General features: G+C 60.7%; 100 protein-coding genes, 7 pseudogenes and 1 other annotated feature. Of the genes and pseudogenes, 55 read left to right on the top strand and 52 right to left on the bottom strand.

Annotation, left to right across the window (positions count from 1 at the left end):
• Positions 1-392: 392 nt before the first annotated feature.
• The 3 genes from E5S69_RS08370 (at position 393) to E5S69_RS08360 (ending at position 1,288) form a co-directional block, all read left to right on the top strand.
• Positions 393-623 (top strand): XRE family transcriptional regulator, encoded by a 231-nt coding sequence (locus tag E5S69_RS08370; RefSeq protein WP_233528059.1) that lies wholly within the window; start codon positions 393-395, stop codon positions 621-623.
• A 23-nt stretch (positions 624-646) separates the two neighbouring features.
• A complete protein-coding gene (locus E5S69_RS32595; RefSeq protein ID WP_327077464.1) occupies positions 647-1,000 on the top strand; it encodes a DUF2188 domain-containing protein in 354 nt (117 codons plus the stop codon).
• A gap of 66 nt (positions 1,001-1,066) precedes the next feature.
• Positions 1,067-1,288, top strand: a complete 222-nt coding sequence (locus E5S69_RS08360; RefSeq protein WP_081050298.1) for a DUF2188 domain-containing protein — start codon at positions 1,067-1,069, stop codon at positions 1,286-1,288.
• Positions 1,289-1,372: 84 nt separating this feature from the next.
• On the opposite strand, the gene E5S69_RS08355 is transcribed toward E5S69_RS08360, so the two are convergent.
• Positions 1,373-1,705: a hypothetical protein gene (locus E5S69_RS08355; RefSeq protein WP_233528058.1), complete on the bottom strand. Its 333-nt coding sequence runs from the start codon at positions 1,703-1,705 to the stop codon at positions 1,373-1,375.
• Positions 1,702-2,469 (bottom strand): DUF6884 domain-containing protein, encoded by a 768-nt coding sequence (locus E5S69_RS08350; protein WP_233528057.1) that lies wholly within the window; start codon positions 2,467-2,469, stop codon positions 1,702-1,704. The genes E5S69_RS08355 and E5S69_RS08350 overlap by 4 nt, the downstream gene beginning before the upstream one ends.
• Positions 2,470-2,819: 350 nt before the next feature.
• On the opposite strand from E5S69_RS08350, the gene E5S69_RS08345 reads away from it, so the two are divergent.
• The 3 genes from E5S69_RS08345 to E5S69_RS08335 all read left to right on the top strand — a co-directional run bounded on the left by E5S69_RS08345 (position 2,820) and on the right by E5S69_RS08335 (position 4,541).
• Entirely contained in the window at positions 2,820-3,743 is a 924-nt protein-coding gene (locus E5S69_RS08345; RefSeq protein ID WP_058698125.1) for a DNA-binding protein, read from the top strand.
• A gap of 305 nt (positions 3,744-4,048) precedes the next feature.
• Entirely contained in the window at positions 4,049-4,222 is a 174-nt protein-coding gene (locus tag E5S69_RS08340) for a toxin HicA (RefSeq protein WP_233528055.1), read from the top strand.
• A complete protein-coding gene (locus E5S69_RS08335) occupies positions 4,212-4,541 on the top strand; it encodes a type II toxin-antitoxin system HicB family antitoxin (protein WP_058698124.1) in 330 nt (109 codons plus the stop codon). The genes E5S69_RS08340 and E5S69_RS08335 overlap by 11 nt, the downstream gene beginning before the upstream one ends.
• Positions 4,542-5,034: 493 nt before the next feature.
• Here the strand turns inward: E5S69_RS08335 and E5S69_RS08330 are convergent, their stop codons facing one another.
• A complete protein-coding gene (locus E5S69_RS08330) occupies positions 5,035-6,435 on the bottom strand; it encodes an ISNCY family transposase (protein ID WP_058698950.1) in 1,401 nt (466 codons plus the stop codon).
• Positions 6,436-7,205: 770 nt separating this feature from the next.
• Here E5S69_RS08330 and E5S69_RS08325 point away from each other — a divergent pair.
• The 5 genes from E5S69_RS08325 to E5S69_RS08305 all read left to right on the top strand — a co-directional run bounded on the left by E5S69_RS08325 (position 7,206) and on the right by E5S69_RS08305 (position 13,730).
• On the top strand, positions 7,206-7,355 hold the full coding sequence (locus tag E5S69_RS08325) for a hypothetical protein (protein ID WP_158577658.1): 150 nt from the start codon (positions 7,206-7,208) through the stop codon (positions 7,353-7,355).
• Between the two features lie 103 nt (positions 7,356-7,458).
• Positions 7,459-8,238, top strand: coding sequence for a DUF3800 domain-containing protein (locus E5S69_RS08320; protein ID WP_058697666.1), 780 nt, complete (start codon positions 7,459-7,461; stop codon positions 8,236-8,238).
• 242 nt (positions 8,239-8,480) lie between these two features.
• The gene (imuA, locus tag E5S69_RS08315) at positions 8,481-9,185 is read left to right on the top strand and encodes a translesion DNA synthesis-associated protein ImuA (RefSeq protein ID WP_058697665.1); all 705 of its coding nucleotides are present in this window, start codon (positions 8,481-8,483) and stop codon (positions 9,183-9,185) included.
• Entirely contained in the window at positions 9,112-10,575 is a 1,464-nt protein-coding gene (locus tag E5S69_RS08310) for a Y-family DNA polymerase (RefSeq protein ID WP_058697664.1), read from the top strand. The genes imuA and E5S69_RS08310 overlap by 74 nt, the downstream gene beginning before the upstream one ends.
• Before the next feature lie 5 nt (positions 10,576-10,580).
• The gene (locus E5S69_RS08305; RefSeq protein WP_058697663.1) at positions 10,581-13,730 is read left to right on the top strand and encodes an error-prone DNA polymerase; all 3,150 of its coding nucleotides are present in this window, start codon (positions 10,581-10,583) and stop codon (positions 13,728-13,730) included.
• Positions 13,731-13,750: 20 nt separating this feature from the next.
• On the opposite strand, the gene E5S69_RS08300 is transcribed toward E5S69_RS08305, so the two are convergent.
• Entirely contained in the window at positions 13,751-14,203 is a 453-nt protein-coding gene (locus E5S69_RS08300) for a zinc-finger-containing protein (protein ID WP_058697662.1), read from the bottom strand.
• A gap of 63 nt (positions 14,204-14,266) precedes the next feature.
• Positions 14,267-14,698: pseudogene (locus tag E5S69_RS08295) on the bottom strand (SOS response-associated peptidase family protein); the annotation flags it as partial.
• 385 nt (positions 14,699-15,083) lie between these two features.
• Between E5S69_RS08295 and E5S69_RS08290 the strand changes: the two are divergent.
• From E5S69_RS08290 to E5S69_RS08275, 4 genes are read left to right on the top strand one after another with little or no spacing between them, the layout of a single operon-like run.
• Positions 15,084-16,247 (top strand): tyrosine-type recombinase/integrase, encoded by a 1,164-nt coding sequence (locus E5S69_RS08290; protein ID WP_058697660.1) that lies wholly within the window; start codon positions 15,084-15,086, stop codon positions 16,245-16,247.
• On the top strand, positions 16,234-17,910 hold the full coding sequence (locus E5S69_RS08285) for a hypothetical protein (protein ID WP_058697659.1): 1,677 nt from the start codon (positions 16,234-16,236) through the stop codon (positions 17,908-17,910). The genes E5S69_RS08290 and E5S69_RS08285 overlap by 14 nt, the downstream gene beginning before the upstream one ends.
• Positions 17,907-19,784: an integrase gene (locus tag E5S69_RS08280; RefSeq protein ID WP_143010704.1), complete on the top strand. Its 1,878-nt coding sequence runs from the start codon at positions 17,907-17,909 to the stop codon at positions 19,782-19,784. Before E5S69_RS08285 ends, E5S69_RS08280 begins: the two co-directional genes overlap by 4 nt.
• Positions 19,781-20,194, top strand: coding sequence for a hypothetical protein (locus E5S69_RS08275; RefSeq protein ID WP_058697657.1), 414 nt, complete (start codon positions 19,781-19,783; stop codon positions 20,192-20,194). The genes E5S69_RS08280 and E5S69_RS08275 overlap by 4 nt, the downstream gene beginning before the upstream one ends.
• A 302-nt stretch (positions 20,195-20,496) precedes the next feature.
• Here E5S69_RS08275 and panP read toward each other — a convergent pair whose 3' ends face one another.
• Positions 20,497-22,146, bottom strand: coding sequence for a pyridoxal-dependent aspartate 1-decarboxylase PanP (gene panP / locus E5S69_RS08270; RefSeq protein ID WP_058697656.1), 1,650 nt, complete (start codon positions 22,144-22,146; stop codon positions 20,497-20,499).
• Between the two features lie 50 nt (positions 22,147-22,196).
• Positions 22,197-23,126, bottom strand: coding sequence for a LysR family transcriptional regulator (locus tag E5S69_RS08265; RefSeq protein WP_058697655.1), 930 nt, complete (start codon positions 23,124-23,126; stop codon positions 22,197-22,199).
• A gap of 190 nt (positions 23,127-23,316) precedes the next feature.
• Here E5S69_RS08265 and E5S69_RS08260 point away from each other — a divergent pair, with 190 nt between their 5' ends.
• The 7 genes from E5S69_RS08260 to E5S69_RS08235 all read left to right on the top strand — a co-directional run bounded on the left by E5S69_RS08260 (position 23,317) and on the right by E5S69_RS08235 (position 30,338).
• Entirely contained in the window at positions 23,317-24,240 is a 924-nt protein-coding gene (locus E5S69_RS08260; RefSeq protein ID WP_058697654.1) for a dihydrodipicolinate synthase family protein, read from the top strand.
• Positions 24,241-24,519: 279 nt separating this feature from the next.
• Entirely contained in the window at positions 24,520-25,938 is a 1,419-nt protein-coding gene (locus E5S69_RS08255; protein WP_233528069.1) for an MFS transporter, read from the top strand.
• A 180-nt stretch (positions 25,939-26,118) separates the two neighbouring features.
• Positions 26,119-27,219 (top strand): porin, encoded by a 1,101-nt coding sequence (locus E5S69_RS08250; RefSeq protein ID WP_058697652.1) that lies wholly within the window; start codon positions 26,119-26,121, stop codon positions 27,217-27,219.
• A 130-nt stretch (positions 27,220-27,349) separates the two neighbouring features.
• A complete protein-coding gene (locus tag E5S69_RS08245; RefSeq protein WP_058697651.1) occupies positions 27,350-28,315 on the top strand; it encodes a Bug family tripartite tricarboxylate transporter substrate binding protein in 966 nt (321 codons plus the stop codon).
• A gap of 20 nt (positions 28,316-28,335) precedes the next feature.
• On the top strand, positions 28,336-28,485 hold the full coding sequence (locus E5S69_RS32780) for a hypothetical protein (protein ID WP_327077297.1): 150 nt from the start codon (positions 28,336-28,338) through the stop codon (positions 28,483-28,485).
• A gap of 24 nt (positions 28,486-28,509) precedes the next feature.
• Positions 28,510-28,707 carry a hypothetical protein gene (locus tag E5S69_RS32775; RefSeq protein WP_327077295.1) on the top strand — a complete coding sequence of 66 codons (198 nt, stop codon included), beginning with the start codon at positions 28,510-28,512 and terminating at the stop codon, positions 28,705-28,707.
• A 185-nt stretch (positions 28,708-28,892) separates the two neighbouring features.
• Positions 28,893-30,338 (top strand): IS1182 family transposase, encoded by a 1,446-nt coding sequence (locus E5S69_RS08235; RefSeq protein WP_058697650.1) that lies wholly within the window; start codon positions 28,893-28,895, stop codon positions 30,336-30,338.
• A 335-nt stretch (positions 30,339-30,673) separates the two neighbouring features.
• On the opposite strand, the gene E5S69_RS08230 is transcribed toward E5S69_RS08235, so the two are convergent.
• On the bottom strand, positions 30,674-31,141 hold the full coding sequence (locus tag E5S69_RS08230) for a hypothetical protein (protein WP_234788184.1): 468 nt from the start codon (positions 31,139-31,141) through the stop codon (positions 30,674-30,676).
• Positions 31,142-31,648: 507 nt separating this feature from the next.
• Here E5S69_RS08230 and ligD point away from each other — a divergent pair.
• The 3 genes from ligD to E5S69_RS08215 are packed head-to-tail and all read left to right on the top strand — an operon-like array spanning position 31,649 to position 35,905.
• Entirely contained in the window at positions 31,649-34,171 is a 2,523-nt protein-coding gene (ligD, locus tag E5S69_RS08225) for a DNA ligase D (protein WP_058697649.1), read from the top strand.
• 31 nt (positions 34,172-34,202) lie between these two features.
• Positions 34,203-35,093, top strand: a complete 891-nt coding sequence (locus E5S69_RS08220) for a Ku protein (RefSeq protein ID WP_058697648.1) — start codon at positions 34,203-34,205, stop codon at positions 35,091-35,093.
• Positions 35,090-35,905 carry a tetratricopeptide repeat protein gene (locus E5S69_RS08215; protein WP_058697647.1) on the top strand — a complete coding sequence of 272 codons (816 nt, stop codon included), beginning with the start codon at positions 35,090-35,092 and terminating at the stop codon, positions 35,903-35,905. Before E5S69_RS08220 ends, E5S69_RS08215 begins: the two co-directional genes overlap by 4 nt.
• A 526-nt stretch (positions 35,906-36,431) precedes the next feature.
• Here the strand turns inward: E5S69_RS08215 and E5S69_RS08210 are convergent.
• From E5S69_RS08210 to E5S69_RS08200, 3 genes are all read right to left on the bottom strand, one after another.
• The gene (locus E5S69_RS08210; protein ID WP_058697646.1) at positions 36,432-36,746 is read right to left on the bottom strand and encodes an H-NS family nucleoid-associated regulatory protein; all 315 of its coding nucleotides are present in this window, start codon (positions 36,744-36,746) and stop codon (positions 36,432-36,434) included.
• Positions 36,747-37,275: 529 nt separating this feature from the next.
• On the bottom strand, positions 37,276-37,746 hold the full coding sequence (locus tag E5S69_RS08205; protein ID WP_058697645.1) for a hypothetical protein: 471 nt from the start codon (positions 37,744-37,746) through the stop codon (positions 37,276-37,278).
• A 299-nt stretch (positions 37,747-38,045) separates the two neighbouring features.
• Positions 38,046-38,216, bottom strand: coding sequence for a hypothetical protein (locus tag E5S69_RS08200; RefSeq protein ID WP_158577657.1), 171 nt, complete (start codon positions 38,214-38,216; stop codon positions 38,046-38,048).
• A gap of 201 nt (positions 38,217-38,417) precedes the next feature.
• Here E5S69_RS08200 and E5S69_RS08195 point away from each other — a divergent pair, with 201 nt between their 5' ends.
• The 3 genes from E5S69_RS08195 to rpoD all read left to right on the top strand — a co-directional run bounded on the left by E5S69_RS08195 (position 38,418) and on the right by rpoD (position 42,030).
• A complete protein-coding gene (locus E5S69_RS08195) occupies positions 38,418-38,618 on the top strand; it encodes a hypothetical protein (RefSeq protein ID WP_081050240.1) in 201 nt (66 codons plus the stop codon).
• A gap of 364 nt (positions 38,619-38,982) precedes the next feature.
• Positions 38,983-39,357, top strand: coding sequence for a hypothetical protein (locus tag E5S69_RS08190; protein WP_058697644.1), 375 nt, complete (start codon positions 38,983-38,985; stop codon positions 39,355-39,357).
• A gap of 642 nt (positions 39,358-39,999) precedes the next feature.
• On the top strand, positions 40,000-42,030 hold the full coding sequence (gene rpoD / locus E5S69_RS08185; protein WP_171514463.1) for an RNA polymerase sigma factor RpoD: 2,031 nt from the start codon (positions 40,000-40,002) through the stop codon (positions 42,028-42,030).
• A gap of 109 nt (positions 42,031-42,139) precedes the next feature.
• On the opposite strand, the gene E5S69_RS08180 is transcribed toward rpoD, so the two are convergent.
• Both E5S69_RS08180 and E5S69_RS08175 read right to left on the bottom strand, forming a co-directional pair.
• Complete coding sequence (locus E5S69_RS08180; RefSeq protein ID WP_013954359.1) at positions 42,140-42,343, bottom strand: cold-shock protein; 204 nt, start codon at positions 42,341-42,343, stop codon at positions 42,140-42,142.
• Positions 42,344-42,416: 73 nt separating this feature from the next.
• Positions 42,417-42,701 (bottom strand): hypothetical protein, encoded by a 285-nt coding sequence (locus E5S69_RS08175; protein ID WP_143010703.1) that lies wholly within the window; start codon positions 42,699-42,701, stop codon positions 42,417-42,419.
• A gap of 715 nt (positions 42,702-43,416) precedes the next feature.
• Here E5S69_RS08175 and yfcF (E5S69_RS08170) point away from each other — a divergent pair.
• Positions 43,417-44,049, top strand: a complete 633-nt coding sequence (gene yfcF, locus E5S69_RS08170; protein ID WP_081050239.1) for a glutathione transferase — start codon at positions 43,417-43,419, stop codon at positions 44,047-44,049.
• Between the two features lie 233 nt (positions 44,050-44,282).
• Here yfcF (E5S69_RS08170) and E5S69_RS08165 read toward each other — a convergent pair whose 3' ends face one another.
• The 3 genes from E5S69_RS08165 to E5S69_RS08155 form a co-directional block, all read right to left on the bottom strand.
• A complete protein-coding gene (locus E5S69_RS08165) occupies positions 44,283-45,311 on the bottom strand; it encodes a ComEC/Rec2 family competence protein (protein WP_058697642.1) in 1,029 nt (342 codons plus the stop codon).
• A 17-nt stretch (positions 45,312-45,328) separates the two neighbouring features.
• Positions 45,329-47,914 (bottom strand): hypothetical protein, encoded by a 2,586-nt coding sequence (locus E5S69_RS08160; protein WP_058697641.1) that lies wholly within the window; start codon positions 47,912-47,914, stop codon positions 45,329-45,331.
• 248 nt (positions 47,915-48,162) lie between these two features.
• Entirely contained in the window at positions 48,163-48,528 is a 366-nt protein-coding gene (locus E5S69_RS08155; protein WP_058697640.1) for a hypothetical protein, read from the bottom strand.
• A 392-nt stretch (positions 48,529-48,920) separates the two neighbouring features.
• Here E5S69_RS08155 and E5S69_RS08150 point away from each other — a divergent pair, with 392 nt between their 5' ends.
• On the top strand, positions 48,921-49,070 hold the full coding sequence (locus E5S69_RS08150) for a hypothetical protein (RefSeq protein WP_158577656.1): 150 nt from the start codon (positions 48,921-48,923) through the stop codon (positions 49,068-49,070).
• Between the two features lie 253 nt (positions 49,071-49,323).
• A protein-coding gene (locus E5S69_RS08145; protein WP_412459403.1) for an IS3 family transposase occupies positions 49,324-50,507 on the top strand; the annotation gives its coding sequence in 2 pieces (ribosomal slippage) (positions 49,324-49,564 and positions 49,564-50,507; 1,185 coding nt in all).
• Positions 49,551-49,667: a sequence feature (AL1L pseudoknot), on the top strand. It overlaps the preceding gene by 117 nt.
• Positions 50,508-50,826: 319 nt before the next feature.
• Here E5S69_RS08145 and E5S69_RS08140 read toward each other — a convergent pair.
• On the bottom strand, positions 50,827-50,967 hold the full coding sequence (locus tag E5S69_RS08140; RefSeq protein ID WP_158577655.1) for a hypothetical protein: 141 nt from the start codon (positions 50,965-50,967) through the stop codon (positions 50,827-50,829).
• 142 nt (positions 50,968-51,109) lie between these two features.
• Between E5S69_RS08140 and E5S69_RS08135 the strand changes: the two genes are divergently transcribed.
• Together E5S69_RS08135 and E5S69_RS08130 are read left to right on the top strand one after the other, a co-directional pair.
• Entirely contained in the window at positions 51,110-52,261 is a 1,152-nt protein-coding gene (locus E5S69_RS08135) for a PIN domain-containing protein (RefSeq protein WP_058697637.1), read from the top strand.
• A 558-nt stretch (positions 52,262-52,819) separates the two neighbouring features.
• Positions 52,820-53,260 carry a pyrophosphatase gene (locus E5S69_RS08130; RefSeq protein ID WP_233528052.1) on the top strand — a complete coding sequence of 147 codons (441 nt, stop codon included), beginning with the start codon at positions 52,820-52,822 and terminating at the stop codon, positions 53,258-53,260.
• A 4-nt stretch (positions 53,261-53,264) separates the two neighbouring features.
• On the opposite strand, the gene E5S69_RS08125 is transcribed toward E5S69_RS08130, so the two are convergent.
• The 9 genes from E5S69_RS08125 to E5S69_RS32890 all read right to left on the bottom strand — a co-directional run bounded on the left by E5S69_RS08125 (position 53,265) and on the right by E5S69_RS32890 (position 63,701).
• On the bottom strand, positions 53,265-54,188 hold the full coding sequence (locus E5S69_RS08125) for a hypothetical protein (protein ID WP_058697636.1): 924 nt from the start codon (positions 54,186-54,188) through the stop codon (positions 53,265-53,267).
• The gene (locus E5S69_RS08120) at positions 54,185-56,140 is read right to left on the bottom strand and encodes a hypothetical protein (protein WP_070940829.1); all 1,956 of its coding nucleotides are present in this window, start codon (positions 56,138-56,140) and stop codon (positions 54,185-54,187) included. The genes E5S69_RS08125 and E5S69_RS08120 overlap by 4 nt, the downstream gene beginning before the upstream one ends.
• A gap of 8 nt (positions 56,141-56,148) precedes the next feature.
• A complete protein-coding gene (locus E5S69_RS08115; RefSeq protein WP_058697634.1) occupies positions 56,149-57,042 on the bottom strand; it encodes a phosphoribosyltransferase-like protein in 894 nt (297 codons plus the stop codon).
• Between the two features lie 11 nt (positions 57,043-57,053).
• Positions 57,054-58,313, bottom strand: a complete 1,260-nt coding sequence (locus E5S69_RS08110) for an HsdM family class I SAM-dependent methyltransferase (protein WP_158577654.1) — start codon at positions 58,311-58,313, stop codon at positions 57,054-57,056.
• A 339-nt stretch (positions 58,314-58,652) separates the two neighbouring features.
• Entirely contained in the window at positions 58,653-58,850 is a 198-nt protein-coding gene (locus E5S69_RS08105; RefSeq protein WP_233528051.1) for an H-NS family nucleoid-associated regulatory protein, read from the bottom strand.
• Between the two features lie 231 nt (positions 58,851-59,081).
• Positions 59,082-61,556 (bottom strand): DEAD/DEAH box helicase, encoded by a 2,475-nt coding sequence (locus E5S69_RS08100; RefSeq protein ID WP_058697632.1) that lies wholly within the window; start codon positions 61,554-61,556, stop codon positions 59,082-59,084.
• A gap of 155 nt (positions 61,557-61,711) precedes the next feature.
• On the bottom strand, positions 61,712-62,425 hold the full coding sequence (locus E5S69_RS08095) for an RES domain-containing protein (protein ID WP_116318646.1): 714 nt from the start codon (positions 62,423-62,425) through the stop codon (positions 61,712-61,714).
• Positions 62,425-63,045, bottom strand: a complete 621-nt coding sequence (locus tag E5S69_RS08090; RefSeq protein WP_058697631.1) for a hypothetical protein — start codon at positions 63,043-63,045, stop codon at positions 62,425-62,427. Before E5S69_RS08090 ends, E5S69_RS08095 begins: the two co-directional genes overlap by 1 nt.
• 11 nt (positions 63,046-63,056) lie before the next feature.
• The gene (locus tag E5S69_RS32890) at positions 63,057-63,701 is read right to left on the bottom strand and encodes a single-stranded DNA-binding protein (protein ID WP_081050237.1); all 645 of its coding nucleotides are present in this window, start codon (positions 63,699-63,701) and stop codon (positions 63,057-63,059) included.
• 656 nt (positions 63,702-64,357) lie between these two features.
• Between E5S69_RS32890 and E5S69_RS08080 the strand changes: the two genes are divergently transcribed.
• On the top strand, positions 64,358-64,549 hold the full coding sequence (locus E5S69_RS08080) for a hypothetical protein (RefSeq protein WP_081050236.1): 192 nt from the start codon (positions 64,358-64,360) through the stop codon (positions 64,547-64,549).
• Positions 64,550-64,868: 319 nt separating this feature from the next.
• Here the strand turns inward: E5S69_RS08080 and E5S69_RS08075 are convergent, their stop codons facing one another.
• The 6 genes from E5S69_RS08075 to E5S69_RS08050 form a co-directional block, all read right to left on the bottom strand.
• Positions 64,869-65,861: a hypothetical protein gene (locus E5S69_RS08075; protein WP_150984231.1), complete on the bottom strand. Its 993-nt coding sequence runs from the start codon at positions 65,859-65,861 to the stop codon at positions 64,869-64,871.
• Between the two features lie 410 nt (positions 65,862-66,271).
• Positions 66,272-66,526 carry an H-NS histone family protein gene (locus E5S69_RS08070; RefSeq protein WP_058697629.1) on the bottom strand — a complete coding sequence of 85 codons (255 nt, stop codon included), beginning with the start codon at positions 66,524-66,526 and terminating at the stop codon, positions 66,272-66,274.
• Positions 66,510-67,688: a DNA-binding protein gene (locus E5S69_RS08065; protein WP_058697628.1), complete on the bottom strand. Its 1,179-nt coding sequence runs from the start codon at positions 67,686-67,688 to the stop codon at positions 66,510-66,512. The genes E5S69_RS08070 and E5S69_RS08065 overlap by 17 nt, the downstream gene beginning before the upstream one ends.
• A 258-nt stretch (positions 67,689-67,946) precedes the next feature.
• On the bottom strand, positions 67,947-69,389 hold the full coding sequence (locus E5S69_RS08060) for a hypothetical protein (protein ID WP_058697627.1): 1,443 nt from the start codon (positions 69,387-69,389) through the stop codon (positions 67,947-67,949).
• A gap of 1 nt (position 69,390) precedes the next feature.
• Positions 69,391-70,371, bottom strand: coding sequence for an ATP-binding protein (locus E5S69_RS08055; protein WP_058697626.1), 981 nt, complete (start codon positions 70,369-70,371; stop codon positions 69,391-69,393).
• 3 nt (positions 70,372-70,374) lie between these two features.
• Positions 70,375-72,420, bottom strand: coding sequence for a hypothetical protein (locus E5S69_RS08050; RefSeq protein WP_058697625.1), 2,046 nt, complete (start codon positions 72,418-72,420; stop codon positions 70,375-70,377).
• A gap of 240 nt (positions 72,421-72,660) precedes the next feature.
• Here E5S69_RS08050 and E5S69_RS08045 point away from each other — a divergent pair, with 240 nt between their 5' ends.
• Positions 72,661-73,896, top strand: a complete 1,236-nt coding sequence (locus E5S69_RS08045; protein WP_058697624.1) for a tyrosine-type recombinase/integrase — start codon at positions 72,661-72,663, stop codon at positions 73,894-73,896.
• 791 nt (positions 73,897-74,687) lie between these two features.
• Positions 74,688-74,948, top strand: coding sequence for a hypothetical protein (locus tag E5S69_RS08040; RefSeq protein WP_058697623.1), 261 nt, complete (start codon positions 74,688-74,690; stop codon positions 74,946-74,948).
• A gap of 225 nt (positions 74,949-75,173) precedes the next feature.
• On the opposite strand, the gene tnpC is transcribed toward E5S69_RS08040, so the two are convergent.
• The 3 genes from tnpC to tnpA are packed head-to-tail and all read right to left on the bottom strand — an operon-like array spanning position 75,174 to position 77,668.
• The gene (gene tnpC / locus E5S69_RS08035; protein WP_058697683.1) at positions 75,174-76,781 is read right to left on the bottom strand and encodes an IS66 family transposase; all 1,608 of its coding nucleotides are present in this window, start codon (positions 76,779-76,781) and stop codon (positions 75,174-75,176) included.
• Positions 76,782-76,838: 57 nt separating this feature from the next.
• Positions 76,839-77,192, bottom strand: a complete 354-nt coding sequence (tnpB, locus tag E5S69_RS08030; protein WP_058697622.1) for an IS66 family insertion sequence element accessory protein TnpB — start codon at positions 77,190-77,192, stop codon at positions 76,839-76,841.
• Positions 77,192-77,668 (bottom strand): IS66-like element accessory protein TnpA, encoded by a 477-nt coding sequence (gene tnpA, locus E5S69_RS08025; protein WP_058697621.1) that lies wholly within the window; start codon positions 77,666-77,668, stop codon positions 77,192-77,194. Before tnpA ends, tnpB begins: the two co-directional genes overlap by 1 nt.
• Before the next feature lie 102 nt (positions 77,669-77,770).
• Between tnpA and E5S69_RS08020 the strand changes: the two are divergent.
• A pseudogene (locus tag E5S69_RS08020) lies at positions 77,771-78,010 on the top strand (DUF3307 domain-containing protein); the annotation flags it as partial.
• Positions 78,011-78,398: 388 nt separating this feature from the next.
• Here E5S69_RS08020 and E5S69_RS32295 read toward each other — a convergent pair.
• Positions 78,399-78,651 (bottom strand): annotated as a pseudogene (locus tag E5S69_RS32295) (aminotransferase class V-fold PLP-dependent enzyme); the annotation flags it as partial.
• Positions 78,652-78,780: 129 nt separating this feature from the next.
• A complete protein-coding gene (locus tag E5S69_RS08015) occupies positions 78,781-79,647 on the bottom strand; it encodes an alpha/beta fold hydrolase (RefSeq protein ID WP_058697620.1) in 867 nt (288 codons plus the stop codon).
• A 105-nt stretch (positions 79,648-79,752) separates the two neighbouring features.
• On the opposite strand from E5S69_RS08015, the gene E5S69_RS08010 reads away from it, so the two are divergent.
• The 4 genes and pseudogenes from E5S69_RS08010 (at position 79,753) to E5S69_RS08000 (ending at position 82,154) form a co-directional block, all read left to right on the top strand.
• Positions 79,753-80,616, top strand: a complete 864-nt coding sequence (locus E5S69_RS08010) for a LysR substrate-binding domain-containing protein (protein WP_058697619.1) — start codon at positions 79,753-79,755, stop codon at positions 80,614-80,616.
• 72 nt (positions 80,617-80,688) lie between these two features.
• A pseudogene (locus E5S69_RS32290) lies at positions 80,689-80,863 on the top strand (tyrosine-type recombinase/integrase); the annotation flags it as partial.
• A 314-nt stretch (positions 80,864-81,177) separates the two neighbouring features.
• Positions 81,178-81,529, top strand: a pseudogene (locus E5S69_RS32885) (transposase); the annotation flags it as partial.
• Positions 81,530-81,845: 316 nt separating this feature from the next.
• Complete coding sequence (locus E5S69_RS08000) at positions 81,846-82,154, top strand: EthD family reductase (protein WP_058697618.1); 309 nt, start codon at positions 81,846-81,848, stop codon at positions 82,152-82,154.
• Between the two features lie 402 nt (positions 82,155-82,556).
• Here the strand turns inward: E5S69_RS08000 and E5S69_RS07995 are convergent, their stop codons facing one another.
• The 3 genes from E5S69_RS07995 to E5S69_RS07985 all read right to left on the bottom strand — a co-directional run bounded on the left by E5S69_RS07995 (position 82,557) and on the right by E5S69_RS07985 (position 85,015).
• Entirely contained in the window at positions 82,557-83,213 is a 657-nt protein-coding gene (locus tag E5S69_RS07995) for a 3-oxoacid CoA-transferase subunit B (protein WP_058697617.1), read from the bottom strand.
• Complete coding sequence (locus E5S69_RS07990; protein ID WP_058697682.1) at positions 83,197-83,928, bottom strand: CoA transferase subunit A; 732 nt, start codon at positions 83,926-83,928, stop codon at positions 83,197-83,199. The genes E5S69_RS07995 and E5S69_RS07990 overlap by 17 nt, the downstream gene beginning before the upstream one ends.
• A gap of 187 nt (positions 83,929-84,115) precedes the next feature.
• On the bottom strand, positions 84,116-85,015 hold the full coding sequence (locus tag E5S69_RS07985; RefSeq protein WP_058697616.1) for a LysR family transcriptional regulator: 900 nt from the start codon (positions 85,013-85,015) through the stop codon (positions 84,116-84,118).
• A gap of 182 nt (positions 85,016-85,197) precedes the next feature.
• Here E5S69_RS07985 and E5S69_RS07980 point away from each other — a divergent pair, with 182 nt between their 5' ends.
• The 3 genes from E5S69_RS07980 to E5S69_RS07970 are packed head-to-tail and all read left to right on the top strand — an operon-like array spanning position 85,198 to position 88,354.
• Complete coding sequence (locus tag E5S69_RS07980; protein WP_058697615.1) at positions 85,198-86,589, top strand: GntP family permease; 1,392 nt, start codon at positions 85,198-85,200, stop codon at positions 86,587-86,589.
• A 54-nt stretch (positions 86,590-86,643) separates the two neighbouring features.
• Positions 86,644-87,459 (top strand): enoyl-CoA hydratase/isomerase family protein, encoded by an 816-nt coding sequence (locus tag E5S69_RS07975; RefSeq protein WP_058697614.1) that lies wholly within the window; start codon positions 86,644-86,646, stop codon positions 87,457-87,459.
• A gap of 10 nt (positions 87,460-87,469) precedes the next feature.
• Positions 87,470-88,354, top strand: coding sequence for an NAD(P)-dependent oxidoreductase (locus E5S69_RS07970; RefSeq protein ID WP_058697613.1), 885 nt, complete (start codon positions 87,470-87,472; stop codon positions 88,352-88,354).
• 328 nt (positions 88,355-88,682) lie between these two features.
• Here the strand turns inward: E5S69_RS07970 and E5S69_RS07965 are convergent, their stop codons facing one another.
• Positions 88,683-89,177, bottom strand: a complete 495-nt coding sequence (locus tag E5S69_RS07965; RefSeq protein WP_233528047.1) for a LysR substrate-binding domain-containing protein — start codon at positions 89,175-89,177, stop codon at positions 88,683-88,685.
• 214 nt (positions 89,178-89,391) lie between these two features.
• Here E5S69_RS07965 and E5S69_RS07960 point away from each other — a divergent pair, with 214 nt between their 5' ends.
• The 4 genes from E5S69_RS07960 (at position 89,392) to E5S69_RS07945 (ending at position 92,909) form a co-directional block, all read left to right on the top strand.
• A complete protein-coding gene (locus tag E5S69_RS07960; protein ID WP_058697681.1) occupies positions 89,392-90,591 on the top strand; it encodes an MFS transporter in 1,200 nt (399 codons plus the stop codon).
• A 27-nt stretch (positions 90,592-90,618) separates the two neighbouring features.
• Positions 90,619-90,762 carry a hypothetical protein gene (locus tag E5S69_RS32770; RefSeq protein WP_176844242.1) on the top strand — a complete coding sequence of 48 codons (144 nt, stop codon included), beginning with the start codon at positions 90,619-90,621 and terminating at the stop codon, positions 90,760-90,762.
• A gap of 493 nt (positions 90,763-91,255) precedes the next feature.
• Complete coding sequence (locus E5S69_RS07950) at positions 91,256-91,387, top strand: Lrp/AsnC ligand binding domain-containing protein (RefSeq protein WP_327077274.1); 132 nt, start codon at positions 91,256-91,258, stop codon at positions 91,385-91,387.
• Positions 91,388-91,757: 370 nt separating this feature from the next.
• Positions 91,758-92,909, top strand: coding sequence for an NADH:flavin oxidoreductase/NADH oxidase (locus tag E5S69_RS07945; RefSeq protein ID WP_058697611.1), 1,152 nt, complete (start codon positions 91,758-91,760; stop codon positions 92,907-92,909).
• 149 nt (positions 92,910-93,058) lie between these two features.
• On the opposite strand, the gene yghU is transcribed toward E5S69_RS07945, so the two are convergent.
• The 6 genes and pseudogenes from yghU to E5S69_RS07920 form a co-directional block, all read right to left on the bottom strand.
• Positions 93,059-93,922: a glutathione-dependent disulfide-bond oxidoreductase gene (yghU, locus tag E5S69_RS07940; protein ID WP_058697610.1), complete on the bottom strand. Its 864-nt coding sequence runs from the start codon at positions 93,920-93,922 to the stop codon at positions 93,059-93,061.
• A 48-nt stretch (positions 93,923-93,970) separates the two neighbouring features.
• Positions 93,971-94,627: a glutathione transferase gene (yfcF, locus tag E5S69_RS07935; RefSeq protein WP_058697609.1), complete on the bottom strand. Its 657-nt coding sequence runs from the start codon at positions 94,625-94,627 to the stop codon at positions 93,971-93,973.
• Positions 94,628-94,667: 40 nt separating this feature from the next.
• Positions 94,668-95,768, bottom strand: coding sequence for a Gfo/Idh/MocA family protein (locus E5S69_RS07930; RefSeq protein ID WP_058697608.1), 1,101 nt, complete (start codon positions 95,766-95,768; stop codon positions 94,668-94,670).
• A 239-nt stretch (positions 95,769-96,007) separates the two neighbouring features.
• Positions 96,008-97,228, bottom strand: a complete 1,221-nt coding sequence (locus E5S69_RS07925) for an MFS transporter (protein ID WP_058697607.1) — start codon at positions 97,226-97,228, stop codon at positions 96,008-96,010.
• Between the two features lie 164 nt (positions 97,229-97,392).
• Positions 97,393-97,581: pseudogene (locus E5S69_RS32880) on the bottom strand (PLP-dependent aminotransferase family protein); the annotation flags it as partial.
• Positions 97,566-98,579, bottom strand: coding sequence for a transcriptional regulator GcvA (locus E5S69_RS07920; protein ID WP_233528046.1), 1,014 nt, complete (start codon positions 98,577-98,579; stop codon positions 97,566-97,568). The gene E5S69_RS07920 and the pseudogene E5S69_RS32880, both read right to left, overlap by 16 nt.
• A gap of 290 nt (positions 98,580-98,869) precedes the next feature.
• On the opposite strand from E5S69_RS07920, the gene E5S69_RS07915 reads away from it, so the two are divergent.
• A complete protein-coding gene (locus E5S69_RS07915; protein WP_058697606.1) occupies positions 98,870-100,549 on the top strand; it encodes a sigma-54 interaction domain-containing protein in 1,680 nt (559 codons plus the stop codon).
• 195 nt (positions 100,550-100,744) lie between these two features.
• Here E5S69_RS07915 and E5S69_RS07910 read toward each other — a convergent pair whose 3' ends face one another.
• Both E5S69_RS07910 and E5S69_RS07905 read right to left on the bottom strand, forming a co-directional pair.
• Positions 100,745-101,398 carry a DsbA family protein gene (locus E5S69_RS07910; protein ID WP_058697605.1) on the bottom strand — a complete coding sequence of 218 codons (654 nt, stop codon included), beginning with the start codon at positions 101,396-101,398 and terminating at the stop codon, positions 100,745-100,747.
• 15 nt (positions 101,399-101,413) lie between these two features.
• Complete coding sequence (locus tag E5S69_RS07905) at positions 101,414-102,082, bottom strand: DsbA family oxidoreductase (protein ID WP_058697604.1); 669 nt, start codon at positions 102,080-102,082, stop codon at positions 101,414-101,416.
• Positions 102,083-102,322: 240 nt separating this feature from the next.
• Here E5S69_RS07905 and E5S69_RS07900 point away from each other — a divergent pair, with 240 nt between their 5' ends.
• The 6 genes and pseudogenes from E5S69_RS07900 (at position 102,323) to lpdA (ending at position 108,288) form a co-directional block, all read left to right on the top strand.
• A complete protein-coding gene (locus E5S69_RS07900) occupies positions 102,323-103,525 on the top strand; it encodes an FAD binding domain-containing protein (protein ID WP_081050232.1) in 1,203 nt (400 codons plus the stop codon).
• 240 nt (positions 103,526-103,765) lie between these two features.
• Positions 103,766-104,878: an alkene reductase gene (locus E5S69_RS07895; RefSeq protein WP_058697603.1), complete on the top strand. Its 1,113-nt coding sequence runs from the start codon at positions 103,766-103,768 to the stop codon at positions 104,876-104,878.
• Positions 104,879-105,182: 304 nt separating this feature from the next.
• Positions 105,183-105,551, top strand: coding sequence for a DUF2917 domain-containing protein (locus tag E5S69_RS07890; protein WP_058697602.1), 369 nt, complete (start codon positions 105,183-105,185; stop codon positions 105,549-105,551).
• 162 nt (positions 105,552-105,713) lie between these two features.
• Positions 105,714-106,382, top strand: a complete 669-nt coding sequence (locus E5S69_RS07885) for a gamma-glutamylcyclotransferase (RefSeq protein WP_058697679.1) — start codon at positions 105,714-105,716, stop codon at positions 106,380-106,382.
• A gap of 109 nt (positions 106,383-106,491) precedes the next feature.
• Positions 106,492-106,704, top strand: a pseudogene (locus tag E5S69_RS32270) (biotin/lipoyl-containing protein); the annotation flags it as partial.
• Positions 106,705-106,872: 168 nt separating this feature from the next.
• Complete coding sequence (gene lpdA, locus E5S69_RS07880) at positions 106,873-108,288, top strand: dihydrolipoyl dehydrogenase (RefSeq protein ID WP_058697678.1); 1,416 nt, start codon at positions 106,873-106,875, stop codon at positions 108,286-108,288.
• Positions 108,289-108,358: 70 nt separating this feature from the next.
• Here lpdA and E5S69_RS07875 read toward each other — a convergent pair whose 3' ends face one another.
• From E5S69_RS07875 to E5S69_RS07865, 3 genes are all read right to left on the bottom strand, one after another.
• A complete protein-coding gene (locus tag E5S69_RS07875) occupies positions 108,359-110,104 on the bottom strand; it encodes a glutamine--tRNA ligase/YqeY domain fusion protein (RefSeq protein WP_058697601.1) in 1,746 nt (581 codons plus the stop codon).
• Positions 110,105-110,278: 174 nt separating this feature from the next.
• Positions 110,279-111,469: an FAD binding domain-containing protein gene (locus tag E5S69_RS07870; protein WP_058697677.1), complete on the bottom strand. Its 1,191-nt coding sequence runs from the start codon at positions 111,467-111,469 to the stop codon at positions 110,279-110,281.
• Positions 111,470-111,666: 197 nt separating this feature from the next.
• Positions 111,667-115,086 carry an adenylate/guanylate cyclase domain-containing protein gene (locus E5S69_RS07865; protein WP_081050230.1) on the bottom strand — a complete coding sequence of 1,140 codons (3,420 nt, stop codon included), beginning with the start codon at positions 115,084-115,086 and terminating at the stop codon, positions 111,667-111,669.
• Positions 115,087-115,343 lie beyond the last annotated feature (257 nt).

Here is a 115,343-nt window from a genome sequence, read left to right as displayed (position 1 = left end):
AGCGGAGCTCCTGCGTGAAGCAGCACGCGAGCAGGCATTCCCAGGCGCAGTAGCGCATGATTTCCTGTAACAGCGCATACCGCTATTCGGGCGGAAACTGGAGATTGCCGACCTTCGCCCACACCTTCAGACCTGCATGGGCTAACGCCACGAGTTTGTCGGGCGGGGCTGGCCAGTTTCCTTCGGCATAGAGGGCCGCCACAGCGTTGTGGAGTATAATTTCACGTTCATGAAACAATCGTGACGAGCAGCTTCCACGCTGACCTCTCTTCTTCACGGGACGGGCCTCCATGCCGCGACCACTACCTGATCCGACGCCGCCTTCGCGCGCGACAATTCGCGCCATTCACCAACTGGGCGAGCGCATTCGAGCCACGCGGGCAGGGGAGGGGATGCCGATTGACCAGGCGGCAAGGCATTGCGCTGTCTCGATCGGCATGCTGTCCAAGCTGGAGAACGGCAAGGGCGTCAATCTCGAGCACGCCCTGCGTGTGCTGGACGGCCTGGGTTTGACGATGCTGGTCGTACCCAAGGCGCATGCGCCTTGGCTCGAACAGGCAGCGGCTCATGCGGCCAAGATCGGCGATGCGGCCAGGGATCAGCATGCCTGGCTGGAAGGCTAGAGACGCCGATCAGGACGGGCGTCATGCCCGGGTGCGGTCTTCGACCGGTACGGAAATGCCATTCGCTTGGCATGCTGACGCGCCTTATGCCTTGCTGGGCCATCCGATTCAGTGCCGATCCTGTGGGCGGCTTTTCCCCGGCTGCGGCGTGGGCGGCCGCCCATGCGTGCGGGGAAAATCGGCGAAGAAGCGCTCGTTGGGGCGGTCGCATTCGAGGGCACGGACGGCGGTCACACTTCCCTAGCGAGGAAGAGGCCATTGCCGCCGGGACAGAAAAGGCCAACCAAGACAAGGTCGAACTGCTGATCCATGGTCGGGACGGTCAGCTCCGCGAGCGCAACTCTTTCGGCAACGATCCACGCTCGATCAAGGGGTGATACGCTTCCCCCACGGGGTGGCATCTGGCGTCGCGGCATGGCCTGCGGCGATCTTTGGAGCTTCTGATGCCTGCAAACAGTATTAGCGTCGTGCCGGCCGAACATCAGTGGGCGCTACAAATAGACGGCACACCGGAGCCGCGTCAGTTGTTCCCCACGCTAGAAGCCGCGATTTGTGCCGGCTGGGCCAGAGCTCGTCGAGAGAATATCGAGCTTCACATCCAGCCGCTAGCTGGCAGCGTACGACTGCGCGCGGAGAGCGTCAATCCGGCGGACGTGGTTGGATAGGGCAGTCCGACATGGCGGCTATCGCCCGCCTCGGACGAGGCGGATATCGCTGGCAGCTGTGGCAGGGCACGCACCGTTGGCACGTTAGACGCACGGTCTGCCATAGCGGTTGCGGCGCGCACGCAGACGCGCTCGCGTGCACGCATAACGTGGGTACCGCCCATCCAGCATCTCGGCAATCTCCCGCAGGCTATCCCATTGCGTCGGATTGCACTCGAGCAAACTCCCGTAGGCGCAGTAGCGCAGGATCTCGTGGAGCAGGGCGTAGCGCTTTGGCTCCGGGAAATGCAGATTGCCTTCCTTGGCCCACGCCTTGTAGCCGGCGTGCGTGAGGGCCAATAGCTGGCCAGCTGTGCCATCGAGATTCTCGCTGAGCGCCTTCGCCTCCTGGTGCAGCGCTTTTTCGAATTCGCTCACGCGGCCTCCTGCAGCGGGTGAAGATCCGCCACGCCGACCCAGCGAGGGCCAATGCTGGTGCGACCGCGGATGATTTCCTCGACCTCCGCGTCGGCGGTCGGTCCGGATGGGCCTTGGAACAAGGCAAGCACACGGGCCTTGACGGCGGGCAGGTAAGGGGCCGCCCGGTAGATCAGGCCAGTCACGGCACCGGCTTCGATCCAGCCGTAGCGCCGGTAGAGCGGCGTGCCATTGGGGTGATGGCCCATCGGCTCGTTGAACCTCGGCGCAAGACCGTCGAGAAACGCGCCGAGTTGTGAGCGTTGCATGCCGATGCCGCCGGTCGTTTCCTGAAAGGCCGGCAGCGTGGTGTTGTATTGGCGAGCGAGCGCGGCGCGCATGACACGGCGGTACTCCTTGCCGCCGGCCAGCAACACCTTGCCGACCTGGGCTGGCCAGTTCGCCGATCCCGCGAATGCCGGCAGATCGGCCAACATCGCGTCGGCACGCTGCGCGGTCATGCGCTGGTCGTAGGGATCGATCACCGCGTGCGGATCCAGGAAGCCGTGACGTGCGGAGAGGATCAGGACATTCGGTCTAGCCTCCCGTCGCAGGTGCGCCCGATAGGAGTCGTACATCACGCCTTGGTAGAGGTCAATGGCACGCGCCTGCCGGTCGAGCTTCGTGCCGGAACAGGCAAGTAGCAGTAGCGCCGACGCGCTGGCGGGATGGACGCGGCCCGACGAGGTCGGGAACAGGGGGAGCTGCGTTTGGTGGGAGAGCATTGGCATCGTTGTCGAAGGGATGCTTTCACTCTATCGGCACCAACGCGAAGTCAAGGAGCGACGCCCGAACGGTTGGCGCTAGATTTCGCGCTTTCGATTCCGCATCCATTCCGCCGGAAATCGAGTACCTCGGGTCGTTGCGGCCCCTTGCGACGGGGCGCCTACCAGTCTCGAGGTAGACCCTTGGCCGCTCGCGGCCTTTCCACCCAGCCTGTTCGGCGGCCGAGCGGCTCGGCGGCGTCTGCCGGGGCCATGCACCCGTTTCCCCCTTCACCGTCGTTTCGTACTTGTTTTTCGTATCGTATCGTATTATTTTCAATACGATATCAACGGAGCACGAGCAATACGAAATGGCACGTCCGGGCATCACCTACGAGCAAGTGGCCGCGGTTGCCGAGGCGCTGGTCGCCCAACAGCTAAAGCCAACGCTGACCGCGGTGCGCGAGCGGTTGGGCAGCGGCAGCATGAACACGATTCATCGGTACTGGTCGACCTGGCAGGAACAGCAGCAGAAGCGGCCACCACGCAAGCTCAGCGAACCGAATTCACGCCTCCTTGCCGCGCTGGGCGCCGAGTTGTCCAAAGTCGCCGAGGAAGCGGCCGCCGAAGCGGAGGCCGCCCTGGCGCAGGCGATGAATGAGCTCGCCGCGATGGCAGCGAACGGCGAAGCGCTTGAAAAGGAGCGAGACGACCTGGCGCAGCAGCTCTTGGAAGTGACGACCGATCGCGATACCGTCGCGGGCAGGGCGAACGAGCAGGCCGACGAAATTGAGCGTCTGCAGCAAGGGGCGGCACGCCAACAGGAGGAGTTGGCACGCGTACGGCGCGCGCTGGCACAAGCGGAACTGCGCCTGGAAGCAGTGTCTCGCCTGGAGGACGAAGTGGTCGCGGTACGGGGTCAATGGGGGAGCGAGCAGGCTTTGCGCGCCGCGGCCGAGAAGGCCGCGGCCGTTGCCGAAGCCCAGCGCGCGGCAGAAGAGGCGGCTCGCCAACGCGCTGAAGCGCGCTTGAGTAGCGCCGAGACGCGGGAAGGGCAAGCACGCCAGGAACTGACAGAGGTGCACGCCGCGCATCAGTCCACGCGGGACAAGCTAATCGAAGCGGTCAGCCTGGCCGCTGAGGCACAGGCCGAGCTGAGAGCGTTGCGTGCTCACTTGGAGGCCAAGGGCGCGGAGACGTCCGCCGTTGGGAGTCAGCAACCGGACGAAGCGAGCGCGAACGCAACGGGGGCCGACGAAAGCAAACCGCCGGCGCGACCCCGTCGGCGGCGCTAACGGCGATCGGCATCTCCAGCTCGGGTCCTTGGGTGGTCGTATAGCAGAGCCGGGCGCTGCGTGAGCCTCTGCACTTGAGGCAAGCGGTTCTCGCTTCGGTGTTAAACACCCGCCTTTCAACCGCCCCGCGCGGCCGGCGCGCACGGCTCGACTGGGTTTTGCCGGGTAAGGCGTTCTGAGCCGTTCGCGCACTTTGATTTTCAAATGGTTGCACTATTGATACCACGCTGTCATGACAGACACCCGTAAGATCTTGGCGCAGATGCGCCAGGAGCCTGCCAGCCAATGTGCGGTTTTCGAACCTCATGAAGGTGTGCGAAGAATATTTCGGTACCGCCAGGCAATCGGGCACTAGCCATGCAGTGTTTAAAACACCTTGGCCGGGCGACCCACGTGTGAACATTCAGAATGACAAGGGGAAAGCCAACCAAGTGCTGAAGGCGATTGAGAAGCTGCACGAGGGAAAAAATGCCAACTGACCACTATACGTACCGAGTAACCTGGTCGACCGAGGACCAGGAGCACGTCGGGCTATGCGCAGAGTTCCCGTCATTGTCTTGGCTCGCCTCCACGCCTGAAGACGCCTTGGCCGGTATCCGGCAGGTCGTGGCGGAAGCCGTTGCCGACATGAAGTCCGGCGGCGAAGAAGTCCCCGTTCCGCTGGCGGACAAGCAATATAGCGGCGTCCTATCGCTTCGCATCCCGCCGGAGTTGCATCGTTCCTTGGCGACGCAGGCGGCGGAGCAAGGCGTCAGCCTTAACCGGCTCGTCAGCGCTCGCCTGGCTGTTCTGGCATAGGTAATGCCAGTCAAATTATCCCGGCGAAAGCGGCCTGGGCGCCATGCTACATCCTGCCATAAGTGATTTATACGGCATATGACGCATTCTTGGTGGGTCGGGATGGTGTTGCGTGACCCTTGGCAAGAGCCGATGCAGCGGTTTTCAAGGTCAAAAGACGGCTTGCAGAGGAAAAAGCCAATGGCCCGCTGTTGCGCGATGGTAGTCGCCGCATCTGTTGCGCAGAATCGCCTGGAAAGCCTTGAACTACTGTGGCCGACCGCCGCCACAGCGCAACACTTCAAAACATACCAGTTGTCAAAGCTAAGTTGAAATGTCCGGGTCCCGGCAAAGTTAAAATGTCCGGTTGTCCGGTGTCTGTCCAGCTTGTTTGTTCTGTCTTTTTTGGGGTTCCCGTAGGGCGGTGGTGCTGGCCTGAAGCGGCAGAGTTGTGATCAGGGTGAGGCCGTCATGCCAGCAGGGCGGATTTGAATTTCCAGGTGTCAAGCTGAAATCAATTCTCCGTTCCGTTCAGCGGCCACGGCTGCTGCTGCAACCGTTGCAGCGCTTCCAACATATCGTTCTGGCCCAGCGAGCGCTGCGACTTCTTGCCGGGCGGTCGTCCACGCTTGCGGGGAGCCCCCTCCGTGCCAGGCACAGAGAGTGACCGCGTGTTGTCGCGCTTCTCCTGAACGTATTGCGCTAATTGCAATACGTGCCCCAGGCGCTTGTTATCAACGATCGCGCCTTGATCCACTTCCGAGAGCCGATCGTAAATCGTGTAGGGCAGGGCGGCGCCATTTGCGCGTGGCTCGATTCTGCCGTCCGGATAGTGATAGACATCGATATAGCGACCGGCCAGTTTCCGATGCTCTGGCGTATCCGCCAGCAGGTAGAGCATCTTGTCGTACTGAATCGTCAGGCTCTTGGACACACAGCGCGGCTCGCGCCACGCGAAGATGAGATCCAGGTTCTCGTCGGGTCGCAGCGGCCGATGGGCGTTGTGGTCATTGCGCGGCGCCTTGGCAAAGCGCGCGTTATAGTCGGCGATGAATTCCGCCATGAAGGCATTGGCTGCCTCCATCGTGTTGATCCCACGCAGGCGCAACTCCTTGACCAACCGGTCCTGCAAGGTCAGGTGAGTCCGCTCGACACGGCCTTTTGCCTGGCTGCTGTTGGCGCAGATACCTTCGATGTTCAGCTCGAACAAGGCCCGCGCAAACTGGGTGTGGCCGTCGCCACTGGTTGCCCCTTTCTTGTTGACCCGAAAAACGCTGGCCTTGTCGCTGTAGAACGCCACCGGCTTGCCGTGGCGCTCCAGATAGGCCCGCGTCGCCGCAAAGTATGTGAACGTGGATTCCGAATGAGTAAAGCGTAGTTCCATGATCTGGCTGGTGGCGTCGTCGACGTAAACCAGCAGGGTGCAGGCTGGGGCGCGCTCCTCAAACCAGCGGTGATCGCTGCCGTCGATCTGGATCAGTTCGCCATAGCAGGCGCGCCGGTTACGAGGCTGGTAGACCTTCGGCGGCCGCTGTTTGCGCGGCACCCACAGGCCGGCCACCGTCATCAGTCGGCGGATCGTTTCTTTGGACAACGTTAGCCCATGACGCTCTCGCAGCTTCTCGGCCGCCAGGGTCGGGCCGAAGTCGGCGTAGTGTTCCCGAATCAGGCCGAGGGCCACGGATTCGCGGTCCGCTGGCATGCGATTGTTGCTGGGTCGACCGCGCCGGCGAGAAACCAGCCCGGATGCGCCTTCTTGCCTATAGCGCTCCAGCAGCCGCCGGAATTGCCGGTCCGTGATCTCCAACCGTTCGGCAGCCACCCCGGGCCGCAACTGACCATCCACGACCGCCTGGACGATCTTGAGCCTGTCTAACTCACGCATGCTTACTGTAATGACCTCGGTTCCCGCCATCCCCGGACATCCTCCATTGCATTCAACCGGGCAGGCTGAATACCATGGACAGGCGCCTCAGGCGGACATTTCAACTTTGCTAGAACCGGACATTACAACTTTGCCGCTACACCAGTAGTTCGCATAAAAAGATTTATGTTAAATCATTCAGTGCGACCGGGCACAGCACGCACATAACAGCGCAGCGTGGACCTCTTCCTGGCTTCTTTCCATAAATGGAGGCCTGCGGTACGCGCTATCAAATGACCAGCAAATAGAAGCGCTTCTTCTAACTTACTGAAATTATTAGCATTTATATCAGAGAGAGGCTCGTAGCTTCGAGGTCGTGAAGTAAGCTATCAAATTAGTTAGCGATTGTGACAGCGCCGGCCGCAAGTTCATCGTGAGGCCGCGACAAAAGGCCTCTAGCCGCTGGCTGTCACTCTAAACGCACGAGCCTGGCGCGCCGACTTCGACGCCGGTCGCCGCGACCTCCGACCAGGCACTCGCCTGGAGGAGTGGCTGCATCGAGGGCAAGGCCGTGCGAGGTTGTGCCATGAGCTGCTGCAGCGAAGACCATACCACCGTGGTGGAAGGGCTGCGGCTGGAGGAACTGCTCAATCGTTCAACTACCGTTGCAAAGACTTTCTGGTCCGAAGGGGAACGTTTCTGCCATAAGAAGTGGCAGCCCAGGAACAGAAGATTGGTCGCCCCTCGAGAAGTCCCAGAAGGGCAAGCCAGTAAAACTCCTGCCACGCATTCTTCCAGATTTATGAGCCCACACAAGGCCGATGGCCGACCCCTTGTTCAGCGTGGACACCAAGGACTTCGACATCGACAAGTGTCGGTTCGCCCTGATCGCCAGCAGCGCGTTGCAGATCGTGATCGGCGTGACGGGGCGCCCACTACAGACGCCTGCCGCCATTTCCGACAACGGATAGGGCACGTCCGTCCGGCCAAGTAGCGTCCATAGCGAGATCATTTTGAAGCCCGGCCCTTTGGTGTGCCTCATAATGGCACCCTCATATAACCAACGCATCACGCATGACCTCCAGCTTTCGCGTCTATATCGACGAGTCGGGCGACGAAGGATTTGTGTTCCTTCCCAACGAGCAAGGTAGTTCGAGGTGGTTCGTCCAGTCCGCCACGGTAGTTCGCACTGTGAACGACCTAGCAATGGTGCAACTCGTCAAGAACGCTAGGGAGCTACTGAGGAAGCCTGCTAAATCGCCCCTGCATTTTCGCAACCTGCGGCATGAGCACCGGGTGCCTCTGGCGCGCATGATTGGGGAGGCGCCACTGCGGCACGTGCATGTGCTGGTCCACAAGCCCTCAATCGCCGACCCGGAGGTTTTTCAGCAGGAGGCGTTTTCCTTATACCGCTACACGATCCGCCTTTTGCTGGAACGCGTGAGCTGGCTGTGCAGGGATACCGCGCGCCCTGGTGAGGGTGATGGTAAGGCCGAACTGATTTTCTCGAACCGATCGGCGATGTCCTATGCCGACCTCCATCATTACCTTGTGCGACTGCAGGGCCGGGAAGACTGCCGCATCCATTGGGACAGCCTCGACCTTGATGGCGTGCGCGCAGTGAATCACGACCAGTTGGCAGGCCTGCAGGTCGCCGACGCCGTGGCGACGAGCGCGTTCTACGCAGTCCACAGAAATCAGTATGGGGAGACGGAAGACCGATACCTGCGCATGCTCGCACGCAACCTGTATCGGCGCAATGGACAGGTGGACGGCTACGGCTTGAAGTTTTGGTGCGGCGACGCAGAAGATGGGGAGCGTCGGCGTGTGATCGCCGCGGTGCGCGACGACTGAGAAAAGACGGTTGCAGGCCCCGGATTCGAGGATCCCACCCAAAACGGGCTGCCGTCTTTCGACGACCTCTACAAGCTCCGCGCTTGCCTGCAACACCCAAATTATACGAGCCCTGATGCGATTTTCGCAACAGGGCTGGTTGGCCGCTGGTGGCAGCGATCGCGCGATGGAACCGCTCATGTGACGGATAATGCAGGTGAATACTGTATAAATATACAGTACACTGGGGGCAGGAGCTCGCCATGCTAACCGTCGCCCCAGAATCCATTCATCCGTCACTTTGGCTTGCCTCGCAGCTTGCTCGGGGCAACGCACGCACCGTTCCAACCGGGTATCCGTCGCTCGACAAGGAGCTTCCGGGCGGCGGCTGGCCGATCGGTTGCCTGACGGAGTTGCTGCAGCGCCAGCCGGGTATCGGCGAGTTGCGCTTGCTACGCCCTGCTCTCGTCGCGCGCTCGAACCGCCCTGTCGCGCTTCTGGCACCGCCGCACGCGCCTCAAGCGTTGGCGCTCGCCAACTGGGGCGTCCCGTCCGCGCAGACTCTCTGGATCGAAACCCGGCACACCGCTGACGCCCTGTGGGCCGCGGAGCAGATCTTGCGCGCCGGGACCTGCGGAGCGCTCGTCTTTTGGCAGTCGCACCTGCGTAACGATGCGCTTCGGCGTCTGCATCTTGCCGCCCAAGCCTCCGATGTCCTTTTCTTCGTGGTTCGTCCGACGGCCTGTGCACGCGATGCCTCGCCGGCGCCGCTGCGCCTGACATTGGAGCCCGCATCGGACGGAATTCGTGTGCAGTTCGTTAAGCGTCGAGGCCCGCAGCAGGAATCGCCGCTCCACATAGCGCTGCAGCCCTCCCCCATTCTGTTGTATCGCCATGCTGCGCCTGTGGATCTGCCTGCGCCTGTCGTCCCTGCCCCTCGAAGTATTCCGACCGAACTGGTCCACTGAGCTAGCGGTTGCTGTCCTGGACAGGGAGCGCGTGCATATGGCGTCGCCGCTGGCCATTGCGGCCGGCGTGAAGCCGGCAATGCGCCGCGGTGGCGTACAGACGATCGCACCGCAGACCATTCTCTTTGACCGCGATGGTTGCGCAGAACTGGCGGCGCTCGAGCGTGTCATGATGGCGATGCTGCAGTTCTCGCCCAATGTCGCTGCGTCCGAGGAGGCGGCGGTGCTTGTCGACATCAGCACCACGCTGCGACTATTCGGCGGCGTCCGCAAGCTGCGGCAACGGATGCTGGCGGCCGTCAGGGCAATGGGGTTCAGTCCTGTCGCGGGATGCGCACCAACCGCCGAAGGCGCTTGGCTACTTGCGCGCTCTGGTGGCGGAACGGCATTAAGTATGCCCACATTGGTGCGAGCGCTGGTCGGCATCCCCGTTGCGATCCTGCCGGCGGCGCGGCCGTTTGATGAGTGGCTGGACGGACTCGGCTGTCGGACGCTAGGAGACCTGCGCCGGCTGCCGCGCGCAGGCCTGCAGCGCCGATGCGGCGCCGCCATCCTTGAGGCGTTGGATCGCGCCCATGGGGAAGCACCTGAAGTCTTCGAATGGGTCGAAGCTCCCCCATCGTTTGACGCCGCGGTGGATCTTCCGGATAGGATGGACAACGCTGAGTCCGCCCTTGCCTACACTCGCGGCTTGCTGGTACAGATGGTCGGCTGGCTAACCGCCCGGCACCTGGCCATCAAGCGGTTTGCGGTCGAACTGCGCCACGAGCGCGGCCCCGCTGCCATCGCACCAACGAAGATTGAGATTGCGCTGGCCGAGCCCAACTGGCATGAAGAGCATTTGGTTCGCCTGCTCAAAGAGCGTCTGACGCGGCTGACTGTCGAGGCGCCGATGATTGCCGTCGCGGTGTCTGCCATCGAGACCGAGCCGGTGGCACCCCCCAGCGATTCATTGTTTCCAGAACCGGGCGGCACGCCGGCGGACCATGCACGCCTGCTTGAGTTGCTGGTGGCACGCCTCGGCGCTGACAATGTCCGCCAACCGTGCTTGCGTGCAGACTACCGCCCGGAAGTCGCCAACAGCTGGCAGTCTGCCACTGACAAGCCGCCCAGCGCAACGTTGCCCGCAGGCCTGCCACGTCCTGTTTGGCTGCTCGGCAAGCCGGTGCCGCTGATTGAACGCGACCACCGTCCCTTCTACGGATCGCCACTGCGTATCGTCTCACCGCCTGAGCGCATCGAGTCGGGCTGGTGGGGCGGCCAGCTGGTGACACGCGACTATTTCGTTGCGGAGGCGAAGGACCACACCTGCTACTGGATCTTTCAGGAACGCATGGGCAGCCGAGAAGGCGATGAGGCTCGGTGGTATCTGCATGGCCTCTTCGGCTGAAAACCATGGACATCAACGCCAAGGCAGGTCTGCCCGCCTACGCGGAACTGCACTGCCGCTCCAACTTCTCCTTCCTCGCCGGCGCCTCACGGCCGGAAGAGCTCGCTGAGCGCGCCGCTCAGTTGGGCTACCACGCGCTCGCCATCACGGACGAGTGCTCGCTAGCGGGCATCGTTCGTGCCCACACAGAGGCCAGGAATGCCGGCCTTCGCCTTGTAATTGGCGCCTGGTTCCGGCTGCAGAACGCCGACGGCTCTCCCGCGCTCTCATTCCTTGCGCTTGCCCGTAACCGCGAAGGTTATGGCAACTTGTGCGAACTGATCACGCTCGCGCGCATGCGCGCCGCCAAGGGTTCCTATGTGCTGACCCCACGCGACTTGGCCGCGCCCGAAGCGCCGTCCGAGCATCTGAAGGGGCTGCCAGATTGCTTGATCGTGTTCACGCCGGACTATGGCGTGGCGGCCGAGAAGCTGGAGGCGCAATCGGCATGGGTGAGCGCGACTTTTGCTGGCAGGGCGTGGATGGGATTGAGCCTGCTCTACAAGCCGATGGACGATATCCACCGCGGCACGGTCGAAGCGGCCGCGGCGCGACATCACCTGCGCATCGTCGCCACTGGCAACGTCACCATGCACGTACGCTCGCGCAAGCCGATGCATGACGTGCTGACTGCCATCCGTGTGCATCGCCCGGTTCCCGAATGTGGGTATGACCTCCTGCCTAACGCCGAGCAGCACCTGCGCTCCCGCTTGCGACTCGCCAACATTTACCCGCACCGCTACCTGACGGAGTCGGTCCACATTGCAAACCTGTGTCAATTTTCGCTGGACGAGCTCCGTTACGAGTATCCCGAAGAAGTGGTGCCGGATGGCGTCACGCCGTCCGACTATCTGCGGGGCGAAGCCTATGTCGGCGCGCACCGTCGCTATCCGGACGGCATCCCCCTTGCCGTCCAGCAGCAACTCGAACATGAATTCGCACTGATCCGCGACATGTCGTATGAACCCTATTTCCTGACGGTCTACGACATCGTGCGGTTCGCCCGCTCCAACGGCATTCTCTGCCAGGGTCGCGGGTCCGCAGCCAATTCCGCCGTCTGCTACTGTCTCGGCATTACCGAAGTTGACCCGGCACGCGGCAACCTGCTGTTCGAGCGGTTCATTTCAAAAGAGCGCGCCGAGCCGCCCGATATCGACGTCGACTTCGAGCATCAGCGCCGCGAGGAGGTGATCCAGTACCTGTATCGCAAGTACGGGAGGGACCGCGCGGCACTGGCTGCCGCGGTGACCACCTACCGGCCTCGCAGCGCGCTGCGCGACACAGGCAAGGCATTAGGTGTGGATCCCGCGATCGTCGACCTGGTCGCGAAATCTCACCATTGGTTCGACAGCAAAGCGGATCTCCTTAAGCGTTTTGGCGAAAGCGGCGTGGATACGGAAGCGGCATTGTCCCAACGCTGGGCACACATGGCCGTGTCGCTGCTTGGCTTCCCGCGGCATCTCTCCCAGCACACAGGAGGTTTTGTGCTCGCGCGTGGCAAGCTTTCCAGGCTGGTGCCAATCGAGAACGCGGCCATGGCCGATCGCAGCGTGATCCAGTGGGACAAGGACGACCTTGACGCCTTGGGGTTGCTCAAGGTTGATGTCCTCGCGCTCGGCATGCTGTCTGCGATCCGGCGAGCCCTGGATCTGGTGACGCAACAACGCGGAGAAGCCTTTGAGCTGCAGGACATTCCAGCGGAAGATCCGAAGACCTACGAGATGATTTCGCGGGCGGATACGGTGGGCGTGTTCCAGATTGAGTCGCGCGCCCAGATGTCGATGCTGCCCCGCTTGAAGCCGCGCACCTTCTATGACCTCGTCATCGAAGTGGCGATCGTTCGGCCGGGCCCGGTTCAGGGTGGCATGGTGCATCCCTACCTGCGTCGCCGGCAGGGCTTGGAGCCGGTCAGCTATCCGAGCCCGGAGATGGAGCAAGCCCTGTCCCGCACGCTGGGTGTACCGATCTTTCAGGAACAGGTGATGCAGGTAGCCATGCTGGCGGCAGGCTTCTCAGCTGGGGAAGCGGATCAACTGCGTCGCGCCATGGCCGCCTGGAAGCGAAAAGGTGGGTTGGAGCGATACCACGAACGCATCGTGACGGGCATGCTCGAGCGCGGCTACGATCTGGAGTTCGCGGAGAGCATCTTCCGGCAGATCCAGGGCTTCGGCGAGTACGGCTTTCCGGAAAGCCATGCAGCAAGCTTCGCACTTCTCGTCTACGCGAGTGCGTGGCTCAAGTGCCACGAGCCTGACGCCTTCCTCTGCGCCATGCTGAATAGCCAGCCGATGGGCTTCTACACGCCATCCCAGCTGGTGCAGGACGCCAAGCGCCATGGCGTCACGGTTCTTCCTGTTGATGTGACAGTGAGTGGCTGGGACGCCAGCCTGGAAAGTCATGAAGGCTCGGTGCTGGCTGTACGCCTGGGCCTCTCGCAGCTGAGGGGCATGCGCCGCGAAGCGGCCGAACGCATCGAAACGGCACGCGCACTCCGGCCCTTCGCCTCCGTCAAGGTTCTTGCTCGCAGAGCGTCGCTAGACCGGCACGATGTCAATGTACTGGCCGCTGGCAATGCGTTGATTGGCCTTACGGGTAGTCGACGCCAGGCGATGTGGCAGGCGGCTGCAGCGGTACCTGACAAGGATCTGCTGCGGCCCGCGGATCTGGACGAGCCAATGCCCGAACTCTCACAGCCAACGGAAGGCGAGGAGATCGTCAGCGACTATCGCTCGCTCGGCCTCACGCTGAACCGCCACCCGCTTGCCCTGCTCCGCCACAAGCTTGCTGCATTGCGCTTTGTGCCCGCCGACGTGCTTGCCACCTACGCGACGCGGCAGATTGCCCGTGGCTGCGGAATCGTGACCGTACGGCAGCGGCCGAGCACGGCGAATGGCGTGGTCTTCTTGTCATTGGAGGACGAGACCGGTACCGTCAGCGTCATCGTCTGGCCGTCCGTGATGGAGAAGTACCGACGCGAGGTATTGACGGCCTCCCTACTCGGTGTCTATGGCCAGTGGCAATGCGAAGGCGAGGTGCGGCACCTGATCGCGCAACGCTTTGTCGACTTGTCGCCCATGCTTGGATCCCTGGACACCGCGAGCAGGAATTTCTGCTAACAGTATCCTCGTTGCCCTCATCAGGAACCCGAAGGCTCTCGCCCACGTGAGGCCTGGAACTCGGCGATGCATTGGATGGCCTGTTCGCACTGCTCAAGCGAAAGGGCATGGATGCTGGGACTGTCGACTGGAATGCGGAGCGATGCAATCAGCCACTTCATTGCCTTGCCCCTCGCCTCAAAGGCATTGACACCGTCGCGCCGCATCTTCGCAGTGACCAACGGATCGAGGGCATCGTGCAGTCGGCTCTTCTTTTCGCGCAATGCCGCGTCGGCCAATCTTCCAAGCGGGGTGTGTTGCTTGCTTCGCGCACGCACGCCGATCCACGCCTGGCACGGGGAGCAGATCCACACAGGCCCGTGGTCCTCCAAATACGGGTATGCCTCTTCTCCCACGCGGGCAAGAACCGCCTTCCCGCCGCAGTAATCGCAGAGGGGCTGAGGAGGAGCAGGTATCGGTCGGCCAACACGCATCAATGACCCTGAGTTGCCAGGAGGTGAGCGATTCTACGACATGGAATCGGGATTCTTCGTTCCCTACGCTGCCAACCGGTGCTCGTAGTAGGGCTGGTTCCGGTCGTCCAGGATTGCATCGAGCGCGGCCAAGTTCTTCGCGTCGGGATTCAACCAGGCTTCCACATGCTCGGGCTTGACTGGCACGATACAACGATCATGCCCTGCGGCCGACACCTCAGCGGGCGGCTCGTCGGTAATGGCAGCGAAGGAATAGAGATCGGCCTCGCCCTCTCCTCCTTTGCTGATCGACCATAGACACGCCACCAACATGTCCTGCTGCGGCTCGGGCCTGAACTCCAAAACCACGCTCTCTTGCTGCTCGCCAGGTGCCAGCTCTCGCTGCTCCATCCGATGCCGTGCGACATTTTCGTAGAAAGCATTGACGATCATGATGCCGTGTCGATAGCCGTATAGCTGTCGCCATGCCTTCTTCAAATTGTCGCGTCTGGCGTTGTTCTGGAACCTTGTATCTGTTAGGAATTTTACTAGTCTTTCCAAGACGAGTAGCCGGTGGGGGCGCGGGGGAGGGAAAAATGGGTCGGAGGGTTGTGGATAACTTCACTCTCGCGCGCTGGCGAAGACTGGAGGCGGTCGTGGTCCTTCGTGCAGTTGCTGAATACGCCAAGCAGGATGGGCAATTTAGACCACGGCAGAGCCATGGCACAACTCGCTGGCACGCGAACGTGGACGGCGTGGACTACGAAATCCTGTGCACGGGACCCCGGTTCCTAGATACACGTGCGAACCGAGGCGGTGGAGGTGCGGTCGATCTGGTAATGCACCTGATGCGGCTCGACTTCAAGCGCGCCGTAGCAGTGTTGAAGGCCAAGCAGCTCTGATGCGTCTTGTCGCATCGACTGAGGATCTTGTTATGGGCGGGCGGCCCTACCCCGGCTTCCCAATCCTCCTATGGGACAGCATGGAGAGCTGCGCGGAAGCCAACGAATTCCTGCGCCACTACCTGCTCCGCGGTGCTATCGGCTCGCGTAATTCTTGGGAACCGACAGGGCGTTCTCTTTACGACTACTTCAGCTTCCTTCAGGCGCACGACCTGCGTTGGGACGACGTAGATCGCGGAGAGAAAAAAACGCTGCTCGCCGCCTATCGAGACTACTGCTTCAAAACTGCGGGTCTCCAACGCAATACTGTACGGAACCGTCTCTTATACGTGTGCGAGTTCTATTCCTTCGCACAGCAGAGGGGCTGGATCAAGCAGCTTCCTTTTGGCTATGAGACGCGACGAACGATGCGTACGGGGGGCTTTCTCGCGCATGCCGATGGAAGTGGCGGAACGAAAGCCGTGCGCGATGTGATGCCGAGGGCTCGCAAGGACCTGCCTCAATATCTCACCCTCACACAAGTCCATGCCCTATTGACTGCAGCCGCTAACCCTCATCATCGCATGATTATTAGGCTTGCCGTGGGCTCTGGCCTGCGCCGGGAGGAACTGGCCTCCTTCCCGCGCGCCTATGTCTTCGATCCAGACCTTGCCGGACGGCCAGAGCGCAACATCCGTGTCCACCTTGATCCTGAGGATGGCCAAGGGATGCAGACCAAAGGCAACAAGCCGCGCTCAATCTACATCGGCCGGCGGCTGATGAAGGACCTGAACCACTACGCAATCCATGAGCGCGGCCTGCGCTCCTCGCTAAGCGGGGCGCCGCAAAAGGCGCTGTTCCTCAATCAGTTCGGCGAGCGGTTTACGGACGATGGAAAAAGTCTGAATCGTATTATCAAGGAGATCGGCAGGAAGGCCGGCGTTCGCGTGTGGGCTCACCTTCTGCGCCATACGTACGCGACTCACACCCTCGTCTCGCTCCAGCGGGTCCGCGACCGAAGCCGAATCGAACCCCTGGTGTTTCTGAAGCAGCAGTTGGGCCACGCCTCAGTGCAGACCACGATGGTGTACCTGCATCTGGTCAATGAATTGGCTGACGAGGCTGTGCTGGCGTACGACGACGAACTCAATGACCTGGCGGATGCGCTGAATGGGCAAGCGTAAGACCTTCTTCAAGACGGATCTGACAATTCCTCAGATAGAGCATGAGCGCGATGCTGAGGGGAGGATCGTCATCACCGCGGCAGCAATGCCTCCGAGCTGCACTGAAGTGAGATTCGGACGGAACACCACCAGGCTCCGGACATTCGAGTTCGCCCCTTGGTACGGCGTCGGCATTGACCCGATCACCTATGCCTGTCAGCGGCAGGTTGAGCGCTTCCTCGGCAAGCAGGACTCAGACGTCCAGGTGACGACTGTCGTGGGCTACTGCAAACTAGGCCTCGCGAGATTTTTGACGCACCTAACCATGCTCGGCACCGCAAACGGCCGACCGATGCGCCTGACCGACATCACCCGCGACACCATAGATAGCTACCTGCTCTTTCTCCGAGACCAAGGCATCGCCACGGACTCGCAGCGAACGGCGTACAGCTATACCAAGTCCGTCTTGCAGGCCTTGGGACGGCGAGGACTGGTCCACGTGATCGAACGCGGCAGTGAAGCCACGTTCCCCAGCAACCCCTTCCCCGGCTCGACACGCGGAGGCAAAGGGGAGCGCCCGCTATCTGCCACCGAGAAGAAGGCCTTCACGCTTGCCGTGAGGACGGCGGTGCAGCCACTGTTTGGAGAGGACGCAGAACCCACGGCAACACTAGCAGCCTATGCCCTGCTGGTCGTAGCCTTGCACACGGGTCGGAACACCACGCCATTGCTAGAGATGCCGATGAACTGCCTGCGCGCGCATCCAAAGGAAGGAATAGAGTTTCTGGTCGTGTTCAAGCGCCGAGGTTACTCCTCCACCAAGGTGGCGCTGCGCGCATCCAATTCCGTGATGCGTGTTGTGGAATCTACGCCGACACTGCGCTCCACGGTAGCTGGGTTGATTCGCCGCGTTCTTGCGCTGACGGCTGGCCTGCGCCGTGAGGCGCCGGAAGACATTCGTGATCGAGTATGGCTGTATCGACGAAGTAGGGACAGTGAAAGTCGCGTCAGCGCACTGACGCACGGCACCCTCGAAGAGGCAATCAAAAAGCTGGTCAGGACGTACGACCTCCGGGGCGATGACGGCGAGCCGATGCGGATCAACGTCAGCCGGCTGCGCAAGACCTTCGTCAACCGCGTGTACGAGATTCTGGACGGCGATGTCGTCGCCACCGCGACCGCGGCTGGGAACTCACTCGTCGTCACCATGCGCAACTACCTGCGACCTAGCGAAGATGCCCGCAAAAACTGGCGCTTCATGGGCCTGGTGCTGGTCGAGGAGCTTTTGACAAACACCCTCGGTGCCACTGAACGAACGCCGGTTGGCCGGTGCTCGGACACCACCGCCGGCGAGTATGCCCCAAAACGAAACGGCGACCTTTGCCAAAGCTTTCTGAACTGTCTTCGCTGCCGCAACTACGTCGTCACCGGCGATGACCTATGGCGGTTGTTCTCGTTTTACTTTCGGATCTTGCGCGAGCGCCCGCGCGTGGATAAGCGCCGCTGGGACCACCACCTTGCCCACATCCCTCGTCTGATCGACCGCGACGTCATCCAAGCCGGCCTTCGCCGCAAGTTGTTCAAGCCTGAGCAGGTGAATGCCGCCCGAGAACGGGCACGACACGATCCTCACCCCCTCTGGGCCAGCCCCACAATCATCAACGAATTGAATTCACTGGCGTGATGTCCCTAGCCAGAAGAGCGCTGGACCAGGAGCCTGTCGGCCAGCCAATCCTTGATCAGGACAACCTCGCCGCCACCATCATCTCGACTTGCACGATCAACGGCAAGGTGGTCATCCTCAGCCGGTACGGCGACCCAAAGTGGCGGCTCGTCGGGCAGCCTACGAACAAGGGAGCGTCGGAACAGTACGTAGACTTCAACGCCATACCCGCGGGCTGGCGGGCCACGATGAAGGCGATCTTGTGGCACTACATGCGCCGCGGACGCGAGGGAAAGAAAAGGCCGTCGCCTCGCGCCGTGACGAAGCTCCTTGTGGACGCCAAGTCATTCCTGCAGCACTTGGTGCGATTGAACATCACTAGGCTGGCCGATGTCACGCCCTTCGCGTGCTCGCTGTTCGTTGACTTCTGCAGACAGCATCGCCAGCGGCAAGGTTCCGCCAGAGCGGGAGAACTGCTGAAAGCCTCCTCGCTTGGACAGCTATACGGCGCTGTCGAGGCGCTCCATGAGTTGAGTCAGTACACGAGGGATGTAATGCCTGACCATCCTTGGGCCGGCACGTCGGCCACCCACTTGGCCGGTCTGACCGGTCAAGGAACGGGGTTTCGGGGAGGCAAGACCCCGCTTATGCCGGACGATGTGTTCACCACTCTCTTTCAGCGCGCCTGGTCATTGGTTGAAGCAGCCGATGATCTTCTTGATGTCCGCGATGAGATCTTGATCCTGCGGCAGGCGGCCGGCGGGAAGACACCGGCCGAGGGTATTTTCGTCCGAAGTCGGGGCTGGGCGGACATGTGGGAGTTCAACAAGGCGGTGATCGAACTGCGCACCGCCTGCTACATCGTCGTGGCGAGCCTTTCCGGGTGCCGCAACCATGAACTCGGCTTTGTCCAAAGGGGAGCCTGCTACGCCACGGAGGCGGCCGCAGACGACAAGGGTGAGCCCCGGACTTACAACTGGATGCGTTCGCAATCCACCAAGACAGGCGAAGGCCGCGCAGAGTGGATGGTTCCTGAGGCGGTTGTGACTGCGCTGAAGGTGATGGAGCGGTGGTCTGCTCCCTATCGGGCCGTGATCGAGGCCGAGATCGAAGCTCTTCGTTCGCAGAACCCCCTGGACCCTGAGCTTGCCGAGGCGCAACTGCATATGAACGCCGTCTTCGTGGCCATGACGCCGAACAGAGGCAACCAGGTGCGCACGATGTCACTAGGGGCGTGGAACAAGGCGTTGAAATCGTTTGCGCAGAATTGCGGCTTGGATTGGGACTTGGCCAGCCATCACTTTCGCCGGAAGTTCGCAAGCTATGCCGCCCGGAGTCAGTTCGGAGACCTGCGGTACTTACGATCACACTTCAAGCATTGGTCGATGGACATGACGCTAGGCTACGCTCTCAACGAGTCACAGGAGATTGCCCTCTACGCCGAGATCCAGACTGAACTCGACGACATCAAGAATGAAGTCGTGGAAGGCTGGCTGCGACCCGGCACCGCCCTAGCCGGTGGATACGGTCGAAATATCGTGTCCTGGCGGGGCGGCCAGGCCGTGACCATTTTCAAAGACCACCGCCAGATGGTTCGGTCGTTGGCGGAAAGTACGTCCATCCGCAGCAACGGGCATGCGTGGTGCACAGCCGACGATAACCGGTGTGTCGGCAATGATCTAGAGCGCACGCGTTGCAGCGGCTGCAATAACGCGGTCATCGGGCCAGAGTACGCTCCGCTCTATCGGGGCCTCCATGATCATCTGCAGGAGGTGCTAGCCTGTGATGACATCGGCGAAGGCGGACGAAATCTGGTCCGCCGAGACATGCAGCGTTGTCGCGATGTGTTGGTGACCCTGAGTCAGGGGGACAATTCGGAGTCTGCCGCGCCATGAGCAAACAACGCAAGCCAGCAGATCAGCGCGAGAAGGATCTACGCCTGGCGATGTTTCGAATCCAGCAAGGTCGTGCTCGCCACACCAAGGCGAAGAAGCTTACCATCAGCGCAGTTGCCGAAGAGGCTGGGGTGACCGGTCCGCTCATCCACAACCACTACCCCAAGATCGCTGAAGCCATTCGACTAGCCCAAGGTCGCGACAGTCGCGCTCAGCGCAACGCAAAGCAACTGGAGCTAAAGGCGGCACGTGACAAAACTCGTGAGCTTCGGCAGGAGATTGCAAACCTCCGCTCGGATGTGAGTCGGCTGGCATCGATCAACGAGGTATTGCTCGCTGAGAATGCCATGCTACGGTCGCGGCTGGGCGATTCCGACGTGGTGCCGATGGTCAAGCGACGTCAAAACTGACGCCCACGGCTTCGCAGGCTGATCATGCCGCTACGAAACCATACCAAGCGCGGAACAGACTCCGATAATTGTTGGTCCGGATACCAATTCACAGACATCGCCGTTTGTGCCGTTGGCGGAAGTCGCTTTCCGGCCATGAAGAGCCGTTCGATTTTTCATACCGAGCGTCCGCTGCCGATCGCGATGCGGCCGCAGAGAGAGCCGTCTATCAGCACAAGCTGAATTGTAGGCTCCGCTGTACCCTCGGCCGTAGGTGTCAGTGAGAGACGGTCGACGACTGGCGCTCGCCAACTGCAAATGCCTCACGCGTCCGGCGCCACCGCCAGTGCCATCAGCGGCGCCATGCATGGGCTGGCCGCCGCCAGCGCGCGCTGTTCGTCGAGGATGTCCTGCAGGATGGCATGCGTCGTATCCGGGTTGGCCAGCACCACGCGGAAAACGGCAATCGGGCGGCCACTCCACTGTGTCGACGTCAACTGCGTGCGCGATACGAATGAGCGGCCGGCATCGCGCTGCATTTCCTGAATGCTGATGGTCAGCGCATCCAGCGCGTCCAGCATCTTCTCGCGCCTGCCGGCCGAAGCGGTTGCCAGCGCGGCACGCACGGTCTCGGGCACATGGCGATAGGTCAGGATGCAAAGCTGCGGGTGGCTGTCGAGCTCGAAATCCGGCTGCTGCACTATCAGGGATGCAAAGTAGCGGGCGTTATCGATGCTACGTTCGATCAACTGCGCCAACCCCTTGCGACCGAGCAGATGAAAGTTCGCATAGAGCATGATCGCCGCCGCGCCGCGCGATCCTTCGAGCGTATGGCGCCCCAGGTCCACCGAGCCCTTGCGCACGATGTAGTTCGCATGCTGGATGATGTCCTGCGTCCACGCCGCGTGCCGGAACAGCACCATGCCGGCGCCCATCGGCACGTAGAACTGCTTGTGCGCATCGATGACGACGGAATCGGCACGCTCGATGCCCGCGAAGCGCCAGCGCTCGCGCTCCGACAGCAGTGTTGCGCCGCCCCATGCGGCATCCACGTGGAAATGGCAGCCGGCCTCCTGAGCAACATCCGCGATCGCGTCGAGCGGATCGACCGCGCCCGTCTCGGTCGTCCCCGCTATGCCGACGATCGCCATCGGCCGGATGTTGCGCTGCTGCAGGTCACGCATGGTATCGCGCAGCAGGTCGATGCGCATGCGACCGTCTGCATCGACCCCGACCGGCACGAGATTGTCGCGCCCGATGCCAAGGACATCGGCTGCCTTTCGCAACGAGTAGTGCCCGCGCTCTGAGACGACGACCGCAAGCCCGTCATGGCCGTAATGGCGCAGCGCAGCCACCAGTCCGGCGCGATGGATGCCGGCGAAGCCATCACGCGCGCCCAGCAAGTTGTTGCGGCTCGCCCATAGCGCGGTGAGGTTGGCAACCGTGCCGCCGGAGCAGATCGCGCCGAGCGCGTGGTCGGCATCGTGCAACCATCTCGCATAGAACGCGGTGTCCTGGGCAAACACCAGCTTGTGCAGCATGCCGATGACCTTGCGCTCAAGCCCAGTCAGCGCGCCGGACGTCTCGAGCTTCACGACGTTCTGGTTCAGCGCTGCCACCACCTTGGCCAGCGAGGGCATGAACGACGGCAGCGACGACGTCATGTGTCCGACGAACGTGGGCGATGCCACGGGCATCACGTGCCGAAACACGTCGTTGAGCAGATGATCGGCATGCGCTTGCGGCGATGTCGGCGTCTCGGGCAGCTCAACCGACGCGAATACAGCCTCGCGTGTAGCGCACGCGCCAACCGGATCAAAATGCTCACCCGCAAAGAAATCCGCCGGATGCTCGGCGATCCATCGCTCGAGCGATTCGAATGCACCCCGATCCGCGTCGAACCAGCGCAAGGGGCAGTCGTCGCCCCCGTCCGTGCTTTGTGAGGTCCCTTCGCGAGAGATGTCCGGCTTCATTTGCATTACCCAATGTTGATCGGTACCAGATCCAGGTGTCGCAGGACCTCTCAAGTTGAGACCTCGAGGCCACGTCCGGTCGACTCCGGTCCCCCGAATTGCGCAATCTCACGGACAAGCTGCATGACGGTGCGGCACGCTAGCGTGAGTTCACCATGGCGCGACATGGCCAACGCAATATGGCGGGTGATCTGCGGATTGATGATCTTCGATGCCTGCAAGCGGCAATCCCGGCCGGCGTTGGAAATCGCATACGGCCCCAGCAGCGCGTACATGCCCCCGTCGGCGACGATATGGGTCTGCAGGCTTAGCGAATCGGCCTCCACTGCGACATTCAGCGCAACACCATGCTCCAGTGCCAATTGATCCAATCGGTCGCGCCAGCTATTGGGTCGGCAGAACATTACCAGGGGAAGGTTGTGCAGCGCGGAAAACTGTACGGTGGGGTTGGCGGTCACGCGGTCTCCCTCGGCGCCCACAAGGTAGGTCACAGTTTCGACTAAGTACACGTCGCCGTGCTTTGGCATCGGACTATGGCGGAACAGAATAGCCAGATCGACGTGTCCAGCTTCCAGCCAGTTCTCCAGTTGCGCGCCTTGCCCCTCGCGAACACTGAGTTGCACCAGGGGGTAGCGCTCCTTCAAGCGGTAATAAAGCGTGCTGACCAGTGGATGCGCCATGGAAGGCAGGATTCCGATGCGAACTGTGCCGATAGGCTTGCCTGAGGTCGAGTGGATGTCGTTGACCAGTTGGTCCGTGCCTGCCACCCACGCCCGGACCTTGGGCGCCACGCGCTCTCCGAATTCGGTAAGCACCACCCCGCGACCCGTGCGCTGGAATAGACGCCCCCCGCACTCCTGCTCAAGTTCATTGAGTTGGCGGCTGATGTGGGGCTGACTCGTGCCATAGGACTGAGCCACCTTGCTCAGACTGCCCAGGTCGGCAGCCGCCAGGAACAGTTTCCATGCGGAGTAGTTCATCGCTTGCCTTGGCTTCCATGCTATACGGAATCAGTATATCTGAAATATCCAGCATGGCACTTCCGGTATGCCATGGCGACTCCTAGACTGCCTCACATGCCCGCCGCCGTTATGGAGACACTAGCAGCGGCAGGCTCTCCGGGCAAAGCATCCGGCACCCGGTGAACCCCATACTCATACAGGAAGTGACATGAAAGATATCGACCTCCGCGGCCTCAATCCTGCCCCGGTTACGCCCTTCACCCGCGACGGCGCGGTGGACTACGCCGCCTGCAAGAAGCTGGGCGCCTGGCTCGGCAGCATCGATGGCGTGAAGAGCCTGACCGTGCTCGGCCACGCTGGCGAAGGCACCTTTCTGACGCAGGCGGAGCAGATGAAGGTCATCGAAACCTTCGTCGAGGCAGTCAATGGCGCCATTCCCATCATCGCCGGCATCACGTTGGAAGGCACCGAGGTGGCCGCCGAGGAAGCCAAGCGCGCGGTCCAGGCGGGCGCGTCCGCCGGCCTGCTCTACCCCTCGCACGGCTGGCTGCGCTTCGGCTACCAGAAGGGCGCACCTCAGGACAAGTACCGCCAGGTGTTTGAGACCAGTGGGCTGCCGCTGATCCTGTTCCAGTACCCCGATGCAACCAAGTGCACCTACGACCTGGAGACCCAGCTTGACATCGCGGCGCAGCCCGGCGTATTCGCGATGAAGAACGGCGTGCGCAACATGCGCCGCTGGGACACCGAGATCCCCGTGATTCGTCGCGAGCGCCCTGATCTGCAGATTCTGAGCTGTCACGACGAGTATCTGCTGCACACCATGTTTGACGTGGACGGTCTGCTGGTGGGCTACGGCAACATCGCGCCGGAACTTCTGGTCGAGCTAATCAAGGCCGGCAAGGCACGGGACTACAAGGCCGCCCGCGCCATCCACGATCGCCTGCTGCCTGTCACGAAGAACGTCTACCACCGCGGCTCGCACATGGAAGGCACTGTGGCGCTGAAGCATGCGCTGGTTGCCCGCGGCATCCTGGAACACGCCACCGTGCGTTCTCCGCTGCTGCCGCTCGCCCCGGGTGCTGACATTGAAATCGCAAACGCGATGCGCGCCGCCGGCATCGTAGGCTGAACGGTGGCCAGGCGCAGCCATCCGGCTGCGCCTGCTAGCCGCGTCAGTGTTTTTCCCATTTTGCTGTAGCCAGCAGGCATGCACAACGGGAGGAATACGAGGCTTCACGCTGACCTGAGCTTCTGGGCTGCCCCCTGTCGCGGACTTCCAGTGGCTCTTGGGGTGCGAAAGACCGTGGCGACGGCAGAAGCGGATGACGCAAAAATAATGATGGCCGGTGCTCGCACACCATGAGCCAGTCAACTTGGAGACAGCATGGACACCACTACGGTCGCACCCATGTACAGCGGCAGGAACGATGCGGCAAGCAGTGCGCCATTTGATCCGCAGCAGCGGGCAGCGCAACTTCTCTTTCGCATCGAGAATGTTCCCTTTAGCAGGTGGCACACCAAAGCCCGCATTGTTATGGGCAGTGCTACCCTGTTCGATGCATTCGACGCACTGTCCTTGGCGTTTGTCATGCCGGTCCTGGTTGGGCTTTGGCACTTATCGCCGGGCGAGATCGGCGTCCTGATCGCTGCCGGGTACCTTGGGCAGGTCATCGGCGCACTATGCTTCGGGTGGCTTGCCGAGCGCCTGGGCCGGGTGCCGAGTGCCACCGTAACCGTGGCCCTGATGTCGGTCATGAGTGTGGCGTGCGCCTTTGCCGGCAACTTTCACATGCTGTTCCTGTGCCGCTTCATCCAGGGCATTGGTGTCGGCGGCGAGGTACCGGTTGCGGCAACCTATATCAATGAACTGTCGCAAGCCCATGGCCGCGGCCGCTTTTTCCTGCTCTATGAACTGATCTTCCCTGTTGGCCTAATGCTGGCGGCCCAGGTAGGTGCCTTCTTGGTTCCTCGCTTTGGCTGGGAGTACATGTTCCTGGTTGGCGGGATACCCGGCTTGGTCGTGGCACTGCTGATCATGCGGCTGCCGGAATCACCACGATGGCTGATCGCCAAAGGCCGGTTCGACGACGCAGAGCGCGTGATCGGCGAAATCGAGGCCAGCACCCCCAAGCGAAACCTCGATCCGCAGCACAACGCCGCAGAGATGGACCGGCGCATCTCGGAACTGTACGGGGGCCTCCATTCGCAGAAAAAGGGCAACTGGAAGGAGCTGTTCTCGCCGTTCTATCGTGGCCGTACGGTGGTGGTATGGCTGCTATGGGCGAGTTCCTATTTCGTTGCAAATGGCATCAACAACTGGTTGCCGAGTCTGTACAAGACGGTCTATCACCTGCCATTGCAGGAGTCGCTGCACATGGCCTCGCTCTCCAACGTGCTCAGCACCTGTGCCGTTCTTGTCTGCGCACTCTCGGTGGACCGCGTGGGTCGTCGTCGCTGGGCCATGGGGTGTTTCGTGGTCAGCGGCATACTGCTCGCCGTCCTCGGAGCGTTCGGCGCCGCCAGCCCCTGGTCGGTCATGCTGCTTGCATCCTCAGCTTATGCCGTGATGGGTTCGGCGACGGTGCTGCTGTACCTGTACACGCCGGAAATCTATCCCACGCGTATCCGTGCGATCGGAACCGGCCTGGCGACGTCATGGCTACGAGCTGCCTCCGCCACCGCACCGACCGTTGTCGGCATGGTACTGACGGGACAGGGTATTGCCACCGTCTTCCTGATGTTTGCGGGCGCCTGCGTGGTCGGCCTTGTCGCGGCCAGCCGAATGACCGAAACCACCAACCGCCCGCTGGAAGAGATTTCACCCTGACTGGCTGACCTGCCAAACGCAGCAGCGCAGACCGCTGCCGTCAGACGCTTCACGGCGATCATCGGACCCAGTATCCCTTGCAGCCGTGCACTCGAAACGTATCGAGCGCACGGTGCTGGGGGGAGACCGCTCGCCTGCCTTCACAAGTTTGTAACGACTCGCCATAACAAGGAGACACCCATGAGGAGTTGCGGGAAATGGTACGCGGGCCTTCTTTGCGCCGCACCGATGTTCGCTTCGGCACAATCAGTGACGCTTTACGGCCTCGGCGACACCGGGGTCGAGTATGTGAACAATATTGGTGCCAGCAAAGACAGTGTCGTGCGGATGCCGAACCTGACTGCCACCGTGCCTTCGCGCTGGGGGATGCGCGGGACTGAAGACCTTGGGGGAGGCCTGAAATCCGTCTTCGTCCTGGAATCCGGCTTTGCCCCGGACTCCGGATCGTCAAATCAGGGGGGACGCTTGTTCGGTCGCCAGGCCTTTGTGGGGCTGAGCAATCAGTGGGGACAACTCTCCTTCGGCCGTCAGTGGACGATGACCTTCTGGTCAACGCTGGACTCTGACGTACTGGGGCCCAACATCTACGGCGCCAACTCGTTGGATAGTTATCGACCCAATGCCCGCGCCGATAATGCCATCGCCTACAAGGGTACATTCGGCGGATTGACTGTCGGCGCGACATACAGCCTCGGGCGCGACACAGTCAATGCTGGCCAGAACCCCGCGGGAACCAACTGCGCCGGAGAGAATCCCGCCGACAGCAAGGCCTGCCGTGAATGGTCAGTGATGCTGCGGTATGACGCAAGCTGGTGGGGCCTGGCAACTGCATACGATTCCTTGCGCGGAGGCGCCGGTGCTGCAGCAGGGCTGGTGAACAGCGGCCTCAAGGACGATCGCCTGCACTTTGGTGGCTACATGGTCCTGTCCAGGACGAAGCTTGGCATCGGTGGCACCTTCCGGAACAATGAGGGCAGCACCACGTCCCATAGCCAGTTGTACTATGCGGGCCTGGCCTACGACATCACGCCCGCCTTCAATCTCGCGGGGCAGATCTACTATCTGGGATTCAACCATAGTGCCAACAAGGCATGGCTCGCGGCCCTGCGCGGTGCCTACGCCTTCTCCAAGCGGACCTCCGCCTATCTTACGACTGGCTTCATTGATAACCGGGGCCAACTGGCCATGTCGGTCAGCAGTGGCAGCGCCGTCGGAACCAGCGCGCCGGCACCGGGCGGCAACCAGTTTGGTGCGATGATTGGCATAAAGCATGTCTTCTGAGTCGGCGCCATACCTGTTTATGGCAAGAGCAAGAGCTCAGGCGAAAGCATCGGATGCAAGAATCCCTTCTCTGGACGCTCGCCAGTCGAGGCAGAGCGGCAAGCATGCAAGTCAATATCAGGAGACGACAATGAGAAGTATTTTGAGAGCGCTAGTGGCCACAAGCTTTGGTCTTGCCGCCACGCTGGCTCTCGGCCAGAGCTACCCCAACAAGCCCGTCAGAATCGTTGTGCCGTACCCCGCTGGTGGAACAGTGGACGCTGTTACGCGGGTTGTTGCGCAACGCCTAAGCGAAAACCTCGGCCAGCAATTTATTGTCGATAACCGGCCCGGAGCCAGCGGAACGCTGGGCAGCAAGTTGGTAGCGACCTCGGCGCCAGACGGTTACACCCTACTTGTGCAGGCATCGACCTTCGTGGCCACGCCGATGCTGATGAGCGCAACGACCTATGACATCGAAAAGGACTTCACGGCGATCACACAACTGGGTAGCGTCCCAATGCTCGTGACGGCGCATCCCAGTGTTCCAGCAAAGGACCTCAAGGAGTTCATGGCCGCCATCCGCAAGGAGCCCGGGAAGTACACCTTTGGAACTTCAGCAGTCGGCTCGGCTAGCCACCTGGCCGAAGAAGCGATCAAGCACGACGGGAAGCTCCAGTTCGAGATCATCCCCTACAAGGGTACGGCTCCGGCGTTGACGGAAGTCATGGGCGGCCACATCAATGCCATGGTGGATGCCTTGCCATCGACGCTGCCCCATGTGAAGAGTGGAAAGCTGAAGCCGCTTGCAGTCACTAGTGCGAAGCGCATTGCCGCGTTGCCGAACGTTCCGACGGTTGCAGAGTCGGGATTGACCGGCTTCGAGATGGTTTCCTGGTACGGCTTGTGGGGACCTGCGAGAATGCCCGCCGAACTGACTCAACGCATTCGGAATGAAGTCGCGAAGGCATTGGCTTCGGAAAAAGCGGTCAAGGTATTGGGCGAGTATGGATTCAGCGCCACGACGTCCCAGCCGGCGGACTTCACCGCATACATTAGGCAGGAGAAGGCCAGATTCAGCACCCTGATCAGGGAGGCAAATATCAAGCTCGACTGAGCGGCATTTGGAGAGCCACGATGAGCACATATACCGCACGCGACCGGGCCAGCACGGTGGAACACATCCATGGTCGCGGTGCCGGCACGCTTGAGTTGGACTACGAGACCGCATGGCAGGACGCGATCGAACTGGAGCAACTCGGCCGTCAATACGGTGTCGACGTGTAGTATCGCGCCGTCGAGCATGTCTCCGTGGCATCCCCCGAAGCATTGGTGCACGGCCTGCGCATGGAGAAGCCCACATTCAGGCAGCGCTACCTCTACTGCAGGTTCGACATGGCCGCGCTGTCTGAGGATACGCTGCGCAATCTGGAGGAGCTTGCCATTGAACACGGCGACTACCTCATGGCCGGTCACCTCTTTACGGAGGAAACGCTGACCTGGGTGTGAGCGGCCGGATTCACATGCCGGTCCTCGGCCGCCGCAGGAATTCCCCTTTGAGCAGGATCGGTGACTGCAATACCACGGTCATTGGACATTGAGCTCGCGTTCGCGGATGACCGAGAGGGGTCGAGGCTGTGTGAAAACGTCTCGATCACCTAGACTGAGTCAACGCATTCAGACTGGGGGATCGGATGAAGCGATTCATAGAGGGAGAAGACCGCAAGCAAGCTACCCTGCTTCCAGAATGCCTCGATGATTTCATCGCCGAGGACAACCCCACCAGGATCATCGACGCGTTTGTTGAAGAACTGGATCTCGAGTCGCTCGGGTTCGAAGGTACCAATCCCTCGACTACAGGTCGCCCTTCATATCATCCTGCTGTCCTGTTAAAGATATACATCTATGGTTACCTCAACCGGGTCCACTCCAGCCGCCGTCTGGAACGCGAATGCCAACGCAATATAGAACTGATGTGGCTTACCGGTCGACTGGCGCCGGACTTCAAGACGATTGCAGACTTTCGGCGGGATAACGGCACGGGCATTCGCAATGTCTGCCGTCGCTTCGTTGTACTGTGCCGAGATCTTAAGTTGTTCTCACAGGCCCTGGTCGCCATCGACGGCAGCAAGTTCAAGGCAGTCAATACTCGGGACCGCAATTTCACCGCTGGCAAGGTCGACAAGCGCCAGCAGCAAATTGAGGAAAGCATCCAGCGGTATCTGAGCGCGCTGGAGACTGCGGATCGCACGCAGCCTGCGGAGGTAGAACTCAAGACAACTCGACTGCGCGAGAAGATTGTGCAACTGCGTCAACAGATGCATAGCCTTGACCAGATAAAGGAAGAGCTCAAGACGCTGCCAGATGGTCAGATCTCGATGACCGATCCTGATGCGCGCTCGATGGCGACAAGTGGCAAGGGCTCTGGAATGGTCGGCTACAACGTACAGATGGCCGTAGATGCCAAGCATCATCTGATCGTTGCTCATGAGGTCACCAATATCGGCAATGATCGGGCGCAACTCAGCTCGATGGCTCGAGCTGCTCGCGATGCGATGGGTAAGACCAGGCTTAAAGCCATAGCTGATCGTGGCTACTTCAGTGCGCAGGAGATCAAAGCATGCGCGGATACGGGCATTGCTGCCATCTTGCCCAAGCCAGCAAGGTCCAGCGCGAAGGTAGGTGGTCGATTCGTTCGGGCGGACTTCATCTACATTGCCCGAGACGATGAATATCAATGTCCCGCCGGAGAACGTGCGATATACCGCTTCACCAGAGAAGAACACGGACTGCAGCTACGCCGCTATTGGAGTAGTGCATGTCCTCAGTGCACGATGCGGTCGCAATGCACGCCGAGTCCGTACCGGCGCATCTCCAGATGGGAGCATGAGGAAGTGCTGGAGGCCGTCCAGCGCCGGCTCGACAAGATGCCGGATGCAATGACGGTTCGCAGGCGAACCGTCGAGCATGTCTTCGGAACCTTCAAACATTGGATGGGCTACACGCACTTCTTGACGCGCACGCTGCCGAATGTAGGAACTGAAATGAGCCTGCATGTTCTGGCGTACAACCTGAAGCGCGTCCTTCGAATTCTCGGGTTCTCGAAAACAATGAAGGCCATGCGCCTGGTGGGTGCGTAAGCACCCATTTGCGCGCAAAAGATGGGGCTGAAGATCGCTCTCAGGGGCCCCATTAGCGCTGTTCCCACCCGTTTCGACGCCGCCGACGACCGGATTGGCCGAAAATTCGATAAGGCAGGCTACGCCCCGGAGGGGGCGCGCATTGGTGCGATTCGAGAGACGTTTCCACACGGCCTCGGTCGATCAGAGACGATCGCCTTCCCAACTCTGCCTGAGAGTAGGAGCAGCCGCTGAGTTGAACTGGCGTCAATCCTTCGAGTACCGCAGCGAAGTTGGCGCGCCGGCCGCACCGCTGGCCATAGGCCCACAAAGGATTCAACCTCAGAACGAAAGGGTTAGGGAAAAGAGTTAGCCGCCCTAAGTGGTTGATTGGAACAAAAATTTTTCCACCTAACTGTTAGCAACGTTCCCAAAGCGTTGTATGTACCGGGTTTCTGTCGCTCCATCGCGGGCGTCCACCCCGGCATCCTGCATTGATAGCGCATCGGGATCACAACTCGCTGGCCATCCTGCACCACCATCACGGGCGCGTAGTGGCCCGGGAAAATACGCGAGTCTCGATCCAGCAAATCAGTTCGCTGCAGGTCTGCTAGATTGCGCTGCGCCCTCGCGATCTTGTCAGTCGCGACGCGTTGATCGTTTTCCGCCTTCTTTGTCGGCTTGCCTGCCAATGCGCGCTCGGCGGCAGTCAGCCGTGTCTTCTGCTGGAACAGCTCCGTCTCCAAGGCTATCGCCTGATCTTTGTCACCCGCCGCAACAAGGTCGGCGACAGCGCGCTCCTTGTCGTTCGTGGCAGACGGCACGCATTGCTTTAGGCAGTTTGGACCAGCCGCCGTCTCTGCGCTTCTCCCAGAAGAGTTCGACAAAATGCTCAAAACTGTCAGAGGCCCCGAATTCCCGAACGTACTTTCGATAGCTGGCGTGAATCTGCGCGGAATAGCACATCGCTGTCACCGTGGCGTTGTGGCTAAAGAAGCCATTCTAGTGGCGGCGGCCTGACCCTGCAGGGGCACGCCCTTAACGGGTGAGCATGCCGGTTGCAAGGCAGGCCTTCCGGGTGGACGTGTAAGACGCTGCCTTCTACAGGGCATTGAGATAGCGGCCTAGACTGCAGAAATATGGCAACCCGAGGAGCCGACATGTCAAACGTTTATGTAGTGCCACGCGGCGACCGACGGAAGGTTGAGGTAGGTGCCGCATAGTTAACTTATGTTGGGACGCAGCGATTGGCTCCGGGACGATGCTGGCATAAAGACAGAGGGGCCAAGCGGATCGTCCACGGAAGGGAGCGATCCGGATGCGAAACGCCTATGGCAACGACACCAGGGATGTCAAAGGTTAGAGCGCGCACCGCGGAGCGGTTGCCCGACCTCGACCGCTATCAGAAGAAGCGCAACTTCAGCGTCACCCCAGAGCCGGCGGGAACACGAAAACGGCGCAAGAATGCCGAACAGTTGCGTTTCGTGATCCAGAAGCATTGGGCGCGGCGGCTGCACTACGATTTCAGGCTCGAACTCGATGGCGTGCTGCTCAGCTGGGCGGTGCCCAAGGGGCCTTGCTACGATCCCAGCGAAAAGCGTATCGCGGTCCATGTGGAGGACCACCCGCTCGACTATATCAACTTCGAGGGTGAAATCCCGGCTAAACAGTATGGCGCCGGCTCGGTGATCGTCTGGGATCGTGGCACGTGGGAGCCAATCGGCGATCCGCGTGAAGGTATGGCCGCAGGCAAGTTGCTCTTTGAACTTTACGGAGAAAAGTTGGCCGGCCGTTGGGAACTGGTACGCATCGCCAAGCCCGGCGACAGCTCAGAGCAGTGGTTCCTCTTCAAGAAGCGAGATGCCTGGGCGCGACCGCTGGCAGAGTTTGACGTGTTGGCAGCTTTCCCGGATAGCGTCATCAAAAAACCGCTGGGTGCGCTGACCCAAGCGTCGACGGGCTCTACTGAAATGGCGTCCGATACCGCCATCGTGAACGCCCCGCTCGTCCCCTTGCCGGCAAAGCTCGGGCCGCAGCTCGCCACCCCGGCACCCGCACTTCCGACTGGTACCGGGTGGGTCATCGAAACAAAGTTCGATGGCTACAGAATCTTGGCCAGAATCGAGGATGCCCGAGTAGCGCTCTTTACTCGTAATGGCCATGACTGGACGCGCAAGCTGGGATCCCTGGCGGCAGAGATCGAGACGCTAGACATCTCGGAAGGCTGGCTGGATGGCGAGATCGTCGTGCTTCGCGATGGCATGCCGGATTTCAATGCCTTGCAGAACGCAATCGATGGGCATCGCAACGACGCAATCGTCTTCTTCGGCTTCGACCTACCCTTCTGGGAAGGCCGGGATTTGCGCAATGTGCCCCTGACCCAGCGGCGCGCGAAGCTGGCGGAGCTTGTCGGAGATCGCTCCGAACGGGTGCGCTTTAGCGAGGCCTTCGATGCTTCCCCAGTGCAGATCTTCCAGGCGGCGTGCCAGCTCGGTCTCGAAGGCTTGATGTTCAAGCGGGCCGACGCCTCCTATGTTTCCGCACGCACCCAGACCTGGCTGAAGGCCAAATGCAAACTGCGCCAGGAGTTTGTGATTGGCGGGTTTTCGGACCGCAGTGGTGCAACAGCCGAGGTAGGCAAGCTATTGCTTGGCGTATATGCGGATGGAGAACTCCGTTACGTCGGCGGCGTTGGAACCGGCTGGGACAGCGCGACGGCAACAGAACTCAGAAGACGCTTGACCACCTTGGAAACTGAGCGAAGTCCCTTTTCGACGGAGGCGCGTTCCAGCCGGCGATGGGGCGGAGGCCGGGAAGGCGTTGTACGTTGGGTGAAACCGACCCTCGTTGCAGAAGTCGAGTTTTCCGAGTGGACCCCTGAAGGCCAGGTACGCCAAGCCTCGTTCAAGGGCCTGCGCGCCGATCATCCGGCTAAGTCGACCCGGCGAGAGGCGATCCAGACTGCCGTGACGCCGCACGGCGTCAGCGCTATCAAGGTCTCCAATCCGGACCGTGTCATCGACAAATCCACAGGCATCACGAAGGTCGAGCTGGTTCGCTACTACGCGAGCGTGGCGGAGCGGATGCTGCCCCACCTCAAGGATCGGCCGCTATCCTTGGTGCGCGCGCCGGAGGGCATCGATGCCCCGACCTTCTTTCAGAAGCACGCGGAAACGGCGATGCCTGGCCTCACCGAGCAGCTCCCGTCCCTTTGGCCCGGCCATGCCGCATTACTCACTGCTGATTCGGCAGACGCAATCGTCGCCGCTGCCCAGATGAATGTGCTTGAGTTTCATACGTGGAATTCGACGGCCCACCACATAGATCGTCCGGATCGAGTCATTTTCGACCTCGATCCTGGCGAAGGGATTGCATGGGAGACGATGATCGAGGCCGCCATGCTGGTGCACACGCTGCTGGATGAGCTGGGGCTGCAGTCCTGGTTGAAAACGAGCGGCGGCAAGGGGCTGCACGTCGTCGTGCCATTGGCGCCGCAGCGTTCCTACGACGAAGTGAAGGCGTTTTCGCGTGCCGCCGTCAAACACTTGGCGGCCACTCTGCCCCAGCGCTTCACCGCCCGCTCTGGGGCGGCTAACCGCAAGGGGCGGATTTTTGTGGATTATCTGCGCAATGGCTTCTCCCAGACCACCGCAGCCGCGTTCTCGGCGCGAGCGCGGCCAGGACTCGGTGTCTCCATGCCGGTGTTCTGGGAGCAGCTTACCAAGCTGAAAAGTGGCGCACAGTGGACTATCCGCGATGCCCGCGAATACCTCAGTTTCCAAGTGGCGGATCCCTGGCAGTCTTACTGGGAGGCACCCCAAAATTTGACCGCAGCCATCGAACGATTAAGCTAAATGCTGGCGCATCTGCGCTGTGGAGTATCCAATGCCTGCACGATCCCTCGCCTCTTTGTCGCTGTCTTTCGGCCTGGTGTCCATCCCCGTCAAACTCTACACCGCCACCGAGACAAGCTCTGCTGTGCGCTTCAACTTACTGAGCAAAGAAGGCGCACGGCTGAAACAACAGTACGTTTCCGAGCAGACCCAAAAGGTTGTCGACCGTGCAGACATGGTGAAGGGCTACGAGTTTGAGAAAGACCGCTTCGTGACGTTCTCCCCCGATGAACTCAAAGCCTTGGAAGAGAGTGCCAGCCACATGGTCGATATCGTTGCGTTCATTCCCGAGCGCAGCGTGGATCCGCTGTATTTCGACAAGGCGTACTTCATCGCTCCAGATAAGCGCGGCGGTAAGCCTTACAGCCTTTTACGCGAAGCCATGTCGAAGACCGGTCGCTGTGCCATTGCGAAGTGGGCCTCGAAAGGCAAATCGCATATCGTGCAGATCCGACCGGTCGAGGGCGGCCTGGTGTTCCAGCAACTGTTGTTCGCGGATGAAGTGCGCAACATCGCCGAACTGCATATCGAGGAAGTGGCAGTCTCAGATGCGGAGCTAAAGCTGGCGATCCAGCTGATCGAGCAAGCCTCGGAAGACCAATACGATCCGGCCCAGTACAAGGACGAGGAGAAAGTCAGGATTCTCGCCGCCATCGACGCAAAGATCGCCGGCAAGCAGATCGTATCGCCCGAACCAGTTGAAGTCACCGCCGGCGGGCAGGTCATCGATCTGATGGATGCACTTCGCGCGAGTCTGTCCAAGAAAGGGCTGCCCGCGACAAAAGCCAAAGCCGCCGAGCCATCAACTCGCAGAGCCGGTAAGCGGGGCACAGCGCCTTCCGAGCCGACACCGATCCGACGCACCACTAAGAAGTCGGCATGAGCCACGGCGAAGGGTTGACCAGGCGCGAGCTGGAGACGCGCCTGGGCGCTTCGCGCCGGCTGATCTCCAGCCTGGTAGCCGCCGGGCTGGTCACGCCTGCACGAGGCCCACGCGGCCAGTACGTCTTCTCCTTTCGGGACGTGGTTCTGATTCGTACCGCCGAATCCCTGCACAGGTCGAGCGTTGCGCCTGCACGGATTCTGCGGGCGCTGCGTCGTCTCGAACGGCTCACACCGAACCGACACCTATCGGCCCTGCGAATCTCCGCAAGCAGCGGCAACGTATCGGCATGGGACCGGCACGGCGCGTGGCTGGTTGAGAGCGGCCAACGGCTGATCGAGTTCGGGCCGGATGAAGCCGATGTGCGAGTCGTTGATTTAACGCGAATGCGTGCCAACGAACCGACCGCCGAGGAATCCTTTGCGCAAGCCTATGCACTTGAACCTGTCGACGCCAATGCGGCTGAAGCGGCCTACCGACGCGCCTTAGAGATCTCGCCAGGAATGCTGAACGCCTACCTGAACCTTGGGTGCATGCTGGCAGACCAACAACGATTCGACGAAGCCATCATGCTCTATGAGGGGGCGTTGTCCGTCCTTCCGAACGCGCCGCAATTGCATTTCAACCTGGGGGTTGCACGCGAGGATGTCGGCGCCCCGCAGTCAGCTCTGGCAGCGTACGAGCGATGCATCGAACTTGCACCGGACGACGCCGATGCCCACTACAACGCAGCGCGTTTGCATCAGGAACTGGGCCACTTCCAGAAGGCGCTGCGACACTTCAACGCATTCCGGAGGCTCGACCGTCCATAAAGCCAAGCCGCGGCATTATTCGGCGACCAACCTGATGCGTCGCCCCAAGAGGGCCGCATAAGGCACGTATCGAAAGAGGCTCAATTGATCACTTCCACGTGCAAAAGTGATGACCGCTCCATTCTAGTAAGACGCGGGAGCCTTCTGCTGAAAAAAGCGCGTTAAATTCGGACTAATTCAGACTTAAGCGTTTCTTGCGACGTCATATCATGCCTGGGTAGTCCTGCTACCGCCCGCTTCGCCGCCCTGGTGACGCGGGCTCTTTTTTGGGTAAAGCGAGCCCGTGCGCAACAGTGGGCAGGCCGATTGCCTGGTGCGGGGCGACTGGGCGATACTGGGCGCGGGAAACTCCACAAGTTTCCCGATTTCTTCATGGACGTTCTGCGGCTCTCTGCTACCGGTCGAGAGCCGTCTTTTTTCGGTCATCGCCCGATTTGACCGCGTGTGTTGCGCGGTCCGCCGCGGGGTGGCCATTCCCATGACGAGTTGCCTGCCCCGACCCGCTCACATTGGCGTTGCAAACAGCTCATTCCTGCTGGATAAGGAAACGCTCGGGCCGCTTGCCCAGCCAAGCCGGCGTCCGGCCACGTCCCGACCAGGTCTTGCCGGTTTTGGGATCCATATACTTCGGCGGCAGCGGCGCTTTCTCGGTGGCAGCGGACGCTGTACCGGCAGGCCGGCCCCGACGACGCCGCGGCGCCACGTCTTCCGGCGACAGCTCATACCGAGTCATCAGCTCGCGAATCTGCTCGATGACGCCAGCGACCTCAGTTGAACGCGCCTCTTCGAGCTGGGCTTCCAACGCTTGCTTCCGCGCCATCAATTCTTGATACGTTGCCATCTTCGCCTCCAATTGTTCAGTCGCTTTTGACTTATACGCATTCTAAAGTCGGCCTGCAAGGTATTCGTTCTCTACCTTCATACGGAACTTAACATTCCATTCACTTTAATGAATATTCGTATGGGCCTGTGACAGCGGTCGGCGGCGAATAAAGTGACACGAAGATATCGCCCTCCCCAGGAATGGCGGCCATTCGCCCCAAAGCCGTAGCTCGCAGAAATAGGTACGCTCGGCGGCGTGAAATCCCATTGGGCGATGTAATGGAGCTCGGCGCAAGCGATCCGCATACAACGAAGGCTTCACGATGAAGTCGCCGCTGCGCATCTGCGGTTGAATGGTGGGCCTCCCGTGAGTCGAACACGGCACCAACGGATGAGTCCGCTGCTCGAACCAGGCATGAGCTAGAGGCCTAATTGGAAGGGGGAAAGCTGTCAGCACAAAGTTTGTCGGGCCTCAGCTTTCCTCAGCAGTGCTCCTACCTTGCGCCAATCGGCTGGTTGCGGATAGGCGTTACCAGCCGATGCAAGGATCACACCGACGCTTCAGGCGAAGCTACAGCTGGAACCACCTTCTTCGCCGAAGCCCGTTTCTTCGTCACGGATTTCACTGCTGCCGCCTTCGGCGCTGCTTTCGCGGCGACCTTGCCCTTGATACCGGGTGCGGCCTTTTTCGCGGCCTCTTTCGTTGCGGCAGCTTTGTTGCTCGTCGCCTTCTTGGCGCCTGCAGCCTTGGCCTTCTTCGCCGCGAGCTTGTCCTTTGCGGCTTGCTTTTCAAAGCGGGCCGCGGCCTTTGCGGCTTCCACGGCCTGGGCAATTTCGCGCTTTGCCGCTTCAATTGCCTTCTTCGTGTCGGCGCGCAACTTCAGCAAGCGCTTCTTCGCTGCCTGAGCCTCACGGGCGAGCACGCTAGCCTTTTTCGTCGGCACTGTCATCTTCTTCGCGGCAGACCTTTTCTTCGTGACTGCCTCTGCAAGAACAGTTCTTTTAGTTGCTGCGACCATGTTGATTACCCGTTAGTTGTGGAGAGCGGAGTATAACCGCAGGGCTGGCGTACCTAATAGCGGTCTGGCTTGTCCTTGTGGGCGCGACGCCTTTGGCAGCCTGGCGCAATTAGCGGCGGCCAAAAAGCGGCATCACGATTGAGCCAATACGGCGCTCTGGCGCAATTGGCGGAAACGACTCATCATTCGCGCCGGCTTCTCACGTCGTTGCCCACCCCTTCCTCTGCTGCTAGCCTGCGCAGCGGACACCGCTACTCTCGATCATTTCGGCGCCGCCTTCCGGCGTTCAGCCGGGGGCATCACGAGGTAGCCAATCGCGCGACGCTCGAGTTGAGCGAGGGGTCACCATGATCAGGCCGTAGTGGCGTGCCTGACCGCTCTTCCACATAGGCTCCGAACAGAGGGTCGGAGATGATCGGCACGCCGCCGATGGTAGGTGCGCGCAACATCGCCTGGTTGCGTTGCTTCATGCTGCTGCGTTGCCGCATTCTTTTGGCTTGATGCCGGCGACAAAGAAGTTTATTGTGGCCGCTCGGTGTACGCTTCCCCGCCCTCCTCGCACCAATCCACCATTGCCCCGGCCACTGTCCACATTGTCGACTGGGGAATCTATCTCGCGGCAGCAGTAGTAGTAGTTCGTTTTTCCAAACCACGACAACGGAGGCCGACATATGCTAAGCCCGCATGAGATCGCCGCGCTACTGCTGCTCGGCGACGAGGAGGAGATCGACGACCTCGAACCTGAGCAATTGGACACCTTGTTGGCTCACAAGCTGGTCACGATGGAACATGGTCATGCCAGCGGCAATGCCTATCCTCGCCTGACAAGTCAGGGGCATTCCATTCTCGAAGCGGTGCGCCGAATTCGGTAGTCAGTCAGCTTTAGCCCAAAAGCAGACGACCGTCGCGGCCGAAGCCGCGAACTGGTTGATAAGCTGTGGCTTCCTGGCGTGTGGCGCCTGTGGCTGGATCCTGGTGCATTGTTCGGTGTCACATTGCCGTGGCAGCGGCTGGCGCGGGCGGCTGCGTGTTGCGCCTATGATCTTTCCCCCGCTTCCCCCGTTCCGCGGCTCCCGTGCCCAGACGCGGACCTCCAGCATATTGCTCGGTTCAACCTGCTCCCATGACGGGACCTGACAAAGACGGCCGCTCCCCGCTTACAATGCTGCTATGCAATATGGATCAGGGCTGAAGAAGCGCGAATAGCCACACGCCCTGTATGTAGTGGAGGAGAAAATGGCGACAGCTCTGGCTGGGACGAAAAGCGAGGCGCTGAAGCTCCTGGAAACAGAGGGAGTAACGGTCGTGGATTTGAACTACGAGTCTGGTTGGCAAGATGCGATTGAGCTTGGCAGGCGGGGTGAAAAGCTCGGTGTACACGTCCAGTATCGCGGCCATGAGAGCATTGCCGTTAGCTCCCCGGCGGCGCTCGTTGGCGGGCTGATTCGCCCGAAGTTGACCTTCCGTCAGCGCAATCTTTACTGCCAATTTGAGCTCAGCAAGCTGCCAACGGGTGAGCTAGAGCGCCTGGAGGCAAAGGCGGCCAGGCTTGGCGATTACATCCTCGCGGGACACCTAACAAGGGATGTCGATGCGGTGTGGTCGGAGTAACGCATCGCCAGGCAGCCTTGGTGAAGCCGAGATCAGATTCAGCTCCCCGAGTCACGCCTTGATGCTCTGCCCCGCCCCAACAGACCCGCATGGGGACGAGCACGGCCAGTGTAGTCGTACCTAGCCACGGGCCTTTCTACCGGAGCAGCTCAAAGATCTCTTTTGCGTGCTCAAGGTGGCGCCTTCTGCTCTGACAGCGTCGATGCCTTCGATTTGATCGCAGCCGGAGGAGGCCTGAGCCTCGGCAGCCTGCGACTAGCGCTGAAATCGCGGGAGGATGCTGAGCTCGCCGAGTGCTTGTGTCCGAAGGTGCACGGTGCCGGTCCGGACGATTTCCGGACGTGCCCTTCGCGAAACAGGTGATGGTATCGCCCGTGAGCACCGATACGGGATATGCGCCTCGTCGAGCGCGGTGGCAACGAGCTCGAGCATGCTGGTGAACTGCGAGAACAGGAGAATCTTTCGACCTTCCTCGACGAGGCAACACTACCCACCGCATATTGCGGCGCACAACGTCGTCCGGTATTATTCAAAATTCCCCCATTCTGCGCACACCGGATTCCGCGAGAGGCATTCTGACCTCGACTGTCCGTGCGTCATTCCACGATTTCGTTCGCACCCCGACAGGCTTGAACAGCCGTCATGTCCGCGACGATCGTCGGCCAACCTGTCGAGGAGAGTGTATTGGCAAATCCAGTTCGCGACGATTCAGCATCCCGCACGATCGCGGTCACGTCAAAGACCGGCCGCCGCTCTCCAAAAGGAAAGATCCAGGCGGTCGCAACACCGCTGGACATCGCGTCCATGGCGCGCCAGGACGAGGAGCGTCAACGCCAGATGCGCGCGCTGATCGCGCTTGGCCGTGAGCGCGGCTATCTCACCCACGCGGACATCAACGATCACCTGCCCGACAACTTTACGCAAACTGCTGCGATGGAGACGATCGTCAGCACATTCAGCGACATGGGGGTGGCCGTGTACGAGCAGGCGCCGGACGCGGAGACGCTCCTGTTAAGCGATGCCGCGCCTGCCGCGGCATCCGACGATCAGGCGGATGAGGAAGCGGAAGCTGCACTGTCGACCGTCGATTCCGAATTCGGCCGCACTACTGATCCGGTCCGGATGTACATGCGAGAAATGGGCGCCAGTGAACTGCTGACTCGCGCCGGCGAAATCGAGATCGCAAAACGCGTCGAAGGCGGCCTGCAGGACATGATTCAGGCGATCGCCGCGTGTCCGTCAGTCGTGTCCACGATTCTTGCCGATGCGGACCGCATCGTTGCCGGCGAACTGCGTATCGACGAACTGGTCGATGGCATCAGCGACGACGTGAACGAAAGCGAAATGGCGCTAGAGTCCGATGACGTTCAAGTGGAAGCAGACGCCTCCGACGATGACCCGGATGGTGATGACGCTGAAACGGACGCCGCGGATCCGGAGAAAGCGAACGCAGCCCGCCTCGAACAACTCACGATCGACAGTCTTGCGATTTTCGCGCGCGTGCGTGTACTGTTCGAGCAGTTGCCGGATGCACCCGTTACTGGGAAAGCCCGTTCCGCAGCCGTTGCGCAATTGCGCTTGGAGATCCAGCGTGAACTGGCTCCGATCCGCTTTACGGCCAAGACTATCGACCGCCTGTGTGCCAGTGTGCACGAACAGGTTACCGAGGTTCGTGCAATCGAGCGCAGCATCCTGGAGATCGCCGTCGACCGTTGCGGCATGCCACGCGAGGCGTTTGTCGAGTCGTTCCCGGGCCACGAGACCGACCTTGAATGGACCAGCCATCTGGCGGCGACTTCGCGGCAGTTTGGCGCAGCGCTCGAGCGACATCTGCCGGCCATTCAGGCCGGCCAGCAGAAACTCATAGACATCGAGGCCGGGGTCTCGCTGCCGCTCCAGCAGCTCAAGCGGATCAACCGCCAGATGAGCGCCGCGGAGTTGAAAATGCGGCAGGCCAAGCGAGAACTGATCGAAGCGAATCTTCGTCTTGTCATTTCAATCGCCAAGAAATACGTGAACCGCGGCATGCAGTTCCTGGATCTAATCCAGGAAGGCAATATCGGCCTGATGAAGGCGGTGGACAAGTTCGAATACCGGCGCGGCTGGAAGTTTTCGACGTACGCCACTTGGTGGGTCCGGCAGGCTGTCACGCGTGCGCTTGCCGATCAGGCGCGAACCATTCGTGTGCCGGTCCACATGATCGAGATGATCAACAAGCTGAATCGGATTTCGCGCGAATTCCTGCAACAGACGGGACAGGAAGCGCATCCCTCCGTCCTCGCCGAGCGCATGGAGATGTCCGAGGAAAAAGTGCGCAGTATCCTCAGGATCGCGAGGCAACCTGTCTCGCTCGAGACCCCTGTGGGCGACGACGCCGACGCGACGCTCGGCGACATGATTGAGGATGTCTCTGCGAGTTCACCGGCTGAGGCCGTGATTCACGCGAACATGCGCGCCGCGATCGATGAGGCACTCGACGGGTTATCGCCGCGCGAGGCCAAGGTCCTGCGGATGCGATTCGGGCTCGATACGATCTCGGACCACACGCTTGAAGAGGTCGGCAAGCAGTTCGACCTGACCCGCGAGCGGATCCGTCAGATTGAGAGCAAGGCGATGCGCAAGCTGATGCATCCCAGTCGTGCTGACAAGTTGAGGCCCTTTCTCGAGCGCTGAGCAAAGGCGAGGAGTACGCGCCCCCTTTCGACGCCCTACTCCAGACCCACAGCGATCACGCATCGGCCCGATCGCTGCCCTGGCAGGACGCGTTTGCTGCGCGGAGAACTTACAGCGGTTTGATGTTCGCTGCCTGTTTCCCCTTGGGGCCTTGCTTGACTTCAAAACTGACCTTCTGGCCCTCCTGAAGTGATTTGAAGCCATTTCCCTGAACCTCGGAGAAGTGCGCGAACAGGTCATCGCCGCCGTCGTCCGGCGTGATGAAACCAAAACCCTTCGCATCGTTAAACCACTTGACGGTACCTGTTGCCATGTTCTGAATGTTCCAAGGAAGACTAGTTGTAGATGACGCCACCGGCCTGCGCCAGACGTGCGGCTATCTTGTATCACAGGTGAGCCGTCGCAGACAATCCAGGTTTTTTCGAACGGGCTCCGACGAGCTGTACCATGACGTTGTGCGCGAAGGTTTGCGTCAACTCGCCGGTCAGCGTGGTTTCGACTTCCCCGGCCACCTGAACGCGACCGGTTGCCGCAGCGTGCGATCGCGCTGCAGCAGAATGCGATGTTCGTACAGCCACCGTTTGAGATCCCGCAGCAAGCCATTGCGATCCTGTTTGCCCGAGATCGCCCTTGAACCAGCGCACCACATAGCGGCGCTGATGCTCCGTCATCGCGCCGAAGCCGAGTGCCCGATACGCGCAGGTCTGTGCTCGACCAGCGTGTCGATGTGACATCATAAGGCGCGTACAGCGTGCCGAGATCGGGCGGCTCAATGCCCAGTTGCTCGCCCGGGTGTTGCCTGAGATTGCGCGGTACGTACCGGCAGGCCTCGGTGCGCCCCGACTGCAGTGAAGCGAATGTTATCGCCGAGGGCATCGAGCGCCGTCCCAGCGCGGATGGTGACTGGGCAGACTACGCGAACACCGGTCTAAGCACCGACGCCCGCGGAGTTACCGATCGCTGTGGGAGCAGATCCACGGCCCCGGCTCATGGATCGCCAACCCGTGAGTGAGCCTGGTGGAGTTCAGGTTTCAGACATGAGCATCAACCCACGCCCTCGCCCAGACGAGGCCTTCCGCGACTGCCCGCTGGAAGCTCGGGTAGAAGCCAATCGGATCGGAGGTCTCCAGCACTTGGGTGCCCTTCTCTACGGCCCCCGAAGCTTCGAACGAGCCGTCCCCCATGGGCTTCGCAAAGCCTCGAATGGTGTATCCCCCGTAGGTCTCTGTTGCCATAGTCCCCCCCGTCCGTTTCGGAGGATCGTAGCATGACGAAACAAACGCCCCATCCCGGCCATAAGCGGTCCCTCCACATTGTCAGCGCGAAGCGGTCACTCGCCGTATATCATCAAGGCTCCGCACGAGCGGACCCGCCAAGGAGATCACGTTGAAGGAAAATAGTCTTCGCCTATATGCCGATGCTCAGTTTGCTAGCCCCTACGCCATGTCGGCTTTTGTGGCTCTTCACGAAAAGCGATTGCCATTTGAACTTTCGACTGTGGATCTCGGCAGTCGTGCAAACTATGACGAGAGCTATACAGCCAAGTCGTTGACCCAGCGCGTACCCACGCTGATGCATGGGGACTTCGCTTTGTCGGAATCGTCAGCAATCACGGAGTTCCTTGACGATGCTTTTCCGGAAACGCCCGTATATCCCCAAGACAGATATCTTCGCGCGAGGGCACGCCAGGTGCAAGCCTGGCTCCGCAGCGATCTGATGCCCATCCGACAGGAACGCTCAACTGAGGTGGTGTTCTACGGGGTGTCCGGACCGGCGCTTACCCCTGCGGCCCATGCAGCGGTGCAGAAGTTGTTTCGTGCGGCCGAGGCTTTGCTCTCTGGAGATGCGCCAAATCTCTTTGGGGCTTGGTGCATCGCCGACACAGATTTGGCGTTAATGCTGAATCGCCTCATCCTGAATGGCGATCCGGTACCAACAAGGTTAATGGACTACGCTGCGCGTCAGTGGGAGAGGCCCTCCGTGCAGCGATGGGTTGGACTGAAACGTCCTCCGCTTTGAATGTGCGAAGCCAGACAAGAGTTGACTTTGCGGCTCCAGTCCAATGCTGCTGGCAACCTGACTCTTGTTTCGGCTCGATGTCCGCTCGTCAGAAAAGCGAACGGCGGAGATGGGTTGCGCCGACCGCCGCCTTCCATTCAGCTGACGCCAGTCGACCCGAAGAGTCAGTCAGTTCCTAGCCGAAGCGGCCGTTCCCCGATTACGATCGAAGGGGGAGACTGGTCCCGTGGGCTTCAGAGTGAAACTTCGACAAACTGCTCGCCGGCCATCGGATAGAGGGGCTTGAAGCTCGGCCACCCTTCCGGTTTGAGGCGCCATCTCGAGGTGTGCGGCACGTCGTAGTTGAAGAAGATCTCTGGGTGCTTGCCTTTGGCAATCAGCCGCGCGATCAGCTCGTTGTCGGGATGCCGGTACTTCTTTCCGCTCGTGCTAATCAAGAATCGCGAGCACCGGAGGGACGTCAGGAGATCCAGGTCAGTATTGGCCTTGCTGCCATGGTGAGACACCTTGAGCAGATCGATCGGCTCTTGCTTCGAGTGATGGACCGCGAGCCCAGCCTTCACCACTTCGGCGAACGCGTCTGCGGCCAACAACATGCGCTTGTCGCCGAACTGCAGTAGTAGAGCAATACTGCTGCCGTTGGGAGTGGAGCTATCGGACCGGGACTTTGACTTGGACAACTGTGAGAAGTCTCCTGGGGGCCAAGGGTCCTTGCGTCCCAGTCGGTCACCGGGGCCTGCGGGCGGCTCCGTCGGCGGCAACTCGGGATTCGCCCATTCCTCCGACAGCTTCTTCAGCGCCAAGGCATCTGGTGACAGCACCCGCACCTGTAGCTTGCCTTCAAGGATGACCTCCTTACACGATTGTTGGATCGTGCCCCTATCCGGAAACGCGTGATTCCAGGGAAGATTCCGGCGCCGGATCAACTTCGACAGAGCGTCGCCTTCACTCGGACCAAGCCTGTCTGCCTGTCGCAGGTGTTGATAGCCGTTGAACCATACGTCCGCGATGTCGAGCCACTCGGGCGGGTCGCTCAGCAGTTCGATCATCCCCTCGATGTGATCGAGGTCATAATGCGTCACCACCAGAGCCTCCAGTCGAAGCCGGCCGTTGACGCATAGCGGCTTCAGTACGGCCAGCAGCGCTTCCCGGGTGCCAGCGGGTCCGCCGTCGACTAGCACATGGCGAGGCCGGTCCGGGTTGCCGTAGCTGACGAGCAGCGCGTCGCCGTGTTCGGCTTGGATGGCTCTGATTCGAAACATGCGCTTCTCCACTCCGCTCATTTGTTGCCGAGCACCGTGTCGGCATCGCCGAATGCCACCAGGGCCAGGCCAAGCGCGATCTCGTCCGCCAGGAATTTGCGCCGCAGCGTGCCCATGATCTCCCCGACCAGAACAGGTGTCGGTGACTTCGCCGCACTGAGAAACCCAATCGCTAGATCCCGTGCCGCCCGATTGGCATGGCGACCTAGCACGTCCGTCATCGCCGCTACGACCATGCGCGCGCCATGCCTCAACAACACCGTCGGCAAGGTGCCCCCCGGCAGGTCTCCGTAGCCGGTGCTGCATCCAATGGTGATTGCCACGGGCGCCCCCATCCCGACATGCATCCGGGATATCCCCGCCAGGTTGAGGCCGACCTCTTCTTCCAAAAAGAGTTGGGTATTCTCCATGTGGACCACGAGCAGCAGCAGCGACGGGGACTGTTCGGCGACGCGGGCCTTCCAATGGGCCCAGGTTGGAAGCCTTTGAACCCCCAAGGACTTTTCGATGTCGGCGAGTCGAACCACCGCGTGTGGAGCGACGTCTTCGTCTTTGAAGTCATCGGCGCGGTCGCTTGCCGCGAAGGCGACGGTAGACAAGTCCTTGATCTCCAGTCGCGTCCGTGCTCCTGGTGCGGCCGGTCTCCACAGAGGCGCGGGAAGTCCAGGCTTCCATGTGTGTCGTTCGACGATCGCGGACACGCCGACAAAGCCCATGGGGCACAGCTGCACGGCGGCCTCCCGAATGGGACATCCCGGAATGGCATGTCCGCTCTTCAGGCATCCGTGGCGTTGTGAGCACAGTTCCGCATCGCTCGACTCCGGCACTGTGCCTTCATAAAGATACTCGATCGGGAAAAAGGCATTGCTCTGCGTCACCAGCTGGACGCGTGTCAGTTGGCCCGGCCAGGTGGGCACGAGCTCGCGGAGGCTGGACAACAGCAGGGAACCCTGATTGGCCAGGTCAAGCAGCATCGGCGCAAGCGGCGTTTCGGGGTCCACCACGGCCTGTTGAAGGATAGCCAACAGCTTTTTGCGGGCCTTCTCGGTGTCCGTATCGGTCAGCGGGGAGAAGATCGCTTCGCCCTCGGCGGTAATCAATGCGACGCTGGGCTGGTTCCCGAGGCTGTCGTTGACCAGCAGGGCCAAGTCGAAGTTCTGCTTCTTGCGATGAACGGGCGTCACGACATTCTCGATGAAGAAGTGGATCGCCTCTCCAGGGGCTGATTGAAGGCGAGCGGTCTGGAGAATGCGCGCGCCGTCGCTCACCACGAGGCGCAGATCGACGGGACCGTTCCTGATCTCGCGAGAAAACGTGACAGCCTCGGAATCCCCCGTCCTTCTCACGGTCAGCGGCCGAGTGACCGGAGCACTTCCGATCTCAAGCAGGTGGACCATCAAAACTTTACTGTCGCCGTCCCACTCGACCTGCTGTTCCGGGAAAGCCGGGCGAAGGCTGTGCAACGGCGTCCTGAGTCGGATATCGACGACGATGTCCACCACGCCATGAAGAGGCCAAGTCTCGAGCTCCCGATGGCCCTGCCGGACACGGGAATCCAGCACCCTCTCCATGGGTGGAACGTGACGCTTGGCGTCGGTGCCCGGCCGTTCGCCATCGATCGTCGGCAAAAATGGCGTGAGCTCGGGGGCATCCAGCAAGACCTCTGGCGACGGGGCTGCTCGCTGCGCATGGGTCAATCCGAGGTAATCGCCGCGCCTCTCCTTGATCAAACTCTGGCGCAGGAATCGGGCGCTACCCACGATAAACGTTTGAGTTGATGCCAAGATTCGGCCGCTGGCATTCGATTGAGCATTGGCTTCCTCAATGGCGTCTCCGAGGGGCAGTCCAAACTCACCCCATGACGTCAGCTGAAGTCGGAGCCATTCGGTGATCTGTCCGTCATCGACGTCGACATGAATCACGCACTGCGCGCTGAACCGGTCCCGCAGACTCTCGATCTGGGCCAGCAGATTTCCCCCCTGCCTGCCATACAAGATCACGACCCGAGCCGCGACCATATCGCCCAGTGCCGCCAACGATTCGGCAACGACGATGTCGGCGACCTTGGCATCAGGACGCCAGACGACGTGGCGAGGCAATACCTCGTCGCTGCGAAGGCGATCGAGCGCGAACCGAGTGCCTGCGATGACGCGCAGCGGCGATTGCTCGGTCGCAGTCAATGGGAAACGGGGTCGAGTGTTCCGTGGCCAGTCCGCGAAGACGCGCTCAGGCCCCACGACCGTCGAGAGCTCAAGGGCGACCGAATTGACGGTTTCGGCATGTCCTGGCCAACTCCATACCGACCTGACCACCTTGATGCACAGCGGCCCGCGACGATTCAGCGACGCGAACGCCCGGGCAATAGAGATGGCGACCAGCGGATCCACCCACTTGTCGGCCTCCATCACGCTCGCGTCGCCGCCCCACTTGGCGAGACCACTCTTTGGCACCGCACGTTCCAGCGCGTCACGCGCGTCGCCAGGGTCGTTCCACCAGGTCCAATCATTGCTTTCGAACAGAATACCGAGCCCCGCCCGCGCGGCGGGGCCAAGGTAGGCGTCCTCTTCGCCCAGCCATTGGATGTCCTTGTCTTTCTTGTCCATTCGGAAGTGCCAGAGATCCCTCCGCCTAAATCATGCGGGGAAGGTGAAGGCCAATTGAGCCAGAGAGCCCCGGCTGTAAGGCAGTCGACCTCGCGCCGTCTGGAAAATTTTCCAGGCCGCCATGAAGGCCATGCAACGTACGCCGTTAAGCCATAGGCTGGGCACCGCGTGAGCTTCTAGTTCGCTTGGGGCAGGACGGATGCGCCTAACGTAGCCCGTTCAAAAGCTCTTGAACGGGCTACGGGGCATCATTGCGATGCTCGCTTGTCGGCGGTGAAGTAGAGATAGAGTAGCCCAACGGGAGCTACGAAAACCGCAAAAACCCAGCAGAACGCCATAGTGATGTACTTGGCAAGGAGCATCAAGAACGCGTTCATGAAGAAGGCGTTGTTACCAAGGATATAGCTGACAACACCTTCGTAGACAAAGCGTGAGTAGGGGTAGAGAAGCGAGCTCACACTTAGGAAGAGCACCATCGCGAGTGACATCCACTCACTCTTGCTATGGCTCCAGGCAAATATGAAGATCGCTGGGAAGATGAGGCCGAACAGGAAGTGGCGAATATAGCTTTGGAGCGAAAGGCCGCCAAACGACTTAACAAGTGCGGGATGCATGTGCTTACAATGATAGTTTGCTTGTACGGCGACAATTGCGCCTAAGCATGTAGTACGGCAAATCTTGCAAGGCTTTCATACCTCTTCGGTAGGGGGTAGTGAGTTCCTGCTCAAGTAATGAGCACCTCGGCACTGCTCACACCGATATTTTGATAATTGAGCGTCGGTGGACCGTACTGCACCGGACGCTCTTTGCACTTCGGCCCGATCCTGCCGCCAGCTTATCCCCAAGCGATGCTGGAGGACATCAAGCTTTTTCGCCAATGAGCAAGCGTGCCCAGGCTTCGCCGGCTCGCGCAGCGCCTAACATCGACAGTCATCGTTTTCGCACAACCGAATTCTGTACGTTCTCGTCGCGCGCTGTCGCCAAGATCCAGGCTGGCGACTGAACGATGCGTTCGGGCAAGCTACAAAATGGCTTCAAACATCGGCCGGAAGAACAATTTCCTGCAGCGATTCTTGAAGCAACTTTGTTACCGTCATCGCTCAATCGGCGTGCCGGCGGAGCAGCAGCAGGAAAAAAATCGTGCAAACTGACATGAATCGTTGGTTTGCATAATTTTGTTCCTGGATTTTGCAGCATTTTGTTCCCGACCCCAATGGGCAGTTTGCCTGGCACGCTGGAGAACGCACGCGGGCGGTAAGCGCGGCAGGCTCCGCTAGCTCGCGCAGCGCCAGCGGTCAGCGATGGGCACCGTTTTCGCACAATGAACCGCCCCGGGTTTTGAGGAGGCTCCAACTCTTGAGAGCAAGCAGAACAAGTATTCCCCCGAAGTCCGCGAGCGAGCCGTTCGCCTGGTGCTGGCACAACGTGGAGAGCATCCGTCGCTGTGGGCGGCGGTCAACGCCATCGCCCCGAAGATTGGCTGCTCGGGCCATACCTTGCTGAAATGGGTTGAGCGTGAGGAGATTGACCGTGGGCAGCGGGATGGCGTCACGACTGTCGAGCGTGAGCGCCTCAGGGAGCTAGAGCGGGAGAACAAAGAGCTGCGCCGTGCCAATGAGATCCTGAAGCTGGCCAGCGCGTTTTTCGCCCAGGCGGAGCTCGACCGCCGGCTCAAGTCCTGAAGACCTTCGTCGATGAACATCGCGATGTCTTCGGGGTCGAGCCGATCTGCAAAGTCTTGCAGATTGCCCCGTCGTGCTACCGGCGCCATGCCGCTCGGCTTCGCGATCCGTCGCGACGCAGCGCCCGGGCGATTCGTGATGAGCGGCTGAGGCCCGAGATCAAGCGGGTCTGGGAGGACAACATGCAGGTCTATGGTGCGGACAAAGTCTGGAAACAGATGAACCGGGAAGGCATGGCAGTGGCGCGCTGCACGGTCGAACGACTGATGAAGCAGCTTGGCCTGGAGGGGGTGTGCCGGGGCAAGAAGAAGCGCACCACGGTGGCCGACGACTCGGTGCCGTGCCCGCTGGATCGCGTCAAGCGCCAGTTCCACGCCACACGGCCCAACCAACTGTGGGTGAGTGATTTCACCTATGTTTCAACCTGGCAGGGCTGGCTATACGTGGCCTTCGTGATCGACGTGTTCGCCCGGTGTATTGTTGGCTGGCGCGTCAGCACTTCGATGACCACGGACTTCGTACTGGATGCCTTGGAACAGGCACTTTACGCGCGTCAGCCCGACAATGATGGGACACTTATCCACCACTCGGACAGGGGGTCGCAATACGTCAGCATTCGCTATACCGAGCGGCTCTCGGAGGCCGGTATTGAACCATCGGTCGGCAGCCGTGGCGACTCCTACGATAATGCGCTGGCTGAAACCATCAATGGCCTGTACAAGGCCGAACTGATCCACAAGCGTGGCCCCTGGAAAACCCGTGAGGCCGTGGAGCTTGCAACCCTGGAATGGGTGGCCTGGTTCAACAACCACCGCCTGATGGAACACCTCGGCTATATCCCGCCGGCCGAAGCTGAGGCAAACTACTACCGGCAACTTAGCGACACCGCTGCCGCGCCGGCATCAACTTAAACCAAACAGCCTCCTCGATACCCGGGGCGGTTCACAATCCAATTCTGTTCGTGGTCGTCTCTCAAGCGGTGGTGGCTTTGACTTTGGTGCAATTTGCGACGGTTCCCGAACTCAATTGCGTTGCGGGTAGGGCCAGATACCATTTCACACCGTAATGAAAGGCATCAGTTGCAGCGGACTAAGCAGAATTCCGGAAGCAAAGCCAAACACAAAATTTAAGAAAAACAGCTACTCACCCTCCAGAGTCCAGTCGTAAATTGCATTGGGATGAAGACTACCCCGCCAGCAGCGTCCGGGAAGCAGTCCTGCAGCACGCCGGTCATCCCTCGACGCGGCCCGCGGTCGGGCTGTAGTTGGCGCACAGGATGTCGATGGTCAGCGCGTAGACGGCTCGCCCGAACCGGGTACAGCTACTTCCTGTCGGGGCCTCACGCTGGTGCACCCAGAAGATGCGGGCCATGTCCGAATCGCATCGCCTCGGTGGATCACAAAGGCAATAGCATGGAACCTACCCCCGACATTACTATCTAGGTGCAGTCGGGCATGAGCGCGGCGCTGCTCCTGTACCATACCAAGACTATATCACTTGAAACTCTGAGAAAGTGCATAAAGAGGAACTCAAAGACTGGCTGGCCCGCGGCCGTGTCGGGGCGATTGCCATCGACACGAACGTGTTCGATGAGGAAGGGCAAAACATCCATGATGGCAACCTCCCGTTGCTTCGGCAAGTCGAGCAGGCCGGCAAGCGGCTGTTGGTTCCGGACGTTATTGCTCGGGAAATGGAAAGTCATCTGCGGGAAAAGTTTGGCCAGGAGAAAGCCTTCGACTCGAAGGTCCTGAAGCATCTAAAGAAATTTGCCGCCGACGAGGTGGTCAGCGCTGTCGCGCGCGCCATCCACGAGCATGATCGGGATGCGAAGAAGGCGCTCGACGCCTTCTTCGCGAATGTGACGGCGACAGTGATTCAAGCTTCCGACTACACGTCGCTTGAGTCGGTGATGGATCGATACTTCGCTTCGGAGCCGCCATTTGAGCCAGGCGGAAAAAAGAAAGCTGAGTTTCCGGACGCAATCGCTCTGCTCAGCCTCGAAGGATGGGCGAATAAGAACGATACGAAAGTGCTTTGCGTTACGAAGGACGGCGACTGGGAGCGCTACAGCAATCAGTCTGATCGCCTACTCATCACACCTGAACTCGAAGATGTTCTCGCAGCTTTGGTCCTTGTACGGGGCGAAAAGTTGCCCGATCGTGTCCGCGCTGCCGCCGCCATCTGGCTTGAGTCGGAAGCCGCCAAAGAGAAAATTGAAGCCAGCATCCAGTTCCACCTTGATGACCACTCTCCCTTCGTCGATGCCGACTCATATTGCGGTTTTAACGACGAGGTCGTCGAACTCTATCCAAAGCGCGGCTCGCTTGCGATTGATGCGGCAAATGTGGCAGTGCTCTCCGCCGACCATAGCGACGCAGTCATTTCGGTATCTGTCGACTTCGTCGCAAAGGGGAGATTTTCCTTCGACTTCTTTGTTCCCGACTCAATCGACAAGGATGACGTACCGGTTGGCCACGCCTATGCGACGAGTGAAACCGAGGTGAGAGCCGATCTTTCGATCGGGCTCTATCTCGAGGATTTCGCGGCAGACGAAACCCAGGTGCTGTCGGCGGACGACGTTACGGAGATCACTGTCAAGATGTCGGGCCTTCACTTCGACGTTGGGACGATCGGTCCGGACTATTCGAACGATGCACCGGACTAGAGTGCCTTGGGTCGGACGCTCAGTAAGACGCATCCGAACCGCAGAGAACGGTCGGCCCGGGGCGCTCGCAGTTCCGCAGCTCCATCCTGCCAAGATTGGTCAGAAAGAGGTGCTCGGCGCCTTCCCCTCCGATATGTCGGTTCGCGGCAGAGGGGCGGTCATTACTGAACCAGCCCGTGGACGGCTGCATCGAGTCGCGAACCGCCACCCAAGCTCCGTAGATCGCCAGGATCGAGGCAGACAGCGGACCAATTTATGTTTTAGTATCTCTGGCGAGGTCGAGTATGAAACGAAGGCGCAAGGACGCACTCCATCGGGTACTGGCGCACGATCGCTTAAGGCTGAAAGTGGCGCGGCGCGATCGGAAAATTTGACAAGGAACAATGCGGAGATTTCCGCTATTCGCCCGCCAGCTGTCAACAGGTGAACGTGTACGACTTGGAGCAGATCCGCGGGCTGCACCCCCGCAGTGCGCAGAGACGTTGATTAGTATTCTAGAAAGGTTCTACGCCTCGATTCTGTTACCGTAGACCCTTCAGACTTTATTGGAGAATAAGATTGAGCAACCCGTCCTTTGCAAAGCGCATCGCCGAGATGAACGCGATGTACAAGCTGCCGGCGCAGCCGACGCCGGCTCTGCCGGCGGACCCAGCCGATCGGCTGCGCAAGTTCAAGACAACCCTCCTGGATGAGGTAAACGAGATCGACGAGATCATCGCGGCCTGTGAAAGTAAGGCTGAGCCCATCGATGTGCTGGTCGCGGTCGCTGACCTGCTGGGTGACGTGATTGTCTACTGCCGATCAGAAGCGCTGAAGTACGGAATCCCACTCGAGGATGTCTTGAGCGTGATCATGGATAGCAATGAGAGCAAGCTGGGGGCTGACGGCAAGCCCATCTACGACAGCAATGGGAAGTTCCTGAAGGGGCCGAACTATTGGAAGCCGGAGTCGAAAATCAAGGAACTGCTTCAAGCGGCGATTGGCAGCGCCAAGACCTGACGCGTCAACCGGCCGTAGCGGTTGGGGCCGCGTCGTCGCCGCGGTCCACCGTCACTGTGAAGCGGTGCCAGAGATCCACTCCCGTCGACCGCTTTTGCTTGCGGCGCGGATGATCGAAGAGCAAACCAACTTGCTCAGGATAGACACTCGCAAAAATCGCTGACGCAATGCCGCAGGGCTTAGGGCCGATCGGCGCGACAAACATCCGTCTGTCGGTGCCGAGAGCGTCGCGTGTTCGCTCAAGGCACTCGAACGCCGCTTCCGGGTCGTTGGCCGAGCAGTAGTCGAGTTGCAGCTTGTGCTGCTCCAACGCCGGCAGGTGCGGGATGATAGCGTCGAGCTCCCACCCGGGATGGTAGGCGGGTATACCGAAAACCAGCTTGACGTCCTTCGAGGTGATCATCTGGTACTCTTCGAGTGCTCGGTCAAGTCTTTCAGGCTCGAAGCCCAGGAAGAAGACACCAGCTTCGACTTCCTCGCTGGACAGATCGACAATCGCGTTGGGGATGGCAACATAGCCGCGCGTCGGTTCGGACAGGGCGAACTGGTCGGCGCCTTTGCTAACCCGCGTGTATTCCCCCGGTTCGACGTAGATGATATTCACTGTCGTCGCGCCACTGGCCAGCAACGCGTTGGCGGCGCAGAACAGCTCCGCGAAGCCGAGCGTAGTGGCTTCCAGAAACACTTTGCGCCAGTCGTATCCACTGAGCAACTCAACTGCCAGGTCACTCGGTTTCGTTTCGCCGCCGACTGTAAGGGACATGTCTTCGACACCAAAACTGAGCATCACGCGGGCGTCCTTCGGCGCGCACCCGCATGCCGACTCACCGCGCTCATCAAGCTCCTCGCCGTGCAACAGGACGATGTCGTCTGGAAGACTGAGGTCGGCGGCGCTGCTTCCAGAGACTGAAAAGAACCGGACCCTCATGACAACAGCAGGCCGAGCTGAAGCGCATCGGTATCCGACAGCTGGCGCGCAAGCCCGCGCGCGAGATCGCGGTACTCATTCTCGTTGCCCATGATAAGCATGTGAAACTGCTCCACTGATATTTCTAGCTTGCGCTTTCGTCTGTAGCTGATCTGAAAGTATGGCGCGTAGATTGGATTCAGCTGATAGTCCACGATATCCTGGCCAACCCCCGATTTGGATTTGGTTTCCAATTGCTCGACCAAAACCCCGTGCCGTAGCGCCTCCGCGATGAATGCTAGCTCGTCACCCTGCAAAGGACGGCCGCCAGAGTTGATTGTGAACTGATTTTGCTCAGGCTCGCTCATCGCAGGGCTGGCTTGCAGTGCTCTGAAAATGCTTCCTAACCTGAGCACAAACACTCGTAACTGCTCGCCGAAACGCCCGAAGGTACGGATTTCCTTGATCAGCTGTTCGGAGGCGTCATAGGCCGCCCGGCATTGAATATCAACTGCATAGGGTGGTTCAATCTGATCGCGCAGCTCTGCGACCTCGAGAGTTTTGTAGCAAAGGATTAGAAAATTCCGAAGGTTGTTGTTCGACATCGTGCAAAGCGTGTCGAAGCCACTGTACAGCGGACATTCGCGGGCGAATGGCCGATACAGCTCCAAAATCGCCCCGAAGAGATTGTTGTGTATCCATGTGGACTCGAAGGAGCCTTTGCGGTTCTTGGAGAATTTCTTGAGCTCCGCCAGAACATTGTCTGGAAGCAGCGTTTCCCGGTTTAACAACGCGGGGAGCGTCACCAACGCTTCCGCAGGCGCACCTTCAAACAGGAAGTCCTCAACAGCCAAATTGCTCCTGCGATCCTTGAGTGCCTTGCTTATCCGGCGATAAAGGCTTTCCTTCAGCGTCTGAACTTGAAGCGCGTTCGCTGCAATTTGCTTGTCAGTGACGTCGGGAAATCGCGTGCGCATGTCCGCGACGACCTCCCTTTGGTACTGGGGCTTCTGGCGCTCGGCTAGACGTGCATGGGAACAAACAACGTCGAGCAACTCACTATCAAATCGCCCAGCCGCAATGTCCAGGTTGCCGAGGAAAACCTCGGCAAAGAATGGCATGGCAGCTCCGCTAAGCTCCAGATAGTAGTCGAGGTCAACCAACCGGTAGTCGTGGGTGGCGTTAATCGACTCGGGGCCGGACGTATCGTTGTTGGAGGGATGTTCCTTTGACGTGAAGTTGATGATCAGCGGTCGCTGGCTGTGTTTTAGGAACGAGTTCAGGACATGCCGCTGATATGGCACGAGGTTTTCGATTTCATCTACGTAAACAAAGACAGAAAGCGTTGCCAACGAAGCTTTTGCGCGGAGGTCACCCACCAACGACAAAATGAAGTCTCGCCCGGGTGGCAGGACGGGACAGTCCATCGCTTTCACATTGGAAACCCACGTCGTGAACTTGCGTCTTATCGACTCTAGGTATTGGACCAACTGCCGAACGCCTGTTGGCGCATCGTCCAAGTAGTCGGCGGCGCTAGGAAGCGTGAGAGCCGCGAGGTCGTCCGAATTAAAATTCGGAAAAGAACTGTTGGCAATGGCTTCGACCGCACGGAGCAACTCGGTGGCGATGACGAGCCCGAAGTAGCTTTCAAAGACGACGCTCCACTCGGTGTCCTCTATGCCTCGATGCTTGAGCGAGCTGCAGAACTGGGTGTCGACACGCCAGTAGATCCCGATATGGTCGATAGCGTCTGCAGGAATGTCCTTCCTGCGTTTCGAGAACGCCGTGTGGTAATCGAAATATTTCAGCAGCATGGTCTTGCCACAACCACGCTTGCCAGTGATGTAGGCCGACTTGGTGGCCGTCGTCAGTGCCAATCGGTCGAAATAGGGTGGAATAAAGAATTCACCCCATACATCGGCGTCATGTTCCTCGGCGCGCGTGCGCGCTAGCATGGAGGCGTTAATTTGCATGGTCAAGCTCACCGTTCAACCAGCGGCTTCCAACTCGGGGAGACGTCCCAAAGTAGCTGAATCGAATCATCCGGCACTCCGTGCTCAAACGCGACCAGTGCCCCGATATTGCCATAGCCGTTGCCGCCATTTCCGTTCGCAAAAGGTTGATTGCGCTTGTGCACGTCATCATAGACTTCCAGCGGGGATTTCTCATAGCTCCATTGCCCGGTCTCAATCCACTTTTGAGACAGAGATTGAAAGCACATGTCTGCGGTCAGGAGCTCGCCATAAATTAGCGGCACGTTCGGGAACTCCTTCTTTAGATGCTCGCAAGCCGTCTTGTGAGCCATCGCAACAGCGATCGCGACGCGCCCATGAGAAAAATCGATATCCCATCCCCGCAGGAAGTTCGCAAGCTGGACGCCTGTATATGTTCCGTCGTCTACGACGATGAATCGTTCATCTGGCGGCAAGACTTTGACGTCAGAGGGATACTGCTTGTCTATACCATACCGCTGGTTAATCAACCTGGCGATCAGGTCACCGCTCTTTCCGGGCTGGGTTGGCAAGCCGAAAGTCGGAAGCGACGGCGGACCGCAGTAGAAGGTCAGACCAGCGTGGCGTTTAAGCGCATCATTCCACGCAACGTTCTCCCGCAGGCCTAGCTGATCGACAAAGTGGATGGTCGCCTGTTTCAGGGCCTGCCGCATGGAAGACTGCAACTGCTCGTTAGTACGAAAAATCAGGTTTCGTAGGATCAGCCAGGCTAGTGTCTTTTCTTCCGGCGCTTGAAATTGTTTGACCCACTGCTTGATGCGCTCAACGCTAAGGGGGGACCGCACGCCTGTGCGACTAAGCCAGTGAACCGCCCGCTCGACGGAAAGCTGGTCGAAGCTACCGATTTGAGGAATCTGCGACATCGTGAGTCAGGTTAGAACTGAATCTCGAACAAGTTGGTCTTCGACATAAACCTTGCAGCCACACCATGCGCGGAAGAAGCCAGGGCATGCCTACCCAGATCGCTGTCGAAGAACCGATACAGGCGCTCGCGATGTTCATCCATCGCACGCAACGCAAAGATGCAATCGCTAATAACGCATGGTCCGTGAACTACCAAGGCTAGTCGGTCTTCAAGGGATCGGCCCACGCGAGCAAGCAAAATGTCGCCCGGCAGCGCCAGCCGGGCCTCTTCCAACATTTGCTGAGCTTTGCGTTCGCTAAGCGCAAAGCGCTTAGGCACGACCCTCACGGCGTGCTCGCCTAGCGGTTCTGAAAAGTCGCCGAGGTGGAACACCGGAGCCGGGAACGCTGAAATTGACGATGAACAGACTGTCCCTCGCACGACGTCCGTCAATGCTTGGCGTACGGACATCCGCATCGGCCCTTCGCCACTTCGCTGAGGTGACACGACTCGCGCATGAAAGGTGAAATCGAGCCGTTTGACAGCCGCTTCCTGCAGGATCTCGATCGGCACGCTGAGTTGCCCGTCGGAATCCATCTGCCTAAGCGTCACTTGATTCGTCTCGCCGGCGCTCTTAGACAGCACGGCGAGGTAGGTTTGAGCCTCAGTGCCCTTGAACACTCCACGCGGTAGCTGAACCACCTGCTCAATCAAATGTTGTCGAAGCAGGGTCTTTCGCACTCCGGAGAATCGTTCGGCGGTGATAAGGCCGTCAGGAAGGATCAGCCCAAGCTTTCCGTTTTTGCGCAATAGGCGCAAGTTCTGAGCAAGGAAGAGAAGGTCTGCGCCGGCGTCGTGCAGCGAGGCAAGCGTGCCTGACAATCCGGCATCCTCTAGAATTTTGCCAAAATCAGATCGCCACTTGGGCCGAATGTACGGCGGGTTGCAGACTGCCACGTCCACCGTGCCGGGAGCCAAGCCAATCTTGTCGGATAGCGCAGCGTCGAGCACGTCGTGGACATAATGACTGTGTCGGCGGCCGGTCCCGACCATGTCGGCATCCAGGGCCTTCGGAGCGCGGCTGTCGACGTCGACTGTCACCAACTGGGCTTTGTGCCAGCGAGTCGCGGCAGCGGTGCACAAGGAGCCAGAGCCAGAGCCCAACTCAAGAACTAGCTTCGGCTTGGCTACCTCGATCCTATCAACCAATGATTGGCTGACAATGGGCGTGGTGTAGTACCGCCCCCAAGGGTCGGATGTATGACCTGCTCGAGCCAGAACTTGACCCATACCACTTGTTGACGTAGCCATCTCCCTCGTCTGTCACAGCACTGTTATTCTGTGGAGTCGCTACAATTCCAGTGCGGCATGTCCGTAGCAAGACGTGCTAGTGTATCCTAGTTAATGCTCACGATCGGCGACCTCGCGCGCGTTGAACGTTGGAACTGCATTCACGCGTCCAGATTGTGACAACTTCTGCAGAACATTAATCGTGCATTGAAGCGAGCTTCGCTAAACCGCCCGGGCCATGGCACCCCATTGAGGGGCGCCCGGGATTCGAAAGGAGTCCGCCAATCCTCGGCAACCTGAAATCTTCAGCACCCCGGTACCCCGCTCTGTGCGAACGCCTTATCCGACCCGGAAAAACTCCACGCTCTGCCCCGCATTGACCGCCCGCTTGAGCCACGACGGCATCTCGCCCTGCCCGTCCCAGGGCAGCCCTTCCGCGTTGCGATAGCAGACCACCGGCGGTGAGGGTGGCAGCGGGGGCGGATCAAAGCACCCCGCCGCCTCCAGTTCCTCCAGTGTCAACCCATAGTCGGCCATCTGCGCCTGGATTCAGCGGATCGAGTCCGCCCGCTCAGCTTTTGCTGCCATCGTTGCCGTCATCCGAGTGGCCGGGCAGCGTCCCTGCGAAGGTATCGAATCGACATCGGCCGCGCGCCAGCGTCAGGTGATGTCCGCCGACGGAATTCCCTGCGGCCAGGCGCGCAGGGCTGATGCCCGTGTAATCAGCTCCAGGGCGCCGGGCGGGGAGGCCGAAGTCACCGCCATGAACTACGGCTTCATCGCTGGCAGACTTCCGACAATCTGGGCACCAGCAACGCCGCACTCATTCAACCGCCGGCCAACCGTTGCTGGATCGGTGAAGAGCGGCCCATCGAAGGTAAGGCTTAGCACAACCTGCCGCAGACGATCGATGATGCTCATCAGCACCGCTTCGCTCAGCAGGCGAGGACCGAAGCCAATGTCCTCTGCCCGGTCGGCTGCCGTGACATTGGTCGCAAACACCGGTACTGGCTTGGGTGTACCTGGGGCCAGCGAATCATCACACCACTGCATGCTGAGGACGAGTTGCGCTGCCTCTGTCTTGAAGATGGGCGCAGTCTTCTCGCTTTTCGCTTCAATGCAGAGCCCGCAGTCATCGAACAGCCAGAGAACATCCGGTCCCCGACCGGTCTCCTTCTCCGGGCGATTGGAGGTCGCGCCGAGCAGTTCGCCTAGTTCATGCAGACCACGCTCGACGACCTCTGCCGAATTGCCGTACGAAAGCTTCGCACGGACCTCGTCCAATCGCGCCACAGCTGCATTGGCAGAGGCAAAGCTGCTGAACGCCTGGCACACGGCAATTGCCTGATTGGTCAGCCGCGCGAACTTGCGATCTGCGACCTGCTCCGGTCGCGGAAACTTGGTGTTCGCTGCGAAGACGGCCTTGTACGTCTCCGCCGCTTGGGCGGGACTGAACTGATTGAGATACGTCGCAACCCAATAGAGGATCTCGGCCTTCTGGATAGGATGCAATTGGGACGCGTTCGCCGCCTCCCGCAAGCGGGTGACCGCCCCCTGGAAGTTCTTGGCTTTGGCCAGCATCCACGCTTCCCGCATCGCCACCGCAGCCGCTTCGAATGGAGTCAGTGCAGCTGGTCTGGGCTGCCTTGCCTGAACTTTGACGCGCACACGGTGCGCTTCCTTCCAGCCCTCATTGCGGCCCAGCAGGGCCTGCCCCATCTCCGCGATCACGGCGGAAATAGGCCTGCCCTTTCCCGCGTTCTGTGCAAGTTCTCGACCGAGATCCAGTTGCAGACGCGTCCGCGCTTCAAGAAGCGCGACGACGTTCTTGCGGCCGATGAATGCCGCGATGTCGGGGCCAACCAACAGGACCGCCGCATAGTCCGCGCTCGACCGGACTGCGCGCCCCAGTGCCTGCTCGAACTTGTTGACAGTTCTGACTTCGTACTCGGGACTGTCCTTCTGACGGAAAGCATCGGCTTGGTCGGTGATGCGCTCACCGCTCGGGATACCGTCGATCACCAGAATGCGGCAAGCGTCGTCGGGCAAGTCGACGCCATCAAAGCGCTGCGCAAAAACGACATAGTTGCCGATCGTGGTGCGAAGCCGCTCCAGTGCGCCGGCGAACTCGGTGTCCTGAGACAACGTGGCACCAGCATCGGTCCAGGTCTTCGCTTGTGCCGCCGAGGTTGTCAGCACGACGACGTTGGTCTGCTTGGAAAGTTGGGCGCAGACGGCGGCGATCTCCTCCTTCTTGCATTCTGCACTGATGAGGGATGTCGGCAGGATCATGCGCTCACCGGCCCCCTCATCTTCAGCCGGCTCGACAATGCGCCCGTACGCCGCTGGGTCGCAACCCAGCACGGCAATCAGCCCCGAGATATCCTTGATACTGGCCGACATGAACAGCCGGTGCTTGGCTCCGGCATAGGCGGACACCTCCTCAACCGGCGGGACCTGCAGCACAATTTCGGCGGACACGCCCGAAATGCAGCAGCGCGCCAGTTCGAGATAGCGCGCGATGTTTGGCCAGGTGAACCGCAGCGACTTTTCCGTCTTGTGAGGATCCAGTATCTGTGCCACCTGACCGCACACCTGTGCCCAGATCCAGTACGGCACTTCATACAGGGAAGCGACATCATTCTTCATGATGCCGGCCCACGTCGCAGCATCGGTTGGTTCGCACAAGGGCCTAAGCAAAGTCCGGAGCTGATCGAGACACTCTGCCGGCACTTGGACGGTATAGTACTTTCGCACACGTTCGGTGCCAGCATGCACGTCATCGAGCACGATGGCCGAGGGCCGGATCGCCTGGCTCTCGAAGACTGAGCCGCTTGTGAACAGCTTGTCGTACGTGCAAGCAAGAATGGCATCACCGCTCATGGCCGCGTAGGGAAGGCCGGTGCCAAAGGTGGAGACACTCACGCCAATTGCCTGCCCAGTGGCGACAACTTGTTCGACAAGCTGCCTTGTCGGGCACAGATAGACGACGGGCTCCCCCTTGTACTTGCGGCGCATCATCTCCGCATAGATCAGGCCGAGGATGGTCTTACCCGAGCCCGTGCTGAGCTTCATGATCACGTCGCGCTGTACGAGCTGCAGATCCAACGCAGCGAGCGCTGCAAGCTGCGCCGGGCGCAAGCCCGTATGGGTAGCCCTTCTATCCAGTTGCTTGAACAATTCGGCAAGCGTCGCCGGCACTTCAGCCGCCGTCGTCTTCGCCAACGATCCGAAATCAAACATCCACTGACTCCTTTATCCGATTCCTATTCCAGCCAAGCCGCCATTCGTGTGGGCCGTTCTGCATAGCATGAGCCGAGCAATGGACCCGTCCCGGCATCACCATAGCTGTCGTAGCCATGCCGCACCCCGCAACCGCTGCACATGGGAGAGCCGACTCATCGGTCCACCGTAAATCCCCCCTCGAAGGGCTCCGCGTAGCTGCTGTCCCTCCGGAGCGCGTTGAACTCGGGCATTTCAGAGAAGCGCACGACCTGCACATCGACCTGGCGGCGCCATTGCCCCAGTGAGCCGGATTGCACAGCCAGCGCAAGATGGCCCTTATGCTTACGCGACGGATAGCGAAAACCGATCGGTGCGCCGCCGTCGGCAAAGCTCGCCAGGACGTCGAACATCCGCAGGCCGAACCACTGACACCAGTCGTATTCGCCCTCGTGGATGCGATCATAAATGCCCAGCTTGCTGAGAACGGTGCCGTCAAGATCGAGGATGGGGATATCCGCTTGCACGGTGAAGGTCGCGATCAGGCCCGTCTCCGCAATGGCTCGGGGGATATAGAACGTGCCCGGCTGCGTGATGTCGTTCGTGCAGAAGCCGGATTCCCACAGTGCAGTCGTGAGATCCTGGGCGGCATACATCCAGTAGATCGGGTAACGCCCTCCCTCACCGGCCAATGCGGCGGGCGGTCCGAATCGGTAGGTGCGCTCCACGTGTGGCGGGATGACCGCGGCCGGATGCCGGACGGCGCGGACAATCCGGGTGCCGGCCGGCACGAAGACCACCGCGCCGTCCAGCGCCCGACGCAAATGGTCAAGGGTAGGAAGAGTAGCGGCAATCGAAGCCGGTACGACAAATTCTCTTGGTATCAACATCAACTGATCAGATCCGAACTGCGCGAGGACAGCGCGGCCAGCTGCGTGATCACCCTGCCCTGCCGCTCGCTTGCGGCTTGAGCAAGGTGGCCACGCTGCGCAGCAGTTAGCGCCGCTCGCGATTCGAACGCCCTGCCCGCCAGCAACTCGGCCGGCGTCAGGTCGTCGAAGGCGTCAACCGGCGTCACCCAGAACGCATGGATTTCGCTGCTCGGCAGGTTTTTCATCTGGCGCAGGACCGGAGTCAGCAACTCGGGCACCGGCGGCGCGAATTGCCAGGCCGGGAATGCGCGGCCAATCGCCTTGCCGCGGGGGGTGACACAATAAAAGCGTGCATCCTCCACCGCGCGATACAGCGTCGCCTGCGACATGGCCACCAGACCTTGCGCAATGACCTCCGAGGGCTTCAGATATGACACGGCGAGGCGGTCTTCGACTGCCGCCGCCGAGGCGGGGCTGGAGAGCGTTGCCGTCAGGCACTGGCGCACAATGGCCATTACGCGGGCACGCTCGCCAGCGTCGATGGTCTGCTCCAGTTGCTCGTCAATGTCGTGGACCAATTTCTCGACCAGTTGGGGGCCGGGTGCGACGGCAGCCGGCGCGTGAAAACGCGGTGTCATATCAAACTCCTTCAAATGACCGCAACCGGCGGGGCAAAGGCCGGGTGAATCGTCGCCTCCCGGTCGGCGTGGTGGCACGACACTACATGACCAGCGAGGAAGGACCGGACCTGAGCGGCCAAAGCAGAAAGGCGGTGCGTCCGCCGGGATTCCGCAATCGAGGCGCGAAGAGCGCTGCGCACAAGACGGCGAACGACTGCCGTCAATCTGGCCGGAACGTGTCCTCCCAGCAGGTCTAGATACAGGAGTGCGCGCGTCTCCCTGGTGTCATACCCGAATTCGACGACATCCCTCAGAAGTCGCCAGTAACGGTGGGCCACTGCGAGGCGGATGTTCGCGACCGGCGCGTCGGACGGCAGGCACCGTACTTCGGGACCCTCGCCCAGCTGGCCCACCAGGATGACGCGATTGACCTTAGGCTTCGCCGGCGTCTCCAGACCCGGATCCGCTTCCCCGCGCACCTCGGCGGCGATCTCGATCGTCCGCGGGCCGAGCAGCTTCCGATAAAGCGCACTGAGCGCGGCGACATCGGCCTCGTAGACGGGCTCGCGGTCGTCTGCTTTGTTCACCCCCGCTTCCCGAAGCCTCTCGAGAAGCGTGTCCGGCTCGATACGCATGCGGGCGGCCAGATCGGCCACACTAGAATAGGAACTCATGTCAGAGGCAGACGAACTGTGGATGATTCCCAGAGGCTACTCAATTTTCTCAACATTCGCAAGATTCTCACTGAGAAAATTTAGCAAACGTCATTTAGCGAAAGAGCTGCGCCGAACAATGAGTTCTATCATTCACAATCCGTCGCCGGCTCAAGGTTGACGCCGCTGACCATGGCCCGCAGCCGACTTTCCAGCATCAAGCGCAGACACGTTCGTGCCCCCTTGTCTTCCTCGACGCCCATCTCGAGCAACGTTCCCGCTCTGCGGCTAAGCAGTGGAGGTCGGGCCCGGCAAGTTCTACCCCGCGGGGTCTCCTGCGCCGTTGATCGAGGGGGCGATCCAAGGCGATGAGTTGCCGACCTATGGCAGAACCTGGCGCACCCGGCTACATGCCATGAGGTTTCCGGAATACAAGGGCGGCCTGAATTCACTACCGCCGAATCGGTGGCCAAGCCCACCCGAGAGTCGCCCCCGCCCTTATGCGCTGAAGAGCATAAGGGCGCATCTTGGCCGCAGGCCTTGAACGTTCGGCGTACCCTACCGGCAGGTTCCTCGCACCGATGCATTCACTGCCGTTCTCATCGTCCTCCGTGGCACTCGATCCACGGACCAGCGGTCGGAGTTTCCGTCTTCCGACGCCGACAAAGGAGGCCGACGTGCTGAGTCCGCACGAAATCGCCGCGCTACTGCTGATTGGCGATGCGCAGGGGATTGATGACCTCGAGCCAGATCAATTAGATGGCCAAAAACTGGTCACGATCGAGCGCGGACATGCCCGCGGCCATGCTTACCCTCGTCTGACGCGTCAAGGACAGTCCATGCTCGAGGCCGTGCGAAGCAGTCGGTAAGACTATCCCTGGGCCGAGGGCGGCGCAATTTCGTCGCGCCTTGCCCGGCTGGTTCCGGACTGCGGGCAACCGGTTCGGCACAACAACCGCTAGCCACCTTGGCATGGTCAGCGGACGATATCGTGCCTTATCTCTGTGCCCGGGCAACGCCAGCCTCACGTTCTTCCTGGCCCAGCACTGCAACTAACCGTCGCCAACCAGGAATGGCTGAAGCGGCAACGGCTGTAGCCGGTTCCGGTCGCTCGAGCAGCGACCCGGTCGGGCATCCGAAGGTCCGCTCGCTCAGTTGCGGAGCGTTCCGACCATCATTTTGGTGTCCTTAGTATTCGGACAGATAACCGGTACCGTACTTTCGCTCAAACTCGCTCATGTATTTTTTCCATAGACCAAGACGCTTCATTTCTTGGATACACTCCTCTCGATTTGACATCGTCGCTCGATAGCGGTCCGTTAGGGCGAAATTCAATACTGCCTCAGGAGTTTTGTAAGCATCAGATCGCACGATAGTCTCACTGAACATTGTGTGATGTGCTACCGACCGCAGGAACCCATCAAACCCAAGCGTACCTAGAAGTTTTTTGTTTGCATCCAGCGCGATCTTTCGAAGCAAATGAGAGCAGAGAATCGCTTGGGTAGGTTCGATAAAAACATCCTCGTTGATCACGTACTTTCGAAGACCGTTGGATGCCTTGTCCAAGAGGTTACTCACCAGCTTATGTACGTCTGCATCAGAAGAATGTTTGACAAGTGCGCGCGACGCACGCCCGTTTCGATGAGCGATGCAGTTTCGACAAAGTCGAAAGTACCTTACCACCTTTAAGATCGGATCGATCGACCTTCCGTCCCATCCGTTTTTGGCATAGAAAGCGCGCAGTCGTTCTTCCGAGTCGTCATCATCATCATTTTCTTCGCCGTCGTTAATATTTGTTTCCTCTATAATTGTCGGTGTCGCTTTATTCATTCCGATATGCCTGGATGACTCTGTGGCCGAATAAAATCGATGCAACTCCGCTTTCGTCCCGATGAGGAAGTCATCAAATGCTGAGAAGACAGAGATTAGGGCAAAGGCTGAGATGGAAGCGTGAGTTCTTCGCTGAATGTCTATTGACATATCTCTGACAGGCGGGGTATTCCAAGACGGATGCGCAAGCTTTATAAGATCGTGCAACTTGTCTGAATCCTGCGGCTCAGCCGAATGACGAACTAACAACAATGCGGAGGAGAGGGCTACCTTCAGGTAAATATTCAGATCTTCATGAAAATAATGGAAACCGCGATATGGGTCGAGTTGAGCATTCGATATATCAATCATTAGAGTTTTTCTGGTTGTTCGGCCGCCTGCAATATAGCCCTTGGCGGTGGCCCGATGGTAGGGGTCATCGTACTTTCCGTGCATTTCCTGACGACGACCTGCAGAAAGTGTCAATCTATCAATGACTTACAAATGCCACGTGGTGATCCAAGGCGCAGAGAGACCGTGCAAGAGGTGGCTCAGCGGTCCGCTACCGCCATTTTTTACAAAAAGTACGATGACCCAGCTAACGCGCTTTTGGACATCATCAGTGCGATTCGCTCCACGCGCGGCCCAGGACATCGCCGCTTGGTCTGCTGGCCCTCCTCAAGGTCTTCCAGAGGGACACCCGGGATTCCCAAATCCGCCATATCCTCTGTAAACCTATGATTGGAAAGGAAAATATATCCCTCGCAGCAGCCGAGCTTCGTTTATCCGGCCCGAAAAAACTCCACGCTCTGCCCTGCATTGACCGCGCGCTTCAGCCAGGACGGCATCTCGCCCTGCCCATCCCAGGTCAGTCCCTCGGCATTGCGGTAGCAGACCACGGGCGGCGGAGGCGGTGGGGGCGGGGGCGGCGGATCGAAGCACCCCGCCGCTTTTAGCTCTTCCATCGTCAGCCCATAGTCGGCCATCTGATCCTGGATCCAGCGGATCGCCGCCGCCCGCTCAGTCTTTGCTGTCATCGCTGCTGTCGCTTCTGTGACTGCTCTCGCTGCCATCTTCCGGGGTGAGGGAGGCCGTCGGCGCCCCCTGATTTTCGTCCAGTTGTTCGCCCGGCTTTTCGTTTAGCCGGCTCCCGGCCTTGCGCCGCCGCGCACCACCGTCTCGCTCAGGCGGCGCCAGCCGCAACTCTGCCAGCAGCTGCCGCACCAGCGCCGCTTCGGCCTCGGCGCGCTCGGCCCGGCGCTGCGCCGCCGCGAGCTCCGCCTGCACGGTGTCCAGGTCGCTGACGGATTTGCGCTGCGCCTGCTCGGCCACCGCGAGCCGATCGGCTAGCGCCGCGGCCTGCGCTTCCAGCTTAGCCCGGCCCTCCGCCTGCGCCACGGCCGCATCACGCGCCTCGCCGCGTGCCGCCGCCAGTTCACCGCGCAACGCTTCGGCCGTGCGTTCGCTCTGCTGGCGCGCCGTGCGCTCGGCGTCGAGTTCGCGCAAGCTGCGCCGCTCGCTGGCTTCGGCGCGTTCCTGCGCGAGCGTTACCGCCTCGCGCGCCCGCTCCAGCTCGGTCGAGAATTGGGTGCGCAGCGCGTCCAGCTGGCGCCGGCCCGCCTCCAGTTCCGTCCGCCCCGCCTCGAGCCGGGCCTGCGTGGCGGCGTGGGCCTGTCGCTCGGCGGCCAGCTCCGCCTGCACGGTGTCGTGCGCCTGCCGGGCTTCGGCCAGCTGGGCCGCGATCGCCGCAGCATCCTCGCGTGCGGCCGCCGTCTCCGCGCGCGCCGCATCCCGCTCGGCTTCCGCTTCGCTCGCGGCGTGACGCGCCTCCGCGCGCAGCGTCGCCAGCTCGGCGGACGCGGCCTCGTTGGCCGCCTGCCAGATCGTCTGCACCGCATTGGCGGCGATCGACTTGAGCGCCTCCGGCAGGTCCGGATGGTCGATGGTGACGCGCGTGCGCCCGCGCAACTCCTGCCAGAACGCCTGCAGCACCTCCGCCGGCGTGCCCATGCTGCCCTTGCGCACCAGGCTGTAGAGCTTGTTGGCGGTGGGCGTGACGCCGTAGCGGAAGAACAGCAGGCCGCAGACCTCGCGGTACAACGCGCGGGTCTCGGGGAAGCGACTGCGTAGCTCGGCAATGTCGTTGGCCATGGCGGTCTGCAGCGCGGCGTCGGTCAGATCCAGGTCGGCAGCGGGCATAGGGAGAAAAAAACAGAAATGTTGATAAATATTACTACGTAATACGTTATATATACAATTTTCTTGGCGATACTTTAGACATAACTGCGCTTATGTCTATAATTGCGAAGCTAGCTGTGACTTTTTAGACCCCCGCGTTGGTTTGCACAATTTTGTTAGCGTTTTCTGCACAATTTTGTTCCGAGCCCCCTGGGCCGAAACTCTGGCCGCAATGCGTCGCAAGCCAACGGGCTTCACGTTGCTCACGGTACGTTGCGTTCAGATCCGGGGTCGCCCCCGACGCACATTCGCTTCTGCCCTCGTCCACTTGATCAGCAAGAGGCCATCGTCGGTTTCGCACAGGCGGACGCAAAACTTGGAATCGTCCCGCTCAAGCGGATCGACACCCCGATCGATGTCATCTAGCCAAGTGGTCAACGCATCGAACGTCAGCTCGATTTCCCACGTGACCGCCATATCGAGCACTGCGGTTAGCGTCGACTCCCAGACCCACTCGCAGCAGGTCCAGACGTCCTGATCGGCATATAGGTAACCCGCCGGCGCTACCGCTGCCTCCCGTGTATAGCGGATGAGGCCCAAGTCGCGCATCGCGTGAGAAACGCTGCAGAAGCGCCGCCGTTCCTGCTCCGCCGGCCGATTGGAGAGCGCCAGGTCCGAACGGCCCCAGCCGAGTTGAAGTTCGTTGAGCGCGATATCGTATGGGCAGATCAGGCCCCAGCGGGGCCCCTCCTCTGGACGCACGCTGACCCAGCGCGAAAGCCGTCCCTCCTTAGTCAGCCTCCACCGACAGCGACAGGTGCCATGGCGAGCCTGTCGGTCTTGCATGGCATTCAGGCGCGTGACAAACGAAGACGGATTCGCCGAAGCGGCGTTGATGCGTATATAGAAGTGAAGAACGTCGGCAAAGCTGAGGTGGCTCGACCTGAGGCGGCCGAGCTGGATTTTCGCTTGCCGCGCAAACGCGTGGCTTTCCAGACTCCACCGATCACCGGCTTCGGTAAGGAGCGGTTCGATGTCCTCGGGCGGGGGCTCAAGCGCGCGCAGCTGACCGAACGCTTGGTCGAGGGAGACGGCCCCCGGCATGCCATCGTTGCCCGACGACCAGATCTCGCCGAGCGACATGCGCGCGGCAGCGACGCTCGCCCGTGCGACCCAGCCGGCGAGCGACGCAACACGCCCCGGCTCTCGGGCGGGAAAGCCGGCATCAATGCCGTGCGGCCACGTCCTGCAGCGTTGCCGCATCACGAACTCCAACGCGCCCACACGCTGCGACACGAGCCTGGCGGTGTGCTTCTGCGCCCAGGTCGTTTTCAGCTCGCTCAGGTGAAATGGGCACCGCGAAAGCCACCCAAGCTGATGCAGGTAGCTGTGGTAGCCGTGCTGCACACAGGTCTCGCAATAGCGGATGGCACGTCGCTCGCGACTATCGGGAGGCGGGCCATAACGGCCGACATCGATGAACCGTATGGAAGGCGAGAAAACGTCTTCGACAAGCGGCGCGGTCTCACCCAGCACGGACGCCAGGCGCCTGATTTCGTCGATCGGAAGCGGCGTGCTGCTATCGGGCTCCACACTCAAAAACTCCGCGCATTTTCGGACGTTGATGCCATTCAGTGCGCAGAAGCGGGCGACGAACGACAGCCTCGACTCGTACGGACGGAGGTTTCCCGGCCACCAGTTCACCGATGGGTAGGCCGCCATGTCAACTACCCGTCGAGATGATCCTCATGTGGTCCGGGAAGTTCGCTTTAGCGAGTTCTCGCAACCAGCTCTCATAGGAGGTCACGTCGGCCCAGTCTTCGCCCCGCGCCAGTTGGAAGAGTATCGCCTCGGTGGCTTTCGCGACATGCTGCATTGGAAATTCGAAATGCCCGCGCGCAGATTCGGGCGAAAGCTCCATCAGCGCTTTCCACAGCAGCGCCGCGCATTCGGCGAGCCGGCGCCCGGCCGCATAATCCGCCGGCGCGAAGTGCGCCAGGTACGGAACGCCGCTGCTTGGCGGCCACTCGGAGTCGATATCGTAGCCGTTGAGCACGTACCCGATCTCCTCGGGCGAGCGCAGGCCGTGGAAGCGCGCATGCGCTGCCATAAAGCGCGCGGCGACGTGAGCGTTGCCCGTGATGGCCATATATTCGTGGCGATAGTTCAACTGGTGTGAGCCGACTGAAAATACGCTGAGTAAATAGCCCTCGTAATCGAGCTCATTTTGCAGGCCGACCAGCCACTTCCACTCCCGCAACGTCAGATCCTGCGCTTCGTCGATAAGCAGCACCATGTAGTTCCGTTGCGCGTTGTTCGCAATGGCGATGAAGCGTTGCTTGCACAGGTATATGCCTTCGGCTTTCTTCGGCGGCTTTGCCGGGTTGGCGAATTCGAAACGCGAGGCGAGTAAGAGCTGGTGCCAGAATCCCGCTTCACTACTGTGACTGTCGGGGCGGCGATTCCACACCACCAGGGGCATGACGGCCTTGAAGCGCTCCTGCAATTCGTTTGCAACGTACCACTGCACACAGCGGGACTTGCCTAGGCGTGACGCACCATAGATATAGCCGCCGGGGCGCTGCTGGTCGATCCATTCGCCGATTTGCTCGATCATTTCGTGCATGGGCGGTGTATACACCGCGTATTGCTTCGTCACGATGCAGTGCCGCGGATCGATGCGCTCGGGCAGTGAGAAGGACATGGCTTACCTCGACTGCGCCATTCGACGCGGAGGCAGCGTAGGACCCGCAGAAGGCTTCAGCGGGTCCGCGGCGCCAGACTGCGCGCGTCTTGCCGTCGGCTCCGAAGCGGCCCCCTTGCTACCCTTTGAAGAACTGCTGCCTGCCTTGGCCCGAGCCATTGCTACATCCAGCATGGAAGGCCCGATTGATGAATCGGCTGCGGCTGCCAGTATGCGCCGTGCCTCGAGGTAGGCCGGATGGACCGGCAAGCGGTTGTGCGCCTGACTCTCCACGTAGCGCATGAAGACATCGATGGCGTCGACGCCTGCCGGAATCGCAAACTTTCCGTGAGAGCACGCCTGGCAAATTGCAGCACGTAGCGACAGGCTGTGCGGCGACATGTTCCAAGGCGGTGCTGCCCGCAACACGCCGAGTGACATACCGTCCAGCGTGGAGGCAAGCGCCACCCGGCAGTCATCCTCCTTGTGGCAGACCACCCAGATCTCGGAGCCGACAAGGTCGTGCCGGTTGTGCAGCACGTCGTTGGTATAACGGCCGTAATGGAACTCAACGAACGGGGCACGCCCGCTCTTAGCGCCCCCGCGCACGATGCAGCGCTTGCGGATGCTGAATAGCGTGTCCACGACAGCGGGGTCGGCTCGCCGGAAGCTCTGCTGGGAATGGTGGTACAAGAACTTCGCATACGCGAGCGGCGTGCGGTTACCAATCCCGCTGTGCGGTGTCGCGTTGTAGTTGGCAATGAGCACGTTCAGCAGCTCTTCCGCATATTCGTACTGGAATCGACTCGCCAGGGCGACCTCTTCCGGCTGTCTTCCCTTGCGGTCCTGGAAATTTGCGCCGGTGGTGTTGGAAAGACGCTGGAATCCCTGTCCGGCCAGATTGCGGAAAAACGTCTCGATGAACGGGCGGTCATCCTTGCTTCGACGTTTCGAGAACGAGGTCTTCGGGTCCAGTAGCGTGGAGCCGACGCTGTCGCGCAGCGCATCCCGCACGTGCTGACAAGTCTCGGCAAGCGCACCATCTACGCTGGTCTCGTCCCAGCATAGCCCGACGAAATCGCTACCCAGAGCGGAAAGAAGCCCGGCTTCAGGCAGATACGGCGTATCGCAAAAACTGACCGGGCGCAGGCACCATCTGCCCAATGCCCGCTTCAGCGCGCGCATGACGTCATCTTTCGATATTTCCCGTCTCACGCTGAAGTAGTACCCTAGCACCGCGCGCGAAACGACCTCCAGGATCACAACGACCCAGAGACGATGAACGATCTTCTCCTTGAAACCGCCCCCCATCAGGGGAAGCGACACGCAGAAACGTCCGTCTAGCTTGTGCGCGTCCATTTCGACGCGTTGCATGAACCTCTGCACCGGCCGCCCGGTTCCGTCACCGGACCTCAGCTTCACAGCCAAATTCGGCCCGCCACTCGCCGCGGCCAGCGCCCTTGGGTTGGCCGACAGCACCTTGTCGATATACCGACAGATCGAAGAGTAGCCAAGGCTCAATGTGTTGAACGGCCATTCGTTTCGCGCTTCGTACCCGAAGCCACGCAATTGGTCCAGAAACCACGCGCAATGACGCCTTCTCGACTGTTTAGTTTCGACTAGTCGCTTGGCTGAGGCGCTCGCGAGGATACGCGCCTCAAATGCCTGACGAAGCGCCGGCTGACTGTCCAGCAGCGCCTGCATCGCGCCCGCAGCACCGCGGCCGAACTGGTCGACATGGACCTTCGTGCTACGACGGTATGGCTTGACTCGGAGCCATGGCACAAGCCCGCGCCAGCCATAAGGACGCCCGTCGGGATGCGTCTCAAGGCAGCGCTCCCGGATGAGACGATAGGCCTGACTTGTGCCAAGCGACGTCAGCCGCCTGATGCTTTCGCCCGAGGCACCGGAAAGATACAGCGAAACCGCCTGCTTTCTCGCAAGGTACAGGACGCGTCGGTCACCAGTAAGCGCTCCCTCATCGGGGCTGGCCCAGTGGGAAGTGTCGACGGTTCGCCCGTCTATCCTCCGGCGGGAGCAACAGGAATTGTCGTCAATACCCTCTTCCATGCGACGCTCCAAAATCGGCCGATCGCCCCAGAGGCGATGGTTATAAACCTTAGGGCACATTTGGGAAAAATCGCACGACGAGAATGGAACAAACGTTGGCAAAGATACAAAATTGCTTCGAATGTTCGCCGGGAGAACAAAATGGTGCAGAATTTCGTGAAGTAAATTTGTTCTCGCACGCCCGGGCGGCGTCGATTTCACGGCCACGTCTCGGATACAAAATTGTGCAAACTAACGACCGTGGAATCGCCCGCCCTTCCGCCCGCCCCACCTACGTCCGCCCCCCTCGCCGCCCTACCCACTCCGCTGGAGCAGTTACGGCTGCCGTCGGCGCTGTCCGGGCACGACGGCAGCAACCGAGCGCCCGCCACGGCCACCCGCATCGCGGCGACCGACGACCTGTCCGCCGTGACCGCCTGGCTCGCGCGCTACGCCGACAGCGCGGCGACGGTGACCGTTTATCGCCGCGAGGTGGAGCGGCTGATCCTGTGGGCCGTGCTACAGCTCGGCAAGCCGCTGTCTTCCCTGACGCACGAGGACCTGCTCGTCTATGAGCGCTTTCTGGCCGATCCGCAGCCGGCCGCCCGCTGGGTCCTGGCCGGCAGCAAGAAGCTCGCGCGCAGCCATCCGGACTGGCGCCCGTTCGCCGGGCCGCTGTCGCCCGGCAGCGTGCGCCAGGCGCTGGTGATCCTGAACGCGCTGTTCGCCTGGCTCACCGAGGCGGGCTACGTGGCCGGTAACCCGCTCGCCCTCGCCCGCCGTCGGCGCGCGCCAACCAAGGCGCGCATCACCCGCTATCTGAGCCACGACATGTGGGCGATCGTCAAAGACACGGTCGAAGCGATGCCAACCGAAAACGCGCGAGAACGCCTGCATGCGGCGCGCTGCCGCTGGGTGCTGACCGTGCTCTATCTGGGCGGCTTGCGTGCGTCGGAGGTGACGGCCACCCCCATGGGGGCGTTCTTCTGCCGCCGCGATGCCCAGGGCATCGAGCGCTGGTGGCTGGAGGTGACCGGCAAAGGCAGCAAGACGCGGCTGGTGCCGGCGACCGACGAGCTGATTGCCGAACTGGCGCGCTACCGCCGCGCCCACGCATTGCCGCCGACTCCGCAGTTCGGGGAGACGCGGCCACTGGTGCTGCCGGTGATTGGAAAAGCGGACAGCGAGAAACCGCTGTCACGCGGAGCGCTGCACCTGATCCTGAAAGAGGTGTTTGGCATGGCCGCGGCGCGCCTGCGCGCGCGGGGGCCGGAATGGGAAGCACAGGCCGCGGTGCTGGCCAGTGCCTCGGCCCATTGGCTGCGCCACACCGCTGGCTCGCATATGACCGACCAGCAGGTCGACCTGCGCTTTGTGCGGGACAACTTCGGGCACAGCTCGCTGTCGACGACGAGCGGCTACCTGCACAGCGAGGAGGATGCGCGGCATGAGGCCACGCAGGAGCGGCATCGGATTGGTTGGGGAAGCAAGAAATAGCAACCGGGCGCCGTATCATCACCATCGTGAAATTTCGGCGCCATCCCATTGATGCAAGCTTCCCGTTCAAGTCTTCGGGCGCATCAAGGTGATTAATTGCATTTTATAAGAGCCGCTTACGGGACATGAGGAGGCGGGTCGAACGCGCGCATTGGCGGCGGCGTCTCGTCGAAGCGCTCTACTTCTGTTGAGGATCGCCATTCGTGCGAGCCACGCTCAACATTCATGCGAACGTAGCAATTTTTCGCTCAGCATTCGTGCGACTGTATCTTTCCCATGCGAAACAAGGTCCCGGTGGCGTGAAGTGTAGTAATCGCGCTCCCTGTGCGAAGTAATGTTGATTCGCGCGCTTAATCACGCAGAACGTATCATCTTTACTTCCGCAGTTCGGAGAAATCGTGTCCCCTGCGCGACTACTCTCACTCTGCGGCAAGGCCACCTCACATTCGGAGTTCTCGGCTGCGATTGCAGCCTTATTTTGGAATGTTTCGCGCGAACGCTCCTTTTAATCACCCCGAGCGAATCCGCGTAGTCAGAGCGAAAAGTAGTAAAGATGACACGAGGTGACGGACCCGCGATCGTTTCAGAATTACTTCGCGCCTCACGAAAGTGCCAGGATTACTACTCGAAAAATCGTAGCAATGTTGATACGGACGCCCACACAAGAAACGCTAACTTATTGATTTAATTGGCCTTGTGCTCAGCCACTGACGAACTACTTTTATTACACTTCACGCCCGGTAACGTCGCCACACCGGAGTGTTACCGGGTAACGATCATGAGGAGTGCAGATGGCGCAGACGACAGCACAGCGGCAGGCCGCCTATCGGGCAAGGCGCGCGACGGCGGGCAAGGACGGCAACGGAGAGCGGCGGCTGGATATGTGGGTCAGTACGGAAGCCGACCTTGCTCTCGCCCGGCTGGCGCACCGTTACACGGTAACAAAGCGTCAGATGCTGGAGCGGCTGATCGCACGAGCGGACGACGCGATCGTGCGCAGGCTCAATCCGGATTCGGAGCAGTGGGATCTCTATTTCAACGTCCCCCGCTAGCGCCTCGCTGTTACCGGGTAACGAGGGGCTTCTCTCCGTGTGATGGAGTCCCCGACTTGGGGGCAACTGCGTATTCCGGTGAACGTGACCGCCGATTCCGGATGAACGTGACCGATTTTCCCGGCTGTCCGGAATGGCCGATCACGATGCCGGAATGGCCGGTCACGATACCGGAATCGGCGGTCACGTTGAACCGGAATACCCAGGCAACTATCGACCCGCCGCTCAGGCAGGGTGCGGCGGCGCGGTTTGCCGCCGGGGGAAGTTGAACGGCAACAGGTCGCTGATGTCAGCCTCCAGCGCGCGCTGTGGCAGCTCTGTGAGCACGTGGAGCAGATAAGCATACGGCTCGACCTCACAGGCGCGGCACGTAAGCATCAGGCTGTAGATCATGGCGCTCGCCTTCGCCCCCGCGACAGTGTCTGCAAAGAGCCATGCCTTTCGCCCTGTGCAGAATGGGCGGATGTCACGTTCGACCGGATTGTTATCGATGGGCGCACGCCCATCGATAACATATCGGCTCAGGTATTCCCACTGGTTGCGCGCGTAGGCGATGGCCTTGCCCAGCAGGCTTTCCGGCAGTACCTGCGGCGCCTGCTGGTCCAGCCATGCCTTGAGGGCTTCCAGCAGCGGCACGCTGTGCTGTTGACGCAGCCGGTACGTGTAGTTGACGCGCGTTTCGCCTTCGGGCAGGTCTGCCTTGGCGAGCGTCTCGACCTGATACAGGGCCTGGAAGTACTCGAGCGCCTTTAGTACTCGAGCGCTGGGCTTTTTCTGCCCCTTTTGCGCATCAACGAACATTCTCCTCGCGTGCGCAACACAGCCAAAGTGGGTAACGCCTTCGAGCGTGCGCCAGGCGCTGTAGCCATCGGTCATTAGCATGCCCTCGTAGCCGGCGAGAAACGCCTGCGGATACTCCTGTCCGCGCCCCGGCTGGTAGTCGAACAGCACCACCGGATGCTCGCAGTCCTCCGCGCTGCGATACACCCACATGTACGATTTGCTCTGCGCGGCCTTGCCTTCCTCCTTGAGCACCTGCACCGTCGTCTCGTCGCCATGGATCAGTGGCTGCGACAGCAGCGTGCGGCGCAGCGCCTCGTACAGCCGGCTGTAGTGCAGTTGCGCAGGCCGGATGATCCAGTTGGCCAGTGTGCCGCGGCCAACTTCGATGCCGGCGCGACCCAGCGCGTCTTCCATCCGATAGAGCGGCGTGCCATCAACGTACTTGCCGGTGGTCACCGTTGCCAGCATCGCTGGGCTGGCGTTGCTGCCCGGCAGTGGTTGCGCCGGCATCGGCGCAGTCAACACCGGCGTGCGTTCGGCATTGCGCTCGCAGTGCCGACACGCGTATTTGAAGCGGACGTGCTGCAGAACGGAGACCTTTGCTTCGATGTGCAACTGCTCGCTGACTTCCTCGCCCATGCGGTGCATCGAACCCTGGCAACATGGGCAGATCTTCTGGTCCTCGGTCAGGTCGTACTCGATTCGCTGGCGCGGCATGTCCGCCGGCAGCGGCTTGCGGCCACGTTTGCGGCCTGCGGGCTTATCAGGCTCTGGCAGCCCCGTGTCTGGCGGCGCGAGCGCGTCATCCTCATCGTCGTCGGCCGGCTCCGCAGTGGCCATTTGTTCGGCTTCGTCGAACACTCGGTCCTTGAGCTTCTCGCTGCTTGGTGCGAAGCGTTTGGACTGTGCGAGGCGGAACTGTTCCTCAAGGAGCTTGATGCGCTCGTTCAGCTCGGCGATGTGCTGGGCGTTGGTGGCAGCCTTCGCTTCGAGCTCGCGGATATAGGCCTGGGCGGCCGGCGGCAATTGGGAGAGGTCGTGTTCGTTCATGCTGAACACGATAGTGCAGCCATGGCGCAATCGGGTATACGTCACCCCGAACGACCATCAAGCCGTGTGCTGATATTTGCGTGACGGGTGGCGCTTCACCGCGTCCACGTCGATGCCGTCCAGCAGCCAGTGCAACTGCTCGGTTGTCAGCTCGATCACCGCCTGCTGGCGCCGTGGCCACACGAAGCGGTCTTCCTCCAGGCGCTTGAGCAGCAACCAGAAGCCGTTGCGGTCCCACAGCAACAGCTTGATGCGGTTGCGCCGACGGTTATGAAAGGCATAGACGGCGCGGGCAAACGGATCAAGCTGCATCGACTGTTCGACCAGGGCAACCAACCCGTTGATCCCGAGGCGGAAATCCACCGCATTGCGGTGCAGGTAGACCTGTACGTTAGCGTCGAATCGGAACATCAACGCGCTCCCAGCGCTTCGATCATCGCCTTCACCAGCGCAACGTCCTGTCCGCCGCATTCAAGTTCGACCGTCACGCCGTTGGGCAGCCGCGCCGTCAGTAGTGCAGGTTTCAGCGACGGTCGTACCGATGGTTGGGTGGAAGCAGGCGCCTGGGCTGGCAGGCATTCCCGCGCCAGCGGCGACTCCGGAACTCGCTTTACCCCGCTAATCTCGATGACCGGTACGAACGCTGGCACTGCAAGCTCCGCGCTGTCGGCCGCCGCGGCTTCCGTTGCCGCTTGGTGCAGCCGAATCCACTTGCGCAACTGGTTCGTATTGATGCCGACCTTGAGCGCCATCCCAGCTACCGATACCCCTGGCCGCAGACACGCCTCGACCAGTTGGCGCTTATCCCTGGGGTCAAAGTCTCGCTTCCCGTTGGAGCGAACACGGGTCACTCTCAGCGGCGGAACTTCACATTCGTTGTCCATCATGCTTGCGTCCGCAAATGGTGGTTGCGGACGCAAGCCTGCCCACTCTCAGCCACAAAAGCTAGGTGCGCTTAATTTCGCGCTTACGGTGGTTATGCCCACGCGGGCTTGCATGGCCTGTGTACCGCGGTGCTGCTCGCCGGCTTCGGTATGGCCTACTGGCTCTGGCTAGGGATCACCGACGCTGTCGTTCACTACATGATCGATCGCTGGAAGGTGCGTCTCGGCCGACGCGCCAAATTGACACCGAATCTGCCGCAGTTCTGGTGGGCATTTGGCCTGGACCAGTACGCGCACGTGCTGACCTATCTTGCCATCGTCTGGCTGGTTGGGAGGCTGGACTGAAAGCGCTGAGACCCCCTGCCAGCGACGCGCAGGGGGGACCAGGGCTGGTAGCTGGAAATCGTCGGTCGCAGGCGACAAGCCAAGACCCCGGTGCCTGTGACCGACTCGGTGATTGCCGAGCTCGCCCGCGACTGACGCGCGCATAAGGTGGCGCCGACGACCGGCCAGCGAAGTGACCACGCGGCTCACTGTCGACGAGCACGCCGATCACCAACACGATTATGTCGCGAACAGATAGGGCGCGGCGGAGAGAGCGTTCTTGAAAATCAAGGGTCCCGAGCGCGTCGTGCCAGGGACCGCGTACTTCCATTTTCCGCTTACGCCTTGGCGTAGGTGCCGGCGGACATGACCTCAACGGCAACGAAGGGCTGGACGCGTGCTGGCCTGTAGACGCTGCGAGCGTGTCGAGGTAGATAAGGCCGTCGGAACCGACCTCCAGGTACGTCACCTCGAAACCCCGCCGCTCCAGTTCTCGGCGAGTGTCAAGCACGGCCGTGTGCTCGGGGCGAACGGTCACTAGATGCCGCCGCTCGATCGAACTGCGCAGCGCCCTTGATCGCCAAGTTATTCCCCCCGGTCGCGCCCGAGGTCCAGATGATCTCGCGCGGGTCGGCGCCAAGCAACTGCACCAAGTAGCGGCGTCTGGCACGTCGGAAGGCAGTTGTGCCAGACGACTTGTTACTATCGTCCGGCAAGCCAGACTGTATGCCCGCTAGAGGCCGCCCCCGTAGGCGAGAGAAGCCCATGTGTGCCCTGGACGCAAGGCCCCTCTAGCCAGTAGCCAACCCGGCAACCGCCCGATTGAACGCGCCTGGGTTGGCAATATTCATGCCGTGAGATGCTCCGGCAATTGTCTGACGCTCAGCGCGCCCGATCCATTCTTGAAGCTTCTCGACCGTGCTACGGAACATGCGCGGACTCTTTTGCCCGTCGATCAGCAACGTTCGACACTGGATTTCACGGGCGGCTTCACGTGTGTAGGCGGGCAACGGGTCAAGCAGCTGCTTCGGCAGTGTGGGCGCATTATCGAGCGCCATCCTGCGGAAGCTCTGGGAACTCTTGCTCCAAAAGCCAGGCATGGTTACCGAGTCTACAAACAGATTCAGACCGGCATCGAATTCGCCCTGCTCAATCAGTTCTGCGGCCTTCGCTCTCAACGCGTGGGTGGCCGGCGGCAATTTTCCGGCCTCTGCTTGCGGCGTTGCCTGCACTGGGCCGCCCGGATCAGCGAGGGTGAGCGTCTTCACCAAGTGAGGGTATTCGCGCGCCAGGTGAAACGCGATGCAACCGCCGCGCGAGTGCCCGACCAGATGGACCGGCTCCAGACCCAGCGCCGCGATGAACTCCGCAATTTCAGCGACGTGCGCCTCCCAACTGAAGGCGCCGCGTCCGAATGCACCGGTTTCCGGCCAATAGTGGCCCAAGCTCGGAGCGAAGCAGTGGAAGTTCTTCGATAACGAAGCGAGCTGCGGGTCCCAATAGCGGAAATCGCACAGCGACCCGTGCACGAATACCATTGGCTCGCCGCTTCCAGCTTCCACGTATGGAACGGCGATGCCAGAGGCGGTGGAAACAAAAGAGGGTTGTGGCCAGGCACCGGCAAGAGCCAGCGTAGTAAGGGGCGCTCGGGCATTCATGTCTAACTCCTTTTCGCAGACTTTGCTGCACCGCACCCAAAAAGAAAATCGCATAATATTGATGGAATCTTTCAGATTTTCTGATACCTGTACAAGAGAAAGCGCATGAGCACTGAGCGGAAAGCCCTCGACGTCGACGTTCTCACCATGATCATCGCCGTCGCAGATACGGGCACGATCAGCCGAGCGGGCGACCTCGTGCATCGCTCGCAATCGGCGGTGAGCATGCAGATCAAAACGCTGGAATCGGCCCTCGGCAAGGCGCTCTTCGTGCGCAAGCCGCGCAGCGTGATTCCGACGCAGGACGGAGAGGTCCTTCTGACGTATGCGCGCCGGATCATTGCACTACGCGATGAGGCATGGGCAGCGGTCGTGCGACCGGACGTCACTGGCCGCGTGGTGATCGGCGTACCTGACGATTACGCGACCTCACTGTTTCCGCCGATTCTCAAGAAGTTCTCGGCCAGCTATCCCAAGGTCGAAATCCAGGTGATCGGGCTACCCAGCGTCGCGCTAGCCCCGATGCTGCGAGACGGCACGGTAGATCTCGTCTGCGCGACACGTGTCAAAGGGCTGACCGGTGAGTTCTTGCGGCATGAGCCCATGGTGTGGGCAGCCGCCCCAGGCTCCACTGATATCTGGCGAGAGCGGCCGCTACCCATTGCCGTGTTTCTGCCTGGAAGCGTCGCACGCGAGAAGGCGATTCGAAGCCTTGAGCGCGTAAAGATTGCGTATCGAACCTCATATGAGAGTCCGAGTCTGCTGGGCCTGCTAACGATGGCCCGAGCCGGCCTCGCCATTACCCCACTGGCACGGTGTGCGGTGCCGCCTGACTTTACGTTGCTCGGGTCTGCGCAGGGACTGCCTGAGATTGGCACGCTCGAGATCATACTTGCGCGGAGTGTCAAGTCGAACCGGCCCCCCTGCGATTTTCTCGCGGAACGTATTGTCGCTGAGCTACACGCATAAACGCGCTGCGATGGCGTTCGCCCCAGATATACGAGTGCGTGGGAAAGTTGGGGAGAACGATGTCGAAAGAGGGCCGTGCTGCAACTGGATAAGCCACTCTCGTCACTGACTCATGAGGACATGCTCGCCTACGAGCGCTTCTTGGCCGACCCGCAACCGGCGGCATGCTGGGTGCTGGCCGGTACTAGGAAGAACGCTCGCGGGTGGTCACCCTAATCGGCGCCCGTTTGCCGGGCCGTTGACCGCCAAGGCGCGTCAGTATGGCTTTGATGAAGCTCAAGAATCGCAGGACATGTTCCTGCGGCAGTTCGACAAACTACGCGCGAATCGGATCATTCCATAGTCGCCGGCTCAATTGCGGTTCCCTATGCGCGCAACTGAGCGCAGGACGTCAGCTTCCGCCGGCAAAAACTATCGTTCCTCACCAAGCCCCCTTCGCCTTCTTCCCACGCGTTTCCGAGATTCTGGGCTGCACGCGGGTTTCCCTTCCGGCATCGCCTCACCCGTCAATGCGGGGGCACACGGACTCTTGCTCATACATCGATCTGAAGTGACTGGCTAACGGTCAAGTCTTGCAGCCAACTTGTAGCGAGCCTGGAGCAGGCAATCGAACGCGCGGTGTAAGACTGCCCGGTGTGGCCGGTGACCGAGGCATGGATGGCCTTGCAGGATGTCAGCCTGATTGCTCCAGTAACCGTAGTCGCCGAGCTTGGCGATTAGCGACGCTTCTCCGATGCGCCGCAACGGATGGCGTATTCGGGCCTGGTGCCAAGCGAGCATTCCAGCGGCAAACGAGACCGACGAGGCGGCATAACCAAGGCCGGCAATAGCCACGTGCGGCGGGTGTTCGTCGAGGCCGCCTGGACGTCATCCGGCGCGCAAGACGGCCGTTCTCCAACGGCGCGCAGACCAGTAGATTGCATAGTGCATGCCTCAGTGGCCGCTTTGTCTCGTTTCCATCACATACATAGTTTTCAGGTTGCGGCACACGCAACGCAATCTTGCGCAGCGGGCCAATTCTCTCTGACAGCATTGGCGCCTAACCTTTAAGACATCACCGTGATTTGAGCGCGACCCGAACCCGAGCTGGCGCACGCTGATCGGTTCGAGGCACGGCATGGACGCCAAGCAAGGACCAAGTCACGACAGCCTGAACCCGCAACGGTCGGCTGCTAGTCCTTGCATTGATCGCTGTGCTGTGCAAACTCACGTTTTTTAGGGAAACTACGATGGCAAAGTTGGTGGTGCTATACAAGAAGCCTGCAGACACGGCGGCGTTCGATTCATATTACTTCTCGACCCATGTTCCAATCGCCAAGAAAATCCCCGGCCTGCGACGCTACGAGGTCAGCAGCGGCCCAGTTTCAAGCCCTGCCGGCGATTCGCCGTTTCACCTGATTGCAGTGCTGAGCTTCGATTCGCTGGCTGCGCTCCAGCAGGCGATGGCTTCCCGTGAGGGCGCCGCCGCGGCAGCTGACGTCGGCAACTTTGCCCCGTCCGGCGTTGACATGCTCATATTCGACACCAAGGAAGTTTAGCCTGGGTTTTACGGCCCACTTTCTTTGAGAGGAGGTGGGTTGTACCCGCTATCAAGATAAACATCGCGATGCAGGAGGTCCCGGGGGCAAGCCGCATGTCAAATGGCACCACAGCTGGCGCGGGACCCGTCATTCGCGCCACATGGAGCGTGACCTACAGACTGGTTGTTTGCCGCGCGCTCAGGGCTCCATACAGTGGGCACATGGCTCCTCGTCAGCATCCGCAGCGTCTTCGAAGGTATGCTGATTCTGCAGCTAGCTGTGCATCACCTCGCATCGGATCAACATCGTTGCCGCCGGCTCCTCGTCACCGCCGGCATGGCCGGCTTTGGCTGACACATCGCAGATATACTTGCCGGGAGACAAGGCATCCGCATTCATCTTCAGACGTTCAGTACCTCGTTATACGGATAGAAAAGAACCGCTGGCATCGAAGCTCAGTGTTGGCTCAGTCCTCGCCTGGAGCACATCCCTGGAAACGCCCGGGGCCATCTCTCGGACGATGAGGCCGGCGCCAGTCACATCGATGACCGCCAGGTCGGTGATGATGCGGTTGACCACTCCCGCTCCGGTGAGCGGCAATGAACAGCGCTCCAGGATCTTCATCTCGCCATCGCGCGTGTTGTGTTCCATAACCACCACGACGCGGCGCACTCCACCGACGAGGTCCATCGCGCCACCCATGCCCTTGACCATCTTTCCCGGAATCATCCAGTTTGCCAGGTCCCCAGCCGCGCTGACCTGCATGCCTCCCAGGATCGTAAGATCCATATGACCGCCGCGGATCATCGCGAAAGACATCGATGAGGAACAGATGGATGCGCCTGGCGCCATCGTGATGGTTTGCTTGGCGGCATCGATCAGGTCAGGATCGATCTCGTCTTCATACGGAGGTGGTCCAATGCCGATCAAGCCATTCTCTGATTGAAGCCATACCTGCATGCCGTCCGGCACGTGCTGAACTATCTTCGTTGGCAACCCAATGCCCAGATTGACATAGTCCCCGTCGCGAAGTTCGGCGGCCGCCTTCGCGGCCATCTGGTCATGCGTCCACGCCATGTCTTGCCTCCTTGTTGTCGCGCGAGCGGAAGCTCTTGCGTTCGATACGTTTCTCCGGATTAGGAACAACAACCAGACGGTCGACAAAGATGCCGGGCAGATGGATCTCGTCGGGATCGAGCTGACCGACTTCCACAAGCTCTTCCACTTCCACCACCGTGATGCGCCCGGCCATCGCAACTTCCGGATTGAAGTTGCGGGCGGTACGGCCGAACATGAGATTGCCGGCACGGTCGGCGACTCGCGCCTTCACCAGCGCAATATCGGCCTTGAGGCCGCGCTCCATGACGTAGCGCTCGCCATCGAACTCGCGTACTTCCTTGTTGTCGGCCACGACGGTACCAACGCCCGTCCGTGTGTAGAACGCCGGAATGCCAGCGCCGCCAGCGCGCAGCCTCTCCGCCAATGTGCCCTGAGGATTGAATTCGAGCGCCAGTTCGCCGCTGAGGTACTGGCGCGCGAACTCCTTGTTCTCGCCTACATAGGACGCGATCATTTTGCTGATCTGACGAGTCTGGAGCAGCAGGCCCAGTCCAAAATCGTCAACGCCGGCGTTATTGCTGATACAGGTGAGACCGGTCACGCCGGTATCGCGCAATGCGCAGATCAGGGCCGCCGGAATGCCACAAAGCCCGAATCCTCCGACTGCTATGGTCTGTCTGTCCTCGACAATGCCATCGAGCGCGTCCATGGCGCTTCTGAATAGTTTGTTCATCTCCGTCACCATCCACTTCTGACAAGGGGTTCTGACAGATCAGTCGAGGAAGTCCGCCGACGTCGCTGTCGTGCTGCCCATTATTGTTCGTGCTTTTTTCAACAACAACGGCAACGAACGCAAGGTCGTTGTGCGCAGATGCACAAAGGATGACGGGAGGGTTGGGCGAAAGCGGTGTTGCGGCTAACTATCGCCGAAACTCGTCCGGGTGACGGGAAACGACTTCGCGAATGAAGTCCCACACACAGCGGATACGCCTGATCCGGAACAGGTCTTCGGGCGCGGCGATCCACAAAGTGCGCGTAATCAGCGGCTGGTCAGGGAAGATGCTGACGAGATCTGAGCCGGTGCCAGCGACATAAGGCGTCAGCAGGACCAGGCCCATCCCCGCTGCGGCGGCGGCCCGCTGGGCCAGGACGCTCGTCGTGGTGAAGTGCCGTCTGGGACTCGGCGTCAGCTCTTCGAGGATGCGATACCGCTCGCTGACCGAGCCGTCGTGGACGTAGTCCACGAACGCGTGCTCGGCAACATCGGCAAGCGCCCCGATCGCAGGGCGGGCCTTCAGATACGCCGGCGAGCCATAGAGGAAGTAGTCCACTTCAGCCAGGCGCGCCGTCGTATAGCGGCCGACCTGCGGCGGCTCCAGCGTCACCAGGATCTCGACCTCGCGCGTCACGAGGCTGGGAAACTGGGGCTGCGCCATCAACTCGACATGCAGATCGGGATGCCGGGCATGGAGATCCACCAGGCTGGGCGCCAGCACGTTGATGCCAAACGCCTCTGGCGTGCCAACCCGAACCGTGCCGACGACGTCGCCCGACTGGCCCTCGCTCTCTTCGATGGCGCCGAGCAACGCATTCTCCATCCGCTCCGCATGCGGAACCAGCGCCTTGCCGGCGTCGGTGAGGGAATAGCCATTGCGACGCCGGTCGAACAGCACCGTGCCCAGGCTTTCTTCCAGACGGTCAATCCGACGTGACACGGTCGAGTGCTCAACACCGAGCTTTTCCCCGGTCAGGGAAATCTTCCCGTTCCGCGCAAGTTCGAGAAAGAACCTGAAGTCGTTCCATTCCGGATGTTTCCGCATGGCATTTCCATATGTGCATGGACGCACAGTAATCTTGCATATTTGCCGTTGTCGTGCAAAAAAGCAATACACATAATCTCCAACACCTCGAGCCGACCCCGCCGGAACCAGACAGGGCGCGCCAGCGTAGCGACCGCCGCACTCGTTGCTCGAGGATCCCAAAATAAGTGTTGGAGACACCCATGTCCGTCGTTGTCGCGCTCGCCGCCCTGGCGTGCCTGATGGTGGCCGCCTATCGCGGCTACAGCGTCATCCTGTTCGCCCCGCTGGCCGCGCTGGGCGCTGTGCTGCTGACCGATCCGTCAGCGATCGCGCCGGTCTTCTCCGGCGTCTTCATGGAGAAGATGGTCGGCTTTGTGAAGTTGTACTTTCCCGTGTTCATGCTCGGCGCCGTGTTCGGCAAGGTGATCGAACTGGCAGGCTTTTCCGAATCGATCGTCGCCACCGCGATCCGGTATATCGGCTCTGCGCGCGCCAACCTGGTCATTGTGGCCGTCTGCGCACTGCTGACCTACGGTGGCGTGTCGGTGTTCGTGGTGGTGTTCGCGGTCTATCCGTTTGCCGCCGAGCTCTACCGTCAGGGCAATATCCCGAAGCGATTGATGCCGGGCGCCATCGCGCTGGGCGCATTCTCGTTCACGATGGATTCGCTGCCGGGCACGCCGCAGATCCAGAACATTATCCCGACCACCTTCTTCAAGACCACTTCGTGGGCCGCGCCGATGCTCGGCATTCTGGGGTCCCTGTTCCTTGTCCTGGTCGGCCTGTTCTATCTGGAATCCCGCCGGCGCGCCGCAGCCAAGCGCGGCGAGGGCTACGGCACTAACCTCCTCAATGAGCCGCAACGAGTGGAAAGAAGCAAGCTGCCTTCGCCGCTGCTGGCCATCCTGCCGCTGATTGTGGTCGGCGTGTCGAACTTCTGGCTCACGCGCCTGATTCCGCTCTGGTACGGCCACGCCCACAGCGTGTCGTTGCCGGGCTTGTCGAAGCCGGTCGAAACCAAGGTCGCAAGCGTGACCGCGATCTGGGCCGTGGAAGGTGCGCTGGTCCTGGGCATCGTCGTGGTGCTCGTGACGGCCTTCGGCGCGGTGCGCCGGCACTTTGCGGAAGGCACCAGGGCAGCCGTCTCGGGCGCGCTATTGGCGTCGATGAATACCGCGTCAGAGTACGGATTCGGTGGCGTGATTGCCGCGCTGCCAGGCTTCCTCGTGGTCAGCGACGCGCTGCGCGGCATTCCGGACCCGCTTGTGAACGCGGCCATTTCCGTCAGCACGCTGGCCGGCATCACCGGCTCGGCATCGGGCGGCATGAGCATCGCGCTGGCCGCAATGTCCGAAGCGTTCATTCAGGGTGCGCACGCCGCGCAGATTCCGCTGGAGGTACTGCATCGCGTGGTCTCGATGGCCAGCGGTGGCATGGACACGCTGCCCCACAACGGCGCGGTCATCACGCTGCTGGCCGTCACCGGCCTCACGCACCGCGAATCGTATCGCGACATCTTCGCCATTACCTTGATCAAGACGCTTGCCGTGTTCTTCGTGATCGGGGTGTTCTACACAACCGGACTGCTCTGACGCGCCGGGCCCGCTTCCGGCTTCTCGCTGTTTATTCAAAGGATGAAAGCTGCCATGAATCATCGCACCTTGTATCAGGACTACCAGAACATTGCATTCGACCGTCCCGCCACGGGCGTACTTCGCCTGACCCTCAACAAGCCCGAGCGCATGAATGCACTGGATTCGCGTGGACATGCCGAGCTGGCCGAAGTCTGGAAGGGGATCGACAGCGACCCGGAGGTCAGCGCGGTCGTCCTGTGCGGCGCAGGCCGGGCCTTCTCCGCCGGTGGCGACTTCGAGATGATTCGCGAGATGACGGAGGACTTCGACGTCCGGACCCGTGTCTGGCGTGAAGCCCGGGACCTGGTCTACAACATCATCAACTGCTCGAAGCCGATCGTCTCGGCCATTCACGGTCCTGCGGTCGGCGCGGGACTGGTGGCCGCCCTGCTCGCGGACATCTCGATCGCGGCCAGATCCGCACGCATCGTCGACGGCCATACCCGGCTGGGTGTCGCGGCGGGAGACCACGCAGCCATCGTGTGGCCCCTGCTCTGCGGCATGGCAAAAGCGAAATACCACCTGTTGCTCTGCGAGCCGCTCAATGGCGAAGAGGCGGAATCGATCGGGCTGGTTTCGCTGTGCGTCGACGAGGCCGCGCTTCAGGACAAGGCGGTGGAAGTGGCCACACGGCTCGCATCGGGGGCTCCGTCGGCGATTCGCTGGAGCAAGTATGCGTTGAACAACTGGCTGCGTCAGGCCGGCCCGATTTTCGACACCTCGCTGGCACTGGAATTTATCGGCTTTGGCGGTCCCGAGGCACGCGAAGGGCTGGCCTCCCTGCAGGAAAAGCGCGCGCCGGCATTCTCGCAGCGCTCTTCGGTCTGAAGGAGATGAAATGATGGAAATGAAGAGGGTGGCCTTTGTCGGCGCTGGAAGCATGGGCGCGCCCATGGCTCGCTGTGCGCGGCGCGCAGGATTCGATCTCATCGTCTGCGATCGGAATCAGGCCGTGCTCGACGCCTTTTCGGGCGAGGGAGCGCGCGTGACAACCTCGGTGGCGGAATGTGCCTCTGCAGATGCGATCATCGTCCTGCTAGCCAACGACGCTCAGATCCTGGAAGCGATGCTCGGGCCGGGCGGACTTGCAGACGCCTTTCCGGCGGGACACCAGCCAGTCGTTTGCATGATGAGCACGACCTTGCCCGATACGCTCCAGACCATCAGCGCCGGCTTGCGTGCTTCCGGGGCACGCCTCATCGATGCGCCCGTCAGCGGTGGGATCGTGGGCGCAGAACAAGCCACGCTCACGGTCATGATGGGGGGCGATCCAGAAGATGTGGCTGCTGTGATGCCGTTGATGAGATCGATGGGAAAAAACATCTTCCACTGCGGGGCCCTTGGCTCTGGCGAGGTTGTGAAAATCATCAACAACATGCTTTGTATCGCAAACATGTTCCTGACGGCTGAAGCCATCGACCTGGCGGAACGCTATGGCGTCAGCTTTGAGAGCCTCGCCCCCATTCTGAATGTCAGTACCGGACGCAATTTTCTTACCGAAGATGCCGGGATTGGCCGAAGCCAGTACGCCGCATGGGCCCGATCCGAAGCCGCATTCACTTCACTTCACAATGTCGTCAGCAAGGACCTGCACCTGGCAAAGAAGCTGGCGGATACGACCGGTATCGATTTGCGGTTACTGGATCGGGTCTCCCAGTATCTCGACAGCACCGATAGCCAGGCAATGCAACGATGGATGCGCCATGGTCACGTAGTTGCTTGAACCACGCTCATCTGAGGTGATGAAGACGCGGCTTGCGCCGTTCGAGGCATTGCCACTTCGCGGATTCGATCACGCGCTTTGCGCGTGGTCTAGGGTTGGCGCGCAGCGCCGACCGGAGCAGCGCAGAGCAGGAGATCGACGCAATGAACGGTCTGCACCAGCAACTTGAGACAGCAAATGAGCCGTACTGGCCCGCCATGTATTTTCATGATCGTGAAACTATGTCAGTTTGGGTGATGGTCACCTAAGGCAGGAGGGCCGTACCGACTGGCACGCACCTCTGCTAGCCGCATACAGGATGTAGGCTTGTACCGGGCGACATGGAGCGTTAGGTCTTCCGGCTGAACAGGCCAAGAATGAAATCGCGCGCATGAACGATGCGTGGATTGCGCATCGAGGCCTTGTTCCATACCAGATAGAGGTTGTTGGTCGGCGCGTCCTTGGCTCGGGTGACGGAAACCAGTCGTCCCGACGCCAGCGCCTCGGTGCACTGATAGTCGGGCAACACGCTCCACCCCTGTCCCTTGACGACCAGGTCCTGGATGATGCGCAAATCGGGGATGGTCAGCGCGGCCTGCAATGTCGGCGCAAATTGGAACATGGCCGCCCAGATCGGCCGGATCAATGGCAAATCCTCGTCATAGGCAATGAGCGGGAGCGCCGGAACGTCCGAAGATGGTCGAGGTGGCTCATGGCGTCGACTTATCGCCGCTGGCAACACGCTCGCGACGAAGATCAGGTAGTGTGACCGCGGCCTGTATGAAGCAGCGTCCACTTGCCTACCGTCGCACGCCAGCCGGGCTCCCGACAGTATCTCACCCATAAGAATATTTATCCAAGTCCTTAAAATTGATTCCTCCGTACTCGGAGCAGAGGTCAAGAAACGCTGCTCGGATGACAGCATCAGCTCGCCCAGCAGCAATAAGAATAATTATCCATAGACAAAAAAATAATAATTTTATCTATTTATGCAAGCGCTCTACGATTCGTATCAGTTGCGGCGTCAAGCCGCCCTCAAGGACAGTCGAGAGAGATCCATGCCATTTGTTGTTTACATCTTCACGCTCAGTGCGTTTGCACTGGGCCTCGCGGAGTTCGTTCCCATCGGCCTGACCGACGTCATGGCACACAGCCTGAACGTCGATATTGAGCAAGCCGGAAGCGCTGTGACGACGTACGCGCTGGGCGCGACCTTTGCCGCGCCAGTCCTGACGGCTTTGACGGCCGGATGGACGCGCAAGTGCACCATGCTGATGACCGTCTTAGTCTTCACCGTCGGCAGCCTGGCCGCGGCCGTCGCTACCAATCTGTCCACCTTGCTGATCGCGCGTTTCGTCGCTGGAATGGGGCACGGCCTGTTCCTAGCGGTTGCCTCCAGCACGGCAGCTCGTCTTGTGGGAGCGAAGAAGGCCAGCAGCGCTGTGGCCGTCGTATTCGGTGGCTTCACGATCGCCATGGCAATCGGCGTCCCGGTCAGCACTTACCTGGGCGGCACGATCTCCTGGCGCCCGGTGCTCGGCGCGATCGGGGCATTCGGTGCATTGGGCTTCCTGGGCTTACTGCTGGGCATGAAGGAGCCTCCGCAAACGCAGGGGCATGAAGGTTCGGACTCCGTCGGCCAGGCGTTGAAGGCGATCGTCGACCCCGTTCTGCTCTTCGCCGCCCTCGTGACGGTCCTGGGCTATGCCGGCTCGTTTACCGCCTACACCTACATCGCACCGCTGCTTACGAAGGTCACGCACGTCAGCAGCCAAACGGTCGGCATCTTTATGCTGGTCTATGGCGTGCTTGCCGCGATTGGCAACGTGATCGGGGGCAAGCTTACCGACCGACTCGGGGTAAACCGGGCAAGCGTAGCCTTGATCGCCGGCATTACCACCATCGCACTGGGCATGTGGGCGCTTGCCTCGTCATCCCCCGCAATGGGCATTCTTGTCGCGCTGCTGGGCATGTTCACCTTCGCTGCAGTGCCGGCCCTGCAAGCCCGTCTGGTCGGCGTCGCCGAGCAGCATGCTCCCCACGCCCATGGCGTGGCCGCCGGCCTGAACATCGCCGGCTTCAACTCTGGTATCGCGCTCGGTTCCCTGGTCGGCGGCATGACCCTCGGCACCCTGGGCGTTTCCTACACCGGCATCGCGGGCGCCGTGATCTCCACCCTCGGTTTGATGGTACTGCTTGTGCAACTGGCTCGCAGCGGGGGCGTTGACTACCGCGCGGTGGCCGGGACGGGTCACTAAGGCGCCGACACCAATCGAGCAGCATGGATGCTCAATAACGGCTATGACTTAGCCCTGGCCGAACAGGCCATCGCAGGCGGCAAGGCCGACCTGGACGCCTTCGGCCGGTCCGTATCAACAACCCCGATCTTGTCGAACGCCTGCACCATGGAACGCTGCTGGCCCGGGTGAACACCGACTGGTTGGATGGCGGCGCACAGGGCTACACTGACTACCCGACGCTGGAGAATCAAAGCTCCTGAGTACGGCTACCGAGTCGAGCTTAGGAGACTGGTCTGTCGTGCGAGGGTTTAAGGTGCGCCGGGCCAGGAACTCTACGCCGTCGATGTGCTCGGCCAGGCTCGCGCAGTCGCGGAAGGCCTGGTGCATCTGCGCGCCCCAAGCGCCGTGGTGGCAAGATCCTCATTGAGGCCGAGCTGAATCACCACGTCGTGGGCGGCGAGCTGCTTGGACGCCTTCCAGAGCTCCTGGTCGTATGCACCTAATGGGACCCGCGATAACCGGACACCAGCCAGGCGGTACAGAGGCCACGCACACTGTCGAGCTCACGCTGTATTATCGGCAGGCGAACCAGTGCCTGAATGCCTGTCAGGAATGTTCGCTGCTCGGCTGCTGCCAAACCCCATGCACCAGTAGCCTCGCTTGAGTAACCACGCGGGCCGCCGTGGTGGTGCCCGATATGGGCGCGTACCAGCACTTCCTGAGCAGGACACTGACCCGCATCCGGGGCGTTGAGCACATACGGTCCAGCTTTGCACTCAAGACCGTGCAGAACCGTACGTCCCCGATACTCTAGCGCGGGCCGGCGGCCAGCGGATGCTGGCACATCGCGGATCAGCCGAAGCCGCCCTATGGACACTACGGCTATTTTCAGCAGCGCCGCGCATCAGACTCTGCGCAATCTGCTCTACCACGGGCTGTCTCTGCGAACGACACACTGTAGTTTCTGCCGACACATGTGTCTTTCAGACGATTACCGGCTCTTCCTTCATCCGTAGCGGAACGCAAGCGTTGGTATCTGGCATGACGCTTGCTCAAGTAGCTCGCGCGGCCAAACTGGCTGACCCCATCTGACCTTTCAAAACCCGAACTTTTTCAAACCCACCTCTACGATGAAACCTCGCTTGATTCGAGGTCATATCTTGGTGTGGGCGTGTCTATCCTGAATGGAGAATCCTCCTTTGTCACCAGCCCTTTTCACCCCCCTTCGCGTGCGGAATCTTGATCTCCCGAATCGCATCGTCATTTCCCCGATGTGCCAGTACTCGGCTACCGATGGTTGCATGAGTGACTGGCACCTGATCCATCTCGGACAGCTATCCCTCTCCGGGGCCGCGCTCTTGACAATCGAAGCAACTGCTGTGGTGCCGGAGGGCCGCATTAGTTACGGCGACGTCGGTCTCTACAATGACGCAACAGAATCCTCCATGGCCAGGACCCTCGAAGGCGTGCGACGCTGGTCAGATATGCCCATTGCCATCCAACTGGCCCACGCTGGCCGCAAGGCTTCGACAGACATCCCGTGGCTTGGACGCAGTCAGATTCAGCCGGATCATGAAAACGGCTGGCAAACTGAGGCCCCATCTGCCATTCCGTTGGATTCCTCCTATCTGCCACCAACCGCTCTCGACAAGGACGGCCTAAAGCGGGTGCGAGATGCATTCGCCGCCGCGGCCAGACGCGCCGCCCGGCTCGGCATCGATGCCGTCCAGATTCACGCTGCGCATGGCTATCTCCTACACACGTTCCTGTCGCCACTTTCGAATCAGCGCACAGACGAATATGGGGGATCTCTGGAGAACCGCGCCCGCTTTCCGCTGGAAGTCCTCGACGCGGTTCGGGATGCCTTTCCTTCCGACCGCGCCGTTTCGGTCCGCATCTCGGCGACCGACTGGGTTGAAGGGGGCTTCACGCTCGATGAGGCTGTCGCCTTTTCGCAGATGCTCGAAGCCCGCGGGGCGGATGCCATTAACGTGTCGACTGGCGGCCTGCATCCCGCTCAGAAAATTGTGCTCGCGCCGGGCTACCAGGTGCCGCATGCACGCGCCGTCAAGGCCGCGGTGAAGATTCCGGTGGTCGCCGTCGGCCTAATCTCCGAACCCACCCATGCAGATGCGATTGTCGCCGCCGGCGACGCCGACCTGATCGGCCTGGCCCGGACGGTGATCTACGATCCGCGATGGCCGTGGCATGCCGCCGCCGCGCTTGGTGGAACGGCTACCGCTGTCCCCCAGTATCTGCGCTGTGTCCCGCAACTGCATCGCAACGCATTTCGGGCGCAGCACCAACATTCCTTTCTGAATGAGCAGGTGAGCTGAGGCATCGCAACCGGCGGAGCATCCTGTCCGTTCGGGATGCCCCGCCGGCCGCTCCTCAAGATCAGCAGGAACATCAGCAACCCCGCCAGCAGGAGCGACGAGTGACCACAGTACTTCTCACACGCTTCCTGGCATGAACCCGGACGATCTCAGCGCACCGCCCCCAGCTTGTCCTGTGTTCGGGTCTCAAAATCGCTGGCGTCATGGCGCTCATGCAACTGGCCGGCAGCCTCTCCGCTCAAGCGGTTGACCATGCGGCCCCGCTTTACCGCCGGCCGTTCCAGAATGGAATCAGCCCAGCGCCGCACGTGCCGGTAGTCTTGCACCGACAAGAACTCGGCGCCGTCGTAGAGCCAGCCATTCACCAGTCCCCCATACCACGGAAATGTCGCGATGTCGGCAATCGTGTATTGGCCGCCTGCCAGGTATTCGGTTTGCGCCAGCCGCTGGTCGAGCACATCGAGCAAGCGCTTGGCCTCCATGGCAAAGCGGTCGATTGCATACTCGATCTTGGTCGGGGCATAGGCATAGAAGTGTCCGAATCCGCCACCGACATAAGGGGCGCTTCCCATTTGCCAAAACAGCCACGACAGACATTCGGCGCGCGCGGCGGCGTCGGTCGGGAGGAACTCGCCGAACTTTTCGGCCAGATAAAGCAGGATTGCCCCGGACTCAAAGATTCGCAAGGGCTCAGCGCCGGAACGATCGACCAGTGCCGGGATCTTCGAGTTTGGATTGACCGCGACAAAACCGGTGCCGAACTGCTCGCCCTGGCCGATCCGGATCGGCCAGGCATCATACTCCGCGGCGGCGTGACCCAGCACCAGCAACTCCTCCAGCAGGATCGTTACCTTCTGGCCGTTCGGGGTAGCAAGCGAGTACAACTGCAGCGGATGACGGCCGACCGGCAACGCCTGTTCGCGGGTAGCGCCGGCAATCGGCCGATTCAAACTGACACCGCTCCTGTTCCAGGTCCAGACTTTGGGCGGCATGTAATCGGGAGGATTGTTCATTTCGTCACTCCGGGTGGCAACGGGTCTGTCGATGTCACACCGGCAGATTCACTCATGCCTGTACACAGGCAGCGGGTCGGGAGCCGGCCGTTTCAAATTGATCCAGCGTTGCACGGACGGTCGTTGCCACTGGTGCCCAGCGTAGTCGACCAGTCGTTGCGGAACAGGATCGCCACTCAGGATCAGGCGATTGAGCATGATGGCCAGCTCCAGGTCGGCCACACTCCATTCACCGAACAGTTGTGGCGCGCCGGCAGGGACCAGCCTGTCAGCGATGGCGAACAGCTTGTTCGCAGCCTCTTCTGCTTCGCTATCCAAGGGCTCTGCCCAAGTCTTGCAGAAGAGCCTGTCCGACGTACGGGCACGCCTGAGCGGCATCAGGTCCGTACGCAGCCACGACTGGACCTGCCGCGCCCGCGCCCGCTGCTGCGGATCTCGGGGATATAGCGCTGTCCCCGCGAACACCTCGTCGATGTACTCCGTAATGGCGGAAGACTCGGACAACGCGAATTCACCATGGACCAGAGTAGGCACCTTGCTTGTCAGTGACGCGGCTGCATAGGCGGGCGTATGCTGCGCTTTCCTGCCGAGGTCGATGGTGCATAGGTCAAATGGCAACCCCTTCTCGTGCAGGGCAACAAACACCGGCATTGCAAATGGGCTGACGAAGTTAGCATCTACGTAGAGCTGCAATCTGGCAGACATATGCAGATCCCTCCTCTCGGCTTGGCGAGCTTGGCTGAATTCAGGACAGCATGATGGAGACGCCGCCAGCGTTGGCGGATTCCAGCAGCGCATCCAGGACGCGCTGCGTTTTCTGCGCCACCTCTGGCCAGAACGGATCGCGTTTACCCGACAGGACGAGTTCGGCGAACGTCCGGTACAGGTTCGACTCCTGCGCGGTCGTGTGGTTGTTGCTGTACTCCGGCAGCGAGATCGTACGCTCGTGTTTCTCCAGGTTGAAGAAGCATCCGTTCCCGCCGAAGCTGTCGTTGCCTACCGTAAACGAGATCTCATTTCCGTAGTGCGGCAATACAAAGTCCTTCAGGTGCAAGTAGCCATTCAATCCGCTGATGTAGGCCCACTGCTGGCGGCTGGTGTTGAAAGCGTTGTAGAGCGTCGCCGAAACCCCATTGCCAAAGAACAGTTCACCCGAGAATTCGACAGGCGTCACACCTGAGCCGTCGGGTCGTTGCACGCCTTGCAGGATGCGGCCACGCACTTCAACAGGCAGGTCGTAGTTCAGGGCGAAGAGGATAAGCCGAATGTTGTACCAACCCACATCACCAAGGCAGCCGGCTGGTTCCGTCAGGCAGTTGCGCTGAATCCATCCGTCATCTCCAATGAAGCTGAAATGCGTGGCAATACGGCGAATCTCGCCAACACTGATGCCGTCATCAAGCACTGAGCGCATCGCCTGCAAGCGCGTCGAGTGCTGGAACATGACGCCGTCCATTACCTGCACGCCGGAGGCGTTGGCCGCATCGATGATCCGCTGCAGGTCGGCCGCCGTGATACCGCAAGGCTTCTCGATCACGATATGCTTGCCTGCCTGCGCCGCTTTGACCGCCCATTCGGTCCGGACGGCGGTCGGAAGCGGAATATAGAGGGCGTCGATGTCCTGACGCGCGATCAGCGCCTCGTACCCTTCGACTGCTTCCACGGCGTAAGGCGTGGGCACCGACGCCTGACATTCATCGATGAACCGTTGTGCGCTCTCAGCCGAGCGGCTACCGACCGCGACAATACGGCTGTTACCGGCATTAATGATTGCATGCCAGTTCTTCTTTGCGATGCTCGCAGAGCCTAGGATGCCCCAGTGGCAAGTTCCTTCAGCGGTGGTCATTACCCGCGTTCTCCTGATGACTAGGGATGTACAGATGATAGCCATGCCGTCTGCGCCGGCAAAATGAACTTTCTTTGTCGTCTTGTGAGTAAAACTTGACCATCGATGATTGCGTGGAAGACTGGGCCATGTGCGTTCGGTACAATGGAAACGCGTACTGCCTGACAGGCCTGCACGAACGATAATGCTCGCGAAGTCGTCAAACTGCGCGAGCGTGGGCAATCAGTGAGTTCGTCGTTCTAGCGGCTGTGACACTGAACATTGGAAACCAGACGCTGCGCGGCGAAAGTGAGCGTACCAGCGATGGCAGCCATGAGGATCGATAGTCCAATCAGAGACGCGTCAAGCCCCAGCCGGTCTGCTGCAACCCCAAGACCAAGCACGGGAACAATGCCGCCGAGATAGGCAATAGTGAAGAAGGATGAAATCATTCCTGCCCGGCGCACAGACGTCGTCATGGCATTGACGACCAGCAGAGCGGACATGAAGGTAAGGCCCTGACCGAATCCACCGAGTACATCGCTTGCGATGAACAACAACCCGGAGGAAAACTTCACTGATGCTGCCAGCATCGCCAGGGCGGCGGTCACGAGAAGGGAACCCACCACAAGCCCTCTTTTAGGATCGATCCCAGTGAACGTAACTTGAGCAGCCGCTGATGCCGCAAAGAGCATGGCGACCCCAATGCCGCCAACGGCCGGCCCGTCCCATGGAAGAAAGGTATCAAAGAATGAAGGCGCCAGTGATGCAAAGAGACTGAAAAGGGTGTAGCCAATAAACGCGATGACCGCCACCGTGGCAAATTGCTTGACCTGATGCATGTCGGGCAAATGAAAGCGTAGACGCGGAAAGAAGCCGGCGATTGTTGAAGGTTGCCCGTGTCTCTGGCTGCCCAATGCCACAAGAGCCAGCAACAGCGCACCGCCCAGCACGCCGTAAGGCAGGTGCAGCGGGAATGGCAAGTCTTGCGCGATAAAACCACCAACCAGTGGTCCTAGGCCTAGGCCGACAATGGTCATCAATGACCCGATCGATGAAGCTTGCCTCAGTCGGTTTGGCGGCGAAGCCGCTACCAGTCCGGCCGTCGCTGACGTGGAAGCAATGCCTGCGGCGACTCCGATTGTGAAACGCCCGATCGAAAGAATCAGAAGATCCGGAGCGACTCCGGAAAGGACGAGTCCGGCAAGTGCGAGTGTCGCTGCCACCCGCAACGTCCGGATATGGCCAAGATGGTCGCTGAGATGACCGAGAAACAGCAATGCCAACAGCGTGCCGACCATGTAAGCGGTATAGGCAATCGTCACGCCGCCCGGCCCGATATGAAACACTTCTTCATATATGGGATATAACGGGCTGGCGACGGTTGCACCGGCCATGATGGCGCTCAGCGTGTAGGCCATGACAAGGAACTGCGTGTTGGCCCAGCGACCGCTGGTTCCTGAGTGTGTTTGCGTGTCCATTCCGAATTTCCCTGGTATCTGATCTGGTGACCAAGGATAGTCCGGCGACTCTGCGCGGTGAATGACGGTGGCGTGCAACGCTGCGTTGCATCAAAGGCAAGGCGTGATGCTCTGGCCGCCCGGCGCCGCGTAGTGCTTTGGCAGCATTCGGGACCAGCTCCGGCCCCTGGCGTCGGCCTGCGCTCCAGTAATGCTGCCAGTTTGCGCAATGCCTGCGATAACTGTGCGCGGTCCTGGGCGCCGCCCAGCGAAATGCGGATTGCATTCGGCGGATTGGAGCCTTCCCAGAATCCATCGGAAGGCGTTACCCTCAGGTCCTCCGCCAGCGCCGCCTGTGTCAGCTGATGCGTTGATCAGTATCCTGGCTCGGGGCTTCGCGGCTATGCTCCTTCTTTGCTTGTCGCATCACCTCACCGGCTTTCCCCGCTTTCCCCACAGCGTGCGGGCTTCGCGCGTACATCGCCTGAAATTGCCGAGTTTCCTCATGTAGCCACTTACGCAGCGCCTGGACCCTGAATGTCTCCAGCAAGGGTTGGGGGCAGATGAACCAATAGGCCCACGGGCTAGCCGCATCGATGTCGAACAAGCGGACGAGGCGTCCATTGACGACGTCCTGCATGGCCAACGAGCGCCGCACCAGCGCAACGCCCTGACCATCCATCGACGCCTGTATCAGGTGCGACGCATCCTGATACAGCACGCCGCGTCGCGGTTCTGTCCATCCTTCCAGGCCCGCGGCCAGGAACCAGGCCCTCCACATCTCGTAGTCGTGGCGTAGTAAGGTCACGCCAGCCAGGTCTTCAGGCGTCTTTGGCAAGTTCCCGCCATTGAACGTTGGGGCACAGGCCGGGAAAAAGACCTCGTCGAGCAGCGGCTCGACGAATAGCTCCGGATAATTGCCGTCCCCGAAACGCAGCACGACATCGACGTCATCACGGTTGAAATCGGTGAGCGTATGCGTGGACTGCAGTTCGACGTCGAGTTCGGGGTACTGCTCGATGAAGCGTCCAATGCGGGGCGTCAACCAGCGCGCGGCAAACGATGGGAGCAAGCTGATCACAAGACGCTTTTCGCGATCACCCGAGCGCATCGACTCGGTTGCCGACGCGATATCGAACAGAGAAGACCGGATTTGTTCCGCATAGCGCCGCCCGCGATCGGTCAACGTTATTCGCCTGCCATCCCGCTTGAACAGCGCGATGCCAAGGTCGGCTTCCAGTGAACGGATCTGATGACTGACGGCACTGTGGGTGACGAACAGTTCTTCCGCAGCCCGCGAGAAGCTCTCCAGGCGGGCTGCGGCCTCGAATACCTTCAGAGAGCTCAGATTTGGTAGTTGTCGCAAGTCCATGACGGGTCCTGGATGCACATGGTCAGTCTGCACGCCCAACATCAATGATCAGATTCTACCCAGCATCTACGGCCACACATTGGTGATCGATCGATTACATATGGTCAGAATGCGGAGTGAGGCTCCCATCGCAGGGTAGTAATTACCCTAACACTCTGGCACCGATGTTAATTTTCGCACGATAATTAATAGGCCGCACCGCTCAAAGCAGCGGGCGGCCGGCAACGCCCGGCAATGGCAATTGACGCAGTGGAGTCCATGACGGCGACTCGTGACCATGGTGAGAGACAATGAAGCGTGAAGCAGAAGGCATCCTCGTTCTCGATGCGGACGGGACCATGAAGTTCGCCAGCGGACTCGGGCACGACGCCTTGATCGCGGGTCACCTCGTCCGCCTTTGGCAGGACCGCATGCGGACTCCTCTCAAGCGCGTGTCTGCCATGACCGATTTGGAACACCCCATGACAATCGCCGCCATTCCATCACGGGACGCGGTGTGCTTCCTGATCTTTGCCTTACAGGAAGCCAACGAGCTGAGCGAATTCCTGGCGACTGTCGACTCGGCGGAAGACATTCTTCGCCACTTCATCACCGATCCCTACAAGGCCATGGTGGTGGTGGACACCGCGGGCAAGATCACGTACATGAGCCCGGTCCATGAACGGTTCTTTGGCCTCAAGCGCGGCGAGGCTCTGGGTCGGCATGTCACCACCGTGATCGAGAATACGAAGCTGCAAGAGGTCGCGGTGACTGGCAAAGGTCAGGTTGGCCAGCTACAGGAAATGAACGGCATCAAGCGCGTGGTGTCGCGCCTGCCGGTCCTGGATCGCAATCAGCGTGTCGTTGCCGCGATAGGACAGGTGATGTTCAAAGGGCCGGAAGCGATGCAGGCAGTGACGACCGAGTTGGCGCAAGTTCGTCAGGAACTGGATTTCTACCGCCGAGAGCTTTCCGGCATCGGAAATCGTACCTACGGGCTGGATCAGATTGTCGGGAGCAGCGACGCGGTGCGCCGGCTCAAGGAAGACATTCTGCGCGTGGCACCGCTGGACGTACCCGTCCTGCTAGCGGGGGAAAGTGGCTCGGGCAAGGAGTTGGTTGCCCATGCCATCCATATGCTGAGCCCGCGCAGCGACAAGCCACTGGTGCTAGTAAACTCCGCGGCGATGCCGCCGAACCTGGTGGAAAGTGAGCTGTTCGGGTACGAGCCCGGCGCCTTTACGGGCGCAGATCGCAAAGGGCGCAAAGGCAAGTTCGAAGCCGCCGATACCGGTACGCTGTTCCTGGATGAGATCGGCGACATGCCGGTCGACATGCAGGTCAAGCTGCTTCGGGTGCTGCAGGATGGGCAGTTCGAGCGTATCGGCGGGGAGCGGGCGCGGCATTCCGACTTCCGGCTGATTTCCGCGAGTAACCGCGATTTCAGTGCCATGATCGCCAAGTCAAGCTTCCGCCTGGATCTGTTCTATCGCATCAGCGCAGTGACATTGCGCCTGCCCGCTCTGCGTGATCGGCTGGAGGATATCCCCGAGTTGGCCGACAAGTTCCTGGAGGCGTTTGGCACCCGCCATGGTGCGCCAAAGAAGGCGATTTCCGACTCCGCAATCCGCTTCCTGCAATCTTGCGCATGGCCGGGCAACGTCCGGCAATTGCAGCATGCTATCGAACGGGCTGCGATCTTCTGCGACGGCCCGATTCTTTCCATCGCAGATTTCGGCAATCTGGAAAGCGCCGATTCGGTGCTGGCAATGGGCTCCGTGAGTAGCCTGCCACGGAACGGCGAGAACGCCAACCCGGACATGCGCAAAGCAATGGAGCGCGTCGAGTCCGAGATGATCCTGGAGGCGATGCGCCGTACTGGTGGCAACAAAAAGCGCGTTGCGGAAGAGCTTGGCATCTCGCGTTCGTATCTCTACAAGCGACTCAGGCTTATGGAGGATGCATTGACCAGCGAGCTCGCGACAAGATAGGGACAATCCGCTCTTTGTCGCTCGACAAGCCGTTTGTACAACGCCTTGGCCGATAAATGCCCCCAACCACTGTCTGTCGGGCTGACTACTAGTTGGCCCGAGGGGCAGCGACCTGCATGCGGCAAAGGAATTGCCTTGCAAAGTCGCCGCCCAAGGAGAGGCTGCTCAGACTTGCGGAGCGCGCCTTCCTTGGCGCTAGGTTTTCGAAGGCGTCAGCATGTCTGCAAGCGCTTTGCGGAACTGCTCTGGCTTCCCGAAATACCGGCCCAGGTGAAGCCTCGATACTTTCCCGTCCTGCTCAATTGCCAGGGTCGGGTAGCCGCGCCCATCCAACGCATCAAGAAAGCCTTGCGTATTCTTGAAGTGTTCATCAAGGCCGAGCGTAGCCGCTTCGTAGGCGCTGGTAAATGCCTTCGCATCCAGCCCGAGTTCGACGGCAATGCGCACCAGTTCCTCTGGGTCGGAAATATGCTTGCCTTCCACGTAATAGGCTGTCTGGAGCCGCTTTAGCATCTTCAGTCCCGCGCCGGCCAGCGACTCCGCAGCGAGCATCGCTGCTGTCGGCGGCCCGGAATCGAGCTTGACGTCATAGTCAAACTGGGTGCCTTGCTGATATGCTTCGCCAAACTTCAGCCCGCTCAGCGCAGTGATGCGCTCCTCGTGGGGACGGACGAAGTCGCGCCACTCAGGCGACATCATCTGCGCCTGGGGTCCAGCCAGCATGCCCCCGCTATGCGGGACCACCTTCAGGCCGGGCATCTCGTCCGCAACGCTCACGAGAGGTGCGAGCCCGTAGCACCATCCGCAATAGGGATCATAGACATAGTGAAGGGTTGCTTGCTTGTCCATTTCAGTTCTCCAGGTTCAAAGCGTCTCGAGTGCAGCAGATGTTTTGGCAGAAGCGGCTTGCAGGGCCTGCTCCATCACTGCCGGCGGTTGCGCACCACCGATCATTGCATCGCCGATCCGAATCGTCGGCACTGAGCGGACCCCACTCAGGCTCGCGCGCATCTCCTCGGCAATGACTTCAGCCTCCCCTTCCCCGCTCACCAGGTAATCGCGCACGGCCTTTTCGTCAAAGCCGACGGATGCTGCCAGCGGCGCCAGCACATCGATTAACCCGATGTTTTCGCCACGAGAGAAATACGCGGCGAAGATCGCCTCGAACAAGCCCTCGACCATAGTCGCACTGCCGGTGCGCTGAGCAAACGCCATCAGGCGGTGCGCGAGCCGGGTGTTGGGAGTGATCGCCACTGCGTCGTAGTTGAATGCCAACCCCACCCTCTTGCCTACAAGGGCGACCTCCGCATCCATGCTTTGGGAGCGCGACCAGCTGCCAAACTTCGCGGTCCGGTACGCCTTGCGGTCGACGCCGGCCTTGGGCATATCCGGATTGAGCTCGTAGGGTGAATAGGAAATCCTGGGCGCGACCTCGCTGTTCACGCGTTGCGTCGCGAGCTTGAGGTTCTGATGGCCGATCCAGCACCACGGGCAAATGAAGTCATAGGTGACCTGGATTTCAACGGGTTTCATGACCACTCCATGCGATTGATGATGGAGCTAGGTTAGGCTGTGCCGGCAATGAACAGAATGGCATGGCCGTGCAAACCTGCATTGCTCGTGCCACAACGCTGCGTGCAAGGCGGTTCTCCAACTGTCGTGGAGAATGTGTCCTTGCCTTCCCCGCAACACAGCCTTGCATTGCCACCCCATTCTGGATTCGGGCAGGCGCTTCTACGATTCACGCCATCCAATCGCAAATCGGAGCAACACATGGACGCGAATCGATCCTCGAATGCCCAGCCGCTGGCGCCCGCCGAGGGCAGGCCAACCATATCTGCGGGGAATCCGCGCAAGGCCCTGATCGCCGGCGGTTCGCTGGGCGGGCTGTTCATGGCGACCGCGCTGCGCGCCGTCGGGTGGGACGTGGAAGTCTTCGAGCGCTCTCCCTCAAACCTCATCAGCCGTGGGGGCGGCATCGTTCTACAGCCGGAAGTGCTGCGCGCCTTTTCATTTGCAGGCATTGTTCCCGACGGGGCCTTAGGCGTGCGATCCCACGACAGGCTCTACCTCGACGAAAGCGGAGACGTGATTCAGCGGCAACATTCCCCGCAGACTCAGACTTCCTGGAATACGCTCTATTCCACACTGCTCAAGAACTTCCCCAAGGAGCACTATCATCGGGGCGCCCAGCTCACCGGCGTCGAGCAGGACGAACATGGCGTATACGCCACCTTCTCCGATGGGCGCCGGGAAACCGGCGACTTGCTGATTGGCGCGGATGGGGCGAACTCTGTTGTGCGCAAGCTCATGCTCCCCGATGTGTCGCCGACCTATGCGGGCTATGTTGTATGGCGCGGATTGATCGAAGAAAATCGACTGCCTGAAGCCGCAAAGCCACTGCTTTACGAGAACTTCGTGTTCCAGCACGACCCAGGCTCCATGATGCTGCAGTACATGGTGCCCGGCGTCGACGGTTCGACCGCCCCGGGTCACCGTCGTTACAACTGGCTTTGGTACCTGAAGGCCGAGCCAGGCGCAGAGCTCGGCGGCGTGCTGACCGATCGCGAGGGGAACCGGCGCAGTCATTCTGTTCCGCCCGGGTCGCTTGCGGCCGACCAGGAGGAGTGGATTCGACAGATGGGCGCCAGTCACGCCAATCCGGCATTCCAGGCCCTGATCGAAAGCACCCAGGATATCTTCGTCCAGGAGATTCAGGACCTGCAGGTGCCGCGCATGCGGTTCGGTCGAGTCTTGCTGACGGGCGATGCGGCGTTCATCCCGCGTCCCCACACCGCAGGCAGCACGGCAAAGGCCGCCGCCGACGCCGTCTCCCTGGCGAAGGCGTTGGACGGTGTCACCAACCTCGGGCGCGCACTGCGGACCTGGGAGCAGGACCGTCTAGAGCAAGGCATGCAGATGACTGAATGGGGAATCGGCATGGGCAACCGCATCATGAGCATCGCGCGACACTGAATCCACATGCTTCGACAGACGGAGATGCCCCACAGGGCGTGGCCGTCTGTCGTGGCTGTCCTCCTTGGCCACACACAGCTTCCGGATTGCTGCCCACGCAACGCAATCTTGCGTCGCACTCCGATTCTCTTCAAACAGGTTGGCGCCTAACCTTTAGGAAATCTCGAACGAGATTCAAGCGCAAGCAGAGCACGAACAGTCTCCCGCTGATCGATCCATTCCGACTACAGGAAAACCACCATGACCAAGCATCTCTTCAATCCGATTCGTCTCGGCAACCACACCCTGGCCCACCGTGTCGCCATGGCACCGCTGACCCGTTCGCGTGCCGGCCAGCCGGGCAACCTCCCGACCGCGATGAACGTCGAGTATTACCGCCAGCGCGCCGGCGCGGCGCTTATCGTCACCGAGGCAACCCAGATTTCCCAGCAAGGCCAGGGCTACGCCTGGACACCGGGAATTCACACCGAGGAGCAGGTCGAGGCCTGGCAGGCCGTCAGCAAAGCGGTTCACAACGAGGGCGGCACGATCTTCCTGCAACTCTGGCATGTTGGACGCGTGTCGCACCCGGTCTTCCAGCCGAATGGGGCGCTGCCTGTCGCGCCCAGTGCCCTGCCGGTTCCTGGCAAGACATTCATCATCGACGAGCATGGCAACGGCGTCTGGGGCGATGTTCCTGTTCCTCAGGAACTGACTGACAGCGGAATTCGCGACATCGTCGAGGACTACCGGAAGGCAGCCCTCAACGCCATCGCTGCGGGGATGGACGGGGTCGAGATTCATGCCGGCAACGGGTATCTGCTCGACCAGTTCATCAACTCCAACAGCAACAAGCGCACCGACGCCTACGGCGGCACGATCGAGAATCGAGCCCGTTTGCTTCTGGAGGTGGTTGACGCCATCAGCGCGGAAATTGGCTCGTCACGCGTTTCGGTACGGCTAACGCCCATGGGCCGCTTCATGGGCATGGGCGACGATACGCCCGAGGCTACCTTCGGCTTTATCGTCCGGCAGCTCAACAGCCGCAAGCTGGCCTACCTGCACCTGGTCGAGCCTGCGATGGTCGGGACCGTCAAGGACGAGAACTTCGATCCCCGCTGGGACGCGATCATCCGGCTCCTGCGTGCGGAATACAGCGGCGTGCTGATGCTCGCCGGCGGCTACGACAGTGAGAGCGCGGAACGCGCACTGGCCAGCGGCCGCGCCGACATCATTGCCTTTGGCCGCCCGTTTATTGCCAATCCGGATCTGCCGGTACGCCTGAAGGAGAACCTCGCCTTGAACACGCCCGATGCCAGTTCCTTCTTTGGCGGCGGTGCCAACGGCTACATCGACTATCCGACAGCGGCATGAGCTGGACAAGCAGATACGGGGATTGATTGAGTGGACGTCGGCCTGTACGCGGAAGGGCGCCACGTTTTGGCACTGCCACAGGCCCATTCTCTCCTCGTTCCCCAATCGCACGAGCACTTTTTTATGTGAGGAAAATTATCAACAACTGGAAACATATTTCGTTTTGCCAGCGGCCGAGCGATCTCTAGAATTCGCTTGACCGGCGCACCAACTTTTCTGCTTTTCCGCCCCTTGATTGTCTAGTCAGAATGGACGCAGCACAGCTCCGGCAACAACGCCACAGGGGGCGGACAGGAGATCCATCATGCAAGCTTTTCTCACAAAGACAGAGTTCGCCCTGAGGCCTGGCGAAGTTACCACGCTGTCGATACATGCGGCACAGCGCCTCCACGTGGACGAGGCCGCAGGTACCGACCTGTGGATGACACGCGAAGGTGATCCAGAGGACTACTGGCTCGATAGTGGCGAAGACCTGCTGCTGCGGCGCGGGGACCAGATAACCCTTAGCGTAGACCCGCGCGCCGGCGACGCCGTCCGGCTGGAACTAATCAGTGAAGCGGACCGTCAGGCAGCGACCCTGGCCGATTTTCCGCACCTGCTGCACCGCTTTGGACGCAAACTGGTGCGAGGGACGGCATGGACTCCGGGCAAGGACCAAGTCGGGGCAGCCTGAGATCGAATGCGGGCAGTGTCCTTATGAAAGACACTGCCCCCGGGTGTCCGCATCTCCAAGCAAGGGCACGGCGAAAGTCCCAAGTTCCAACTGGCCATACTGGCTGCTCTCCGCGGCAGAAGTTGCCAGCCGGCTGCCATGACTCTCCGTGAAATGCACCCCATGGGCAATCTGACCCGAAAAGATCTTGTCGACGGCAGTATCCGCAGCAGACTTGCCATGCCTGCTGACCTGTCGTGGACCGACGCTGCTCTCGAGCAATCGCTTAATGCAACGCTCAATGCGCGCCTCGCTGGTTCGATTTGGGTCTTCGCCTATGGTTCGTTAATCTGGAACCCATTGATCGCCTTCGACGAGCACCGGACTGCCACACTCGAAGGATGGCGCCGCAGCTTCTGCATTCGCTCCATATCTGCGCGTGGTACGCCGGAGCAGCCGGGGCGCGTGCTTGGCTTGGAACCTGGCGGGAATACGCAAGGGGTTGCGTACCGGCTGCCCGACGATCAGGCGCTGAACGAATTGCGCCTCCTGTGGGCAAGGGAGATGTGCAGCGGAGTGTATCGGCCGATCTGGAACCCGCTGGTGCTCGAAAATGGCGAGAAGGTGCAGGCCATTGTCTTTGCCGCGAACACCGAACAGGCGCTTTATGAAGCCGATGCATCGGTACCTACCGTTGCACGGCTTGCGGCGAAGGCAGCCGGTGTATTCGGATCTAATGCGGACTACATACTGGGACTCGACACAGCCCTGGCGGACCGCGGCATTTCGGACCAGTACGTCTCACAGATAGCGCAGAGCATGAGGAGATTTCAGCGGACATTGACGGCCTAGAGCGGGCATCGCGGCTGAGATCACTCCTCCGAGACAAGTCGCTACCCGTCAAGGGTAAGCTCGCCTAAACTGAAAAACCCTCGCCACGCAAAAAACAAGGGAAGAGCACATGGCCGCGATCGAAGTGAAAGTGCCCCAACTCTCTGAATCGGTTTCGGAGGCAACACTGATTCAGTGGAAAAAGAAGGCCGGCGAGGCCGTCCAGCGTGACGAGATTCTGGTGGAACTGGAAACGGACAAGGTGACACTCGAAGTGCCCTGTCCGGCCAACGGTGTGCTGGCCAAAATATTCCAGCCCGATGGCGCCACGGTACATGCCGACGAAGTGATCGCGCTGGTTGATACGGAAGGCAAGGCAACCGTGGCTGCCCCTGCTGCCTCCGCACCTGTAGCGACGCCCACGTCAACGCCGGCTCCCACATCAGTCGCTGCGCAGGTCAACACGACTGCTGGAGGCGGCGCACCCGCTTCAGCCAACGCTGATTTTGACGTGATCGTGATCGGTTCCGGCCCAGGCGGCTATATCGCGGCGATCCGCGCAGCACAGCTGGGAAAGACCGTGGCCTGCATCGAGGAATGGAGAGACGGCGCGGGCAAGCCCCGGCTCGGGGGCACCTGCCTGAACGTCGGCTGCATCCCGAGCAAGGCGCTGCTCGCGTCCTCGGAACACTTTGAACATGCGCTGCACGGGCTCGCCGAGCACGGCGTAAAGGTCAAGGAAGTGGCGCTGGACCTTGCGCAAATGATCAAGCGAAAGGCTGCCATTGTTGACAAGTTCACGGGCGGTGTCGAATTCCTGTTCCGCAAGAACAAGGTGACCTGGATCAAGGGCCATGGCAAGTTCAAGAGTCGCGGCACCGACGGCGTGATCGCCGTGGAAGCGATCGAAGGCAACGACACCAAGACAGTCACGGCACGTAACGTCATCATTGCGACAGGCTCCAAGGCGCGTCATCTGCCTGACGTTCCCGTCGATAACAAGATCGTGTCGGATAACGAGGGCGCGCTGTCGTTCGACACAGTCCCCAGGAAGCTCGCGGTGATCGGTGCGGGCGTTATCGGGCTTGAGCTTGGTTCGGTGTGGCGGCGACTCGGCGCCGAGGTGACCCTGCTCGAAGCGCTGCCAACTTTCCTTGGGGCGCTCGACGAGTCCGTGGCGAAGGAGGCGGCCAAGCTATTCAAGAAGCAGGGACTGACGATCCATCTTGGGGTCAGTATTGGCAAGATCGACGCGAGCGCCAAAGGGGTCAGCATTGCCTACACGGACAAGGACGGCGCCGACCAGAAACTTGATGCGGATCGCCTGATCGTGTCGATCGGCCGGGTCCCCAATACCGACAATCTCGGACTGGACACCGTGGGCCTGTCCTCCGACCCGCGCGGCTTCGTTCCAGTTGACGATCAGTGCCGCACGTCCGTGCCGGGGATCTACGCAATTGGCGATGTAGTACGCGGCCCGATGCTGGCCCACAAGGCCGAAGACGAAGGCGTCATGGTTGCGGAAATCATTGATGGGCAGAAGCCGCACATCGACTACAACTGCATTCCGTGGGTAATCTATACGGAGCCGGAAATCGCCTGGGTGGGCAAGTCCGAGGCCCAGTTGAGTGCCGAAGGACGGGAGGTCCGAACGGGCCAGTTCCCGATGATGGCTAATGGCCGCGCACTCGGCATCGGCCGCCCGGACGGTTTCATCAAGATGATTGCGGACGCAAAGACCGACGAGCTGCTGGGCGTCCATATCATTTCGGCCAATGCCTCGGACCTGATCGCCGAAGCCGTGGCTGCGCTCGAGTTCAAGGCAGCGTCGGAAGACATCGGCATGATCAGTCACCCGCATCCCTCGCTATCCGAAGTCATGCGCGAAGCAGCGCTTGCGGTGCAGAAACGGGCGCTGAATATGTAGCGCTGCGCTCAACAGGGCGCTCGGGGCGGAGACCCCCCCTCGAGCGAAGCCGTAGTGGTCTCCTCGGCGCTTACCTGCCCCAGCTGTCCTTCAGCCCGACGATGCGGTTGAAGACCGGCTTGCCCGGCTGCGAATCGACGCGATCGGCGACGAAGTAGCCGTGGCGCTCGAACTGGAAGCGGTCTTCCGGCTTTGCCTCGCGCAGGCTCGGTTCCAGGTAGGCCGTGATGACCTTCTTGGAGTCCGGGTTCAGGGCCTCGAGGAAGTTCTTGCCGCCGGCATCCGGGTTCGGGTCATTGAACAGGCGGTCGTACAGGCGCACTTCGCACTCGTAGGCCGCGGCGGCGCTGACCCAGTGGATCACGCCCTTGACCTTGACGCTGTCGGCGCCCGGCGTGCCGCTCTTGGTGTCGGGCAGGTAGTTGGCATGCACGGCCACGACGTTGCCGTCGGCGTCCTTGTCTACGCCGGTGCACTCGATCACGTAGCCGTACTTCAGGCGCACCTTGTTGCCCGGGAACAGCCGGAAATAGCCCTTCGGCGGGGCCTGGTTGAAGTCCTCGCGCTCGATCCACAGCTCGCGCGAGAGCGGGAACACGCGCTTGCCCAGTTCCGGCTTCTTCGGATGGACCGGTGCCGAGCACTCCTCGGCCTGGCCTTCGGGGTAGTTGTCCAGGATCAGCTTGAGCGGCTCAAGCACAGCCACGCCGCGGGCGGCGCGGGCATCCAGGTCATCCCGCACGGCGCCTTCGAGCGTGCTCATGTCGATCCAGCTGTCAGCCTTGGCCACCCCCAAGCGATCGCAGAAAAGCTGGATGGCGTCCGGTGTGTAGCCGCGCCGGCGCATGCCCACGATGGTCGGCATGCGCGGATCATCCCAGCCGCCCACGCGTTGCTCGTCCACCAGCTGCTTGAGCTTGCGCTTGCTGGTGATGGCATAGGTCAGGTTCAGGCGGGCGAATTCATACTGGTGCGGCAGCGGATCGTGGAATATGCCGGCGTTCCGCAGGTGTTCCAACACCCAGTCATAGAGCGGGCGGTTGTTCTCGAACTCGAGCGTGCACAGCGAATGGGTGATGTTCTCCAGCGCATCGGAAATGCATTGCGTCATGTCGTACATCGGGTAGATGCACCACCTGTCGCCAGTCCGGTAGTGGCGCGCGTGGCGGATGCGGTACAGCACCGGATCGCGCATCACGACGTTCGGCGCCGCCATATCGATCTTCGCGCGCAGCACATGCTCGCCATCCTGGTACTTGCCGGCGCGCATATCACGGAAGAGTTGCAGATTCTCTTCGACGCTGCGGTCGCGATACGGCGACGGCTTGCCCGGCTCGGAGAAGTTGCCACGGTTGGCGGCAATCTGCTCGGCGCTCTGGCTGTCCACGTAGGCGACACCGCGCTCGATCAGCGTCTCAGCAAAAGCATAGAGCTGATCGAAGTAGTCACTGGCGTAATACAAGTACGGCGAGCCGCCGGGCTGTCCGTTGTCCCAGGAAAAGCCGAGCCAGCGTACGGCATCGATAATCGCGTCGACGTATTCGAGGTCTTCCTTGACCGGGTTGGTATCGTCAAAGCGCAGATGGCAGCGGCCGCCGTAGTCGCGCGCCAGGCCGAAATTCAGGACGATGCTCTTGGCGTGACCGATGTGGAGATATCCATTGGGCTCGGGCGGGAAGCGGGTGATGACCGTCGGCAGCAGATCGCCTTGCACGTCCCCGCGACCGGCGTACGTGCCAGCGGCGAGATCCTGATCGATGATGCTGCGCAGAAAGTTGGAGGCGACTGGCGTGTCGCTGGATTTGGCTTGGCTCATGGTGGTGCCGCAACGGGTGCGGCTTCGAATGCTCGGGGCGGACTATCTGAGTCTAGCTTGAGAGACCGCCTGGCGCAGGAGGCCTCTCTTCCCTTGTTGGCCAAGACCACCGACTGGTCCGCATGCCTTGGTCCAATAGACGCTTGGAACCAACGGGCCTAGTCTGACGTGAATTCAACCACTTACCGCGGCGCGTCGATGAAAAAGCAGATAGTTTCCAGCCTCTACGCCTTGTCGGCGAAGCACCTTGCCAATCGCGATCTGCTCGGGTTCCCAACGCGCCAACGCTGCCGGCACATCATCCGGCGAGCCTTGCAACGCATCGGCCAGGGCCAGCGCATTCGCTGCGGCCTTGGAGGTGCTGGCCGCCGTGTGGGGGCGGGGGATCGACGCGGCGTCGCCCAATATGACAACCCTGCCCGACACCATGTGCTCGGACACCAGATCGCGGATAGCCTGGGCAAAGGGCTGGGCTGTCGCTTCAACGATGTCGCGGAAAGGCGGTGGCAGTAGCGCTCTGGCATCGCGCTGGATATGAGCCAGCCAACGTTCATCTAGCATTCCCTCGGGAATGGAGTAGCCCCGACGGTGACCTTCTCGGTCAGTCATGATCTCGCCTAGCAGGCGATTGTCAGCAACGCGGTACCAGACCCAGTTGTAGAGCCTGTGTCCCGGACGCACATCATTGTTCTCGCCCGGCACTAGATAGCCCAGGATATGCGAACCCGTATTGTTGGCAAAGCCGAAATCGCCAAGCAGCATTTCCCGCGCAGTCGACGGCATCTCGTCCTCAGGAACAAGTCCGCGCCAGGCGAGATACCCGGCGTAGGTTGGCACGCGGTCCGGCCAGAACTGTTGGCGTACCGCCGAATTGCCGCCGTCGGCGCCAATTAGCAGGTCACCGGTTTCGCTAGAGCCATCAGCGAAATATGCCGTGACAGTGCCGGCTTGCTGATCCTGCTCGATCCGCGACAGGGTCTTCGCCCGATGGTAATTTGCATCGCCGAAGGCCGCTTTCAGAGTTGTATAGATCAGCGACCAGGACGTCTGAGTCTGGGGAGCGTATTGCTTGGACTGGATCGAGCCGTCCGGGTGAAAGACCGTGCGATGTGCGGAACGCACGCCAAGGTCGACGGTACTCAGGTCAACGCCGGTACGGCGGAAGACCTCGACCACATCCGGTTGCAGGACAATGCCGCCGCCGCGGCTGTCGAGATCATGGGCGGAACGCTCATATATGTCGACGTTCCAGCCTATGCGGCGAAGCAGATTGCCCACGAAAAGGCCGCCGAGCGAACCACCGATAATCAGAGCCCGGCGCGCCGGGTGGGCAGGGCGGGGAGTGGGTGTGAGCTGGGTGTCCATGAGCATCTCCATGTGATGGCTATACTTTGGAGCCGCCACACAGACATGACAATCCAGCTGATCTGGGTAATTGCTTTGCGTCCCACGCAACGATAAGCCGATAAGCGGGAAGTCAGCTTGCCAGCACGGACCATCTTGTACAAAAAGCTGCCTTTGCGCGTGACGCAACGTTCAGTTGCGCATCAAACCTATTCCCGCTATGGCCCATCGATCTGCGCCAATTCGTCAAGCAGCGCTTTCGCTTGGCTCAAGTCGGCAGTCTCGAACCCCTCGGTGAAGAAGCCATGAATCTCAGTCAAGATGTGCAAGGCTGGCTCCCGCTGGCCCTGTTGTTGCCAAAGACGAGCCAGGCTCAGTATGGCGCGAAGCTCAGGAGATTTTGCACCGCGGTGGCGCGCCACTGCAATTGCCTGATGAAAGCACGCTTCTGCTTCCTGTAGCCCCGGCGACTCCTTAGACTGACCACCCTGATGACGAAGGGTCAATTCTCCCTTGAGGCGATGCAGTTCCGCCTCGTAATAACCCTCTCCCGTCCCCTCCACTACCGAGAGCGCCCGGTCCAGCGCTTTCAGCCCAGCCTGCACCTGTCCGGCGTGCCCGTAGGCTGCGGCAAGCAGCCCCAGAAAGTACGACCGACCCAGAGCCGCCCCTGTGGCCTGGTAGGCTTCCAGACCCTGAAGTATCTCAGCGATCCCCTCCTCGCCGTGCCCCTGCTCTGCCAGTGCCCAGCCCCGGAGGATGGTTCCCCAAGCCCGGTACAGCGGAAACCCCTGCTCGGTCGAAAGCGTGATTGCCGACTCCGCGTACTCCCGGGTCAAACCCGCTTCAAGTCGAAACTGGCGAAACATGGCCGTGGTGACCAGCGTGAAGGCCAAGCCAAGCGGGTGGGAAATCTTTTGGGCCAGGGCAAGTGCCTCTTGGTTTTTTTTGCAGGCCTGATCCGGATAGCCCAGCTGCCACAGACTCAAAGCCGCGAAGTCCAGGGCGCGGACGCCCGGATCCAGACCGTAGATGAAAGCATGCGCACGATGCAGTTCGGGGTCGTAGAGGGCAAGCGCCTGCTCCTGATGAGCACGGGCGGGAACGAACTCCCCTTGCCAGAATGCGCTCCCCCCAAGTCCGCAATGGGCCTCCACAAGCAGTTCCGGATCCTGGGCATTCCGGGCAACATGGAGGAACTGCTCACCTATTTCCCTTGCGGTCTCGTACTCCGCTCGCAACTGATAGATCAGCCGCAGTCCCTGTTGCACCGGGAAAAGTTGGGGAGTTTCCCCAATCTGCCGACACAATGCGAGCGCGCGCGTATAAGTCGCTTCCACCTCCGCGGCGGCGTAACCCCTCGTCGCCATCAAGGCCGGCCCGAGCGTAACCTGCACTGAGAGTTCCTGGCGGCCCCGTTCCGGCGAATCGGGCAGGCGCCTGAGCAGGTCAAGGGCCGCGTTCAGGTGATGAACCGCTTCAGAATTGGATGAGCGCTGGAGGGCCTGTTGCCCCGCGCAGTGCAGGTATTGCACCGCTTTCGGAATATTGCCGCTCAGGCTGTAGTGGTGAGCCAGTACGCTGCAATAGTCCATCAACCGGGAGGGGTAGAACGCCTCGATAGCTTGGGCCGTGCGTTCATGTAGCGCAATGCGCTGCTCCGTAAGCAGGGAGCGGCCGGCGACCTCCTGCGTAAGGCCGTGCTTGAACGAATACTCCACCTCAGGGAAGGCTGGCAGCTCGTAGATGAACTCGCCAGTCTCGAGGCGGGATAGTAAACGACGAAGCTCATCTTCCGGCTGCCCGACAACCTGCCGAATCAGGCTCAGAGGGAACCCTTTGCCAATCACCGCAAGCGTTTGCAGCAGCGCCTTCTCCGCCAGGGGAAGCCGGTCGATGCGGGCGGCGAGCACCCCTTGCACCGTTGTCGGAATGTGCAAGCTGGCGGGCGTCTTCTCGATTCGGTAGTTTCCGGGCACGCCCAGCAGCGCCTTCTCCTCGGCCAGTGTCTGGACTACCTCCTCGATGAAAAACGGATTGCCCTCGGTCTTTTCCAGGATTCTCTGCTTGAGAGAGGCGAGTCCGGGATCATCGCCCAACAGGGTACTGAGCAAACCCTGCGCTTCGGCCGGCCCCAAGGGCGCCAGCACGAGTTGGGTGTGGCGGCACTTTGGGCCCCAAGTCGGTTGGTACTCGGGCCGGTAGTTCACCAGGAGAAGGATGCGGGCATCCGCCAGGCGCTCCGCCAAGAATGTGAGGAACGCCTCCGTCTCGGCGTCCAGCCATTGCAGGTCCTCGAACAGGAGCTCGATCGGCTGATTCAGGCTTTCGCGCACCAGCAGGCGCGTGATCGCATCAAAGGTACGCTCGCGCCGGATACTGGCGTCCATGTCGCCCAGCGCCGAGCCTTGCTCGTTGATACCTAGCAGATAGAGCAGGTAGGGCACCAGATCCTCCAGACCGCGCTCAAGCGTGAGGACCCTACCGGTAACCTTCTCCCGACACTCCCGCTCCTCATCCTGCGCATTAATCTGGAAGTAATTCCTCAAGAGTTCTATCAGCGGCAAATAGGCAAAGGCCCTGCCGTGAGAAACCGAGAAGGTTTCCAGCACAAGGCAGCCGCGCTGCGAACGCGCCTTGAACTCGTGGAACAGTCGTGACTTCCCTATCCCGGCCTCGCCCACCACGCCGACGATCTGGCCCTGCCCCGCCGCCGCTTCCCTGAACGCGTGGTGCATATGGTCCAGTTCAGCCTGGCGGCCCACGAACCGGGCCAGGCCCCGATGTGCCGCCACCTGCAGCCGGGTCCGCAGCGGGCCGAGGCCCAGGACCTCGTAGACATCGAGCGGCTTGGGGATTCCCTTGACCTGAATCGCCCCCAATGCCTTGAAATCAAAGTATCCATCGGTCAATCGATATGTCGATTCGCTCACCAGGATGGACGAGAGCGCGGCCATCGACTCCATCCGGGATGCAATGTGAATCGTATGCCCCACCGGGTCGTAGTCGGTACGCAGGTCGTCCTTGCGGATCGAGCGGACCACCACTTCGCCCGTGTGAATGCCAACCCGAATTTGCAGTGCAATACCCCGTTCCAGGCGAACACGGTCGGCATGGCGGCGCATCGCGTCCTGCATGCGTAGTGCCGCATACAACGCTCGCTGAGGATGGTCCTCATGGGCAATCGGCGCACCGAACAGCGCCAGGATCCCGTCGCCCAGGGACTTGGCGACGTAGCCCTCGTAGTGATGCACGGCCTCCATCATAAGTGCCACCACAGGGTCAATGAGATGGCGTGCTTCTTCGGGATCCAGGTCGTGGATCAACGCAGTCGATCCGGCCATGTCGGCAAACAGCGCCGTGATCGTTTTGCGCTCGCCCGCGCTCTCCCCCCTGGCCTCCAGCGTTGCCTGTTCGGCCAGGATGCGCTCGGCCAAGTGGGGTGGCGTGTAATGAACCGGGGCAGCAGACTCCGCAAGCGGGGTTGCACTTAGAGACGCGCCACACTCACTGCAATACTTGGCTGTTGGGCTCGACTCGTGGCCGCAGCGTGGACAGACGCATGTCAGCTTGGCGCCGCATTCTTCGCAGAATTTTGCCGCTATGGGATTCTCGAACCCACATTTTGTGCAGCGCATATAACCTCTCGACCACTCCGGCCCGCCTTATGGGCCATTAGACGCCCAATTGATGCCGGTATCAATCAGTGCTCGGGTGCCCGAAGGATCGGCTGCGGCCCGCAGACCCAGTCGAAGACCACCCTGCTCTGCGAGAGACAAGCCGAAAAAGCCCGTCACTTGAATACGGCAATGCTATGACCGAGTTTCACAAGACAATGACTCCTCAACAAAGGCGCGAACTGCAGGGGAAAGCTCTCGCTTCCGGCTAGCGATTG

Origin of the sequence: Cupriavidus necator (assembly GCF_013141915.1) — a bacterium.
GTDB classification, from domain to species: domain Bacteria; phylum Pseudomonadota; class Gammaproteobacteria; order Burkholderiales; family Burkholderiaceae; genus Cupriavidus; species Cupriavidus necator_B.
Note: the sequence above shows the minus strand (reverse complement) of the source record. Positions and strands in the feature narration are given on the sequence as shown.

Coding starts and splice junctions, on each gene's coding strand:
- E5S69_RS08370 (WP_233528059.1), top strand. CDS start 393: ATGCCGATTGACCAGGCGGCAAGGCATTGCGCTGTCTCGATCGGCATG.
- E5S69_RS32595 (WP_327077464.1), top strand. CDS start 647: ATGCCCGGGTGCGGTCTTCGACCGGTACGGAAATGCCATTCGCTTGGC.
- E5S69_RS08360 (WP_081050298.1), top strand. CDS start 1,067: ATGCCTGCAAACAGTATTAGCGTCGTGCCGGCCGAACATCAGTGGGCG.
- E5S69_RS08350 (WP_233528057.1), bottom strand. CDS start 2,469: ATGCTCTCCCACCAAACGCAGCTCCCCCTGTTCCCGACCTCGTCGGGC.
- E5S69_RS08345 (WP_058698125.1), top strand. CDS start 2,820: ATGGCACGTCCGGGCATCACCTACGAGCAAGTGGCCGCGGTTGCCGAG.
- E5S69_RS08340 (WP_233528055.1), top strand. CDS start 4,049: ATGAAGGTGTGCGAAGAATATTTCGGTACCGCCAGGCAATCGGGCACT.
- E5S69_RS08335 (WP_058698124.1), top strand. CDS start 4,212: ATGCCAACTGACCACTATACGTACCGAGTAACCTGGTCGACCGAGGAC.
- E5S69_RS08330 (WP_058698950.1), bottom strand. CDS start 6,435: ATGGCGGGAACCGAGGTCATTACAGTAAGCATGCGTGAGTTAGACAGG.
- E5S69_RS08325 (WP_158577658.1), top strand. CDS start 7,206: ATGGCCGACCCCTTGTTCAGCGTGGACACCAAGGACTTCGACATCGAC.
- E5S69_RS08320 (WP_058697666.1), top strand. CDS start 7,459: ATGACCTCCAGCTTTCGCGTCTATATCGACGAGTCGGGCGACGAAGGA.
- imuA (WP_058697665.1), top strand. CDS start 8,481: ATGCTAACCGTCGCCCCAGAATCCATTCATCCGTCACTTTGGCTTGCC.
- E5S69_RS08310 (WP_058697664.1), top strand. CDS start 9,112: ATGCTGCGCCTGTGGATCTGCCTGCGCCTGTCGTCCCTGCCCCTCGAA.
- E5S69_RS08305 (WP_058697663.1), top strand. CDS start 10,581: ATGGACATCAACGCCAAGGCAGGTCTGCCCGCCTACGCGGAACTGCAC.
- E5S69_RS08300 (WP_058697662.1), bottom strand. CDS start 14,203: ATGCGTGTTGGCCGACCGATACCTGCTCCTCCTCAGCCCCTCTGCGAT.
- E5S69_RS08290 (WP_058697660.1), top strand. CDS start 15,084: ATGCGTCTTGTCGCATCGACTGAGGATCTTGTTATGGGCGGGCGGCCC.
- E5S69_RS08285 (WP_058697659.1), top strand. CDS start 16,234: ATGGGCAAGCGTAAGACCTTCTTCAAGACGGATCTGACAATTCCTCAG.
- E5S69_RS08275 (WP_058697657.1), top strand. CDS start 19,781: ATGAGCAAACAACGCAAGCCAGCAGATCAGCGCGAGAAGGATCTACGC.
- panP (WP_058697656.1), bottom strand. CDS start 22,146: ATGAAGCCGGACATCTCTCGCGAAGGGACCTCACAAAGCACGGACGGG.
- E5S69_RS08265 (WP_058697655.1), bottom strand. CDS start 23,126: ATGAACTACTCCGCATGGAAACTGTTCCTGGCGGCTGCCGACCTGGGC.
- E5S69_RS08260 (WP_058697654.1), top strand. CDS start 23,317: ATGAAAGATATCGACCTCCGCGGCCTCAATCCTGCCCCGGTTACGCCC.
- E5S69_RS08255 (WP_233528069.1), top strand. CDS start 24,520: ATGTACAGCGGCAGGAACGATGCGGCAAGCAGTGCGCCATTTGATCCG.
- E5S69_RS08250 (WP_058697652.1), top strand. CDS start 26,119: ATGAGGAGTTGCGGGAAATGGTACGCGGGCCTTCTTTGCGCCGCACCG.
- E5S69_RS08245 (WP_058697651.1), top strand. CDS start 27,350: ATGAGAAGTATTTTGAGAGCGCTAGTGGCCACAAGCTTTGGTCTTGCC.
- E5S69_RS32780 (WP_327077297.1), top strand. CDS start 28,336: ATGAGCACATATACCGCACGCGACCGGGCCAGCACGGTGGAACACATC.
- E5S69_RS08235 (WP_058697650.1), top strand. CDS start 28,893: ATGAAGCGATTCATAGAGGGAGAAGACCGCAAGCAAGCTACCCTGCTT.
- ligD (WP_058697649.1), top strand. CDS start 31,649: ATGGCAACGACACCAGGGATGTCAAAGGTTAGAGCGCGCACCGCGGAG.
- E5S69_RS08220 (WP_058697648.1), top strand. CDS start 34,203: ATGCCTGCACGATCCCTCGCCTCTTTGTCGCTGTCTTTCGGCCTGGTG.
- E5S69_RS08215 (WP_058697647.1), top strand. CDS start 35,090: ATGAGCCACGGCGAAGGGTTGACCAGGCGCGAGCTGGAGACGCGCCTG.
- E5S69_RS08210 (WP_058697646.1), bottom strand. CDS start 36,746: ATGGCAACGTATCAAGAATTGATGGCGCGGAAGCAAGCGTTGGAAGCC.
- E5S69_RS08205 (WP_058697645.1), bottom strand. CDS start 37,746: ATGGTCGCAGCAACTAAAAGAACTGTTCTTGCAGAGGCAGTCACGAAG.
- E5S69_RS08200 (WP_158577657.1), bottom strand. CDS start 38,216: ATGAAGCAACGCAACCAGGCGATGTTGCGCGCACCTACCATCGGCGGC.
- E5S69_RS08195 (WP_081050240.1), top strand. CDS start 38,418: ATGCTAAGCCCGCATGAGATCGCCGCGCTACTGCTGCTCGGCGACGAG.
- E5S69_RS08190 (WP_058697644.1), top strand. CDS start 38,983: ATGGCGACAGCTCTGGCTGGGACGAAAAGCGAGGCGCTGAAGCTCCTG.
- rpoD (WP_171514463.1), top strand. CDS start 40,000: ATGTCCGCGACGATCGTCGGCCAACCTGTCGAGGAGAGTGTATTGGCA.
- E5S69_RS08180 (WP_013954359.1), bottom strand. CDS start 42,343: ATGGCAACAGGTACCGTCAAGTGGTTTAACGATGCGAAGGGTTTTGGT.
- E5S69_RS08175 (WP_143010703.1), bottom strand. CDS start 42,701: ATGACGGAGCATCAGCGCCGCTATGTGGTGCGCTGGTTCAAGGGCGAT.
- E5S69_RS08165 (WP_058697642.1), bottom strand. CDS start 45,311: ATGTTTCGAATCAGAGCCATCCAAGCCGAACACGGCGACGCGCTGCTC.
- E5S69_RS08160 (WP_058697641.1), bottom strand. CDS start 47,914: ATGGACAAGAAAGACAAGGACATCCAATGGCTGGGCGAAGAGGACGCC.
- E5S69_RS08155 (WP_058697640.1), bottom strand. CDS start 48,528: ATGCATCCCGCACTTGTTAAGTCGTTTGGCGGCCTTTCGCTCCAAAGC.
- E5S69_RS08150 (WP_158577656.1), top strand. CDS start 48,921: ATGCGTTCGGGCAAGCTACAAAATGGCTTCAAACATCGGCCGGAAGAA.
- E5S69_RS08140 (WP_158577655.1), bottom strand. CDS start 50,967: ATGGCCCGCATCTTCTGGGTGCACCAGCGTGAGGCCCCGACAGGAAGT.
- E5S69_RS08125 (WP_058697636.1), bottom strand. CDS start 54,188: ATGAGGGTCCGGTTCTTTTCAGTCTCTGGAAGCAGCGCCGCCGACCTC.
- E5S69_RS08120 (WP_070940829.1), bottom strand. CDS start 56,140: ATGCAAATTAACGCCTCCATGCTAGCGCGCACGCGCGCCGAGGAACAT.
- E5S69_RS08115 (WP_058697634.1), bottom strand. CDS start 57,042: ATGTCGCAGATTCCTCAAATCGGTAGCTTCGACCAGCTTTCCGTCGAG.
- E5S69_RS08110 (WP_158577654.1), bottom strand. CDS start 58,313: ATGGGTCAAGTTCTGGCTCGAGCAGGTCATACATCCGACCCTTGGGGG.
- E5S69_RS08105 (WP_233528051.1), bottom strand. CDS start 58,850: ATGGCCGACTATGGGTTGACACTGGAGGAACTGGAGGCGGCGGGGTGC.
- E5S69_RS08100 (WP_058697632.1), bottom strand. CDS start 61,556: ATGTTTGATTTCGGATCGTTGGCGAAGACGACGGCGGCTGAAGTGCCG.
- E5S69_RS08095 (WP_116318646.1), bottom strand. CDS start 62,425: ATGTTGATACCAAGAGAATTTGTCGTACCGGCTTCGATTGCCGCTACT.
- E5S69_RS08090 (WP_058697631.1), bottom strand. CDS start 63,045: ATGACACCGCGTTTTCACGCGCCGGCTGCCGTCGCACCCGGCCCCCAA.
- E5S69_RS32890 (WP_081050237.1), bottom strand. CDS start 63,701: ATGAGTTCCTATTCTAGTGTGGCCGATCTGGCCGCCCGCATGCGTATC.
- E5S69_RS08075 (WP_150984231.1), bottom strand. CDS start 65,861: ATGATTGATATATCGAATGCTCAACTCGACCCATATCGCGGTTTCCAT.
- E5S69_RS08070 (WP_058697629.1), bottom strand. CDS start 66,526: ATGACAGCAAAGACTGAGCGGGCGGCGGCGATCCGCTGGATCCAGGAT.
- E5S69_RS08065 (WP_058697628.1), bottom strand. CDS start 67,688: ATGCCCGCTGCCGACCTGGATCTGACCGACGCCGCGCTGCAGACCGCC.
- E5S69_RS08060 (WP_058697627.1), bottom strand. CDS start 69,389: ATGGCGGCCTACCCATCGGTGAACTGGTGGCCGGGAAACCTCCGTCCG.
- E5S69_RS08055 (WP_058697626.1), bottom strand. CDS start 70,371: ATGTCCTTCTCACTGCCCGAGCGCATCGATCCGCGGCACTGCATCGTG.
- E5S69_RS08050 (WP_058697625.1), bottom strand. CDS start 72,420: ATGGAAGAGGGTATTGACGACAATTCCTGTTGCTCCCGCCGGAGGATA.
- E5S69_RS08040 (WP_058697623.1), top strand. CDS start 74,688: ATGGCGCAGACGACAGCACAGCGGCAGGCCGCCTATCGGGCAAGGCGC.
- tnpC (WP_058697683.1), bottom strand. CDS start 76,781: ATGAACGAACACGACCTCTCCCAATTGCCGCCGGCCGCCCAGGCCTAT.
- tnpB (WP_058697622.1), bottom strand. CDS start 77,192: ATGTTCCGATTCGACGCTAACGTACAGGTCTACCTGCACCGCAATGCG.
- tnpA (WP_058697621.1), bottom strand. CDS start 77,668: ATGATGGACAACGAATGTGAAGTTCCGCCGCTGAGAGTGACCCGTGTT.
- E5S69_RS08015 (WP_058697620.1), bottom strand. CDS start 79,647: ATGAATGCCCGAGCGCCCCTTACTACGCTGGCTCTTGCCGGTGCCTGG.
- E5S69_RS08010 (WP_058697619.1), top strand. CDS start 79,753: ATGAGCACTGAGCGGAAAGCCCTCGACGTCGACGTTCTCACCATGATC.
- E5S69_RS08000 (WP_058697618.1), top strand. CDS start 81,846: ATGGCAAAGTTGGTGGTGCTATACAAGAAGCCTGCAGACACGGCGGCG.
- E5S69_RS07995 (WP_058697617.1), bottom strand. CDS start 83,213: ATGGCGTGGACGCATGACCAGATGGCCGCGAAGGCGGCCGCCGAACTT.
- E5S69_RS07990 (WP_058697682.1), bottom strand. CDS start 83,928: ATGAACAAACTATTCAGAAGCGCCATGGACGCGCTCGATGGCATTGTC.
- E5S69_RS07985 (WP_058697616.1), bottom strand. CDS start 85,015: ATGCGGAAACATCCGGAATGGAACGACTTCAGGTTCTTTCTCGAACTT.
- E5S69_RS07980 (WP_058697615.1), top strand. CDS start 85,198: ATGTCCGTCGTTGTCGCGCTCGCCGCCCTGGCGTGCCTGATGGTGGCC.
- E5S69_RS07975 (WP_058697614.1), top strand. CDS start 86,644: ATGAATCATCGCACCTTGTATCAGGACTACCAGAACATTGCATTCGAC.
- E5S69_RS07970 (WP_058697613.1), top strand. CDS start 87,470: ATGATGGAAATGAAGAGGGTGGCCTTTGTCGGCGCTGGAAGCATGGGC.
- E5S69_RS07965 (WP_233528047.1), bottom strand. CDS start 89,177: ATGGGTGAGATACTGTCGGGAGCCCGGCTGGCGTGCGACGGTAGGCAA.
- E5S69_RS07960 (WP_058697681.1), top strand. CDS start 89,392: ATGCCATTTGTTGTTTACATCTTCACGCTCAGTGCGTTTGCACTGGGC.
- E5S69_RS32770 (WP_176844242.1), top strand. CDS start 90,619: ATGCTCAATAACGGCTATGACTTAGCCCTGGCCGAACAGGCCATCGCA.
- E5S69_RS07945 (WP_058697611.1), top strand. CDS start 91,758: ATGGAGAATCCTCCTTTGTCACCAGCCCTTTTCACCCCCCTTCGCGTG.
- yghU (WP_058697610.1), bottom strand. CDS start 93,922: ATGAACAATCCTCCCGATTACATGCCGCCCAAAGTCTGGACCTGGAAC.
- yfcF (WP_058697609.1), bottom strand. CDS start 94,627: ATGTCTGCCAGATTGCAGCTCTACGTAGATGCTAACTTCGTCAGCCCA.
- E5S69_RS07930 (WP_058697608.1), bottom strand. CDS start 95,768: ATGACCACCGCTGAAGGAACTTGCCACTGGGGCATCCTAGGCTCTGCG.
- E5S69_RS07925 (WP_058697607.1), bottom strand. CDS start 97,228: ATGGACACGCAAACACACTCAGGAACCAGCGGTCGCTGGGCCAACACG.
- E5S69_RS07920 (WP_233528046.1), bottom strand. CDS start 98,579: ATGGACTTGCGACAACTACCAAATCTGAGCTCTCTGAAGGTATTCGAG.
- E5S69_RS07915 (WP_058697606.1), top strand. CDS start 98,870: ATGAAGCGTGAAGCAGAAGGCATCCTCGTTCTCGATGCGGACGGGACC.
- E5S69_RS07910 (WP_058697605.1), bottom strand. CDS start 101,398: ATGGACAAGCAAGCAACCCTTCACTATGTCTATGATCCCTATTGCGGA.
- E5S69_RS07905 (WP_058697604.1), bottom strand. CDS start 102,082: ATGAAACCCGTTGAAATCCAGGTCACCTATGACTTCATTTGCCCGTGG.
- E5S69_RS07900 (WP_081050232.1), top strand. CDS start 102,323: ATGGACGCGAATCGATCCTCGAATGCCCAGCCGCTGGCGCCCGCCGAG.
- E5S69_RS07895 (WP_058697603.1), top strand. CDS start 103,766: ATGACCAAGCATCTCTTCAATCCGATTCGTCTCGGCAACCACACCCTG.
- E5S69_RS07890 (WP_058697602.1), top strand. CDS start 105,183: ATGCAAGCTTTTCTCACAAAGACAGAGTTCGCCCTGAGGCCTGGCGAA.
- E5S69_RS07885 (WP_058697679.1), top strand. CDS start 105,714: ATGGGCAATCTGACCCGAAAAGATCTTGTCGACGGCAGTATCCGCAGC.
- E5S69_RS07875 (WP_058697601.1), bottom strand. CDS start 110,104: ATGAGCCAAGCCAAATCCAGCGACACGCCAGTCGCCTCCAACTTTCTG.
- E5S69_RS07870 (WP_058697677.1), bottom strand. CDS start 111,469: ATGGACACCCAGCTCACACCCACTCCCCGCCCTGCCCACCCGGCGCGC.
- E5S69_RS07865 (WP_081050230.1), bottom strand. CDS start 115,086: ATGCGCTGCACAAAATGTGGGTTCGAGAATCCCATAGCGGCAAAATTC.